The organism is Ruegeria sp. HKCCA5463 (assembly GCF_013034175.1).
In the GTDB taxonomy this organism is placed as follows: domain Bacteria; phylum Pseudomonadota; class Alphaproteobacteria; order Rhodobacterales; family Rhodobacteraceae; genus Ruegeria.
The window spans coordinates 113,707-226,201 of sequence record NZ_WQFL01000003.1; the positions used below are offsets into that span (position 1 = coordinate 113,707).

General features: G+C 59.4%; 114 protein-coding genes (2 of these 114 running past the window's edge). 66 read left to right on the forward strand and 48 right to left on the reverse strand.

The features are described from left to right. Positions 1-310: the 3' portion of a methylated-DNA--[protein]-cysteine S-methyltransferase gene (locus GOW09_RS08720; protein ID WP_171117470.1), read on the forward strand. 146 nt of this gene lie to the left of the window's left edge; the window shows 310 of its 456 coding nt (coding positions 147-456); its start codon lies beyond the left edge, outside the window; the stop codon is at positions 308-310. A 76-nt stretch (positions 311-386) separates the two neighbouring features. Further along, on the forward strand, positions 387-854 hold the full coding sequence (locus GOW09_RS08725; protein ID WP_171117472.1) for a hypothetical protein: 468 nt from the start codon (positions 387-389) through the stop codon (positions 852-854). Between the two features lie 21 nt (positions 855-875). Here the strand turns inward: GOW09_RS08725 and GOW09_RS08730 are convergent, their stop codons facing one another. From GOW09_RS08730 to fsa, 4 genes are all read right to left on the reverse strand, one after another. Continuing rightward, positions 876-1,571 (reverse strand): phosphatidylcholine/phosphatidylserine synthase, encoded by a 696-nt coding sequence (locus GOW09_RS08730; protein ID WP_171117474.1) that lies wholly within the window; start codon positions 1,569-1,571, stop codon positions 876-878. 68 nt (positions 1,572-1,639) lie between these two features. Then, complete coding sequence (locus tag GOW09_RS08735) at positions 1,640-2,560, reverse strand: tyrosine recombinase XerC (RefSeq protein ID WP_171117476.1); 921 nt, start codon at positions 2,558-2,560, stop codon at positions 1,640-1,642. Next, a complete protein-coding gene (locus GOW09_RS08740; RefSeq protein WP_152457214.1) occupies positions 2,557-3,264 on the reverse strand; it encodes a DUF484 family protein in 708 nt (235 codons plus the stop codon). Before GOW09_RS08740 ends, GOW09_RS08735 begins: the two co-directional genes overlap by 4 nt. 197 nt (positions 3,265-3,461) lie before the next feature. Continuing rightward, complete coding sequence (gene fsa / locus GOW09_RS08745) at positions 3,462-4,115, reverse strand: fructose-6-phosphate aldolase (protein ID WP_152457215.1); 654 nt, start codon at positions 4,113-4,115, stop codon at positions 3,462-3,464. 88 nt (positions 4,116-4,203) lie between these two features. Between fsa and GOW09_RS08750 the strand changes: the two genes are divergently transcribed. From GOW09_RS08750 to GOW09_RS08765, 4 genes are all read left to right on the forward strand, one after another. Beyond that, positions 4,204-6,399 (forward strand): primosomal protein N', encoded by a 2,196-nt coding sequence (locus GOW09_RS08750; RefSeq protein WP_171117478.1) that lies wholly within the window; start codon positions 4,204-4,206, stop codon positions 6,397-6,399. Positions 6,400-6,478: 79 nt separating this feature from the next. Next, positions 6,479-7,711, forward strand: a complete 1,233-nt coding sequence (locus GOW09_RS08755; RefSeq protein ID WP_152457217.1) for an MFS transporter — start codon at positions 6,479-6,481, stop codon at positions 7,709-7,711. A 66-nt stretch (positions 7,712-7,777) separates the two neighbouring features. After that, a complete protein-coding gene (locus GOW09_RS08760) occupies positions 7,778-8,656 on the forward strand; it encodes a 50S ribosomal protein L11 methyltransferase (RefSeq protein ID WP_171117480.1) in 879 nt (292 codons plus the stop codon). An 89-nt stretch (positions 8,657-8,745) separates the two neighbouring features. Beyond that, positions 8,746-9,102 (forward strand): hypothetical protein, encoded by a 357-nt coding sequence (locus GOW09_RS08765; protein WP_224857539.1) that lies wholly within the window; start codon positions 8,746-8,748, stop codon positions 9,100-9,102. Positions 9,103-9,215: 113 nt separating this feature from the next. Here GOW09_RS08765 and GOW09_RS08770 read toward each other — a convergent pair whose 3' ends face one another. Then, positions 9,216-9,431 (reverse strand): DUF1127 domain-containing protein, encoded by a 216-nt coding sequence (locus tag GOW09_RS08770; protein WP_170344966.1) that lies wholly within the window; start codon positions 9,429-9,431, stop codon positions 9,216-9,218. Between the two features lie 333 nt (positions 9,432-9,764). Here GOW09_RS08770 and ruvC point away from each other — a divergent pair, with 333 nt between their 5' ends. From ruvC to GOW09_RS08860, 18 genes are all read left to right on the forward strand, one after another. Further along, positions 9,765-10,262 (forward strand): crossover junction endodeoxyribonuclease RuvC, encoded by a 498-nt coding sequence (gene ruvC / locus GOW09_RS08775; RefSeq protein WP_171117483.1) that lies wholly within the window; start codon positions 9,765-9,767, stop codon positions 10,260-10,262. After that, positions 10,259-10,936, forward strand: coding sequence for a Holliday junction branch migration protein RuvA (gene ruvA / locus GOW09_RS08780; protein ID WP_171117485.1), 678 nt, complete (start codon positions 10,259-10,261; stop codon positions 10,934-10,936). The genes ruvC and ruvA overlap by 4 nt, the downstream gene beginning before the upstream one ends. A 4-nt stretch (positions 10,937-10,940) precedes the next feature. Next, complete coding sequence (ruvB, locus tag GOW09_RS08785) at positions 10,941-11,960, forward strand: Holliday junction branch migration DNA helicase RuvB (RefSeq protein ID WP_171117487.1); 1,020 nt, start codon at positions 10,941-10,943, stop codon at positions 11,958-11,960. A 63-nt stretch (positions 11,961-12,023) separates the two neighbouring features. Continuing rightward, positions 12,024-12,647 carry a hypothetical protein gene (locus GOW09_RS08790; RefSeq protein ID WP_171117489.1) on the forward strand — a complete coding sequence of 208 codons (624 nt, stop codon included), beginning with the start codon at positions 12,024-12,026 and terminating at the stop codon, positions 12,645-12,647. Further along, on the forward strand, positions 12,644-13,027 hold the full coding sequence (ybgC, locus tag GOW09_RS08795; protein WP_170344971.1) for a tol-pal system-associated acyl-CoA thioesterase: 384 nt from the start codon (positions 12,644-12,646) through the stop codon (positions 13,025-13,027). Before GOW09_RS08790 ends, ybgC begins: the two co-directional genes overlap by 4 nt. 110 nt (positions 13,028-13,137) lie before the next feature. Continuing rightward, entirely contained in the window at positions 13,138-13,833 is a 696-nt protein-coding gene (gene tolQ, locus GOW09_RS08800; protein ID WP_152457225.1) for a protein TolQ, read from the forward strand. Positions 13,834-13,835: 2 nt separating this feature from the next. Then, on the forward strand, positions 13,836-14,312 hold the full coding sequence (gene tolR, locus GOW09_RS08805) for a protein TolR (protein WP_152457226.1): 477 nt from the start codon (positions 13,836-13,838) through the stop codon (positions 14,310-14,312). A gap of 9 nt (positions 14,313-14,321) precedes the next feature. Next, positions 14,322-15,425 (forward strand): energy transducer TonB, encoded by a 1,104-nt coding sequence (locus GOW09_RS08810; RefSeq protein WP_171117491.1) that lies wholly within the window; start codon positions 14,322-14,324, stop codon positions 15,423-15,425. After that, positions 15,422-16,741 carry a Tol-Pal system beta propeller repeat protein TolB gene (tolB, locus tag GOW09_RS08815; RefSeq protein ID WP_171117493.1) on the forward strand — a complete coding sequence of 440 codons (1,320 nt, stop codon included), beginning with the start codon at positions 15,422-15,424 and terminating at the stop codon, positions 16,739-16,741. Before GOW09_RS08810 ends, tolB begins: the two co-directional genes overlap by 4 nt. Before the next feature lie 72 nt (positions 16,742-16,813). After that, positions 16,814-17,320, forward strand: coding sequence for a peptidoglycan-associated lipoprotein Pal (pal, locus tag GOW09_RS08820; RefSeq protein ID WP_152457229.1), 507 nt, complete (start codon positions 16,814-16,816; stop codon positions 17,318-17,320). Positions 17,321-17,324: 4 nt separating this feature from the next. After that, positions 17,325-18,149, forward strand: coding sequence for a tol-pal system protein YbgF (ybgF, locus tag GOW09_RS08825; protein ID WP_152457230.1), 825 nt, complete (start codon positions 17,325-17,327; stop codon positions 18,147-18,149). Further along, a complete protein-coding gene (tilS, locus tag GOW09_RS08830) occupies positions 18,140-19,399 on the forward strand; it encodes a tRNA lysidine(34) synthetase TilS (RefSeq protein ID WP_371808034.1) in 1,260 nt (419 codons plus the stop codon). The genes ybgF and tilS overlap by 10 nt, the downstream gene beginning before the upstream one ends. Positions 19,400-19,474: 75 nt before the next feature. Further along, on the forward strand, positions 19,475-21,391 hold the full coding sequence (ftsH, locus tag GOW09_RS08835; protein WP_171117497.1) for an ATP-dependent zinc metalloprotease FtsH: 1,917 nt from the start codon (positions 19,475-19,477) through the stop codon (positions 21,389-21,391). A gap of 97 nt (positions 21,392-21,488) precedes the next feature. Further along, positions 21,489-22,085 (forward strand): MOSC domain-containing protein, encoded by a 597-nt coding sequence (locus GOW09_RS08840; protein ID WP_171117499.1) that lies wholly within the window; start codon positions 21,489-21,491, stop codon positions 22,083-22,085. A 144-nt stretch (positions 22,086-22,229) separates the two neighbouring features. After that, positions 22,230-23,906, forward strand: coding sequence for a formate--tetrahydrofolate ligase (locus GOW09_RS08845; RefSeq protein ID WP_171117501.1), 1,677 nt, complete (start codon positions 22,230-22,232; stop codon positions 23,904-23,906). A gap of 60 nt (positions 23,907-23,966) precedes the next feature. After that, positions 23,967-24,272 (forward strand): chorismate mutase, encoded by a 306-nt coding sequence (locus GOW09_RS08850; RefSeq protein ID WP_171117503.1) that lies wholly within the window; start codon positions 23,967-23,969, stop codon positions 24,270-24,272. Positions 24,273-24,325: 53 nt separating this feature from the next. Further along, positions 24,326-25,216, forward strand: a complete 891-nt coding sequence (gene folD / locus GOW09_RS08855; RefSeq protein WP_171117505.1) for a bifunctional methylenetetrahydrofolate dehydrogenase/methenyltetrahydrofolate cyclohydrolase FolD — start codon at positions 24,326-24,328, stop codon at positions 25,214-25,216. A gap of 264 nt (positions 25,217-25,480) precedes the next feature. Further along, positions 25,481-26,179: a LytTR family DNA-binding domain-containing protein gene (locus tag GOW09_RS08860; RefSeq protein ID WP_371808035.1), complete on the forward strand. Its 699-nt coding sequence runs from the start codon at positions 25,481-25,483 to the stop codon at positions 26,177-26,179. 2 nt (positions 26,180-26,181) lie between these two features. Here GOW09_RS08860 and pdeM read toward each other — a convergent pair whose 3' ends face one another. The 15 genes from pdeM to GOW09_RS08935 all read right to left on the reverse strand — a co-directional run bounded on the left by pdeM (position 26,182) and on the right by GOW09_RS08935 (position 41,861). After that, the gene (pdeM, locus tag GOW09_RS08865; protein WP_171117508.1) at positions 26,182-26,844 is read right to left on the reverse strand and encodes a ligase-associated DNA damage response endonuclease PdeM; all 663 of its coding nucleotides are present in this window, start codon (positions 26,842-26,844) and stop codon (positions 26,182-26,184) included. A gap of 40 nt (positions 26,845-26,884) precedes the next feature. Next, positions 26,885-29,296, reverse strand: coding sequence for a ligase-associated DNA damage response DEXH box helicase (locus GOW09_RS08870; protein ID WP_171117510.1), 2,412 nt, complete (start codon positions 29,294-29,296; stop codon positions 26,885-26,887). Positions 29,297-29,336: 40 nt separating this feature from the next. Continuing rightward, positions 29,337-30,644: an ATPase gene (locus GOW09_RS08875; protein ID WP_152457240.1), complete on the reverse strand. Its 1,308-nt coding sequence runs from the start codon at positions 30,642-30,644 to the stop codon at positions 29,337-29,339. 116 nt (positions 30,645-30,760) lie between these two features. Continuing rightward, positions 30,761-31,306, reverse strand: a complete 546-nt coding sequence (locus GOW09_RS08880) for a prepilin peptidase (protein WP_152457241.1) — start codon at positions 31,304-31,306, stop codon at positions 30,761-30,763. A gap of 3 nt (positions 31,307-31,309) precedes the next feature. Further along, positions 31,310-32,161, reverse strand: coding sequence for a lipopolysaccharide assembly protein LapB (locus tag GOW09_RS08885; protein WP_171117512.1), 852 nt, complete (start codon positions 32,159-32,161; stop codon positions 31,310-31,312). 30 nt (positions 32,162-32,191) lie between these two features. Further along, positions 32,192-32,734 (reverse strand): tetratricopeptide repeat protein, encoded by a 543-nt coding sequence (locus tag GOW09_RS08890; protein WP_371419729.1) that lies wholly within the window; start codon positions 32,732-32,734, stop codon positions 32,192-32,194. A gap of 57 nt (positions 32,735-32,791) precedes the next feature. Continuing rightward, positions 32,792-33,766: a type II secretion system F family protein gene (locus GOW09_RS08895; RefSeq protein ID WP_171117514.1), complete on the reverse strand. Its 975-nt coding sequence runs from the start codon at positions 33,764-33,766 to the stop codon at positions 32,792-32,794. A gap of 10 nt (positions 33,767-33,776) precedes the next feature. Beyond that, a complete protein-coding gene (locus GOW09_RS08900; protein WP_152457244.1) occupies positions 33,777-34,745 on the reverse strand; it encodes a type II secretion system F family protein in 969 nt (322 codons plus the stop codon). Between the two features lie 11 nt (positions 34,746-34,756). Further along, entirely contained in the window at positions 34,757-36,199 is a 1,443-nt protein-coding gene (locus GOW09_RS08905; RefSeq protein ID WP_152457245.1) for a CpaF family protein, read from the reverse strand. A 25-nt stretch (positions 36,200-36,224) separates the two neighbouring features. Further along, positions 36,225-37,460: an AAA family ATPase gene (locus tag GOW09_RS08910; protein WP_152457246.1), complete on the reverse strand. Its 1,236-nt coding sequence runs from the start codon at positions 37,458-37,460 to the stop codon at positions 36,225-36,227. Positions 37,461-37,659: 199 nt separating this feature from the next. Further along, on the reverse strand, positions 37,660-38,289 hold the full coding sequence (locus GOW09_RS08915) for an OmpA family protein (RefSeq protein WP_152457247.1): 630 nt from the start codon (positions 38,287-38,289) through the stop codon (positions 37,660-37,662). A gap of 17 nt (positions 38,290-38,306) precedes the next feature. Further along, the gene (locus GOW09_RS08920) at positions 38,307-39,713 is read right to left on the reverse strand and encodes a type II and III secretion system protein family protein (RefSeq protein WP_152457248.1); all 1,407 of its coding nucleotides are present in this window, start codon (positions 39,711-39,713) and stop codon (positions 38,307-38,309) included. 195 nt (positions 39,714-39,908) lie between these two features. Next, positions 39,909-40,787, reverse strand: coding sequence for a Flp pilus assembly protein CpaB (gene cpaB, locus GOW09_RS08925; RefSeq protein ID WP_171117516.1), 879 nt, complete (start codon positions 40,785-40,787; stop codon positions 39,909-39,911). A 291-nt stretch (positions 40,788-41,078) separates the two neighbouring features. Continuing rightward, complete coding sequence (locus GOW09_RS08930) at positions 41,079-41,318, reverse strand: hypothetical protein (RefSeq protein WP_152457250.1); 240 nt, start codon at positions 41,316-41,318, stop codon at positions 41,079-41,081. A 312-nt stretch (positions 41,319-41,630) separates the two neighbouring features. Next, positions 41,631-41,861 carry a Flp family type IVb pilin gene (locus GOW09_RS08935; protein ID WP_117869713.1) on the reverse strand — a complete coding sequence of 77 codons (231 nt, stop codon included), beginning with the start codon at positions 41,859-41,861 and terminating at the stop codon, positions 41,631-41,633. Between the two features lie 353 nt (positions 41,862-42,214). Between GOW09_RS08935 and GOW09_RS08940 the strand changes: the two genes are divergently transcribed. Further along, the gene (locus tag GOW09_RS08940; protein WP_171117518.1) at positions 42,215-43,081 is read left to right on the forward strand and encodes a lytic transglycosylase domain-containing protein; all 867 of its coding nucleotides are present in this window, start codon (positions 42,215-42,217) and stop codon (positions 43,079-43,081) included. A gap of 36 nt (positions 43,082-43,117) precedes the next feature. On the opposite strand, the gene GOW09_RS08945 is transcribed toward GOW09_RS08940, so the two are convergent. After that, entirely contained in the window at positions 43,118-43,744 is a 627-nt protein-coding gene (locus GOW09_RS08945) for a CoA transferase subunit B (protein WP_152457252.1), read from the reverse strand. After that, positions 43,744-44,448 (reverse strand): CoA transferase subunit A, encoded by a 705-nt coding sequence (locus GOW09_RS08950; RefSeq protein WP_171117520.1) that lies wholly within the window; start codon positions 44,446-44,448, stop codon positions 43,744-43,746. The genes GOW09_RS08945 and GOW09_RS08950 overlap by 1 nt, the downstream gene beginning before the upstream one ends. Between GOW09_RS08950 and GOW09_RS22315 the strand changes: the two genes are divergently transcribed. Together GOW09_RS22315 and GOW09_RS08955 are read left to right on the forward strand one after the other, a co-directional pair. After that, the gene (locus GOW09_RS22315) at positions 44,447-44,599 is read left to right on the forward strand and encodes a hypothetical protein (RefSeq protein ID WP_217360263.1); all 153 of its coding nucleotides are present in this window, start codon (positions 44,447-44,449) and stop codon (positions 44,597-44,599) included. The two genes, GOW09_RS08950 and GOW09_RS22315, sit on opposite strands and share 2 nt — an antisense overlap. Before the next feature lie 12 nt (positions 44,600-44,611). Continuing rightward, on the forward strand, positions 44,612-44,995 hold the full coding sequence (locus GOW09_RS08955; protein WP_171117522.1) for a hypothetical protein: 384 nt from the start codon (positions 44,612-44,614) through the stop codon (positions 44,993-44,995). Between the two features lie 64 nt (positions 44,996-45,059). Here GOW09_RS08955 and topA read toward each other — a convergent pair whose 3' ends face one another. From topA to tldD, 3 genes are all read right to left on the reverse strand, one after another. Next, positions 45,060-47,687 (reverse strand): type I DNA topoisomerase, encoded by a 2,628-nt coding sequence (gene topA, locus GOW09_RS08960; RefSeq protein WP_171117524.1) that lies wholly within the window; start codon positions 47,685-47,687, stop codon positions 45,060-45,062. Positions 47,688-47,854: 167 nt separating this feature from the next. Beyond that, the gene (gene dprA, locus GOW09_RS08965) at positions 47,855-48,979 is read right to left on the reverse strand and encodes a DNA-processing protein DprA (protein WP_171117526.1); all 1,125 of its coding nucleotides are present in this window, start codon (positions 48,977-48,979) and stop codon (positions 47,855-47,857) included. 237 nt (positions 48,980-49,216) lie between these two features. Further along, the gene (gene tldD, locus GOW09_RS08970) at positions 49,217-50,638 is read right to left on the reverse strand and encodes a metalloprotease TldD (protein WP_171117528.1); all 1,422 of its coding nucleotides are present in this window, start codon (positions 50,636-50,638) and stop codon (positions 49,217-49,219) included. Positions 50,639-50,814: 176 nt separating this feature from the next. Between tldD and coxB the strand changes: the two genes are divergently transcribed. The 11 genes from coxB (at position 50,815) to GOW09_RS09025 (ending at position 60,774) form a co-directional block, all read left to right on the forward strand. Then, positions 50,815-51,726, forward strand: coding sequence for a cytochrome c oxidase subunit II (gene coxB, locus GOW09_RS08975; RefSeq protein ID WP_152457258.1), 912 nt, complete (start codon positions 50,815-50,817; stop codon positions 51,724-51,726). A gap of 88 nt (positions 51,727-51,814) precedes the next feature. Then, positions 51,815-52,765, forward strand: a complete 951-nt coding sequence (gene cyoE, locus GOW09_RS08980; RefSeq protein WP_152457259.1) for a heme o synthase — start codon at positions 51,815-51,817, stop codon at positions 52,763-52,765. Further along, positions 52,762-52,923 (forward strand): hypothetical protein, encoded by a 162-nt coding sequence (locus GOW09_RS08985; RefSeq protein WP_162896804.1) that lies wholly within the window; start codon positions 52,762-52,764, stop codon positions 52,921-52,923. The genes cyoE and GOW09_RS08985 overlap by 4 nt, the downstream gene beginning before the upstream one ends. Then, on the forward strand, positions 52,923-53,498 hold the full coding sequence (locus GOW09_RS08990; RefSeq protein ID WP_152457260.1) for a cytochrome c oxidase assembly protein: 576 nt from the start codon (positions 52,923-52,925) through the stop codon (positions 53,496-53,498). Before GOW09_RS08985 ends, GOW09_RS08990 begins: the two co-directional genes overlap by 1 nt. Positions 53,499-53,520: 22 nt before the next feature. Continuing rightward, positions 53,521-54,336: a cytochrome c oxidase subunit 3 gene (locus tag GOW09_RS08995; RefSeq protein ID WP_152457261.1), complete on the forward strand. Its 816-nt coding sequence runs from the start codon at positions 53,521-53,523 to the stop codon at positions 54,334-54,336. A gap of 157 nt (positions 54,337-54,493) precedes the next feature. Then, a complete protein-coding gene (locus GOW09_RS09000; RefSeq protein ID WP_171117530.1) occupies positions 54,494-55,171 on the forward strand; it encodes an SURF1 family protein in 678 nt (225 codons plus the stop codon). Further along, positions 55,168-56,556, forward strand: coding sequence for a threonine synthase (thrC, locus tag GOW09_RS09005; protein ID WP_171117532.1), 1,389 nt, complete (start codon positions 55,168-55,170; stop codon positions 56,554-56,556). Before GOW09_RS09000 ends, thrC begins: the two co-directional genes overlap by 4 nt. After that, positions 56,553-57,815: a pitrilysin family protein gene (locus tag GOW09_RS09010; protein ID WP_171117534.1), complete on the forward strand. Its 1,263-nt coding sequence runs from the start codon at positions 56,553-56,555 to the stop codon at positions 57,813-57,815. The genes thrC and GOW09_RS09010 overlap by 4 nt, the downstream gene beginning before the upstream one ends. Next, on the forward strand, positions 57,815-58,399 hold the full coding sequence (locus GOW09_RS09015; RefSeq protein ID WP_171117536.1) for a GNAT family N-acetyltransferase: 585 nt from the start codon (positions 57,815-57,817) through the stop codon (positions 58,397-58,399). Before GOW09_RS09010 ends, GOW09_RS09015 begins: the two co-directional genes overlap by 1 nt. A gap of 102 nt (positions 58,400-58,501) precedes the next feature. Then, complete coding sequence (locus tag GOW09_RS09020) at positions 58,502-59,320, forward strand: MBL fold metallo-hydrolase (RefSeq protein WP_171117538.1); 819 nt, start codon at positions 58,502-58,504, stop codon at positions 59,318-59,320. 38 nt (positions 59,321-59,358) lie between these two features. Then, complete coding sequence (locus GOW09_RS09025) at positions 59,359-60,774, forward strand: FAD-binding oxidoreductase (protein ID WP_171117540.1); 1,416 nt, start codon at positions 59,359-59,361, stop codon at positions 60,772-60,774. A gap of 36 nt (positions 60,775-60,810) precedes the next feature. Here GOW09_RS09025 and GOW09_RS09030 read toward each other — a convergent pair whose 3' ends face one another. Both GOW09_RS09030 and GOW09_RS09035 read right to left on the reverse strand, forming a co-directional pair. Beyond that, positions 60,811-61,293, reverse strand: coding sequence for a fasciclin domain-containing protein (locus GOW09_RS09030; RefSeq protein ID WP_117869700.1), 483 nt, complete (start codon positions 61,291-61,293; stop codon positions 60,811-60,813). 170 nt (positions 61,294-61,463) lie between these two features. After that, the gene (locus tag GOW09_RS09035; protein ID WP_152457268.1) at positions 61,464-62,003 is read right to left on the reverse strand and encodes an adenine phosphoribosyltransferase; all 540 of its coding nucleotides are present in this window, start codon (positions 62,001-62,003) and stop codon (positions 61,464-61,466) included. A 437-nt stretch (positions 62,004-62,440) separates the two neighbouring features. On the opposite strand from GOW09_RS09035, the gene GOW09_RS09040 reads away from it, so the two are divergent. Then, a complete protein-coding gene (locus tag GOW09_RS09040; protein ID WP_171117543.1) occupies positions 62,441-62,614 on the forward strand; it encodes a hypothetical protein in 174 nt (57 codons plus the stop codon). A gap of 7 nt (positions 62,615-62,621) precedes the next feature. Here GOW09_RS09040 and GOW09_RS09045 read toward each other — a convergent pair whose 3' ends face one another. The 3 genes from GOW09_RS09045 to GOW09_RS09055 all read right to left on the reverse strand — a co-directional run bounded on the left by GOW09_RS09045 (position 62,622) and on the right by GOW09_RS09055 (position 65,054). Beyond that, the gene (locus GOW09_RS09045; RefSeq protein ID WP_171117545.1) at positions 62,622-63,251 is read right to left on the reverse strand and encodes a LysE family translocator; all 630 of its coding nucleotides are present in this window, start codon (positions 63,249-63,251) and stop codon (positions 62,622-62,624) included. Between the two features lie 303 nt (positions 63,252-63,554). Further along, the gene (locus GOW09_RS09050; protein ID WP_171117547.1) at positions 63,555-64,427 is read right to left on the reverse strand and encodes an S-methyl-5'-thioadenosine phosphorylase; all 873 of its coding nucleotides are present in this window, start codon (positions 64,425-64,427) and stop codon (positions 63,555-63,557) included. 66 nt (positions 64,428-64,493) lie between these two features. Beyond that, entirely contained in the window at positions 64,494-65,054 is a 561-nt protein-coding gene (locus tag GOW09_RS09055) for a hypothetical protein (RefSeq protein ID WP_171117549.1), read from the reverse strand. A gap of 166 nt (positions 65,055-65,220) precedes the next feature. Here GOW09_RS09055 and GOW09_RS09060 point away from each other — a divergent pair, with 166 nt between their 5' ends. Further along, positions 65,221-66,855 carry a SulP family inorganic anion transporter gene (locus GOW09_RS09060; RefSeq protein WP_171117551.1) on the forward strand — a complete coding sequence of 545 codons (1,635 nt, stop codon included), beginning with the start codon at positions 65,221-65,223 and terminating at the stop codon, positions 66,853-66,855. Positions 66,856-66,886: 31 nt separating this feature from the next. Here GOW09_RS09060 and GOW09_RS09065 read toward each other — a convergent pair whose 3' ends face one another. Continuing rightward, positions 66,887-67,525 (reverse strand): CatB-related O-acetyltransferase, encoded by a 639-nt coding sequence (locus GOW09_RS09065; RefSeq protein ID WP_171117554.1) that lies wholly within the window; start codon positions 67,523-67,525, stop codon positions 66,887-66,889. Beyond that, positions 67,525-68,130 (reverse strand): flavin reductase family protein, encoded by a 606-nt coding sequence (locus tag GOW09_RS09070; protein ID WP_171117557.1) that lies wholly within the window; start codon positions 68,128-68,130, stop codon positions 67,525-67,527. Before GOW09_RS09070 ends, GOW09_RS09065 begins: the two co-directional genes overlap by 1 nt. Before the next feature lie 71 nt (positions 68,131-68,201). Between GOW09_RS09070 and GOW09_RS09075 the strand changes: the two genes are divergently transcribed. The 5 genes from GOW09_RS09075 to GOW09_RS09095 all read left to right on the forward strand — a co-directional run bounded on the left by GOW09_RS09075 (position 68,202) and on the right by GOW09_RS09095 (position 71,255). After that, complete coding sequence (locus GOW09_RS09075; RefSeq protein WP_170345019.1) at positions 68,202-68,696, forward strand: GNAT family N-acetyltransferase; 495 nt, start codon at positions 68,202-68,204, stop codon at positions 68,694-68,696. A gap of 52 nt (positions 68,697-68,748) precedes the next feature. Continuing rightward, positions 68,749-69,492 carry an EcsC family protein gene (locus tag GOW09_RS09080; RefSeq protein WP_171117559.1) on the forward strand — a complete coding sequence of 248 codons (744 nt, stop codon included), beginning with the start codon at positions 68,749-68,751 and terminating at the stop codon, positions 69,490-69,492. 132 nt (positions 69,493-69,624) lie between these two features. After that, the gene (locus tag GOW09_RS09085; RefSeq protein ID WP_171117562.1) at positions 69,625-70,086 is read left to right on the forward strand and encodes an NUDIX hydrolase; all 462 of its coding nucleotides are present in this window, start codon (positions 69,625-69,627) and stop codon (positions 70,084-70,086) included. Positions 70,087-70,158: 72 nt separating this feature from the next. Then, on the forward strand, positions 70,159-70,614 hold the full coding sequence (locus tag GOW09_RS09090; RefSeq protein WP_152457280.1) for a DUF1178 family protein: 456 nt from the start codon (positions 70,159-70,161) through the stop codon (positions 70,612-70,614). Positions 70,615-70,616: 2 nt separating this feature from the next. Next, positions 70,617-71,255 carry an SDR family NAD(P)-dependent oxidoreductase gene (locus GOW09_RS09095; protein WP_171117565.1) on the forward strand — a complete coding sequence of 213 codons (639 nt, stop codon included), beginning with the start codon at positions 70,617-70,619 and terminating at the stop codon, positions 71,253-71,255. Here GOW09_RS09095 and GOW09_RS09100 read toward each other — a convergent pair. After that, positions 71,249-71,605 carry a hypothetical protein gene (locus GOW09_RS09100; RefSeq protein WP_152457282.1) on the reverse strand — a complete coding sequence of 119 codons (357 nt, stop codon included), beginning with the start codon at positions 71,603-71,605 and terminating at the stop codon, positions 71,249-71,251. The two genes, GOW09_RS09095 and GOW09_RS09100, sit on opposite strands and share 7 nt — an antisense overlap. Before the next feature lie 165 nt (positions 71,606-71,770). On the opposite strand from GOW09_RS09100, the gene GOW09_RS09105 reads away from it, so the two are divergent. The 6 genes from GOW09_RS09105 (at position 71,771) to GOW09_RS09130 (ending at position 80,580) form a co-directional block, all read left to right on the forward strand. Continuing rightward, positions 71,771-73,009: an aspartate kinase gene (locus tag GOW09_RS09105; RefSeq protein ID WP_171117567.1), complete on the forward strand. Its 1,239-nt coding sequence runs from the start codon at positions 71,771-71,773 to the stop codon at positions 73,007-73,009. A 46-nt stretch (positions 73,010-73,055) separates the two neighbouring features. After that, complete coding sequence (gene ptsP, locus GOW09_RS09110) at positions 73,056-75,299, forward strand: phosphoenolpyruvate--protein phosphotransferase (RefSeq protein ID WP_171117569.1); 2,244 nt, start codon at positions 73,056-73,058, stop codon at positions 75,297-75,299. Positions 75,300-75,448: 149 nt separating this feature from the next. Next, on the forward strand, positions 75,449-76,894 hold the full coding sequence (gene zwf, locus GOW09_RS09115) for a glucose-6-phosphate dehydrogenase (protein ID WP_171117571.1): 1,446 nt from the start codon (positions 75,449-75,451) through the stop codon (positions 76,892-76,894). A 2-nt stretch (positions 76,895-76,896) separates the two neighbouring features. Next, entirely contained in the window at positions 76,897-78,702 is a 1,806-nt protein-coding gene (gene edd, locus GOW09_RS09120) for a phosphogluconate dehydratase (RefSeq protein WP_174829382.1), read from the forward strand. 3 nt (positions 78,703-78,705) lie between these two features. Continuing rightward, complete coding sequence (locus GOW09_RS09125) at positions 78,706-79,338, forward strand: bifunctional 4-hydroxy-2-oxoglutarate aldolase/2-dehydro-3-deoxy-phosphogluconate aldolase (protein ID WP_171117573.1); 633 nt, start codon at positions 78,706-78,708, stop codon at positions 79,336-79,338. A gap of 51 nt (positions 79,339-79,389) precedes the next feature. Continuing rightward, complete coding sequence (locus tag GOW09_RS09130; RefSeq protein WP_171117575.1) at positions 79,390-80,580, forward strand: alanine--glyoxylate aminotransferase family protein; 1,191 nt, start codon at positions 79,390-79,392, stop codon at positions 80,578-80,580. 130 nt (positions 80,581-80,710) lie between these two features. Here GOW09_RS09130 and GOW09_RS09135 read toward each other — a convergent pair whose 3' ends face one another. Beyond that, complete coding sequence (locus GOW09_RS09135) at positions 80,711-81,820, reverse strand: pyridoxal phosphate-dependent aminotransferase (protein ID WP_171117577.1); 1,110 nt, start codon at positions 81,818-81,820, stop codon at positions 80,711-80,713. 70 nt (positions 81,821-81,890) lie between these two features. On the opposite strand from GOW09_RS09135, the gene GOW09_RS09140 reads away from it, so the two are divergent. Both GOW09_RS09140 and GOW09_RS09145 read left to right on the forward strand, forming a co-directional pair. Next, positions 81,891-82,979 (forward strand): SMP-30/gluconolactonase/LRE family protein, encoded by a 1,089-nt coding sequence (locus GOW09_RS09140; RefSeq protein WP_253284213.1) that lies wholly within the window; start codon positions 81,891-81,893, stop codon positions 82,977-82,979. A 66-nt stretch (positions 82,980-83,045) separates the two neighbouring features. Continuing rightward, entirely contained in the window at positions 83,046-83,828 is a 783-nt protein-coding gene (locus GOW09_RS09145) for a crotonase/enoyl-CoA hydratase family protein (RefSeq protein WP_171117579.1), read from the forward strand. On the opposite strand, the gene GOW09_RS09150 is transcribed toward GOW09_RS09145, so the two are convergent. The 4 genes from GOW09_RS09150 to GOW09_RS09165 form a co-directional block, all read right to left on the reverse strand. After that, a complete protein-coding gene (locus GOW09_RS09150; protein WP_171117581.1) occupies positions 83,829-84,161 on the reverse strand; it encodes a DUF1992 domain-containing protein in 333 nt (110 codons plus the stop codon). Between the two features lie 40 nt (positions 84,162-84,201). Then, positions 84,202-85,365: a benzoate/H(+) symporter BenE family transporter gene (locus GOW09_RS09155; RefSeq protein ID WP_171117583.1), complete on the reverse strand. Its 1,164-nt coding sequence runs from the start codon at positions 85,363-85,365 to the stop codon at positions 84,202-84,204. 138 nt (positions 85,366-85,503) lie between these two features. Then, positions 85,504-88,665: a valine--tRNA ligase gene (locus GOW09_RS09160; protein ID WP_171117592.1), complete on the reverse strand. Its 3,162-nt coding sequence runs from the start codon at positions 88,663-88,665 to the stop codon at positions 85,504-85,506. Positions 88,666-88,744: 79 nt separating this feature from the next. Next, positions 88,745-89,473, reverse strand: a complete 729-nt coding sequence (locus tag GOW09_RS09165; protein ID WP_171117594.1) for a dienelactone hydrolase family protein — start codon at positions 89,471-89,473, stop codon at positions 88,745-88,747. A 113-nt stretch (positions 89,474-89,586) separates the two neighbouring features. Here GOW09_RS09165 and GOW09_RS09170 point away from each other — a divergent pair, with 113 nt between their 5' ends. Together GOW09_RS09170 and GOW09_RS09175 are read left to right on the forward strand one after the other, a co-directional pair. Then, positions 89,587-91,878, forward strand: coding sequence for a xanthine dehydrogenase family protein molybdopterin-binding subunit (locus tag GOW09_RS09170; protein WP_171117597.1), 2,292 nt, complete (start codon positions 89,587-89,589; stop codon positions 91,876-91,878). After that, complete coding sequence (locus GOW09_RS09175) at positions 91,856-92,932, forward strand: DUF2235 domain-containing protein (RefSeq protein ID WP_152457297.1); 1,077 nt, start codon at positions 91,856-91,858, stop codon at positions 92,930-92,932. The genes GOW09_RS09170 and GOW09_RS09175 overlap by 23 nt, the downstream gene beginning before the upstream one ends. Positions 92,933-92,935: 3 nt before the next feature. Here the strand turns inward: GOW09_RS09175 and GOW09_RS09180 are convergent, their stop codons facing one another. Both GOW09_RS09180 and GOW09_RS09185 read right to left on the reverse strand, forming a co-directional pair. Beyond that, positions 92,936-93,406: a hypothetical protein gene (locus GOW09_RS09180; RefSeq protein ID WP_171117599.1), complete on the reverse strand. Its 471-nt coding sequence runs from the start codon at positions 93,404-93,406 to the stop codon at positions 92,936-92,938. A 394-nt stretch (positions 93,407-93,800) separates the two neighbouring features. Then, positions 93,801-94,376 (reverse strand): GcrA family cell cycle regulator, encoded by a 576-nt coding sequence (locus GOW09_RS09185; protein ID WP_152457300.1) that lies wholly within the window; start codon positions 94,374-94,376, stop codon positions 93,801-93,803. 126 nt (positions 94,377-94,502) lie between these two features. Here GOW09_RS09185 and GOW09_RS09190 point away from each other — a divergent pair, with 126 nt between their 5' ends. Beyond that, the gene (locus GOW09_RS09190) at positions 94,503-95,306 is read left to right on the forward strand and encodes an ABC transporter permease (protein ID WP_152457301.1); all 804 of its coding nucleotides are present in this window, start codon (positions 94,503-94,505) and stop codon (positions 95,304-95,306) included. A gap of 75 nt (positions 95,307-95,381) precedes the next feature. On the opposite strand, the gene GOW09_RS09195 is transcribed toward GOW09_RS09190, so the two are convergent. After that, on the reverse strand, positions 95,382-96,266 hold the full coding sequence (locus tag GOW09_RS09195; protein ID WP_171117888.1) for a DMT family transporter: 885 nt from the start codon (positions 96,264-96,266) through the stop codon (positions 95,382-95,384). A 273-nt stretch (positions 96,267-96,539) separates the two neighbouring features. Here GOW09_RS09195 and GOW09_RS09200 point away from each other — a divergent pair, with 273 nt between their 5' ends. Together GOW09_RS09200 and argF are read left to right on the forward strand one after the other, a co-directional pair. Next, positions 96,540-97,727: an aspartate aminotransferase family protein gene (locus tag GOW09_RS09200; RefSeq protein WP_171117601.1), complete on the forward strand. Its 1,188-nt coding sequence runs from the start codon at positions 96,540-96,542 to the stop codon at positions 97,725-97,727. A 76-nt stretch (positions 97,728-97,803) separates the two neighbouring features. Beyond that, the gene (gene argF, locus GOW09_RS09205) at positions 97,804-98,730 is read left to right on the forward strand and encodes an ornithine carbamoyltransferase (protein ID WP_171117603.1); all 927 of its coding nucleotides are present in this window, start codon (positions 97,804-97,806) and stop codon (positions 98,728-98,730) included. Here the strand turns inward: argF and GOW09_RS09210 are convergent. Together GOW09_RS09210 and GOW09_RS09215 are read right to left on the reverse strand one after the other, a co-directional pair. Then, entirely contained in the window at positions 98,727-99,323 is a 597-nt protein-coding gene (locus GOW09_RS09210) for a ferric reductase-like transmembrane domain-containing protein (protein ID WP_371807895.1), read from the reverse strand. The genes argF and GOW09_RS09210 overlap by 4 nt on opposite strands. 8 nt (positions 99,324-99,331) lie before the next feature. Next, entirely contained in the window at positions 99,332-99,820 is a 489-nt protein-coding gene (locus GOW09_RS09215) for a twin-arginine translocation pathway signal (RefSeq protein WP_171117607.1), read from the reverse strand. 216 nt (positions 99,821-100,036) lie between these two features. On the opposite strand from GOW09_RS09215, the gene GOW09_RS09220 reads away from it, so the two are divergent. From GOW09_RS09220 to GOW09_RS09230, 3 genes are all read left to right on the forward strand, one after another. Then, on the forward strand, positions 100,037-100,870 hold the full coding sequence (locus GOW09_RS09220) for a phytanoyl-CoA dioxygenase family protein (RefSeq protein WP_171117609.1): 834 nt from the start codon (positions 100,037-100,039) through the stop codon (positions 100,868-100,870). Positions 100,871-100,989: 119 nt separating this feature from the next. Next, positions 100,990-101,952 (forward strand): pirin family protein, encoded by a 963-nt coding sequence (locus GOW09_RS09225; RefSeq protein WP_171117611.1) that lies wholly within the window; start codon positions 100,990-100,992, stop codon positions 101,950-101,952. A gap of 79 nt (positions 101,953-102,031) precedes the next feature. Beyond that, positions 102,032-103,006 carry a 2-dehydropantoate 2-reductase gene (locus tag GOW09_RS09230; RefSeq protein WP_171117613.1) on the forward strand — a complete coding sequence of 325 codons (975 nt, stop codon included), beginning with the start codon at positions 102,032-102,034 and terminating at the stop codon, positions 103,004-103,006. Positions 103,007-103,015: 9 nt separating this feature from the next. Here GOW09_RS09230 and GOW09_RS09235 read toward each other — a convergent pair whose 3' ends face one another. From GOW09_RS09235 to hrpB, 3 genes are all read right to left on the reverse strand, one after another. Then, positions 103,016-104,491: an inorganic phosphate transporter gene (locus GOW09_RS09235; RefSeq protein WP_171117615.1), complete on the reverse strand. Its 1,476-nt coding sequence runs from the start codon at positions 104,489-104,491 to the stop codon at positions 103,016-103,018. An 89-nt stretch (positions 104,492-104,580) separates the two neighbouring features. Then, positions 104,581-105,039, reverse strand: coding sequence for an NUDIX hydrolase (locus tag GOW09_RS09240; RefSeq protein WP_171117617.1), 459 nt, complete (start codon positions 105,037-105,039; stop codon positions 104,581-104,583). A gap of 167 nt (positions 105,040-105,206) precedes the next feature. Beyond that, the gene (hrpB, locus tag GOW09_RS09245) at positions 105,207-107,660 is read right to left on the reverse strand and encodes an ATP-dependent helicase HrpB (protein ID WP_171117890.1); all 2,454 of its coding nucleotides are present in this window, start codon (positions 107,658-107,660) and stop codon (positions 105,207-105,209) included. 208 nt (positions 107,661-107,868) lie between these two features. On the opposite strand from hrpB, the gene meaB reads away from it, so the two are divergent. The 4 genes from meaB to GOW09_RS09265 all read left to right on the forward strand — a co-directional run bounded on the left by meaB (position 107,869) and on the right by GOW09_RS09265 (position 110,586). Next, positions 107,869-108,840 carry a methylmalonyl Co-A mutase-associated GTPase MeaB gene (meaB, locus tag GOW09_RS09250; protein WP_171117618.1) on the forward strand — a complete coding sequence of 324 codons (972 nt, stop codon included), beginning with the start codon at positions 107,869-107,871 and terminating at the stop codon, positions 108,838-108,840. A 186-nt stretch (positions 108,841-109,026) separates the two neighbouring features. Then, on the forward strand, positions 109,027-109,314 hold the full coding sequence (rpmB, locus tag GOW09_RS09255; RefSeq protein WP_050603240.1) for a 50S ribosomal protein L28: 288 nt from the start codon (positions 109,027-109,029) through the stop codon (positions 109,312-109,314). Between the two features lie 368 nt (positions 109,315-109,682). Beyond that, complete coding sequence (locus GOW09_RS09260; protein ID WP_371808036.1) at positions 109,683-110,072, forward strand: hypothetical protein; 390 nt, start codon at positions 109,683-109,685, stop codon at positions 110,070-110,072. A gap of 40 nt (positions 110,073-110,112) precedes the next feature. Next, on the forward strand, positions 110,113-110,586 hold the full coding sequence (locus GOW09_RS09265) for a copper chaperone PCu(A)C (RefSeq protein WP_171117622.1): 474 nt from the start codon (positions 110,113-110,115) through the stop codon (positions 110,584-110,586). A 92-nt stretch (positions 110,587-110,678) separates the two neighbouring features. Here the strand turns inward: GOW09_RS09265 and GOW09_RS09270 are convergent, their stop codons facing one another. Further along, positions 110,679-111,287 (reverse strand): HdeD family acid-resistance protein, encoded by a 609-nt coding sequence (locus tag GOW09_RS09270; RefSeq protein ID WP_171117624.1) that lies wholly within the window; start codon positions 111,285-111,287, stop codon positions 110,679-110,681. 61 nt (positions 111,288-111,348) lie between these two features. After that, the gene (locus GOW09_RS09275) at positions 111,349-112,047 is read right to left on the reverse strand and encodes an NAD-dependent deacylase (protein WP_171117625.1); all 699 of its coding nucleotides are present in this window, start codon (positions 112,045-112,047) and stop codon (positions 111,349-111,351) included. Between the two features lie 28 nt (positions 112,048-112,075). Between GOW09_RS09275 and GOW09_RS09280 the strand changes: the two genes are divergently transcribed. Continuing rightward, positions 112,076-112,495: the 5' portion of a low molecular weight protein-tyrosine-phosphatase gene (locus GOW09_RS09280; protein ID WP_171117626.1), read on the forward strand. 24 nt of this gene lie beyond the right edge of the window; the window shows 420 of its 444 coding nt (coding positions 1-420); its start codon is at positions 112,076-112,078; the stop codon falls past the right edge of the window.

Consider the following 112,495-nt stretch of genomic DNA (forward strand, 5'->3'; position numbering starts at 1 on the left):
TGATCAAGGGCGGCTTGACCGTTTCGATCTGCCGTATCGCATTGACGGATCAGAGTTTCAAAAGCAGGTCTGTGACCTGATCTATGCCATCCCGCTTGGAGAAACGCGCACCTATGGCGATATCGCCAAAGAACTGGGGCAACCCGCCCAGCCGGTTGGCCAAGCCTGCGGATCAAACCCCATTCCCGTGATCATTCCCTGCCACCGGGTACTGGCCGCAAATGGCTTGGGCGGTTTTTCGGGCGACGGTGGTGTTGAGACGAAAGTTGCCCTGTTGCGGCATGAGCGGGCGGCAGGTCTTTTGATCTGAGCGTCGAAATTCGGTTGCAATCCGCTTTTTGCAGACACAACTTGTAACCATTGCTGAATTTGAAGGACCGCATTGCATGACCACTGAACAAGACCGTGCAGCCCGCAAGAAGGCCATTATCGACCGGTTGATGTCGCTTGAAGCGCAAGAGCTTGCAACGGCGCAGGCGCATTACGACGCGTTTTTGAAAGATGCTCAATTGGACGACCGGGAAGGTCACGACAAGGATGACATTGCCGCATCGCGGGAAAACGCCGATCTGGCGGCTGCCTTCGACGCGCCTGTCCATGCGCATCATGCAAAGATTGATGTCATCGAAAATACCGATTTCAGCCTTGCCGACAGGGTCAGGCCAGGAGCTGTGATCAAGTTCAACAACCGCAGATTTGTTGTGTGTGTTTCAACAACGCGGTTCGAAGTGGATAGCAAGACCTATATGGGCATTTCAACCCAAAGCCCGATTTATCTGGCGATGGCAGGTCTGCAAAAGGGCGACGTCTTTACCCATAACGGCACCGAATTCGAGGTGCAGGACGTTCTGTAAAACGGGACGGGCAGCGCTGCGTCAGGCGTGGCGCTGCGGAACAACCTGTTGGGCGATGCCTGCGAAGGTCAGGTACAGGCTGGTGATGACCAGCCCCCAATGGGCCCAGCTTTCGGGGTGAAAATCGACCCAGGCGGCCCAACCTGCGAAGAACGTCCATGCCAGCGCCATCGGCAAGGTCAGGCTGCGCCAGCGCTCGGTGCGGACGGGATGAACGAATTTCAGCGGCAGAAACATGGCCAGCGACAGCAACGTGACCAGCATCAGGATGATCCAGAAATTCGGCTCCAGCGCGAAGATCACGATGACGAACATGTTCCAGCACCCGGGAAAGCCGGAAAAGGAATTGTCCTTGGTCTTCATGCGTGTATCCGCGAAATACATCGCACTGGCAAAGGTGATGACGATGATCGCGAACCATCCGGTCCAGCCGTCCATCAGCCCCGACTTGAACAGGGCAAAGGCCGGGATGAACACATAGGTCAGGTAATCGATGATCAGATCCAGCAGAACGCCGTCGAACTCGGGCGCGTTGTGCTTGACGTGATAATGTCGCGCCAGCGGGCCATCGATACCGTCCACGATGAAAGACACGACCAGCCAAAGATACATAAGGCTCCATTTCTCTTCGACGGCAGCCAGCATGGCCAGCATGGCAAAAACAGCGCCTGTTGCAGTAAAGAGATGAACGGAAAGAGCTTTGAATCTGAGTGTCATGCGAGCGTCATGACTGATGCGCGTCCGAGATGCAAACCAAAAGCCCGGGTTTCTAGGTGATGTGCACGTCAGGCTTTGGGATGCGCGCGGTTGTAGACCTCCATCAACCGCGCTGTGTCCACCGCCGTATACGCCTGCGTCGTCGACAAAGAGGCGTGGCCAAGAAGCTCTTGGATGGCACGCAGGTCGCCTCCGGCTGACAGCAGGTGGGTGGCAAAGCTGTGCCGCAACGCGTGAGGTGTCGCGGTTGAGGGCAGGCCCAGCTGCATACGCGCTTTGGCCATAACCCCTTGGATTGCACGTGGGTTCAATGGCCCGCCACGGACACCTCGAAATAGGGCTTTGTCCTGTGCTCGTGGATGGGGGCATAACTTCAGGTATCTGTCGACCGCTTCACGGGCGGCAGGAAGAACCGGTACGACCCGTTCTTTGTCGCCTTTCCCGACGATGCGCAGCGTGGCGGGCAAAGGTACGTCCGCTCCGGTCAGGGACAGCGCCTCGGATATGCGCAGGCCGCATCCGTACAGCAGCGTCACAACCGCGACGTCGCGCGCCGCGACCCAGTCGGATGTGGATTGCAGTTCCACCGTATCGATCATGGCGCGGGCTGCATCTTCGGCCAGTGGCCGGGGCAGTTTCTTGGTGAATTTCGGCGCGCGGGTGGACAGAACGGCGGTGGGCTCGAACCCCTCACGCTCTGCCAGCCAACGGTAGAAGCTTTTGACCGCCGACAGTTTACGCGCCAAAGACCGCGCGCTGACGTCCGCGCCGCGCTGATCCGCCATCCAGGCGCGCATATCCGACACTGTGATCCGTTCCAGCGCCTTCAGGCCATGCCGTTCGGCGTGATGCAGGGTCATGAACGACAGAAACTCGACGACGTCGCCACGATAGGCGTTTAGCGTATTCTCGGATCGTCCGGCCAGTGCGCTCAGGCTGTCCAGCCAATGCTGAAGCGCGTCGCGGCAGGCAGGCGAGATCAGGCTCACGACAACCAGTGGCGCATCGAGCGTTCGAACACGCCGGCAAAAAAGGCCAGAAGATCGGTGCCCAGCTGCGGTGTGAAATGCCGCGGGTCGCGGGCGGCCATGACGATCATGCCAGGCAGGCGACCGGCCCCGAGGTCCAGCTTCAGGCAGGCCTCGGAACGAAGCTGATCGGCCTGTGACCCGAAAATACGCCGACTCGGCTGATGGATTTCCCGCAAGATCACATCCCGCGCAGGACCGCCGCGATCAATGGTCAGGTACCGGTCGATGAAACCGGGTTCCGCAATCGTCAGGACCCCGCCCAACGTGTCGATTGCGGGATCGTTCTGAACCACGGTTGTTTCCAGAACCAGCGTAACGCTGTCGACGCGCAGGATGTCCGCCACATCGGCGCCCAGCGTGCGCAGGAAATCTTCGAACTCGACAGGTTCCAACAATCGCAGAATGGCGCGGTGGACCTGATTGGTGCCCGCGAGGTTTTCATAGGCCGCAGCGATGACGGAACGGTGGGTGTCTTCCAGCCGATCCAGTCGCGCCTCGAGCCGTTGCATCGCAATGCCGCGCAGGTCAATCACGTTGTCGCCGCGCGCTTGCTCGTTGGCAGCGACAAGCGCCTGCATCAGGTCTTTGTCGTCCAGTACGACATCCGGCTCGGCCAGAATCGCCGCGCGGAGGTTATCCTCGAGTTTGGGGGTGCTGCTCATGTCCCGTCCGGTCTTTTTTTGTTGTCGCGGCTTATAACATGCCGGACCGGATTTGCCTTGGAAAAAATGCACGCAAGGGTGGATTTCCTTGCATGCTGTGGCAAGAGGCTCCCGCCCGCCATGCCTGATCACAGAACAGGCATTTGGCCGTTGGGCCGGGCGCGGCGCCTTTCGGCACCGCGCGGTCGGGTCTGGGATCAGAGGATCTTCTGACCGGTTTTGGCCCAGTCCGCGAGGAAGGTTTCCAGACCTTTGTCCGTCAACGGATGGTCGGCCAGTTTCTTGATCACGGCAGGCGGCGCGGTGATCACATCGGCCCCGATGCGGGCGCTGTCGGTCACGTGGTTGACGGTCCGGATCGATGCTGCAAGGATTTCGGTCTCGAACCCGTAGTTGTCATAGACCTGACGGATGTCTGCGATCAGGTCCATGCCGTCGAGGTTGATATCGTCAAGCCGTCCGATGAAAGGCGAGATGAATGTCGCGCCCGCTTTTGCAGCCAGAATCGCCTGATTGGTTGAGAAGCAGAGTGTCACATTGACCATCTGGCCTTCGTCGCTGAGCGTCTTGCAGGTTTTCAGGCCGGCCCATGTCAGCGGCACTTTGACGGCGATATTCGGCGCGATCTTGGCCAGTTTGCGGCCTTCGGCGATCATGTCGTCAGCTTCGGTGGCGACAACCTCGGCCGATACCGGGCCATCGACCAGATCACATATCTCTTTGGTCACTTCCAGAATGTCGCGACCTGACTTCAGGATCAGCGAAGGGTTGGTGGTTACGCCGTCCACCATGCCCAGATCGTTCAGTTCGGCGATGGCGTCGATCTCGGCGGTGTCTACGAAGAATTTCATGAGGGCAGTCCTTTGATGGGTTGGCCTTGGTCGCGGATGGCTTTACCTCAAAGAGACCCCTGCTGGAACCCCCTGCGAAGGATATGCCGTGAGCGCTAACGGATTTTTCGACCAAGGAGAGCTGGTTGCGGTGCTTACAACGCAGCCGCTTGACCGGACGCTGGATTACAAGGCGCCCGAAGGCGGGTGCGTTCTGGGCGCTTTTGTCGAGGTTCCTTTGGGCCCGCGCAAGGTTCTGGGGGTGGTTTGGGGGCCGGGGCAGGGCGGCTTTGACCTGAGCAAGGCGCGCTCGGTAATCCGGGTTCTTGACGTTGCACCGATGCGTGAAGAGATGCGGGTGTTTCTGGAAAAGGTCGCCGATTACACTCTGACACCCATGCCTGCGATGCTGCGTCTGGCGACGCGGGCACCGGGCTTGGGTGATCCGCCATCGATGCGCAAGGTCTATCGGTTGGGTGAAGGTCAACCAGACCGAATGACCGATGCCCGGACCCGGGTTCTGGAGGTATTGCGCGACTACGGCGGGCTGGCTTTTACCTTGAAGGAACTCGCCGAGCAGGCGGGTGTAACGTCATCCGTTGTCAAAGGGTTGGTCCAACAAGGCGCCGTGCGCGAAGAGGACAGCCCGCGCGACCTGCCTTATCCTCATCTTGATCCGGACCTTCCCGGGAAAGACCTGACAACGGATCAGGCCGCGGCGGTCGAACGGCTTCAGGCCGGGCAGCGGACCGGCGATTACGGCACCACGCTGCTGAAAGGCGTTACCGGTTCCGGTAAGACCGAGGTCTATTTGGAGGCCGTGGCCGAGGCACTGCGCATGGGGCGGCAGGCCTTGGTTCTGCTGCCCGAGATTGCCCTAACCGCAGAATTTCTGACCCGGGTCGAGGCGCGGTTCGGTGCGCGCCCGGCGGAATGGCATTCCGGCGCAACCATGACGGAACGGCGGCGGGTCTGGCGGATGGTCGGGCAGGGCAATGCGCAACTGGTCGTGGGCGCCCGGTCGGCGCTGTTTCTGCCATTTCGCGATCTGGGGCTTGTGGTGGTCGATGAGGAACACGACACGTCCTACAAACAGGAAGACGGCGTGCACTACAGCGCACGCGACATGGCGGTTCTGCGCTCGGCGATCTGTGGCGCGCGGGTGATTCTGGCCAGTGCGACACCTTCGCTTGAAAGTTGGGCCAATGCCGAGGCGGGCAAGTACGAAAGGCTTGACCTGACCTCGCGCTTCGGAGCGGCGGTATTGCCCGAGATGAAGCCCATCGACATGCGGGCCGAGCAGATGCAGCCCGGAACGTGGGTTTCTCCGTCTTTGCGGCAAGCGGTGCAGCAGCGGATCGAAAAAGGTGAACAATCGCTGTTGTTCATCAACCGCCGTGGCTATGCGCCGGTCACGTTGTGCCGGGCCTGTGGTGAGCAGATCGCCTGTGATCAGTGCGACGCACGCATGGTCGAGCACCGGTTTCTTAAGCGATTGATGTGCCACCAATGCGGCGAAACCAAGCCGATGCCCGAAGCCTGCCCCTCCTGCGGCGTGGAGGGCAAGCTGGCCCCGGTCGGGCCGGGGATCGAACGGCTGGCGGAAGAAGCCGAGGCGACCTTCCCGGAGGCGAAAATCGCGATGCTGAGTTCCGATCTTTTTGGTTCAGCCCGGGCATTGAAAGCCAAGATTGAAGAGATCGCCGCCGGGGATGCCGACATCATCATCGGTACGCAATTGGTGGCGAAGGGGCACAACTTCCCCAAGCTTACATTGGTCGGTGTGATTGACGCTGACCTTTCCCTGCACGGCGCGGATCTGCGTGCGGCCGAGCGTACGTTTCAATTGATGCGGCAAGTGGCTGGGCGCGCGGGACGGGCGGACAAGCCGGGGCAGGCGCTTTTGCAGACCTTTCAACCGGAACACCCGGTGATCCGGGCCATCCTGTCGGGTGATGAGGAAGGGTTCTGGAAAGCCGAGGCAGCGGGTCGACAGGCAGCAGGCGTGCCACCCTATGGTCGCATGGCCGGGATCGTGCTGTCGGGCCCCGAGGTCGGACCGGTCTTCGATATCGGCAATGCAATGGCCCGCAACGATGCGCCCCTGCGCGCCATCGGTGCTCAGGTCTTTGGCCCCGCGCCTGCACCCATTGCGCGTATACGCGGCCGCCACAGAGTGCGCTTGTTGGTGAAAGCACCGAAAGGGGCGCCGATTCAGGATGCCATCGCCCGCTGGATCGCCCCATTGCGTCTGAAGGGCGATATCCGCCTGACCGTCGATATCGACCCACAGAGTTTTTACTGACCTCTGCAACTGTGCAGGGTGATTGTGCGCAGACCGCTTCCCTCTCGCCAAAGCAGCGAAATGGGCGTAGAGGGGTCTCATGCTGAAACCGATGCCCCTTACCGAGGCGCAGAGCCTGCCGTTCTGGCGCCGCCCCATCACGCTGTTGTTCATGATGGCGCTGACCATGCCCATTGCGTTCAACGCATGGAGCGCGCTGCTGAACAACTTTGTTATTGAAGTGGCGAACTTTGATGGCGCGGATATCGGTCTGCTGCATACGGTGCGCGAGATTCCGGGGTTTCTGGCGGTTGGCGTGATTGCCGTCATCATTTTCATTCGCGAGCAGGTGCTGGCGATGATCTCTCTGATGATGCTTGGCGTCGCAACGGCGGTGACCGCGTGGTTTCCCAGCCTGGGCGGGTTGCTGTTTGTGACCTTGTTCAGCTCGATCGGGTTCCATTACTACGAGACCGTAAACCAGTCGCTTCAATTGCAGTGGCTGCCCAAGGATCGTGCTCCGCAGGTGCTGGGATGGCTGGTTGCGATGGGATCGGCGGCGACCATGGTGGTGTATGGGCTGATCGTACTGACCTGGGATCGCTTTGATCTGTCCTACAACTTTGTATTCATGGCGTCGGGTGGAGTTACGGCTGCGCTGGCACTGTTCTGTCTGTTCGCCTATCCGCAATTTGATGCGCCCACGCCGCAGACCAAGAAGCTGATCCTGCGTCGCCGGTATTGGCTGTATTACGCATTGCAGTTCATGGCAGGCGCGCGGCGGCAGATATTTGTCGTTTTTGCCGGGTTCATGATGGTCGAGAAATTCGGCTTTGAAGTGCATGAGCTCACCAGCCTTTATCTGATCAATCTGATGATCAACATGATGGCCGCCCCATTGCTGGGAAAAGCGGTGGCAAAGTTCGGTGAGCGGCGCACGCTGATATTTGAATATACCGGTCTGGCCATCGTGTTCGCAGCCTATGGCGGCATCTATTGGTTCGGTTGGGGCGTTCTGCTTGCGGCAATCCTTTATGTGATCGACCACGTGCTGTTTGCGCTGGCTTTGGCATTGAAAACCTATTTCCAGAAAATCGCCGACCCTGCTGATATCGCGCCGACCGCTGCGGTGGCCTTTACGATCAATCATATTGCGGCGGTGTTTTTGCCCGCTTTGCTTGGCCTGCTTTGGGTCGTGTCGCCGGGTGCTGTGTTTGGCCTGGCCGCGGCGATGGCGATCGTTTCGCTGCTGCTGTCCCTGTTGATCCCGCGTCACCCCGAGCCTGGCAACGAGACCATCCTGACCAAATACGCTCCGGCCCCTGCGGAATAGGTCTCGGCGCTTGACGTTGACGGCGCGGCGTCCTAGGCGCGGTGTCAATCGAGACAGGAGGCCCCAATGCCCACATTCACCGCACTGACGACGCTGACAGGTAAGAAGGCCGCCGAAGGTCTGGGCGAGGCGATGGAACGTCTGGAGCCAGAGCCAACCGGCGTTGGTGTGTTCGAAGTCGAAGACGGATCCGGCCTGTGGGAGGTCGGCGGATATTTCACCGAAGCCCCCGACGAGACCGCACTGGCGGTTCTGGCCGCGGCATTCGACGCCAAACCGTTTGTTGTTTCAGAGCTGCCGGAAACCGACTGGGTTGCGCATGTACGGCGCGAGCTTGCGCCCGTCGAGGCGGGGCGTTTCTTTGTCTATGGAAGCCACGATGCCGACAAGCTGCCCGAGGGTCGCATTCCATTGCTGATCGAGGCCGCAATGGCCTTTGGCACCGGCCACCATGGTACGACGTTGGGGTGCCTCAAGGCCTTTGACAGATTGCTGTACGAAGGGTTCACCGCGACGAAAGTGGCGGATATCGGCTGCGGCACCGCCGTTCTGGCCATGGCCGCAGCCCGGGTTTGGGACGGCGACATCATTGCCAGTGACATTGATGAAGTGGCCGTTGACGTGGCCGAAGCCAACCTCAAGGCGAACGGGATGTCCGGTGCCGTACGGTGCGTGGAAGCCGCTGGTTTCGATCACCCCGATCTCAGGGCGCACGCGCCCTATGACCTGATCTTTGCCAATATTCTCAAAGGTCCTCTGGTCGCCCTCTCGCCGGAAATCGCGGCGAATCTACGTCCCGGAGGGTATGCAATCCTGTCGGGGATCCTCAACGAACAGGCCGATGATGTGGTGTCCGTTTATTCTCAAAATGAATTCAATCTTACCCATAGGGATGAGATTGGTGAATGGACGACCCTAATCTTAATGAAACAGGGCGCAAACTAGGCCATTTGCAGGAGTTTTGTGGAATTTTGCCACGTTTTTGTCGTAATCTCTTTTTACCGTTTTCTGACTGAAGTCGAGGGGGGCGGTTTTTGGAGGCTGCCATGACGGGTAAACAACTGGAGTTCACTCAGCGCGTTAATCGCCTGAACAAAAAACATCAAAAGATGAGCCGTGGCTATCGCGCGACGATGCGCAAGGATGGTCTGGTCGTCATGAAGCCGCAGCGGGTAAGCTCGGCAGTGCCGGCCAGGGTGCTGTTGCTTACGCTTCTGAGTGTTGTGGCGTTCAAGGCGTTTCTTTTGTCCAGCCTTGGCCCGACCGGATACCAATATCGGATCGACAGTTTAAACGAAGGCACATCGGTCGAAAAAGCAGGTGCCTGGGTGATGCAGATTGACCCGGTGTCGCAGGCGATTGCCGTGCAACTCAACAAGATTTTATACTGAATCTCAGTTTTGACTCAGTTTTCGGACGAAAAACACCGCGTGCCCGGGGCGCGCGGTGTTTCTGTTTGCCCCTCAAGGGAGGAGGAAGGGGCGTATGCGAGTGGTGGTCGGTATCACCGGCGACCTTGGGCGATGGCGTCGATGTCGCCACGGCACAGGCCGATATCTTCCAGTTCACGATCGCTTAGACCGGTCAGCGCGTTGCGGGTAACGCGGGCGTCATTCCATTCGACGGCGGCGTTCACGGCCGATACGAAAAATGCGCCGATACGGCCAACGAGGCCGAACGAGCCAGTGGAGGCGAAGCGGGTGGTGTCCAGTGCAGCCATATCCTGTTTCCTTCTGGTTGGTGTTCATTTTGCAGTCTTGCGATCTGCCCGGCATCTAGTGCCGCCAAATCGCCCGCACAAGTTCAGTTTTTGCATGTGTCCTATGCGTTTCCTGCAATGCTCCAAAAGGCTGTAATCCCCTTAAATAATTGGTGAAAACGCGTTCACAAAAGTGTCGAATTCGGACTTTTTGAAGTCGCAAATGGCGTGTTGAGTCGCCTTTGGGACAGGTGTGTCGTTTTCAGGCATTGGGTCAATTCGCTTGGAAAATGTTCACGCTTCGTGCTAGGCGTTGAAAAAAGATCACAGAAGCCGAGCAGGCCGAGGCAAAACATGCGAATTCTGGGCATTGATCCGGGGCTTAGGACCCTGGGGTGGGGCGTCATCGAATCAAATGGCAGCCGCCTGAGCCACGTGGCCAACGGTTTGTGCAAGTCGGATGGGGATGATCTGGGTGAGCGGCTGTTGTCTCTCCATAACCAGATTGTCGAAGTCATCGCCGATCATCAACCGGACCAGGCGGCCATCGAACAGACCTTTGTGAACAAGGATGGCGCCGGTACGCTCAAACTGGGTCAGGCGCGGGGTGTTGCGTTGCTGACGCTGGCCCAGGCCGGATTGCCGGTGGGGGAATACGCCCCGAACCGGGTCAAGAAAACGGTCGTGGGTGTCGGGCACGCGGAAAAGGAGCAGGTGTTGCACATGGTCAAACTGCAATTGCCCGGATGTCAGCCCAAAGGGGCGGATGCAGCAGATGCTCTGGCGATTGCGATTTGCCATGCCTATTACGGCAAGACCCAACAGGCGCGTGTGAAAGAGGTGCGGGCATGATCGGAAAACTCACCGGAAGGCTGGACTATCGCGCCGCAGATCACGTGCTGATCGATGTCCGGGGTGTGGGATACATCGTCTATTGTTCCGACCGGACCATGGCGGCATTGCCGGGCGTGGGCGAGGCGGTTTCGATTTATACGGACATGGTCGTGCGCGAAGACCTGATGCAGCTTTATGGCTTTCTTTCGCTGGTCGAGAAGGAATGGCACCGGCTTTTGTGCTCGGTTCAGGGGGTCGGAGCGAAAGTCTCTCTGGCGATCCTCAGCGCGCTGGGGCCGGACGGTGTCAGCCGCGCAATCGCACTGGGAGATTGGGCGGCGGTCAAGGCGGCGAAAGGTGTGGGCCCGAAAACGGCGCAGCGGATCGTTCTGGACCTCAAGGACAAGGCGCCGGGCGTGATGGCCATGGGTGGCACCTTGACCGATGCGATGGATGGCCCTTCGATCGAAGTTGTAGAGCCTGTCGAGGCAGCGCCTGCTCGGAAGCAGACGCCAAAACCGGCCTCTGGGGCCGCCGCGGCGTCCGCGGGTGCGCTGTCTGCCTTGTCTAATCTGGGTTATGGGCCATCGGATGCAGCAGCCGCGGTTGCCGAGGCGGCCGCCAACAACCCGGATGCAGACGAAGCGGGTCTGATTCGTGCCGCGCTGCAGTTGCTGGCTCCGAAAGGCTGAATGAATGGTAGACGCTGATCCCACTGTGCGCCCCGATCCATTGCCCGAGGACAACGACCGCGCATTGCGCCCGCAGGGCTTGGATGAGTTCATCGGTCAGGCCGAGGCACGCGCCAATCTGCGCATCTTCATCCAATCCGCCCGCCAGCGGGGCGAGGCGATGGATCACACGTTGTTCCATGGCCCTCCGGGGTTGGGCAAGACGACGCTGGCGCAGATCATGGCGCGTGAACTGGGGGTGAATTTTCGCATGACATCCGGGCCGGTTCTGGCGAAAGCGGGCGATCTGGCTGCGATCCTGACCAATCTCGAAGCGCGGGATGTCTTGTTCATCGACGAAATCCACCGCCTGAACCCGGCGGTGGAAGAGGTGCTTTACCCCGCGATGGAAGATTTCGAGCTTGATCTGGTGATCGGCGAGGGGCCCGCCGCGCGAACGGTTCGGATCGAGTTGCAACCCTTCACGCTTGTCGGGGCCACGACGCGCATGGGTTTGCTGACCACACCTTTGCGCGACCGGTTTGGTATTCCGACCCGGTTGCAGTTCTACACTGTGGACGAACTGCATGAGATCGTCACCCGAAACGCGCGGAAACTCGGCGCTCCGGCGGATGATGAGGGCGCACGCGAGATTGCGCGCAGGTCGCGCGGGACACCGCGCATCGCCGGACGTCTGCTGCGCCGGGTGGTGGATTTCGCCATTGTCGAAGGGGATGGGCGGATCACGCGCGGTCTTGCGGATGGCGCACTGACGCGCCTGGGTGTAGACAAACTGGGGCTGGATGGTGCCGACCGGCGTTATCTGAAACTGATCGCCGAAAACTATGCCGGCGGGCCGGTTGGAATTGAGACCTTGTCGGCGGCGCTATCGGAAAGCCGGGACTCGCTGGAAGAAGTGATCGAGCCCTATCTGTTGCAACAGGGGTTGATCCAGCGAACACCGCGTGGGCGGATGTTGGCGCAGAAGGCCTGGACGCATTTGGGAATGGCTGCGCCCAAGCGGCAGAGCGATCTGTTTGGTTGAAGCTTGCGCTTGGAAAATTTATGCCTTCGGCGAGAGTATTTTCGAAAAGATGAAGGGCGGGGCGTGACACCGGAAGAGATTGAGGCGCTGTTCACGCGCGAAAGCGGTGAGTTTCTGTTTGCGCGTTGGGGGCGGCCGATCGTGCCGATTGTGTTTGGTGTTGAAGATGAAACGCTGTCCACTGTGAAGGGTGCCTTCGAGGCGGTTGTCACCTTGGCCGGTCACAAAATGGCCGAAACCGACCCCGAGCTTGGTGCCAACTGCATGATCTTCTTCTTTCGGGATTGGCAAGAGCTGCTGGACGTGCCGGATCTTGATCGTCTGATTCCCGAACTGGCACCGTTGGTCGGGCGCTTGGTTGAAGCGGATGCAAACCAGTACCGCATTTTCCGGTTCGAAGAAGATGGCGCGATCCGAGCGGCTTTTGTTTTTCTGCGCATGGACACGCAGTTGTCCAAGATACCGGCGGAAACGCTGGCGCTGAGCCAGGTGGTGCAGACCATCCTGCTTTGGTCCGATACTGCGTTTCGGACGCAATCTCCGCTGGCTGTGGCAGGTGAAATGACGATCCTGCGCCCCGATGTTGCTGCGTTGATTCGGGCAGCCTATGATCCGGTTTTGCCGGGTTCTGCGCAGGATGCGTCTCATGCGCTCAGGTTGTTTGCCCGGCTGGAGCCACTGCAATGAAACATACCTATCCGGTTCGCGTATACTATGAAGACACCGACATGGGGGGCGTCGTCTATCACGCGAACTATTTGCGGTATATCGAACGTGCGCGTTCGGATTGGGTGCGCAATCTGGGCAATGACCAGAACGCGATGCGGGAAGAGGGCATTGTGTGGGTCGTGCGGCGGGTCGAGGCCGATTACCTTGCGCCCGCCAGGTTTGATGACGAGTTGATCGTTGAAACCGAAGTCACGGAAATCTCGGGCGTGCGGCTGACCATGGCGCAGCTGGTCCGGCGTGGCGAGACCGAGATTTTTCGCGCCTCGGTCACTGCCGTTTGCATCAACAAGGACGGCAGGCCGATCCGGCTTCCGGCAGAGATTCGCGCATTGATGTAACAATTTGCGGGTCAGGGGTGGTTATGTTGGCATTTCAGCCCCAACTGCGTTAGCGTTTGGCAAAACAAGGCCAAACAAACGGCCGTCAGGCAAAAACAAAGAGCAGGTTCATGGAAGCTGAAACGCTGGCGCTGGCGCAGGAGATCGATTTCTCCATGTGGGGGCTGTATGCCCGCGCTACCTTTATCGTCAAATTGGTGATGTTGATGCTGATCGGTGCATCCATCTGGTCCTGGGGCATCATCATTCAGAAGCTGATCAATTATCGCGCGGCCCGTCGCGAGGCGCAGGCATTTGACGAGAGCTTCTGGTCCGGCAACCCTTTGGACGAGCTGTTCGAGCAGATCGGAACCCAGCCGGATGGCAGTTCTGAAAAGATTTTTGCTGCCGGAATGATCGAATGGCGCAGGTCGCACCGAAATGATGGCGGATTGATTGCCGGAGCGACCGCGCGGATAGACCGGTCCATGGATGTGGCCATAGCGAAAGAGGCAGAGACCTTGCAGAAAGGTCTGCCAATCCTGGCCACGGTTGGATCGACTGCGCCGTTCATCGGCCTGTTTGGTACCGTCTGGGGCATCATGAATGCGTTTATCGAAATCGCCGAACAGCAGAATACCAATCTGGCGGTCGTGGCCCCGGGTATTGCCGAGGCACTATTGGCAACGGGGCTCGGCCTTCTGGCCGCGATCCCGGCGGTTATTTTCTACAACAAGCTCAGTGCAGACTGTGACCGCATCGTGGGCGGCTACGAAGCCTTTGCCGACGAGTTCGCGACCATTCTGTCGCGCCAGTTGGACAGCTAAAAATGGGCGCGGCGGTTCAGCAATCCTCGGGTGGAAACGGGCGCAGACGCGGTCGGCGTCGCGGGCGCGCGCAACCCATGGCCGAGATCAACGTGACACCGTTTGTGGATGTCATGCTGGTTTTGCTGATTATCTTCATGGTGGCCGCGCCATTGCTGACCGTCGGTGTTCCGGTAGATCTGCCCAAGACCGCCGCCAGTGCTTTGCCCGGTGACAATGAAGAACCGTTGACCGTGACCCTGACGGCAGATGGACGTGTGCAGATCCAGACAACAGACGTGTTGCGCGAGGAACTGATCGGCAAGCTGCGGGCCATCGCCGCAGAGCGGAGCAGTGACCGGGTTTTCCTGCGCGCCGATGGCGCGATTCCTTACGCGCAGGTCATGCAGGTCATGGGCGCGCTGAACGCGGGCGGGTTTTCCAACGTTGGGCTTGTGACCGATACGGGCGGGCCGACGCTGGACGAAGGTGGAGAGTGAGGGCGCACGGTGGATACCGGCACCAAGATTTCGGCGATTGCGCATGTCAGCCTGATCGGAGTGGCGCTTTTCGGCGGTACGTTCCGGTCCGAGCCTTTGCCGATGGCCGTACAGGATGTGTCCGTGATCACCGCTGAACAATTCGCGGCCATGACGGCCCAGCGGGATGCGCCTGAGATCCCAGAGGTGCCGGCGGCATTGCAACAACCGCCCGAACCACAGGCTGATAGCACGCCGCCAGAACCTGTGGTCGAGGAACAGCCCCGCCCTGAACCCGTCGTGCCTGCCGAACCCGAACCCGAGCCTGCGCCCGTTATCGTCGAAGCACCGCCGGAACCGGACGTGCCGGATGAGCTGCCGGTACTGACAGAGCCCGAGGTCGAACCTGTCGCACAGCCTGTGCCTCCGGGGCCCGAGGCGCAGCCTCGCCCGTCCGATCGTGTTGCCCCCGAGGCCATAGCGCCACCACCGCCCGAGGCAAAACCGGATGATTTCGAAACGCCGCCCGTTTCACTGGATGAGGGCGCCGAGGTTCAGCAGGAACAACAGGATCAGACCGCGCCGGAAGAAGCGGCCCCCGAGATCGTGACCGAGGCAGAGGAAACCAAAGAGCAGTCTCCGCTTACGTCTCCGCGACCGCGGGTGCGTCCGAACCGCCCAAGCCCACCGCCCGAACCCGTTGTGGCAGATACGCCCGAGGCGGCGCCTGAACCTGACGCGCAAGCCGACGAGGCCGCGATCAATGACGCTTTGGCCGAAGCCTTGGGCAGTGGAACCCAGCCATCCGGCCCACCGCTGACCAGCGGCGAGAAGGACGCGATGCGATTGGCCGTGTCCAAGTGCTGGAATGTGGGCTCTTTGTCTACGGATGCACTGAGTACTGTGGTCGTTGTGGCTTTTTCGCTAAACCGTGATGGTACGGTTGTGGATGGCAGCATTCGGATGCTGGACAGTTCTGGTGGGTCTTCGGGCGCGGCCAATCAGGCCTATCAGGCCGCTCGGCGCGCGATTTTGCGCTGCGGGGCCAGAGGATATGACTTGCCTGCTGACAAATACGCTCATTGGCAGGATGTTGAGATTACATTCAATCCCGAGAGGATGCGGATCAAATGATGAAACTTCTGACCAGCCTCTTTGTCGGCCTGACGCTGATGTCTACGCCGGCTCTTGCACAGAACAGTCCCCTGCGGCTGGAATTGGACCAGGGCATTATCGAACCATTGCCCTTTGCGGTGCCGAACTTTGTTCCCGATGGCCCGTCAGCGGCGCAATATGCACAGGACATCTCGCGCGTGGTGGCGGCTGATCTGACAGGAACCGGGTTGTTTCGCGAGATCTCTTCGGATGCCTTCATCAGTCGGGTCAGCAGCTTTGAGGCTCCGGTTCAGTTTGCCGATTGGAAAGCGATCAATGCCGATGCGCTGATCACGGGGGCAGTCAATGTTTCGGGCAAGAACCTCACGGTTCGATTCCGGGTCTGGGATGTGTTTTCGGGTCAGGAATTGGGCAATGGGCTGCAATTGGCAGGCACCACCGAGGGCTGGCGGCGCATGGCTCACAAAGTGGCCGATCAGGTGTACAGCCGGATTACAGGCGAGGGCGGATATTTTGACAGCCGCGTGGCCTTTGTTTCGGAAAGTGGACCGAAAAACCAACGCCTGAAACGTCTGGCGATCATGGATTATGATGGGGCGAATGTGCAGTACATGACCGACAGTGCCGCAATCGTTCTGGCGCCGCGTTTTTCACCCAATGGTGATCGGTTGCTTTACACCAGCTATGAAAGCGGCAGCCCGCGCATCTATGTTCTGGATGTGGGCCGCGTCAAACGACGGGAACTGAAGACGCAGGACGGAACCATGAGCTTCTCGCCCCGCTTTTCGCCGGATGGCCGGTCGATCGTGTATTCCTTGATTCAGGGGGGAAACACGGACCTGTGGAAAATGGATCTGGCGTCGGGGCAAAGCACTCGTCTGACCAACACGCCGGCGATTGAAACCGCTCCCAGCTATTCGCCGGATGGCAGCCGGATCGTGTTTGAAAGCGACCGTTCTGGTACGCCGCAGCTTTACGTGATGCCCGCGAATGGCGGCGAGGCCACGCGGATCAGCTTTGGCTCGGGTCGTTATGGCACGCCGGTATGGTCGCCGCGCGGCGATCTGATTGCCTTTACCAAGCAAAACCAGGGCCGCTTCCACATCGGGGTGATGCGCACGGACGGATCAGAGGAACGCTTGTTGACCGCCTCGTTTCTGGACGAAGGCCCGACCTGGTCGCCCAATGGCCGCGTCATCATGTTCACCCGTGAAACGCAGGGCGCCAGCGGCCGGGCCTCGCTTTATTCGGTGGACATCTCGGGTCGCAACCTGCGCCCAGTGCGTACACCGGATGGCGGCAGTGATCCGTCATGGGGCCCACTACAGAATTGATCGCAGCAAAGTTCACAACGAATCGTCCCTGTGGTAGACAGGCGGCAACAATCAAAACACGAGGCACTTGAAATGAATGTATTGAGCAAAGTCCTGGCGTTGGGCGCGCTGAGTGTGATCGCCGCCTGTACGAACAATGACCCATCCGCCTTGGGCGGCAGCGGTGCCGGCGGCACAGGCGCAATTGTACCGGGCTCGCCCAGTGACCCGCGTTCGCCTGCGTATTTCCAGCAGACCGTCGGGGATCGTGTTCTGTTCGCCGTGGACCAGTCCACCCTGACACCACAGGCGCAGACCGTGTTGCAAGGGCAAGCGGACTGGCTTCTGGCCAATCCGGATTTTGTTGCCACGATCGAAGGTCACGCGGACGAGCAGGGTACGCGCGAGTATAACCTTGCGCTGGGTGCGCGTCGCGCAAATGCCGCTCGTGAGTATCTGATTTCGCGTGGTGTTGCTGGCAACCGTCTCAAAACCGTCAGCTACGGCAAGGAGCGCCCAATCGAGATTTGCAGCGTTGAGGAATGCTATTCCAAGAACCGCCGCGCAGTGACTGTGCTGACCGGATCAACACTGGGGTAAGACAATGCGTATGGCAGGATGGGTATTGGCGGCGGTCATGGCGACAGCCGGTGTTGCACAGGCACAGGATCAGCAAACCCTGGCCGACATACGTCAGGAGCTGACGGTGCTGCATGTGGAAATTCAGCGTCTGAAGCGCGAGTTTTCCACCACAGGATCGCCTGCGCCAAACTTGTCCGGCAGTTCGGTCCTCGAACGGGTTGATGCCATTGAAGCGGAACTGCAACGCCTGACCCGACAGACCGAGCAGCTGAACCAGCGTGTGCAGAACATTGTCTCGGACGGCACCAATCGCATCGGAGATCTGGAGTTCCGCCTGTGCGAGCTTGAGGCAAACTGCGAAATTTCAGGCGAACCGACCAGCACACTGGGCGGAGAGGGCACAGATGTAGGTACGGCCGTCATCACGCCTGCCACGCCATCCCAAACCGATCAGGGTGAACTGGCCGTGGGCGAGCGGGCGGATTTCGACGCGGCATCGCAAGCACTGGCCGATGGGGATTACCAGACTGCGGCTGATTTGTTTGCGCAGTTTGATACGAACTATCCCGGCAGCCCCCTGGCGCCCGAAGTGAATCTGAAACGTGGTCATGCGCTTGAAGGCCTTGGCGACACCCGCGAAGCGGCACGGGCGTTCTTGGCAAGCTTTACCGGAGATTCCGAAGGAGCGTTTGCCCCCGAGGCCCTGTTCGAGTTGGGCGCGGCGCTGGGGCGTCTGGGGCAGACCGATCAGGCCTGCATCACGCTCAATGAAGTTGGCGTGCGCTTTCCATCCGCACCGGCGTTTGCGGATGCGACGCAAGAGATGTCTGCGCTGGGGTGTTCTTGAACCGTCACAGCGAAAACCTGCTTGCAGAGCTTCGCGCCCGGCTTCCCGAAAGGCTTCCGCCTAAACTGGGCGTGGCGGTCTCGGGCGGTGGGGATTCCGTCGCGTTGATGCATCTTTTGCATCAAGTCGCCCAAAACGAAGAGATCGCCCTTTTTGTGGCCACGGTCGATCACGGCTTGCGCCCCGACGCAGCGCAGGAGGCCGTGACAGTTTCGCGCCAAGCCGCTGCTTTGGGGCTGCCGCATGACATTTTGCATTGGGCGGGTTGGGACAGATCGGGCAATGTTCAGGATGAGGCCCGCAAGGCGCGTTACAGCCTGCTTGCCGGTTGGGCGCAACAGCGCGGAATCGACGCTATCGCGTTGGGGCACACGGCGGATGATCAGGCAGAAACGTTGCTGATGCGACTGGGTCGTTCATCAGGTGTTACGGGACTGTCCGGCATGTCGGCAAGCCGGCAATGGGAAGGTGTGACATTGCTGCGGCCAATGCTGGGGATCACACGCAAGGATCTGAGAACCTACCTGACCGGTATCGGCGCAACATGGGTCGAAGATCCGTCGAATCAGGACCCTCGTTTCGACCGGATCAAGGCACGAGAGGCCGTGTCCGGCCTCAAGCCACTGGGAATTGACGCGCTTTCATTGTCGCGAGTGGCCGAAAATCTGGCGCAGGCCCATGCAGCCCTGGGTGTGTTTGCGCAGGAATCCGCACGGAATGTCGCCCAAGTCGAACAAAGCGACGTGAAGGTGGACAGGGCCGGTTTTGCCGCATTGCCCAAGGAAATCCGACGCCGCGTGTTGCTTGGATGTCTTGTCTGGATCGCAGGGCTGGGATATCCCCCGCGTCAGGCGGCGGTCGAGCAGGCCATGAAGGCCATAATCGACGGGCGGGCAGGGTCGCTCAGCGGTTGCCTGTTGGTCCCGGAAGGGATGAGTGTTTGGATTTGCAGGGAATTCAAGGCCGTGGAGGCTCGGATTTCAGCACCTGACGAAGTTTGGGATAGCAAATGGGTCTTGACCGGGCCCGAGATTTCCGGTGCCGAGATCCGCGCTCTGGGTGAAGACGGGCTGCGACAGATGCCCGAATGGCGCGAAACGGGCCGGCCCAGGCTGGCCTTGAGCGCGACGCCCGCAGTCTGGAAGGGGGGCGCGGTGCTGGCCGCTCCGCTTGCGGGATTTGCGAACGGATGGCGCGCGGACACGACGCCGGAATGGCCCGAGTTCTACGCATCTTTATTATCGCATTGAACATACCACAATCCTCTCTATTTTAAGAGGTAACTTGGCAGCTCCTCACCTGCCGGAACTTTTGGGAGAATTTCCTTGGGCAACGCTCGCAATATCGCGTTTTGGGTCGTTCTGTTTCTGCTGATCCTTGCACTGTTCAATCTGTTCAGTGGACCGGGCGGAACGCTTCAGAGCAATGAAAGAACTTATTCCGATTTCGTCGGCGCCGTGCAAAGCGGTGAAGTCAAGAACGTGACGCTGGACGGCGAACAGATCCGCTATACGACCGAAAGCGGTGCGACTTACGTCACGATCAAACCCGGCGACGCCGAGGTCACCAAGCTTTTGATCGATGAGAACATCCCGGTTCAGGCGGTCAAGCAACAGCAGTCGGGCTTCCAGTCTTTCCTGATCACGCTCTTGCCGTTCCTGCTGCTGATCGGTGTCTGGGTCTATTTCATGAACCGGATGCAGGGCGGCGGCAAAGGCGGTGCGATGGGCTTTGGCAAGTCGAAGGCCAAGATGCTGACCGAAAAGCATGGCCGCGTCACATTTGACGACGTCGCGGGCATCGACGAAGCCAAGGAAGAGCTGGAAGAGATCGTCGAATTCCTGCGCAATCCACAGAAGTTCAGCCGCCTTGGCGGCAAGATCCCGAAAGGCGCGCTGCTGGTCGGTCCTCCGGGTACTGGTAAAACATTGCTGGCCCGCGCCATCGCGGGTGAGGCAGGCGTTCCGTTCTTCACCATTTCGGGGTCCGACTTCGTCGAGATGTTTGTCGGCGTCGGTGCATCCCGTGTCCGGGACATGTTTGAACAGGCCAAGAAGAATGCGCCTTGCATCGTCTTCATCGACGAGATCGACGCGGTGGGTCGCCATCGTGGCGCTGGATACGGCGGTGGTAACGACGAACGCGAACAGACCCTCAACCAGTTGCTGGTTGAGATGGACGGGTTTGAGGCCAACGAAGGCGTGATCATTCTGGCGGCTACCAACCGTAAAGACGTTCTGGATCCCGCGCTGCTGCGTCCGGGCCGTTTTGACCGCAACGTGACCGTTGGTAACCCCGACATCAAAGGCCGCGAGAAGATTTTGGGCGTGCACGCACGTAAGACGCCTCTGGGCCCCGATGTCGATCTGCGCATCATTGCGCGCGGTACGCCGGGCTTCTCGGGGGCCGATCTGGCGAACCTCGTGAACGAGGCTGCGTTGATGGCCGCCCGCGTGGGTCGCCGCTTTGTCACCATGGAAGACTTTGAGAACGCCAAGGATAAGGTGATGATGGGCGCCGAGCGCCGCTCGATGGTGCTGACCCAGGACCAGAAGGAAAAGACCGCCTATCACGAGGCGGGCCATGCCGTTGTCGGCCTGACCCTGCCGTTGTGCGATCCTGTCTACAAAGCCACAATCATTCCGCGCGGTGGTGCGCTGGGTATGGTTGTATCTCTGCCTGAAATGGATCGCCTGAACTACCACCGTGATGAGTGTGAGCAAAAGCTGGCCATGACCATGGCCGGCAAAGCCGCCGAGGTTATCAAATACGGTGAAGACCACGTTTCGAACGGCCCGGCCGGGGACATCATGCAGGCCAGCCAGTTGGCGCGTGCCATGGTGATGCGCTGGGGCATGTCGGATAAGGTCGGTAACATCGACTATGCCGAGGCGCACGAAGGCTATCAGGGCAACACCGCAGGGTTCTCGGTGTCGGCGCATACGAAAGAGCTGATCGAAGAAGAGGTGAAACGCCTTATTCAGCAGGGTTATGAGCGCGCGCACCAGATTCTGACCGAACAGCGCGAAGAATGGGAACGCCTGGCGCAGGGCCTGCTTGAATACGAAACCCTGACGGGTGATGAGATCAAGCGCGTCATGAATGGTGAATCACCCAGCGAGGATGATGATGAAGGCGATAAGCCGGATGAAGGCAGCGCGCCCAGTGTCACGGCCATTCCCAAGACAAAGGCCAAGAAATCTCCGCCCGATGGCGGGATGGAGCCCGAACCCACCGCATAGTCAAAAAAGACCCGGCGCATAGTCCGGGTCTTTTTTCTTTTCATCGGTGTTTTGCCTGGCAATATGCACGCAAGAAAAAGAGCGAAAAGGGAAGGCTATGCCATTTTTGCGTGAAACCGAATTTGCCGCCGAAGCAGTCTGGCTTGGCCATGTCTCTGCGGGAACCTCTTTACGGGCCAAGGCTGTTGACACGCTGGATCTGGGTTTTGACGGCGTGAAGGGTGAGCGCCACGAAGGCCTTAATCGGGCGTCCTGTGTCAGGGTCTCGAACCTTTACCCGAAAGGCACTGAAATTCGCAACGTGCGTCAGCTTTCAGTTTTGTCCGAGGAGGAGTTGCAGCAAATTGCGCAGGACATGGGGTTGGATCAGCTTGATCCGTCCTATCTTGGGGCTTCCATTGTGCTGCGCGGAATCCCGGATTTTTCACATATCCCCCCGTCTTCACGTCTTCAGGCAACAAGCGGGGCGACGATAACGGTGGACATGGAAAACGCCCCTTGTGTTCTGCCGGGGCGCGAGATCGAAGCGGATCAACCGGGGCATGGCGCGGCTTTCAAACCCGCGGCGGTCGGGCGTCGGGGCATCACCGGATGGGTCGAACGCCCGGGGCGCATTCAACTGGGGGATCGGCTGAAACTGTTTGTTCCGGATCAACCTGCGTGGGTTTGTGAAAACAGGCTTGTTTCCGATTAGAAACCCCTGAAACGAACTTACGACGCTTCGCGACGCCAGAATGTCGGAATCCATGGCTATCGGGATTGTACACAAGGGTATGGAATGCACAGCGCCGACGCCCCGCGTCGGTTTTGCACGGTATTCAATCAAGGACCCCGGCCAATGAGCTACAAATCCGATATCGAAATCGCCCGCGAAGCGAACAAAAAGCCGATTCAGGAAATCGGTGCCAAGATCGGCATCGACTCTGCGGATCTGCTGCCTTACGGCCATGACAAGGCGAAGGTCAGCCAGAACTTCATCAACTCGGTACAGGACCGCGAAGACGGCAAGCTGATCCTGGTGACTGCAATCAACCCGACCCCGGCAGGTGAGGGCAAGACCACGACTACAGTGGGTCTGGGTGACGGCCTGAACCGCATCGGCAAGAACGCGATGATCTGTATCCGTGAAGCCTCGCTTGGCCCGAACTTCGGTATGAAGGGCGGCGCTGCGGGTGGCGGCTATGCGCAGGTCGTTCCGATGGAAGAGATGAACCTGCACTTCACCGGTGACTTCCACGCCATCACTTCGGCTCACTCGCTGCTGTCGGCGATGATCGACAACCACATCTATTGGGGTAACGAGCAGGAGATTGACACCCGCCGCGTCGCATGGCGCCGTGTGGTCGACATGAACGACCGTGCCCTGCGTCAGATCACCGCCAGCCTGGGTGGTGTGTCGAACGGCTTCCCGCGTGAGGCAGGTTTTGACATCACCGTGGCGTCCGAGGTCATGGCGATCCTCTGTCTGGCAAACGACCTGAAAGACCTGGAAAAGCGTCTGGGCGACATCATCGTTGCTTACCGCCGCGACAAATCTCCGGTCTACTGTCGCGACATCAAGGCCGAAGGCGCAATGACCGTTCTGCTGAAGGACGCGATGCAGCCGAACCTGGTGCAGACGCTGGAAAACAACCCGGCCTTCGTCCACGGCGGCCCGTTCGCGAACATCGCGCATGGCTGTAACTCGGTCATCGCGACCAAGACCGCTCTGAAAGTCGCCGACTATGTCGTGACCGAAGCCGGTTTCGGTGCGGATCTTGGTGCCGAGAAGTTCATGAACATCAAATGCCGCAAGGCGGGTATTGCCCCGTCGGCAGTTGTTCTGGTTGCGACCGTGCGCGCGATGAAGATGAACGGCGGCGTTGCCAAGGCCGATCTGGGTGCGGAAAACGTTGAGGCCGTCAAATCAGGCTGTGCCAACCTGGGCCGTCACATCGAGAACGTTAAATCCTTCGGTGTACCGGTTGTCGTCGCCATCAACCACTTCGTCACCGATACCGATGCCGAAGTTCAGGCGGTGAAAGACTATTGCGGCGAGCACGGCGTCGAGGCGGTTCTGTCGCGTCACTGGGAACTGGGTTCCGAAGGGTCTGCGCCGTTGGCCGAGAAAGTCGTCGAAATCGTCGAAGGTGGCACCGCGAACTTCGCACCGATCTACCCCGACGATATGCCTCTGTTCGAGAAGATCGAAACCATCGCCAAGCGTATCTACCGCGCTGACGAGGTTCTGGCTGACAACAAGATCCGCAACCAGCTGCGTGAATGGGAAGAAGCCGGATATGGCAACCTGCCGGTCTGCATGGCCAAGACGCAGTATTCCTTCTCGACCGACCCATCGCTGCGGGGCGCACCCACGGGCCATTCGGTTCCGGTGCGCGAGGTACGCCTGAGCGCGGGCGCGGGCTTCATCGTGGTCGTCTGCGGCGAGATCATGACCATGCCTGGTCTGCCCCGCAAGCCGGCTGCCGAAACCATCTGCCTCAATGACGCAGGTGAGATCGAGGGCTTGTTCTAAGCCGCCGAATAGGACATCTCGTGGTCCGGGGATTCATTCCCGGGCCATGAGGAGATGACGATGCCCACTCTGACACCGCCTCAGAACTGCAACACGATGCAGGAGCTGCGGGCTGAGATCGACAAGCTGGATCGCCAACTGATCGAAATGTTGGTAACGCGCGCGACATATATTGACCGCGCGTCGCAGCTGAAACCGGGCGAGGGCCTTCCGGCCCGAATCCCGGAACGTGTCGAAGAGGTGGTGCAACGCGTGCGTGCAAGTTCGGACGCGCTGGGGATGGACCCGGATCTGGCCGAGAAGCTATGGCGCATATTGATTGACTGGTCGATTGCACGCGAAGAGCGCGTGATTGGCACCGACTGACTGACCGGGCGTTCTGTGCGCCCGATCCGTTTTTTGAAAGAAGGGATCGAAGTATGGTAGCTCAGGTTATCGACGGTAAGGCCTTTGCCGCAAAAGTGCGCGGTCAAGTTGCCGATCAGGTCGCAAAGCTGAAAGAAGAAAGCGGCATCACCCCCGGCCTGGCCGTGGTTCTTGTGGGCGAAGACCCCGCCAGCCAGGTCTATGTCCGTTCGAAGGGCAAAATGACCGTTGAAGTCGGCATGAATTCGTACGAGCACAAGCTGGACGTCGATACATCCGAGGAAGATCTGCTGGCGCTGATTGACAAGCTGAACAACGACCCGGCCGTGCATGGCATTCTGGTCCAGTTGCCGTTGCCCAAACACCTGAACGAGGATCTGGTGATCAACTCGATCGACCCGGCCAAGGATGTGGATGGCTTCCACATTTCGAACGTGGGCCTGCTGGGCACCGGTCAGAAGTCGATGGTGCCCTGCACCCCGCTGGGCTGCCTGATGATGCTGCGTGACCACCACGGCTCGCTTTCCGGCATGGACGCGGTTGTGATTGGCCGCTCGAACATTGTGGGCAAACCGATGGCGCAACTGCTGCTGGGCGATAGCTGCACCGTGACGATCGCGCATTCGCGCACCAAGGATCTGCCGGATGTCGTGCGCCGTGCCGATATCGTCGTGGCCGCCGTGGGCCGTCCGGAAATGGTGCCGGGTGACTGGATCAAGGAAGGCGCGACCGTGATCGACGTAGGCATCAACCGCATCGAACGTGACGGAAAGAACAAGCTTGTCGGTGACGTGGACTATGCCAGCGCGTCCGAGCGTGCTGGCGCGATCACTCCGGTTCCGGGTGGCGTAGGCCCGATGACCATTGCATGCCTGTTGGCCAACACTTTGACTGCGTGCTGCCGCGCCAACGCTCTGCCGGAACCAGAAGGTTTGACGGCGTAAGGTAATCTGGTCGGGTCGATCATGTCGGCCCGGCACACTCCTCGGTTGTGCATGACTTCGCGGGACAATCATCGGACGCTCCAGTCAATTTGCCCTGAATGGGTTTGACAGCTTAGAAAATCGTGATATCCCTGTATTCCCAGTTGGTTACAGGTAAGGTGCTTCAGTGCTTGTCGTGCTAAGGTTGAATTTTGTTAAGTCATGCACAAAAGCGGTATGACGTCTGGGATAAACACTATTCGGAATGCTTGCACCCCACAGCGAGTGACGGCGGGCCTTGTCTTTCTTCCATTGCTTGCCTACGCGTTTCCTCCGTTTCTGGTCGCGGATCTGAGCTTCGGTTTGCGTCTTCTTTTCTGGACCGGGGTGATGGTTCTTGCCCTGACAGTCACCGGGTTGGCGCGCAACTTGATGCAGAAAAACCCCGTTCTGTTGAATGTTCCCGTCCGTGATCTGGCCTTCGCGGCACTGATCCTGGTTCTGTTCACGCCGTCCCTTTGGATGTTGGCATGGATCCTGTTCACCTGCGGAGGTCACATGGCACCAGGCGCCCAGACCGTGGCGGTATATGGGGTCCTGTTTGCAACGGGCTTGGTTCTTGTGCAACGCAATGATCTGAACCCATTGATGGCCTCGACACCTGAAACCGAGAGGCCGCGCCTGATCAGGCGTCTGCCGCCTGACTTCCATGGTCAAATCCATCGTTTGACGGTCAGGGACCACAATGTGGATATTGTCACTTCGGAAGGCACGTTCACGGTCCGCTCACGCTTTACGGACGCAATTGCCGAGATGGAGCCGGTTCCCGGCCACTGTTCGCACCGTTCACATTGGGTGGTGGACGCGTCCATCGTTGGGGTTGAAAAATCGGGGGGCAAAACCTTTTTGCGCCTGACGAACGGCGATCTGGTTCCAGTAAGCCGCAAGTACAAACCGAAGTTGGAAGAAGACGGGTTGATCTGAACTCAACGCGGCATTGGAATCATTTGCGGATGCGGGCCGGTCAGAATGGCCATTGCGTCCGCGCCCAAAAGATCGGAAAGTGCCCGATCCGAACTGCGCAACCCCCCGGTGTAAGTTCCGTAGGCAGGCAGGATCAGCCGATTTCTGTCCAGCAGAAAGGCAGGTCGGGAAATGTGCCTGCCTTTCGTCCGAATCTGTGCTTTCGGATGAAAATGGCCCGAAATTTCACCTTGCGGCCGATCCTGGGCGATGTGACGAAAGACGAGAGGGCCGCACTGCCATTCGACCAGATGAGAGCCCCCCATCTCGATCGGGCCGGGATCGTGATTGCCTTCGATCCAGATCCATTGGCGCCCGGCCTGCAAAGTCGCAATCCTCAACCCTTCTGCGTCGGGCAAGGCTTGGGCCGCTTCGAGATCGTCAAAGCTGTCACCTAGGCAGATGACGGTTTCGGCGTTGGTGTGTTCCAGATCGCGGGCCAGCCGGTCAAGCGTTTCGCGACTGTCATAAGGCGGCAGCGTAGCCCCGCGCCGACGGGCCATACGTTCGGATTTTCCCAGATGCAGGTCCGAAACACAGAGCAGTTGCCGCGCCGGCCACCATAATGCGCCAGACGGCAACGCATCGAGTTGCTGGCCTGCAAAGGAAAACTTGCACACGTTCATGATACGTTCTTGACCTGATTCCACATCTTGCGCAAGGGGATCAAAGCTGGTCCAACCCGGCGGCTTCCAGCAGGCGTGCGCTTTCTTCTGCAAGCAGCCTTTCCTCGGCGGCCCCTTTGACAGGCACCTTTCCGACCTCAAGAAACAGCGGCGCGGCCAGTGGGGAAACGCGATCTAGACGCAGCAGGTCGATGCGGTCGCCGATGCGCGCCAGCATTGCCTCGATCCGACCGAAGTCAACCAACCCGCGCATGGCTTCTTCGCGGGTGATCTGCATCAACAGATGATCGGGATCATATTTCAGCAAAGTGTCATAGAGAATATCCGACGAAAACGTGGCTTGCCGCCCGGTTTTCCGTTGCCCGGCCATGTTGCGTTCGATCAGACCGGCAATCGTGGCCGACGCGCGAAAGGTACGCTTCATGACTGCGTTGCCTGCCAGCCATGTGTCCAGCCCGTCACGCAGCGCTTCGGGTTGAAACAAAGGGCGTGGGTCAGTGACCGCATCCAAACCCCAAATCAGCGTGGCATAGTCTGTGGCGACAAACCCCAGCGGCGCCAAACCGGTTTCCTCCATCCGTTTGGTCAGCAGCAGCCCCAGTGTTTGTTGCGCGTTGCGGCCAGCGAATCCGTATACGCACAGATGCTCTCGCCCGTCGCTTGGAAAGCTTTCGATCAGCAGACGATCCCGTTGAGGCAGGCGGGACATTTGGCGCTGCAAGTCCAGCCAATCAGCCGTATGGGAAGGCAGGAGCGACCAGTCAGTTTGGGCGAACATGCGCAGAATGCGGTCGCTGAGTTGCGTTGAGGTCGCAAATTTCGTGCCCGAGAAGGTCGCGATCTTTGGTTTGCGATCGGCGCGACGGCTGACTTCGACCACCATTTCGCGCAGACCTTCATACCGTACGATCTGTCCGCCGATCAGGAAGGTATCGCCGGGGGTCAGCGAAGCAGCGAAGGCTTCCTCGACTTCGCCCAACGGTTTACCGCCACGGCTGCGTTTAAGGCGAACTTTGAGTGTATCCGTGTCCTGAATCGTGCCCAGATTCATGCGAATGCGCGACGCTGCGCGAGGATCGCGCAATTGCCATTGCCCGTCGGCACGCTTCTGCAACCTTTGCCATCGATCATAGGCGCGCAAGGCGTAGCCGCCGGTGGCACAGAAATCCAGACAGGCGTCAAATTCCGGTCGGGTCAACTGTGCGTAAGGTCCGGCGGATGTCATCTCGGCATATAGATCATCAGCGTCAAAGGGCCCGGCACAGGCCGCAATCAGAATGTGCTGGCACAACACATCGCGGGGGCCGGGGCCTCGGGGTTCTCCGTCCAGTTCATGGGCTTTGGCAGCCTCGAGCGCAGCGACGCATTCGACAACCTCAAAACGGTTCGCAGGAACCAGCAGCGCCTTGGAAGGCGCGTTGTAGCGGTGGTTGGCCCGACCAATCCTTTGCACCAGCCGCTTGACGTTCTTGGGCGCACCGATCTGAATCACCAAATCGACATCGCCCCAATCAATGCCCAGATCGAGGCTGCCGGTGCAGACGATGGCACGCAATTCGCCACGCACCATCGCGGCCTCGACCCGCTCGCGTTGCTGTCGGTCAAGGCTGCCATGATGGATGCCGATGGGCAGGCCGTCGTCATTCGCCAGCCACAGATTGTGAAAGTAGATCTCGGCCTGCGCGCGGGTGTTGTGAAAGATCAGCGCGGTCTTGTGCCGCCGGATCTGGTCCAGCACAGCCGGAATCGAATAGGCCGCGCCTCCGCCGGACCAGGGCGGCATTTCCGTTGTTTCCAACATCTGGATGTCTGGGTCCGGGCCGGGATCGGCCTGCACAATCCGGCAGGGGTCCGGGTGGCGCGCCAGAAAGCCGGCAATTGCCGCGGGGTCTTCGACTGTGGCTGACAGGCCTACACGACGTAGACCCGGGTTGAGGCGCTGAAGGCGTGCCAGGGCCAGCATCAGCTGATCGCCGCGCTTGCTTTCCGCCAGCGCGTGGATTTCGTCGACGATGATCCGCTGTACCCCATCGAACATGCGCGGCGCATCTTCGTACGAGGTCAGCAGTGCCAGACTTTCCGGTGTGGTCAGCAGGATATGGGGCGGATCGGCCCTTTGGCGTTTTTTCTGCGTGGCCGAGGTGTCACCGGTGCGATCTTCGATCCGGATGGGCAGGCCGATCTCATCCACCGGGGTGCGCAGGTTACGTTTGATATCCGCCGCCAGCGCCTTGAGCGGCGAGACATAGAGCGTATGCAAACCGTTGTGGCCACCGTCGGCCAGCTCGGACAGGGAAGGCAGAAATCCGGCCATGGTCTTGCCGCCACCCGTTGGGGCGATCAGCAAGGTTGCCGGCTGCTTCGCCCGGTCGAACATCTCTTTCTGATGCGGGTGGATGGACCAGCCTTTGGAGGAGAACCACGTACCAATCCGAGCGGGAATCTGCGTCATGGTTGCAGATTACCCGCCCGGAGGAGGGATTGGCACGGCGTTATTTAACGATTTTCTCGTCTTTTACGAACATGTTGGCCCAGGCACGGTCAATCAGGTCCGGGCTCATCTGATAAGGGATGCCTTCGAACTCGCAGATCGAGATCATCTGATCAATCAGGAAGATCGGTTGGTAGTTGGCATAAATATTGTTGATAGTCGGGTACTTGACCTTCAAGAGGTGCACCAATGCCGCCTCGTCCAGCGGCATTCCACGTTTGCGGGCCACCATGGCAAAGATTTTCAGAAAGTTCTCCTGATTGGGGCCGTCAATCTTGATCTTGAAGAAGATCCGGCGCAAGGCCGCTTGGTCGAAGATCTCATTGGGGTGGAAGTTGGTCGAGAAGATGACCAGCGTGTCAAACGGAACTTCGAACTTTTCACCTGATTGCAGGCCGAGGATATCCTTGTTTTCTTCAAGCGGGACAATCCAACGGTTGACCAGCGCCTGCGGCGGTTCGGCCTGACGGCCAAGGTCATCTACGATGAAAATGCCACCGGTGGATTTCAGCTGCAACGGGGCCTGATAGGTTCGGGCGGTCGGGTTGTAGACCAGATCCAACATGCTGAGCGAGAGCTCACCACCGGTTACGACGGTGGGGCGTTCACACTGAACATAGCGAGAATCGAACCGCTTGCGACGGCGCAGGCTGTTGGGGTCGTCCGGCTCCTGTTCGATCGCCGTGTGCACGATCGGGTCATAGACCGTGATCACCTGCCCCGCATATTCGATAGCGTATGGCACATAGACGTTATCACCCAACGCATCCCGGATGCCGTTCGAGATCGAGGATTTACCGTTGCCCGGAGGACCGTACATCAGAATCGACCGGCCCGCGCTAACCGCCGGGCCCAGATGGTCCAGCAGGCTGTCGGGCAGAACCAGATGACCCATTGCGCCAACCAGTTGCTCTCGCGTGACTTGAATATTTCGGATCGACTGGCGTTTGACCTGCTCGCGATAGACATCCAGCGGCACCGGCATCGCGCCGAAATATTCGGATTGGCTCAGCGCATCCAGCGCACGGGCCTTGCCTGCATCGGTCAGCTGATATCCCATCTCATTGCCGCTATTGGCGTTCAGTGTCCCGGTCGCTTCAAGCAGTTTCTGATCGCGCGCGATATCGACCAGTTCCTGAGTTACCGATCCCGGGAGACAGATCGCTTCGGCCACTTCTGAAACCGTGCTCGCGTTTTTACGAAAAACCGTCTTCAGAAGGATGTCCCGCATCATTACAAGCGGAAGCTTCATTTCGCCCAAACCCTTGGGGGCAGGGGGGGCCATAACAGAGGAATTCTGCATATTCATGCGCGGTGCTCGTCCATCAATTTGTCACGCCAAGAACCCGAAAAAGGGCGTCTTGAAGAAAAATGAACCAGCTTTGTGGCGGGACAAAGGCAGCGACAAGGCGCGCTGATGATAGTTTACGATCCGAGAACAGTACCCAAAATCAGGTACATGGCCAATGATCCGCCCAAGGCGAAACCCATCGGAAACTGCTTGCCCCGGCTCCAGCTTTCCCAATGCGGCGCGATCGTGCGCAGCCTTGTGATTTTGGCCAAACGATGTGTGACCACGGCAGCCAGAACACAGGCGGTCAGGATCATCAGTATAATTCTCAGATCGCCCAGCCAGACAAACGCCGAAGCGGCGGCCAGAAATTTGGCATCGCCAGCGCCCATGGTGCCCGCGGCATTCAGGAAGATGCCAATAACCAAAACCACGACAATATGCAGCAATTGCCAGAAATAGATCGGCATAGACACGGTGACCGGCCCCAGATTGCCGCTGAGGCTGCCTGTGGACCAGGGTGGAATGGCGATCAGACCTATCACGATGTAAACCAGCGTCAGCGCAAGGACTGCATGGTTCTTGATCCGCATCTCACGCATATCCGTGAAGGCAACGTAAAAGCAGATCGGCAGCACAAACGGCAGAAACCAGGCCGCTGCCACTGCGGGTATCTGCATGTGTCAGGCCCCTTCAAGCGCCCGAAGCGAGCGGACCGCCTCGTCGAAATGCTGCGGGTGGGTTGAAATGGCTTCGCGGAATAGGTTCTTGGCGGTGGTTATATCGCCCTGTTTGACTGCCGAAATACCCATCGTGTTGAGCAGACGCGCCCGCTCGACCTGAGTCATCGGGACGACTGGCATGCTATAGTTGCCTTGCGCCGATCGGGCCAAAACCAGGTTGTTCTTGGCGGTAAACAGCGAGTTGTCCTGGCGGATCGCTTCCGAGAACAACCGCTCGGCTTCGGCATATTCGCCGCGGGTCAGTTTGGAATATCCCCAGTTGTTCATCACACTGCCCGGACGTGTCGTCAGCCCGACAGCGGTTTCATAGAAATGATCCGCGCGTTTCCACTCTTTCCGGGAATCGGCAACGACTGCCTCGAGGCGATACCGTTTGAAGGTTTCAAAGGTGGGGGGAACCGAATCCAGAACCGTTTTGGCCTGCGACCAGTCGCCGTTTCGGACCAAGGCGTCCGCGTATTCAACCTTGTCCGCGGCGTTCGAGCCCTTCATCGTTGTGACGCGCTTCCATGCGGTCACGGCCTCGGTCGTGCGTTTGGCGCGGCCCAAAGAAATTGCCAGTCCGCGCTGAAGATCGATCCGGTCCGGGTTCTTGAGCGCTGCACCGTGGAAATAGGTCACTGCTTCGTTTGGATCTGCGGCGCTCAGAAGCACATCGTTCAGGTTTGTTTCGTCAATAACGTTCACTTCCTGAAACGTTCGTTCAACCTTTTCCTCTTCGGTTTCCTTTGCACAGGCCGACAGGATCAGACCACTGATAACAACACTCGGAATCAAGAATTGCTGGCGCATTTTTTGCGTCCTTTACTGCTCTCGCCTCAATTACTGGATCTTGCGTAGCGTGAATTGCCCGTCGCCAAGCTGCTCCAGTGTGTATTCTTGTTGTTCTTGTGGGGTATTATTAACAGGATTTTCCATTTTTGCGAGTGCTAAGCGCAGATTGTCCCGGATTGCGTCACTTTCGCCATTGTCCAGCGCATAGGCCCGCTGAAACACTTGCGCGGCCTCGGGGTATTCCTGTTTTTCCATCAGCAGGACGCCGAGATTGTTCCAGGCCACCGGCCAGTCCGTGTCGTCTTCGACGGCCCTGCGCAGCAGTTTTTCGGCCTGTCCCAAGCGGCGTAGCCCCACATTTGCAGTACCTAGAGAAGTCAGGACCTGGGGCGTCATACCCTGTTCAAGCGCGGCCCGGGTAAAGGTTTCAAGCGCCAGTTCGTATTCTCCGGCGGCCATCAATCTGTTTCCGACCTCGATGTTGTCCTCTGCCTGACCCTTGGCGTCAATTCCCGGTGCATCCAATCCGTTGGATGACAGGCCTTCTGTGCAAGAAGCCACCATGGCAAAAACCATGGTGGCCCGGAGCATTCGGCGAAACCCGGAAGGGAAGCACCTGAATTCAGCTTTCATATGGTTCTATCCGACCTAGCGTCCAAAACTCGAAATAACATTCGCCGACGGGCCAACCAGAATAATCAGCAGCGGCGGGACCGTCAGCATCATTGTGACAAGAGTCATCTTGGTCGGCAACTTGTTCGCGGCCTCCTCGGCGCGCATCACGCGTTTGTCGCGCATCTCGCCGGCGTAAACCCGCAATGCCTCGGCAATCGATGTACCAAATGTCGCCGATTGGATCATGACGGTGACAAAAGAGTTCACATCCTGCACACCACATCGCACGCCGAAATCACGCAGGACTGTATCCTTATCCTTACCAGCCTTCATTTCGTGCGCGACAGTTTCGAATTCCTGCGCGATATCCGGATAAGACGCACTCATTTCGCTGGCAACGCGAACGATGGCCTGATCAAGCGATTGACCGGCCTCGACACAGACCAGCATCAAATCGAGCGTATCAGGAAAGCCAGCGGTAATTGCTTCCTTCCGTTCTTCAACCCGGCGCGTGATCCAGTATTTTGGTGCGAAATAGCCAATCGCGCCGGGGACAAGCACCCGGATCATCATCTGTGTTCCGGTAAATTCCTGGCCGCCGGAAAAGACCGTGACCAGCAGAACACCAATGAGAATACCAAGGATACCCAAGGAAAACTGCGCAAAGTGGAAGAACCGAACCGAATCCTTCGACCTGTAGCCCGCCTGGCGCAGCTTCAGCTCGACGGCCGAGTATTCTTCTTCGTTCTTGGGTTCAAGGAATGTTGCGAACTTCTCAAGCTGCTCGTTTCGGCTTGAGTTTCGAAGCTGCTCTTTCTTCCCTTTTTTCTGCTTTGGAGGAGCCGCATTCGATCTTTGCAGTTTCTTCAGGGGGTCTTCCGGCTGCTTCATCATCAGTGTGACAGCGACCAGAACCATAAGCAGGCCAAGTACGCCGACAATGATAAGGGGGCCGAATTCGCCCAGGTGCTGGGTTAACAGGTCATTGATGCTGGTCAGGAATTCCATTGTGCTGCCCTCAGACCTTGATGTTGGTGATGATTTTCATGACGATCAGGTTCAATGTCAGCAGGATGGCGACAACAAAACACGCGGGAATAAACCATGGGTGATCCAGCACCTCGTCGTAATAGCCCGGATCTTTGACCAAGATGAAAATCAGACAGGCAACGGGAAACCCGGACAGGAACTTGCCGGACCATTGTGCCTCGGCCGTAATCGCCTTGACGCGACGGAACAGGCGAAAACGAGCGCGGATCACCTTTGCCAATCCGGCCAGAATTTCGGCAAGGTTGCCGCCGGATTGCTGCTGAATACCCACGGCTACGGCAAGAAAGCGCATATCCTGCATGTCCAATCGTTCAGCCATGTCCTTCAGCGCCTCGCCCACATCGCGACCATAGGCACATTCATCAGCGATAACGCCAAATTCGGTTCCCAGCGGATCCTGAACTTCGTTTGCAACCACCTGAATCGTCGACACAAATGGATTGCCAACACGCAGAGATCGAACCATCAGCTCAACCGCATCGGGCAGTTGTTCTTCAATCATACCCATGCGTTTCTTGGCCTTGTGGTTGACCCAGGCGTAAACGCCGCCGATGCCGATTGCGATGGAAACAACGATACGAAGTGCCGTGTCCGTAGCGGTGCCAATGCTCAAACCCACAAAGGCCATGGCTGATACCAGACCCATGATCATGATCAATTGACGGGGAGAGAACGCGATTGCAGCCTTTTGCGCCTTGTCGGCAAGAAGTGAGTACAGAGGAATGCTCTGCGATTTCATATGCTGCTGCATCTCTTTGCGCAGCTGCTCCAGCACCTGTTCGCGTCCGGCACCTTTTTCCAGCATATCCAGGCGTCGGTTGACCCGGCTGTTCAGGCTGATGGACTTGCCGAAGGCGACAAGATAGATGCCCTCGACCAAGGCAAGAACCCCCACAAAGATGGCGACATAAATGATCGCCTCCATAGGCAATTGCATACCTGGTTCTCCTACATTGTGGTTGGGTCGTAGATGGACGCTGGCAAGTCAAAGCCCCACAGACGGAACCGTTCCGAATAGTGGCTGCGGACGCCAGTGGCGGTGAAATGCCCGATGATCTTGTTGTCTGGTGTCAGGCCAACGCGTTGAAAACGAAAGATTTCCTGCATGGAAATCACGTCCCCTTCCATCCCGGTGATCTCGGTGATCGAGGTCATCCGGCGTGAACCGTCCTGTAGGCGGCTGGCCTGCACGATCAGGTTCACAGCCGAGGCGATCTGACTGCGGACCGCCTTGATCGGCATTTCGATCCCGGCCATCGCGATCATGTTTTCCAGACGTGAAATGCCGTCACGGGCCGAGTTGGCGTGAATCGTGGTCATCGATCCGTCGTGACCGGTGTTCATGGCCTGCAACATGTCGATGACCTCGGCGCCGCGTGTCTCACCCACGATGATGCGGTCAGGACGCATACGCAGGGCGTTTTTCAGACAGTCGCGCGGGCTGACTTCACCTTTGCCTTCCACGTTGGGCGGGCGGCTTTCCATCCGACCCACATGCGTCTGTTGCAGCTGAAGTTCCGCCGTGTCCTCGATGGTCAGGATCCGCTCGGCATCGTCGATGAAGCTGGACAGGGCGTTGAGCGTGGTTGTTTTACCCGAACCCGTACCCCCGGAAACGATGATATTCAGTCGGGTGGACACGGCGGCCTGCAAATACGCGGCCATTTCTTCGGTGAACGCACCGAAATTGACCAGATCATCAATGCCCAGCTTGTCTTTCTTGAATTTACGAATGGAAACAAGCGATCCGTCCACCGCGATCGGAGGCACCATGGCATTGAAACGCGATCCATCGGCCAGACGGGCGTCAACATACGGGTTGGATTCATCGACGCGGCGGCCCACGGCGGACACGATCTTGTCGATGATCCGCATCAGGTGCTTCTCATCCTTGAAGGTAATGTCGCTGAGTTCCAGCTTGCCGGCACGTTCCACAAAAATCTGTTGTGGACCATTCACCAGAATATCGTTGACCGAATCGTCCTGAAGCAGCGCCTCGAGCGGGCCGAGACCCGTTACCTCGTCATACAGTTCCTTGTTCAGTTGGGAACGGTCTTCGCGGTTCAGAACAATGTTTCTTGTTTCCAGAACTTCGCTGGCGATAGCACTGATTTCAGTGCGCAACTCGGCTTCGCCGGCGTTTTCCAGCGCTGCCAGGTTCAGGTTCTCCAGCAGCTCGCGGTGCAGTTCGATCTTGATCTCACCCAACCGCTCCTTGCGTTTGCGGTCTTTGTCTGAACTTGCGACCTCACCTGCAATCTTTTTCACGGGTTTGCGTGCCACCGCGGTCGCAACAGGTGTCGCCTGTGCAGAAGATGCCGCTGTTTCAGCCGGTTGTGCCGGCGTTTTGACGGGCTGCGCTGCAGGTTGCTTTTTGTATCTTGAAAACACGGCTTATCCCCCCTTTGGGATGATGTTACGCAGCTTCTTCGGCACTGCTGCCGAGGCTGTGAAGCGACTTCGCCAGCTTTGCGATTTCCCGGCGCAACGGGTTCTTGGCGGCCGCATTTGCCAGAGGCAGACCATGATCCCCACTTTGCATGACCGGTTTGCCACCATCAGGCAGCAGCAGGTCGATGGAGATTCCAAGACTTTCCCCCATGCGTTTCACGCGGCTTTTCCCGTTCAGATCGGTAAATTTCGGCGCTCGGTTCAACGCAAAACGCAGCTTGTTGAATGGCAGTTCCTCTGCCTGCAACGCACGCTTCAGGCGCAGGGCATTCTGGGCGGACCGCATGTCCAGCTCGATCAGGGCGAAATACACATGGGCGGCCTGCAAAACTGTTTCCGACCACAGGACCAGCGTTTTTGGCATGTCGACAATGACATAGTCGAAATGCGCGCGCGCCATGTCGATCACGCGCTGAATGTCTTCCGGAGTGATCAAGTCCAGTGGCACCATATCGGAGGGTGCGGTTAAAACCTGAAGCTTTTCTTCATATGTTTGAAGGGCTTGCGAGAATACTTCGCTGTCCATCGCATCGGTGTCCGACAGCATTTCAAACACGGTCTCTCGTCGCGGCAGATCCAGATAGGTGGAAACGGTCCCGTATTGCAGGTCCAGATCGATCAGACACACGGTCGGCGCGTCTTTGTCAGAGGCACAGGCCAGTTCCCAGGCCAGGTTAACGGCCAGTGTCGTTGCGCCGACACCACCTGCCAGGCCCTGAACGACAAACAAAGCGCCTTCTTTGGACGCGCCGCCGGCCAAAGGAACGGCGGCTGCTTGCGCAACGGCAACCGGGTCGGGCTGCTTCATACGCTCAATGGCTTCCTGCAATTCGCCTTCGGGAAGAGGATAGGGCACGAACTCGTCAGCACCCTTGCGCAACAGTTGGTGCAGGGATGCCGGAGTAACATCCTCGGCGATCAGAACAACTTTTACTTTTTTTTCATTGGCTTGAGTGATTATCTCACCTAGCAGAGAAAGGTTGTCTTCGTCTTCTCCGTCGATCGCCAGTGCTACGAATTCCAGCGTTTCAGCTTCGGGTTGGCTGAAAAAGGCCAACGCTTCTGCAAATCCCAGGTCTCCCCAGCGTTCGCCCAAGATGGCTTCCATGTCTTCGATCAGAAGGTCGAAATTCTGAACATCCCGACTGATGGTGCAGGCCAAGATTGCAGTATTGTCGTCTTGCGGCGTCGCGCTGGTCATAAACACTATCCTCGTCGTGAGGGCTCAGCATGTCATATGAACGAAATCCGCCAGATTGATGTGCTGTCGCCCCAATACGGTCAAATTTGGCCGCAGGTCACCCTATTGTTCACAATGTTGCTTTGAAGTTGGGCGAGAATTGGGCGCAAAAGAACCAATTGTAGGGAAATGGGCGACGATGTCGCCCATTTCAAACGTATTATCCACCGCTGCCAGCGTCTTGGGCGTTCACTTCCTGAATCTGGCTTACAGCGGTCGCACTTTCCACATATTCGCGGTAAATGATCTGAGCGTACTTGCCGTCCAGAAGCTGCGGGTTGCGATCAACGAATCCCGAAACTTCAGTGACCGTTCTGCGATTCCTGCGATCCCTGTTTTGCGTTGCGATCAACGGTTGCGTTTTGCCAAACGATACCACCGCCTCAAGCCGTGAGCGCGAGATACCCTGCTGCCCCAAAAACGCGACGACTGCTTGAGCGCGGCGAAGGCCAAGGCTTTTGTTGTAGCTGGCCGACCCCACAGCATCCGTATGTCCGTAAACGCGGAACCGGGCCTCGGGGAACTGCTTGATCCAGTCAGCCTGTTGCAAAAGAATGCGCTGAGCCGAAGCATCGAGTTGCGAGCTGTTGAACGCAAAGTTTACCTGGCTGGGTACATCCGCGGCAAACCGGCGGCTGAGAATCTGCGCGTAGGTTAATTCGCCGCTTTGTACCTGGACGTTGTTGAGCGTCGCGTTCCCGAAAGTGCCTGTATCGATCTCGTACCCGGCCTCGCGGGTGCATGCGGCGACAGCGACCGAAAGACCCAGTGTGATGATCCACTTATGCATTGGTCCTATCCTCCTGATCAATCTAGGACGTAGCCGTAGGAGCTGCCGAAGTTCTGCTTGGCAACTTCTGACGCTCCGCCGGCGCCCGTGCGCTGTGTGCGCGCCACCTGGCCGTTCAAGAACAAGTCAAATTCGCTGGGCGGTTTGACCCGATCGGTTGGAAGCGCAAGAGTTTCGCCCCGAGTCGGTGAAACCAGATGCGCGGTGATGATAACGACGAGTTCACTTTGCTCGCGCTGGTAGTTGGCGCTGCGGAACAACGCGCCCAGAACCGGCACATCCCCCAACCATGGGATCTGGTTGCTCAGATCCGCGAAATCGTCCTGGATCAGGCCTGCAATGGCAAAGCTTTCACCATCGCGAAGTTCAATCGTTGTTTTGGCCCTGCGGGTGATGAAGCTAGGAACCGAATCCCCGTTGATGGTAAAATCCGAGCTGTTGTCGATACTCGAAACAGCCGTGCCCATCTCAAGGTTGATCAGATCGCCATCCACGACGCGTGGGATGAAGTCCATTTCAACGCCGAAGGCTTTGTATTCGATGGCCACAACGCCGTCATCCTGCGGTACCGGGATGGGAACTTCGCCACCGGCTAGGAACGATGCCTCCTGGCCGGACAGCGCGGACAGATTCGGCTCGGCCAGGCTGCGGGCCAGCCCCTTGGTTTCCAGCGCTTCCAGCAACAGGCGAACCTGCGTCGAACCCGCGCCAAACCCAAACAGGATGGCACCGGTATTGGCCTGAACTGCCGGAATGTTGTTCGCCAAAGCGTTGTTCAGTGCGAACTGGTTGTTGAGCGTGTTAAAGCCTCCGGTAACGTCGCTTCCACCGAAGCCAAGCGACGCTGTCAGGCTTTTGGCGACCGAGCGGTTCATCTCTGCAAAGCGGACCTTCAGCATGACCTGCTGCACACCACCGACCGACATCAGGTTCGAGACGCGCTCGGGGGCATACCGTTCAGCCAGTTCCAGCGCGCGCGCCAGTTTGGCCGAGCTGGAGATCGTACCGGACAAAACAATGCCATCATTGGCTGTGCGAACCTCGATGGGTTCGTTGGGCAGGATTTGACGCAGACGTTCCTTGAATTCTGTAACATCCGGTGCGACCCGGACGCGGACATTGGCCAAAAGATTGCCCGCGCCGTCAAACAGTGTCAGCGTAGTCAGGCCGGGCGCCTTGCCCAGAACATAGATCGTGCGCTCCGACAAAGAAGAGATGTCTGCAATGCCTGCGTTGGCAATGCTGAGCTCTGCGAAAGGTTGTTCGCTTTCTACGACAATTGCGCGGTTCATCGGGACGTCCAGTGTTTCCACAGTCCCTTTTTTCACCACGCGCAAAGTTTCAGCCCAGGCGGTGTCGCCAATGGGGCCCATAACAAGCGACAACCCCAGCAGGGTTGCGCTGATCCAGGTACGTATTGTCATGTGACCTGCCTCTCCGATCACGCCTCGTTTTTTTGGGTCTTATGCCCTATGGGAGGAGAGACTGCGCGAAATCCGAATTTATTGCAATAATCAATGGTTTCCGTAAGTTTCCTTATGTGGGGAATTGGCAACATCCGCAAAAAAATGAGCCGCACCAAGGGCGCGGCTCTGAACCTGTAACGTTCTGAATTGGCGTCAATTTGTGCAGGGGATAGGCACATTTACAATTTCGCCACCGCGGCGAATACGTGTTGTGCATACCCTTTCGGCTTTTGCTTCTGGTTCCGGCGCGGTTTCTTGAATTCCCAACAGCTTGCGCTGATCCACTTCAATCGTAGAGGCAACGGACTCATCCTGTACCCCAACCAGAGCCAAGGAAAGACGCCCCGTGTTCTGAGCCTGTGCCAAAGCCGCGACCTGTTCAGGTGTGGCTGCGACCGTGACTGTACGTGCAATGGTTGTGTTGGTGACGTCTGAACCAGCGGTCTGATCGACGGCAATGAGCTGCACGTTGGTTTCGATCAGGCGGGTAATTCCGCCGCTGTTCCCTTCGATGGTTCCACTGGAACCGGTCCAATAGATGTCGACACTGTCGCCGGGCCGCAGGAATCCTGAAACGCCAGAAGCTACGTCAACGCTGATCGCAAAGGCACGCATACCTTTTTCCAGACGTGACGTCAGGCCGGCCTTTTCGCCTGGACGAGTGATCTTGACCTCCATGATCGCTTCGTCTTTTTCCATTGCCCTCAAAACGAAACGTTCATTTGCGCCGCTTTCGGGGAACAGGGCTGTGAGCTCTGTGAATGTACCTTCCGGAATCGCGTTTTCCGGCCAGTCAACTGCGCGGATATCTTCCTCCGTCAACCGCTCGCCGTATTTAAGGGCGCGGTTCGATACCAATACAGTGACTGTCGGAACAACATCGACTTTGGCATTGGCCAGAGCCTCTTCCGCAGCAAGCCTTTGGCGTGCCAGTTCACTTTGGTAAGCCGCGATATAGTTTCGCGCCATGTATACGGCGCCCCCGGCCAGTGCAACGCCGACAATCAGGACAAGTCCGAAAACTGCTCGCATGCGTGTACCTCATTCTTTTGTTTGGTCGAATACTTAGCGGCCAAGGAACCACATTGAAACAGCCTATTTGCTAACCGCAAATTGTGTCGAAATGTGGGACAAAAATGCCTGATTGTCAGATTTCTGCGCCTTCTTCCGCACAATTCCGCATGGTTATTGTTACCTTTCCCATGATTGCCAGCGGACCGAGCGTAACAAAACAACGCTGCACCCAACGGGCGCAGCGCTTTGCTTCGAAAGGGTTAGGCAAGACGTTTTTGGAAACCAGCCAGAGCGCGCACCAGCTGCAACTTAGCCGCCGCCGCCGGCAGTTCCCGCCGTGATAATACCAGACGGTGCAGTATTCGAGCCGGTGCTGACGACGGCGCTGTTCATGGCCCCGTTGATATTGCCGCCCATGCTGTCGACGCTTGAGCTTATTACAAGGTAGGTCGCGCCCGACAATCCTATGACCACGGCGGTCAACACCACCCAGTCAACTGTCACCGCTCCTGCTTCGTCAGATTTGAACTGATTAAGGAACCTTAACATGTGCTTATCTCCAAATACGTCGCGTCAGTGCTAAAAACAGGTTGGCCTAAAACTGGTTCGCATGGATGGCGAAAGTTGGGCTAAATATTGATTTCCTAAGGAAATTGGGAAATCCTGGCAGGTTTTGCGCGTTGGTCGAGTTGATCGGGGCAGAAGAAACGCGGCAATTACAGCAAAACGCCATGATCGTCGCGATTGCCTTCACAACTTGCGCGCGGGCAGGCTCCAGCGAACTTGGGATGGAGCAGTTTCAGATCATAAAAAAGGCCGCGCCCGATGAGCACGGCCTTGGAAATTCTCTAGATCAGCAACTTAGTTGCTTTTGCCTTCGCCGGTGATACCACCTGTCGCGGTGTTGCTGCCGGTGCTCAGCGATGCGGCGTTCAGCGCTTCGTTTACGCCGGTTGCGAGGCCAGTGGCGCCAGCCGAGATCTGCTGATAAGCAACGGCGGCCAGGCCGATGACTGCTGCGGTCAGAACAACCCAGTCAACTGTTACTGCGCCGTCTTCGTCTTTGCGGAAGTTCTTGATGAACTTGATCATGTTACGTCCCTCCTAAAGGATCAAAAAGAGTTTAACAAACCTAGGCGTCTTTCAGAGCTTTCTCTCTCAGTCCGCTCATGTCCGTCTCGGTATGGGACTATGTTTGACCGTTGGGCGTGGCAGGAATTGGGCCAAACACAGATTTTTTTTCGCACGGCTTAACTTTTTGGTTATATTTTTTATAACATCATGAAAATAAAAGATAAAAAAATCACAACGGTTGAAGCAAAGGCTCTATAGCGATGCAAAATTGCGCCAAATGAGGCGAAACTGCCCCATTTCGCTTTGTTTTTCTGGCCTTGCGGGAAGATTCGGGGTTCAAATCGCCTAAAAAGAAAACATGAGGCAGGCAAATGAACCTCCGGAACGCACTTCAATGCGCCGGTGTGCTGGCGTTTCTGATATCGGGCACCGCATCTGTAAATGCGACCGAGACAGAGCCGCGCGGCGTATACAAGCGCGTCAAAGCCCCAAAACCCGGTGAACGTCCGCGTGTGACCGTGCAGATCACTCCGGAAGAACACGCAGCTAACCCTTCAGCGCCCAGCACGGGCACTGAACTGGTAGTCCCGGAAATCATCGCGCGTACCAAAGTCGCCCCGCTGCCAGCGCCGGGTGCGGAAGTCAAACGAGATCCCAAAGGATCGTACAAGGCTTTCTGGAGCCGGATTTCACCGCACATTGATGAACGCGGGGCCGGGCGGCTTGACGCAGCGATCAACGCCCTGGCCGCAACCAACGTGAGATCACCGCGACTACAATCGCTGCAAGATATCGCAAAGGAACGCGGGATCGATATCCTCCGTTCCACTGTGGGAACTAATGTTTCACCTGCGCTGGTGCTTGCGGTCATCTCGGTGGAATCGGCCGGACGTGCAGACGCGGTCAGTTCCGCAGGCGCACAGGGGCTCATGCAATTGATGCCCGCGACAGCGGCCAGATTCGGAGTAAAGGACAGCCTAAAGCCCTCTGAGAACATTGCGGGCGGTGTGAAATACCTCAACTGGCTGATGGAAGAGTTCGGGAATGATCCAATACTTGTATTGGCTGGATACAACGCGGGAGAGGGGGCCGTACGCAAACACAGTGGCGTGCCACCCTATGCTGAAACTCGGGACTACGTGCCAAAAGTCCTCGCTGCGTTTCAGATCGCGCGGGCTTTGTGCGCAACGCCGCCAGACCTGATTTCTGATGGCTGTGTTTTTCAGACTTCCAACTAAAAAGGCCCGCGCGATCTGGCGGGCCTTTGCAATTGATCAGGAAACGATTGTCGCTTCCGTCGCGGCGCGCAGCTCGTCTTCGCTGACACCTTCCGCCAGTTCGACGATTTTCAGACCGCCTTCGACCACATCCAGCACACCCAGATTGGTGATGATGCGATCCACGACGCCCTTTCCAGTCAATGGCAGGGTGCATTCCTTCAGCACTTTGCTGTCGCCGTGTTTGTTGGTGTGGTCCATCACCACGATGACCCGTCCGACCCCGGCCACCAGGTCCATCGCGCCGCCCATGCCTTTCACCAGCTTGCCGGGGATCATCCAGTTGGCCAGATCGCCTTTCTCATCGACCTCCATCGCGCCCAGGATCGCCGCCGCGATCTTGCCGCCGCGGATCATGGCAAACGACGTGGCGCTGTCGAAATAGGCCGTGCGGGACAACTCGGTGATCGTCTGCTTGCCCGCATTGATCAGGTCCGGGTCTTCTTCGCCCTCAAAGGGGAAGGGGCCCATGCCCAGCATGCCGTTTTCCGATTGCAGCGTGATGTCCTTGTCACCCACATAGTTTGCCACCAGCGTCGGGATGCCGATGCCGAGGTTCACATACATGCCGTCTTCCAGTTCCTCTGCCGCGCGTGCGGCCATCTGATTGCGGTCCCAGGGCATTATGCTTCCTCCTTCTTGCGGGTGGTGCGCTGTTCAATGCGCTTTTCGTGTTCGCCCTGAACGATGCGATGCACATAGATACCGGGCAGGTGGATGCAGTCGGGATCCAGCGAACCGCGCGGTACGATCTCTTCCACTTCGGCCACGCAGATCTTGCCGCAGGTCGCGGCAGGAACGTTGAAATTGCGGGCGGTCTTGCGGAAAACCAGATTGCCGGTGTCGTCGGCCTTCCAGGCTTTGACGATGGCCAGATCGGCAAAAATGCCTTCTTCCAGAATGTAGGTCTCGCCGTTGAAGTCCTTGTGCTCTTTCCCTTCGGCGATCACGGTGCCGACGCCGGTCTTGGTGTAAAAACCGGGAATGCCCGCCCCACCGGCGCGCATCCGTTCGGCCAATGTTCCTTGGGGATTGAATTCCAGTTCCAGCTCACCACTCAGATATTGGCGCATGAACTCGGCGTTTTCACCGACATACGAGCTGATCATCTTTTTGACCTGCTTGGTCTGCAACAGGATGCCGATGCCGAAATCGTCCACACCTGCATTGTTCGACGCAAAGGTCAGGTCTTTGACGCCCGATTCCCTGATGGCCTCAAGCAACAATTCCGGAATGCCGCACAGGCCAAACCCGCCAGCGGCGATCAGCATGCCATCCGACAGCAGCCCATCGAGCGCCTCGGTGGCATTGGCATAGACTTTCTTCATGGAAAACTCCCCCAATGACATGGTGATGGGCTGGTTGTGCCGTCGCGTCACGGGGAAGTCAATGAAACCGGAGGCGGGGTCGTATTTCTACCAATGGAAAGAGCTGTTGCAATTGATCAGGCGGCTCAACATGTCCGCCGCACCATTATAGGAGGTTGATAACATGAAGCGAATCTGTGCCGAAGCAACCGCTGGTGCTGCGCTTTTGGCTATGTCAGCCTATAAGCCTGAGCAGGCGGCGGTACTTCAGCTCGATGATAACAAGATCAAAGCTGTTGGTGCCGGATACTCTGAGAAGTCTTCATTTGAATCTGCAATTTCAACCGCCAATGAACGGTGTGCGCAGCAGGACAAAGAGGCCTTCGTTCTGGCCAGCGATACCGGCTGTCAGGGGGTGGACAAGAATACAGCCCTGATCGTCTATGTCCTGACCGCTGCTGCCCAGAAATCAGGCCGCGTCCGGTTACTCTCCAAGCTCAAGCGGTTCAGAAGACCGGCAGACGACGCTCAAAGTGCGGTGCGACCCTCAGCCCAGGTCATTCGCTGACAGCCCCCCGCAATGTCGAAAAGGCGATTGCAAGGGGCTTTTTCAACCCCGACCACCTGTCAGCCTAGGTTGTTGCTTTCTTGGTGGTTGCTTTCTTTTTGGGCGCGGCCTTTTTCTTGGTGCCTTTTTTGGCAGCGCGCTCGTTGACAAGCTCGATGGCCATTTCCTGCGTCACGTCCTCGGGTTTGATGTCCTTGGGGATCGTCGCGTTGACCTTTTCCCATTTCACGTAGGGCCCATAGCGCCCGTCCAGAACCTGCATCGCGCCGCCATCCGGATGCTCACCCAACTCTTTCAGAGGCTTCGCCGCGGCCCGCCGTCCCCGACCGGGGTTTGCCCGTTTTTCGGCCAGCAACTCAACGGCGCGGTTCATGCCGATCTCGAACACGTCATTGGGGTCTTTGAGGTTGGCATAGACCGGCTTTGCCTCCTCCGGCAGCTGATGCATCAGGTAAGGACCGAACCGCCCGAAATTCGCGCTGATCATGCCGCCTTCGGGGTGTTCGCCGATCTGACGGGGCAGGGACAGAAGCGTCAGAGCCTTTTCCAGGTCCATGTCATCCTTGCTCCACCCGCGCGGAAGGGATGCGCGCGGGGGCTTTTTGTTCTCGGGCGTGGGTTCGCCCCGCTGAACGTAAGGACCGAACCGGCCGGATTTCAGCCAGATCTCATCCCCGGCATCTTCGCCCAGCAGCCTTTCGTCACCTTCCGCGCCTTCACCGGCAATCGGGCGCGTATAGGTACATTCCGGATAGTTTCCGCATCCGACGAACCCACCGGTCCGCGAGGTCTTCAGGTGCAACTGACCGGTACCGCATTTCGGGCAGATACGTGGATCGGACCCATCCTCGCGCGGCGGGTAGAGCTGCGGAGCCAGAGCTTCGTCGAGCCTGTCCAGCACTTCGGAAATCCGCAGTTCGGACGTCTCGCCAATCGCGGCTGAAAAATCACGCCAAAACTTGCCCAGCAGGTCCTTGTAGTCGCGTTCCCCGGCGCTGACGTCATCCAGTTCTTTTTCCAGATTGGCGGTGAACTCATAGCCAACGTACTGCCGGAAGAAATTCAGCAAGAAGATCGTAACGATCCGCCCCTTTTCCTCGGGGATCAGCCGGTTCTTGTCCTTGCGGACATATTCCCGGTCCTGGATCGTCGTTACGATCGAGGCATAAGTTGATGGGCGCCCGATCCCCAGCTCTTCCATCCTTTTGACCAGTGTCGCTTCGGTATAGCGCGGGGGCGGTTGGGTGTGGTGTTGAAGGGCCAGAACGGATTCGTTCTCGGACAGGATTGCTTCTTTCGCGATCTTGTCGCCGCTGTCGCTGGTCGCCTTGGCAAACTGATCCTTCAGAGAGGTTTTGGCAAAACGGGCCGGATCGCCCTGCGCGATCTGTGGCAGACGCTTTTCATCCTCGTCCGAAACGTCATCCCGGCCTTCTTCGTATACCCGCATGAACCCATCGAACATGACCACCTGGCCGGTGGCGCGAAGGCCGACCTGACCGTCGTCGCTGCCGATCTCGACGGTGGTGCGCTCCAGACGCGCGGCAGCCATCTGACAGGCGATGGTGCGTTTCCAGATCAGATCATAAAGCTTGCGCTGATCTTCATCCGTGACCTTCAGCGCCTTGGCATCGCGCGACATATCCGTCGGGCGGATACACTCGTGAGCTTCCTGAGCGTTCTTGGCCTTGTTCTTATACATGCGCGGGCTGTCCGGTACATATTCAGCACCGTAGCGATCTGCGATTGTTTCGCGCGTGGCTGCCACGGCCTCAGGCGCCATGTCGATGCCGTCGGTCCGCATATAGGTAATGTACCCGGCCTCATAAAGCCGCTGCGCCACCTGCATTGCGTGGCGCGCGCCCATGCCGAACTTGCGGCTGGCTTCCTGTTGCAGGGTCGATGTCATGAACGGCGCGCTGGGGTTGCGGGCGGCGGGTTTGGCCTCGACCGAAGTCACGCTCAGCGCGCGGCTGGTGATGGCCTGAACCGCAAGCTCGGCCTGCGTCGCATTGGCCAGATCGTGCTTGTCCAGCTTCTTGCCGGCCAGCGTGACCAGACGCGCCTCATAGGTCTGCCCACGCGGTGTCTCGAACAGCGCCCGAACCGACCAGTATTCCACCGGCTTGAATGCCTCGATTTCCATTTCGCGTTCGACGATCAGGCGCAGACAGACGGATTGCACGCGACCTGCCGATTTCGCACCTGGCAGTTTGCGCCACAAAACCGGAGACAGGTTGAAACCCACCAGATAATCCAGCGCGCGGCGGGCCAGATAGGCCTCGACCAACGGCATATCGACCTGACGCGGGTTCTGCATCGCCTCGGTCACGGCGTCCTTGGTGATGGCGTTGAAGGTGACGCGGCTGACGGGCGTATCCTTCTTGATCGAACGGCGTTTGGTCAACGCCTCTTGCAGGTGCCAGCTGATCGCCTCGCCCTCGCGGTCGGGGTCGGTGGCGAGGATCAGCGCATTGTCTTCTTTCAACGCGTCGGCAATGGCCTTGACATGCTTGCGGCTGTCGTTGCCGACCTCCCATTTCATCGAGAAGTCATGTTCAGGATCGACCGATCCATCCTTTGGCGGCAGGTCCCGCACATGGCCGTAAGAGGCCAGAACTGTGTAGTCGGGGCCCAGGTATTTATTGATTGTTTTTGCTTTGGCCGGAGATTCTACAACAACTACGGGCATTTAAGGGGAAACCTCGCTCGACGAATTTGGCGCCTTCTATGGTGGTGCAAAATGTGTGGGGCAAGCGGGAATTGTCAATGCGTTCCTTTCGTGGATGGAAAAGCGCCGTGATTTCAGTGCGCTACCACTGATCTTAACAAAGTGGGCACGCCGTAAGGAGGGTTCGATCAACTTGCCAGCGACAGCAGACCTCCGGGCTGACGTTGGATTCGCCCATCAAGTTCAAGGTCGATCAGCGCCGGTCCAAGCTCACCGGCCGAGGCCGCGATATCCCGCAGCAATTGATCCTCGGCGATGGGTGAGGGGCCAAGCCGCGCGATGATTTGCTCGTGCAGGTTTCTTGCAGGACGCGCAATTGGTTCCGAGCGCGGTTCGATTGGTCGAGAAAACAGGTCGTCCTGCCGCGGCAAGGCTTCAACAACGTCTTCAGCGGATCGGACAAGTGTGGCGCCATCACGAATCAACAGATTGCAGCCGGCGGCCCGCGCATCGAACGGATGGCCCGGAACGGCCAGAACCTCGCGCCCCTGATCCAGTGCGTCCCGTGCTGTGATCAGACTGCCGGACTTGGCGGCAGCCTCGACGACGACAACCGCCTGCGCAAGCCCCGAAATGATCCGATTTCGGCGTGGAAAGTGCCGGGCCTGGGGTGTCACGCCCATCGGTTGTTCCGAAATCCGCAAGCCGCGGGACGCGATGTCATGGGCCAGTTCCGTGTTTTCGGCCGGATAGATCACATCAACGCCACCGGCCATGACTGCCACCGTGCCGGTTTCCAGCGCGGCCATATGCGCGGCTGTATCGATGCCACGCGCCAAGCCCGAGACGATAACGTGCCCTTTGCTGCCCAGTTCGGTGGCCAGGCCACGTGCCATCCGCGCGCCGAGCGAGGAACAGTTTCGCGCGCCGACCATCGCAATTGCTGGTTTTTGCAGCAGCGAAACGTCTCCGATCGCCCAAAGCAGCGGCGGGGCTTCGTTCAGTTCAGCCAGGGCCGCGGGGAATTCAGCGGACCCAAGGCACAAAAGCCGCGCATTAGCGGCTTTTGCGGCCCTGAGTTCCGCCTCGATCACGCCGGGGGGGCAGGTTTCATACCCTTTTATACCGGCGGCGCGTGCCATTTCAGGCAGCGCGGCCAGCGCGTTCTGCGCTGAGCCATGTTCGCGAAGCAGCCGACGAAATGTCACCGGACCGACCTTGCGAGAACGCAACAGACGAAGCCACGAGAACCGGTCCTCTTCCGTGGTGGGTGGGAGTGGGGGGTGATTGGAAGAAAGCTGCTCTTCGGTCATCCGTTGCTCCGCCTTGTTGCAGAACTGGTTTACGGGACAGGCAGTTAACAGCTTGTGAATCGTTGAAAATTAGAAGTGATTTTTTGCAATTCTGTCGGGGGAAAGCATATAACATATTGATAATAAGTAAAATAAATAATGCTCAATCAGAAAGGGCGCTTTGGTCACCTAAGGCGATCTTCGGAAAAAAGAGACGCTGGGTTAACCCTGCGCCTCTTGGACTGCGCCGCGTCCGACTCAGGCGGCCGAACCGCCGACAGTCAGCCCGTCCATAAGGACGGTCGGCTGGCCAACACCTACCGGCACCCATTGTCCGTCCTTGCCACAAGTACCCATGCCGGGGTCCAGCGCCATATCGTTGCCCAGCCCTCGGATACGTTTCAAGGCCGATGGCCCGTCACCAATCAACGTGGCGCCCTTGACCGGCGCGCCGATTTTGCCGTTTTCGACACGATACGCCTCGGTGCACGAGAAAACGAACTTGCCATTGGTGATGTCCACCTGACCGCCGCCGAATCCAACCGCCCAGATACCGTCCTTGATATCGGCTACCAGGGCCCGCGGGTCGGCTTCGCCACCCAGCATGATCGTGTTGGTCATGCGCGGCATGGGTTTGTGCGCATAGCTCTGCCGCCGCCCGTTGCCCGTAGGAGCAACCCCCATCAGCCGCGCATTCTGGCGGTCCTGCATGTAGCCGGTCAGCACGCCATCTTCGATCAGCACCGTGCGCGCGCTGGGCGTGCCCTCATCATCCACGGTGATCGAACCGCGACGATCAGCAATCGTGCCGTCATCCACCACGGTCACACCTTTTGAAGCAATCTGCTGCCCCATCAACCCGGCAAAGGCCGAGCTGCCCTTGCGGTTGAAGTCGCCTTCCAGGCCGTGGCCGATGGCCTCGTGCAGCAGGATGCCGGGCCAGCCGGGGCCAAGCGCAACTTCCATGACACCGGCCGGCGCAGGAACTGCGTCCAGGTTGACCAGTGCGATACGCAGGGCTTCGCGGGCCTTGGCCTGCCAGTCGGCGGGGTCGATCAACCCGCTCAGGCCAACCCGGCCACCACCACCGGCGGATCCGCTTTCGCGGCGTCCGTTCTGTTCGACAATGACCGACACGTTCACGCGGGTCATGGGGCGCACATCGCGAACCATCACACCGTCAGGGCGCAGAATCTCGATTTCTTGCACGGCTGCCGCGATCGTGGCGCTGACCTGAACCACACGCGGGTCCAGATCGCGGGCGAAGGCGTCGATCTCACGCAATGTCTCGATCTTGACCGGGAACGCGGCAGAATCAATCGGGTCTTCGTCCGTGTAGAGGCGCGTATTGGTGGAGCGCGGAGCATCCGCCAAGACCCCGCCGCCATCCCCGACAGCCAGTCTTGCCGTTTCCGCCGCCCGTTTCAGGGCAGGAATCGAAACGTCTGTGGAATGCGCATATCCAGCCACTTCACCTTGTACGGCACGCAGCCCGAACCCTTCCGACGCATCGTAAGACGCGGTGCGCAGACGGCCGTCATCGAACACGAGAGACTCGGATTTTCGCCGCTCGACAAACAGCTCTCCGTCCTCGGCACCGTCCGTGGCCGAGCGCAAAATGGCAAGTGCTTCATCGTGCGGTAGAGCGCTTTCAAACGGGCGAAACGGGGCGTCGGACATGGGTTGGGACCTTTCGGGTTTGATCCAGATCAAAAATAGCGTCTGTTTGACGCAAGCATTTTGCTTTATCTACCCGACGGAATATGGTTTTTAACGCGGCCAAAGACAACGGGAGAGGTGCGACCGATTCACACCTTTTCGCCAGGGACGCAAAGATCAAACGATCAGGACAGAACATGAAGAATGCTTTGATGCTTTCAGGGTTTATGACAGCCCTCTCCAGCCTTCCAGCCATGGCTCAGGAGCTTGAGATTATTGGCAAACCGGTTGACGGCGGTATGGGCTTTCAGCCGGCAGCCACCAGCCTTGCCACAGGAATTCAGCGTCTGGACGGCATGATTCTGGTGATCATCACCGTTATCTGCCTGCTGGTTGCCGGCCTGCTGGTTTATTGCATCGTGCGTTACAACGAACGCGTTAACCCGAAACCGGCACGTTTTTCGCACTACACCCCGGTTGAGATTGCATGGACCCTTGGCCCCATCCTGATTCTGGTCTTCATCGGTGCGTTTTCGCTGCCGGTTCTGTTCAAACAGCAGGAGATCCCGGAAGGCGACATCACCATCAAAGTCGTGGGCAACCAGTGGTATTGGACCTATGAATATGTTGATCACGATTTTGCCTTCGACAGCTACCTGCTGGGCCATCCGGCCACTCTGGACGAGGGCGCGCGCCCGGCTGACGCCGACGTGACCCCGTTTGTGCTGGACGATGCCATGCGCGCGAAGCTGGCAGATGCGGGTTACAGCGATGACGAATGGCTGCTGGCCACGGACACTGCCGTTGTTGTTCCGGTTGGCAAGGTTATCGTGATGCAGGTTACCGCATCTGATGTGATTCACTCCTGGACCATCCCATCCTTCGGCGTAAAGCAGGATGGCGTGCCCGGGCGTCTGGCGGAACTGTGGTTCGAGGCCGAGAAGGAAGGCATCTACTTCGGTCAGTGTTCGGAACTCTGCGGCAAAGACCACGCCTATATGCCAATCACCGTGAAAGTCGTCAGCCAGGAAGCGTATGACCAGTGGCTGCAAGGCGCGATCGAAGAATATGCCGGTTTGCCGCAAAGCTATCAGGTTGCATCGAACTGAGCACACTGAGGGCGGGTTGAAGCCCGCCTGACACGAAATGCAGGCTGTGCGGGCTGACCGCGCAGCTTTCGCCCCAAAAGGACCCGAGATGACCGACGCAAGCATCAATGCCAGCACAGCGACCGCCCACGCGGACGAGGCCAGCTTTGGCGATTACTTCGCCTTGCTGAAGCCGCGCGTGATGTCTCTGGTCGTGTTCACGGCTCTGGTCGGTCTGCTGGCGGCCCCGGTTCCGGTCCATCCCTTTGTCGGGTTCTGCGCCATTCTGTTCATCGCCATCGGCGGCGGCGCATCGGGTGCGCTGAACATGTGGTGGGATGCGGATATCGACAAGGTGATGAAACGCACCAAAGGTCGACCGATCCCCTCCGGCAAGGTGGAAGAGGGTGAGGCGATGGCCATCGGCCTGACCCTGTCGGGCCTGTCGGTGATCATGCTGGGCCTTGCGACCAATTGGTTCGCGGGTGCGTTTCTGGGCTTCACAATTTTTTTCTATGTTGTTGTCTACACGATGTGGCTGAAGCGCTCGACGCCGCAGAACATCGTGATCGGTGGTGCGGCGGGCGCTTTCCCTCCGGTGATCGGCTGGGTGGCCGCAACAGGGTCCATGGCGGTTGAACCGTGGCTGATGTTCGCCCTGACCTTCATGTGGACACCGCCGCATTTCTGGGCACTCGCGCTGTTCATGCGCTCGGACTATGATGACGCGGGCGTGCCTATGCTGACCGTCACGCATGGTCGCCGTGCGACGCGTGTACACATTCTCGTCTATACGGCCCTGCTGGCGATACTGGCGGTGGGAACCGCGTTCTCTGGCATCGGTGGTCCCATCTATCTGACCGTGGCTTTGGTGTTGAACGCGTTGTTCCTGCGCGGCGCCTGGCAAATTTCACGTCGGACCGAGGATGACTCGGAGGCCGATAATTTCAAGGTCGAACGCAGCTTTTTCAAGCTTTCGCTGCTCTACCTCTTCCTGCATTTCGGCGCTATTCTGGCCGAAGCCTTGCTGAAACCCTATGGTTTGGGAGGATGGTCATGAGCCTGCGCAAAAGCCATGAACTGCATCAGCGTCGGTTCAGCCGCAATTTGGGCGTCGGCCTGACGCTGGCTGCCTTTATCGTGATCATTTTCGGCCTGACGATCGTCAAGGTCTCGGGTACTGACTTCAACATGGCCACACAGGAGGTCCAGAACTGATGGCTTTGTCTGGTCCACAGAAAACGGTCGCTCAAACCGTGGGTGTGGTTGTCCTGATGGGTAGCCTGGCCTGGGCGGCGGTACCATTCTACGACTGGTTCTGCCGCGTGACCGGATTTGGCGGTACAACCGGTGTGGCCGAAGCCGCCCCCGAAGACATTCTGGACCGCACGGTCACCGTACGGTTTGATGCGTCCAAGGCCAAAAACATGGCCTGGGAATTCAAACCGGTCGTTCGCGAGATGGAAGTGCGCATCGGCGAGACCGGACTGGCTTTCTATGAGGCCTACAACCCAACGGATCGTCCAATAGCGGGTCAGGCCTCATACAATGTGGCACCCTATTCGGCGGGCGGGTATTTTCAAAAAATTGCCTGTTTCTGCTTTGAAGAGCAGGTGCTGCAACCCGGCGAGCGGGTAGAGATGCCGGTGACCTTCTTCGTCGATCCTGAAATGGTCGAAGATCTTGAAGCAAAGTATGTTCATACGATCACGCTGTCGTATACATTCTACGAAATTGACCTGCCAGAGGGCTATGCCGCCCTTGAAGCGCAGGCAGAAACAAACACGAACTAACGCCTGTAGGTGAGGGACGCTGATGGCACACGCTAAAAACCATGATTATCACATTCTGGCCCCGTCGATCTGGCCTCTGATCGGAGCTGTCGGCGGCTTTGTGATGTTGTTCGGAGCCGTCCTTTGGATGCACGGATTGACCCCGTGGATGTTCTGGGCCGGTCTGGTCGCAGTTCTTTACACCATGTTCGCTTGGTGGTCCGAAGTTGTTGTCGAAAGCCGCCAGGGGGATCACACCCCTGTGGTTCGCATCGGTCTGCGGTACGGTTTCATCCTGTTCGTCATGTCCGAGGTGATGTTCTTCTTTGCCTGGTTCTGGTCGTTCTTCAAACATCGCATGTACCCGATGTACGACTATGCCGGCACCGAATACATCCAGCCGGACATCCACGCGGTTGACCCGTTCCACCTGCCGCTGATCAACACGCTGGTTCTGCTGCTGTCGGGCTGTGCTATCACCTGGGCCCACCACGCGCTGGTGCATGACAACGACCGCAAAGCGCTGATCAACGGTCTGGCCATCGGTATCGTTCTGGGCATTGCCTTTACCGGTTTGCAGGCGTTCGAATACTATGAGCTGCTGGCCCATGAAGGCTGGAAATTTGGCGATGATCAGTTCTATTCGAACTTCTTCATGGCGACCGGTTTCCATGGTTTCCACGTCATCATCGGCACCATCTTTCTGTCGGTCTGCCTGATCCGGGCCCTCAAAGGCGACTTCACACCGGAAAAGCATGTCGGGTTCGAAGCGGCGGCTTGGTACTGGCATTTCGTTGACGTTGTCTGGCTGTTCCTGTTTTTTGCAGTCTACATCTGGGGCCAGGCCCCGCTGATGTAAGCCAGATCAGTTGATCAAATTGCAAAAGCCGCCCTTGAGGGGCGGCTTTTTCTCTGTTCCGGGCGCAAGATTGCGCCCCATACAATTGCGTGGTTGCAATTTGGCCCACACGCCCCTTAACAAGACGCCGGTTCCTGAAACGAGGTTCGACCCTGCCATGCGCCGCATTCTGTTCCTGCTGATCTTCGGCCTCGCCGGTTTGGGCGTTCTGCTGTCGCTGGGTACCTGGCAGATGCAGCGTCTGGCCTGGAAACAGGAGCTGTTGGCAGAGATTGAAAGTCGCATTTCAGCCGACCCTATCGCCTTGCCCCGGCAGGTTTCAGAGGACACCGACAAATACCTTCCGATAACGGTTTCGGGTGAGATGGAACCAAGCGAAATCCATGTTCTTGTTTCGGTCAAACAGGTCGGGGCAGGGTATCGCATCATCCAATCGTTCAACACCGAGGACCGCACAATTCTGGTCGATCGGGGGTTTGTGCCGACAACTGCAAAACAGGCGTCGCGTCTGACCGGTCCGATGGAGATCACCGGCAACCTGCACTGGCCGGATGAGGTCGACAGCTATACGCCCGAGCCCGATATTGACGACAACATCTGGTTTGCCCGGGACGTGCCCAATCTGGCCGCCGCGCTGGGGGCCGAACCGGTGTTGCTGATTGCACGGTCTCAGACCGACCCGAACGTGACGCCTTTGCCGGTGGATACGGCGGGGATTCCAAACGATCACCTGCAATATGCAATCACCTGGTTTGGCTTGGCTCTGGTTTGGGCTGTGATGACCGGTTATTTCCTGTGGCGCAATCGCGCCCCTTCTGAGAGTGAAGAGCAATGAAATACATCTCGACCCGTGGCCAAGCGCCAGAACTGACCTTTGAAGAGGCGATGCTGACCGGATTGGCCCGCGATGGGGGGCTTTATCTGCCCGCCGAGATCCCTGTGATGAGCCATGACGAGATCGCGGCGCTTGCTGGTCTGCCCTATGAAGACATCGCGTTCCGTGTGATGTGGCCCTATGTCAGCGGCTCCTTTGCCGAGGATGAGTTCAAGCAGATCATCGCGCGTGCCTACGAGGGTTTTGGTCATGACGCCCGCGCGCCGCTGAAGCAGCTGAACGAGAATCACTTCTTGCTGGAGCTCTTCCACGGCCCCACGCTGGCCTTCAAAGACTTTGCCATGCAGTTGATCGGCCAGCTGTTCCAGGTGGCCCTGAAACGGCGCAATGACCGCGTGACCATCGTGGGCGCGACCAGCGGCGACACCGGTTCTGCCGCGATTGAGGCGTTCCGGGGGCTGGATGCCGTGGATGTGTTCATCCTGTTCCCGCATGGCCGCGTGTCCGAGGTGCAGCGTCGCCAGATGACGACGCCTGCGGACAGCAACGTTCATGCTCTGGCCGTGGACGGCGATTTCGATGATTGTCAGGCCGCGCTGAAAGATATGTTCAACGATTTCGACTTCCGCGACGGGGTCAAGCTGGCGGGTGTGAACTCGATCAACTTCGCCCGGGTGCTGGCGCAGATCGTTTATTATTTCTCGGCCGCCGTCAGCCTCGGCGCGCCGCACCGCAAGGTCAGTTTCACCGTGCCGACCGGCAATTTCGGCGACATCTTCGCAGGCTATCTGGCCAAGCGCATGGGCTTGCCCATCGACCGTCTGGTCGTTGCAACCAACCAGAATGACATCCTGCACCGCTGTCTGTCGGGTGAGGGGTATTTCAAGGGCGACACCATCCCCTCGATCAGCCCGTCGATGGACATTCAGGTCAGCTCGAACTTTGAGCGGGCGTTGTATTACGCCTATGGCGAGGACGGCGGTGCCGTGGCGCAGTTGATGGATGAGCTCAAGTCCGGCGGCTTCAATGTCAGCCAGGGCGCGATGGAAGCGCTGCGCGAGAGTTTCGACTCGGGCCGAGTGTCCGAGGAGGAAACGCTGGCGACGATCCGGCATACGCTTGCCCACAGCGCGGAACTGGTCTGCCCGCACACTGCGGTCGGGATCAAGGTCGGCGAAGACCACCGTGCCACCGATACCCCGATGATCACCTTGGCCACTGCGCATCCCGCCAAGTTCCCCGCCGCAGTCGAGAAGGCGAGCGACGTGCATCCACCTCTTCCATCCCGCATGTCTGATCTGTATGAACGTCCGGAACGGGTGACCCGCATCGCCAATGATCTGGGTGCCCTTGAGGATCATATAAAAAGGCACATCGCTGAGTGACTGTCAGACAAGACCAACTGAAGAACGGGTTTCGTATCGTCAGTGAACATATGCCGGGGCTGCAATCTGCGGCCATCGGCATCTGGGTAACCGCCGGTGGGCGGCATGAGCGGATCGAACAGAACGGAATTGCGCATTTCCTTGAACATATGGCGTTCAAGGGAACAGAGCGCCGTTCGGCGCTGCAAATCGCCGAGGCGATCGAGGATGTGGGCGGGTATATCAACGCCTATACCTCGCGCGAGGTAACGGCCTATTACGCGCGCGTTCTAAAGGACGACGTGGCGCTGGCGATGGATGTGATCGGCGATATCGTCCTGAACCCGGTTTTCGACCCGCGCGAGATCGAGGTCGAACGCGGCGTGATCCTTCAGGAGATCGGCCAGGCCTATGACACGCCCGACGATGTGATCTTTGACTGGTTGCAGGAGCAGAGCTATCACGACCAGCCTTTGGGCCGAACCATTCTGGGACCATCCGAACGGGTCAGTGCGTTTTCACGAGAAGACCTCTCTGGCTTCGTAGCAGAGCATTATGGCCCCGATCAGATGATCCTGTCCGCTGCCGGTGCCGTGGATCACGATCAGCTGATGAAAATGGCCGAAGAGATGTTCGGTCATCTGCAACCACGCAACGGGCTTATCGCCGACCCTGCGCGCTTTACCGGTGGTGAAGCACGGCAGGAGAAAAAGCTGGAGCAGGCCCATTTTGCACTTGCGCTGGAAAGCCCGGGCTATCGCGACGATGCGATCTATACGGCGCAGATCTATTCCACCGCTTTGGGGGGTGGCATGTCTTCGCGGTTGTTCCAGGAGGTGCGCGAGTCGCGCGGGCTGTGCTATACGATCTTTGCCCAGACCGGTGCCTATGCCGATACCGGTACGACGACGATCTACGCCGGTACCTCGGCAGATCAGGTGGCAGAGCTTGCCACTATCACCATCGACGAAATGAAGCGCGCAGCAGAGGACATGACCACGGAAGAGGTTGCCCGTGCCCGTGCGCAGATGAAAGCCGGGATGTTGATGGGGCTGGAAAGCCCGTCAAACCGGGCCGAACGCTTGGCGCGGCTGGTTCAGATCTGGGGGCGGGTCCCGTCTCTGGAAGATACGGTGGCCCGGATTGATGCGGTCAGCACCGAAGATGTGCGCGTATTTGCCGAGCAGATGGCCGTCAACGCACCTGCCGCTTTGGCGCTGTACGGGCCGGTTTCGGGGGCGCCGACATTGGCCGAGCTACAGGAGAGGCGGGCGGCGTGATGCTGTTGGGCAGACGCAAGCTGAAACTCGAGACTGCGCGGCTCAGCCTGCGCCCGCCAGTACATTCCGACTTCAACGATTGGGCCGCGTTGCGGCGGGCCTCGAAAGACTATCTGACACCTTGGGAACCGATCTGGGCCAAGGACCACCTGAGCCGCAAATCCTTTACCAACCGTGTGTATTGGGCACAACGTTCGGTAGCGGCCGGGACGGCAATCCCGCTTTTTCTGTTTCGCCGCGAGGATGACGTGTTGGTTGGGGCCATCACGCTGGACAACATTCGGCGCGGTCCCGCGCAGGCGGGCACATTGGGGTATTGGACCGGTCAGGCTTTTGCCCGACAAGGGTATATGCGTGAAGCCATCGGCGCGATGGTTCACCATGCCTTTACCCGTTTGGACCTGAGCCGGATCGAAGCCGCCTGCCTGCCGGAAAACCGGGCGTCGCGCGGATTGCTGGAAAGTTCGGCCTTCAAATACGAGGGCGTGGCGCAGTCGTATTTGCAAATCAACGGGCGGTGGCGGACGCATGTTCTGTATGCCAGCCTGCGGTCCGACCGGCGCGGAAGAACCGACGCGGGATAGGGGGCGCTGCCCCCGTCGCGGCAAGCCGCGCCTCCCCCGGGATATTTGGGGCCAGATGAACAAGGGGCATGACTTGTCGTCGTTCTGCGCTACACTCGGAGTATGCGCTGGTTGATTGCGGCATTGATGGTGATTTCGGGCGGGGCCGCTGCGCAGGAGCGTCGGCCAAGTCACTGTGTCGCCATTGCCGATGCGGCACCCGGAATCGAGTATCTGCACAGGGCGGCCTGGCAGGATCCGGTGCCGGAATTCTCGGTGCGGATAAGCTATATCGCGCATGCCTCTTTCATGATCCAGACCCGCGGCGGGCTGAATGCGGTGACCGATTTTACCGGATTTATCGGCAGCGCAAACCTCATCCCTGACGTGGTGACGATGAACCATGCCCACGGCACGCATTGGACGGCGCATCCCGACCCGGCCATTCCGCATGTTCTTCCGGGGTGGGGAGAGTTTGGGAAAGGTATCGAGCATCATCTGGATCTGGGTGAGATGCTGGTGCGCAATGTCTCGACCGACATACGATCTGTTTATGGTGGGGTCGAAGAACGCGGCAATTCGATTTTTGTGTTCGAGGTTGAGGGGTTGTGCATAGGTCATCTGGGACATTTGCATCATGTCCCTTCGGATGAGCAGTTTGCCGCGCTCGGGCGGTTGGATGTTGTCATGGCCGCCGTTGATGGCGGGACCACCATGCCTCTGCCCGATATGATTGCGGTTCTGAAACGGCTGAAGAGTTCTGTCATCATTCCGATGCACTGGTTCTCGCAGTTCTCGCTGGATCGGTTCCTGGTGAATATCAGGGATACATTTCCGGTTGAGCGCGACGGGGTTTCGGAGATCACCGTGTCGTTGCGGAACCTTCCGGACCGCCCCACGGTTGTGGTGCTTGAGCCGCGCTATCTGATTGATCTTGAATAAGGCTTGCGGCAACCGCATCGCTTGGGCATTGGAGGCGTATGAGTTTGAACCCCGCTGATGACCGTTTTGCCGCGCTGCTCCGTTCGAAACTGGGCGACGGTGTGCTGCGCCCCGTAGAAGAACGGTATTTGGAAGAACCGCGCGGACGTTTTTCGGGACGGGTCGGCCTGCTGGCCTTGCCGCGTAACACCGAAGAGGTGGCGCTGCTGGTCAGGTTGGCAGCGCAGGCACAGGTTCCGATCGTTCCATATGGCGGCGGCACTGGCCTGGTCGGCGGGCAGGTGATGTCGGCGGGGCCCGCGCCGTTGGTGATTTCGTTGGAACGGATGACCGCCATCCGGTCTGTCTTTCCAACCGAGAACGTTCTGGTCGCCGAAGCCGGGGCCGTTCTTCAAGATGTTCAGACCGCAGCCGAGGCGGTAGACCGTTTGTTTCCTTTGTCATTGGCGGCGCAGGGATCCTGCCGGATCGGGGGCAACTTGTCGACCAACGCAGGGGGCGTCAACGTTTTGCGGTATGGCAACGCGCGCGACCTGTGCCTGGGGCTTGAGGCGGTGCTGCCCAATGGTGAGATCTGGCACGGCCTCAGCCGGCTGCGAAAGGACAACACCGGCTATGACCTGCGCAACCTGCTGATCGGGGCCGAGGGGACGCTGGGGATCATCACTGCCGCATCGCTCAAGCTGTTCCCACGACCTGCCGGTGTAGGGACGGCGGTGTTTCATGTGGCTTCTCCTGAAGCGGCGATCGACCTGCTGGCTTTGGCGCGGGACAAGGTGGGTGAGGCCGTCAGTACGTTTGAGCTGATCCACCGGCAGGGGCTAGATTTCCTGACCGAGGTTCTGCCGGATGTCCGTCAACCGTTCGCCTCGCCCCCGGAGTGGAGCGTGCTGATCGAGCTGGGTCTGGCTGACGGGCATTCACCATTTGCCGCATTGGAGGGACTCTTTGTTCGCGCTGAAGAGCTTGGTCAGGTTCAGGACGGAGTAATCGCCCAAAGTGAAGCGCAGCGGGCCGATTTGTGGGCGGTGCGTGAACGCATTCCCGAAGCCAATCGTTTGATCGGGTCAGTGTCGAGCCATGATATCTCGATCCCGATTTCTAGAATCCCCGATTTCATTTGCGAAGGCAGAAAATTGATTGCAGGCCTGGGGCCCTTCCGGATCAATTGCTTTGGCCATCTTGGTGACGGCAATCTGCATTACAACGTGTTCCCGCCCAAAGGGCGGCACCGATCGGAATTTGATGATCAAAGAGGCGCGATCAAGCAGGCCGTCCATGATCTGGTTTACGCCTTCGACGGATCAGTCAGTGCCGAACATGGGGTCGGGCGCCTCAAGACCAACGATTTGGAACGCTATGGCGATCCAGCCAAGCTGGGCGCGATGCGGGCTATCAAACTGGCATTGGACCCGCAGGGCATCATGAATCCCGGCGCGGTACTGAAAGGGTGAACACGGCCCGAGCGTCGGACCGTGCCCGGTTGTTTCTTACGATGCAGGCAGGATCACCTTGTCGATCACATGGATCACGCCGTTCTTGGTTTCGATGTCGGCCTGAACCACGTTGGCGTCATTCACCATCACACCCGAATCCAGATCGATCGTGATATCGCCGCCTTGTACGGTTGCAGCCGTCATGTCATCGCTCAGATCACCTGACATCACTTTGCCCGGCACGACGTGGTAGGTCAGAATGGCCACCAGCTGATCCTTGTTTTCGGGCTTCAGCAAGTTTTCGACGGTGCCTTCGGGCAAAGCCGCGAACGCGTCATCGGTGGGGGCAAATACGGTGAACGGGCCTTCGCCTTTGAGTGTGTCCACCAGTTCGGCGGCCTGAACTGCCGCGACGAGTGTTTCAAAGCTGCCAGCGGCGACGGCTGTGTCGACAATGTCCTTGCCGTGACCATCGGCGAATGCAGCAGTGCTGAACAGGATCGAGGCGACACCGGCGGCGGCGAATTTGCGGAACATGAGCTTAACTCCCTAGGTTGAAATGCTTCAAGCAGCATCACCCGGGGTACGGGGCAACCTGACCACAAGATCACTTGTATTGATCCGTTTTGCGCCTTGATCGGCGCAAAAACCGCGCTAAGCCCGCCCGGTTTTCAGTTTCCAGTCACGTTTTTGTGAAAAACTCCTGGTCAGAGTCCTTCGAATTCGCACAGGACATGCACGTCCATGCCCATCTCCTCCAACACTTTGCTGCCGCCAAGTTCGGGCAGGTCAATGATGAAGGCGCACGAGACGATTTCGCCCCCAAGCCGTTCGATCAGCTTAATACCCGCCGCGGCAGTTCCGCCCGTGGCCAGCAGATCGTCAACCACCAGAATTTTTTCACCGGGTTGGATGGCATCGTCATGAATCTCGACGATCGCCTCTCCGTATTCCAACTTGTAGTCCTGACTGATTGTCGTGCCGGGCAGTTTGCCCTTCTTGCGGATCGGGACAAAACCGACGCTCAACTGATGTGCAATCGCACCGCCCAGAATAAAGCCGCGTGCTTCGAGCCCGACCACTTTGTCGATCCGCTCACCGGCATAGGGGTGCAACATCTGGTCAATCGCCATCCGAAACCCGCGGGGGTCGGCAAACAGGGTTGTCACATCCCGAAACATGATCCCTTCATGGGGGAAATCGACGATGGTTCGGATGTAATCTTTGACAGATTTGTTTCTGGACATGGACCAACCTTTTAGCGTCAAACACAGGTATTGTGTTTGGCCCAAGAGGGTTGGCCATGCAAGGAACAATTCCAAGGCCGGATCAGCAGCGGATTTGGGTTGCAGCGTTGAGCAGGCCAAAAAACCGAGGCAACCATGCGCTGGCCAAGATAAATCTCCGACCCATTTTTTAGCTTGCTGCCACCTGTTCCAAACAGCCCCCGCGCTCGGATTTCCGGGCGTGCAACGAGCAATCTGTTTGGTTTGCAATTCGACGTACCCGGGTCACAGGCGCGGTCGGCCTCAATTGCGAGGAATTGGCTCAAGAACGGCCCGAAAGTGGCAAGGTTCATTGTCAATTTCCTGTCCTTGCCGTTAAGTGCCCGATAACGGCAAAAACTATGCTATGGATTACACGGCATCGACAGATAGAGCATAACTTCGTTGGGAAAATACACGTGGCCAGGAATGAAGGCAAAGGATCGACCAAGAAAAACAGTCAGTTGGTCTTACGCCTCGACAGGGATGAACGTGACTCGTTTGTCGAGCTTTGCAAGGAACTGGACACGTCGGCTGCGCGCGAAATCCGCAGATTTATCCGTGGATTCATGAAAGAGCACGCCGAGGACTGATGCGGTGTCAGGCCGGTCGGCGTAGGACCGCCGTGGCCATACCCATGCCGATCAAGGTCAACCCGCCAAAACGCGTCATAGCAGTGATCACGCTGGCGCGACCGATCAGCCGACGCAACCTGTCCGCCAAAAGCGCGTAGGCCAACGCATTCAACCAGGCCAGCCCGACGAATGTGGCAATCAGGATGACGAACTGAGGTCCAAGTGGTTCAGCAGGGCGTATGAACTGCGGCACAAAGGCAACGAAGAAGGCGATGGATTTCGGGTTCAGGGCAGTGACGGCGGCTGCGTGGCCGAATACGCTGCGCGCGGTGACATCCCGCCCGGTGTCGACTGTGCTCAATCCACCGGCTGGTGCGCTGCGCAACAGTTTGACCCCAAGCCAGACCAGATAGGCTGCGCCGACCCATTTCAGCACGGAAAACAGGGTTGCCGATGCAAGAACAAGCGCGCCTAGTCCCAACAAAGATGCAGTCATGGCCACAAGATCGCCCACCGCAACACCTGTGGCGGACGCGACGGCGACACTGCGCCCCTTGGACAGGGCATAGCTGAGAACCAGCAACACCGTCGGGCCCGGGATCAGCAGCAATGCCGTGGAAGCAGCCACAAAGGCCAGCCAGACTTCAAAAGGCATGATGCGGTTCCTTTACTCAACTCAGTTCATACAGATTTTCTGTCATACTACGAATTGGATTCAAGTCGACAATGCCGGACTCAATATCCCTGTTCGAGGCGACAAAACAGGCCAAAAAACGCAAAAAGCATTACGCTCGAAACCCAAGAAGTTCTAGAAAGCGCTTTCTTCAGTAAACACTTAACGAAAAATGCCAAGGAACGCTCCGTTCTGAAGAACTGGCAAAACAATAAACCTTACTAGTACCCAGTGCTAGGCCGGGCTTCGGCGCGATCCCCAGCCAGCAGTAGAAAAACCGGGCGTTTACATCACTCGCCCGGCCACCGCATCCAGCTTGGCCAAAAGCGCCGGATCGCGGTTTTCGGGGGCCGTAAGGATCGCGTATTCCAGCGCCCGGTCGCAGCCATGCGGGCAGGGTGCTCGTTCGGCCCCCAGAAGGGATGGCAGGCCCTTGACTAGTGTACGGCCCTTGTCGGCATTGCCGGTCAGGGTGGCGATGATCGTGGACACGTCCACCTCGCCATGGTCCGGGTGCCAGCTGTCATAGTCGGTGACCATCGCGATCGACGCGTAACACAGCTCGGCCTCGCGGGCGAGTTTCGCCTCGGGCATGTTGGTCATGCCGATCACGTCACAGCCCCATTGCTCGCGATACATCCTGGATTCCGCAAGGCTGGAAAACTGGGGGCCCTCCATCGCCAGATAGGTGCCGCCCCGGTGGATGGTGATGCCGGCGGCCTTACCTGCCGTCTCGCATGCGTCCGACAGGCGTGGGCAGGTGGGATGGGCAACGCTGACATGGGCAACGCAGCCCGTTCCGAAAAAGCTCTTGTCCCGTGCAAAAGTGCGATCGATGAACTGATCGACAATCACGAAGTCACCCGGAGCCATATGTTCGCGGAACGATCCGCAGGCCGAAACCGAGATCACGTCCGTCACGCCCAACCGTTTCAGCGCATCGATATTGGCGCGATAAGGTACATCGGTGGGTGAATGCACATGACCGCGCCCATGACGTGGCAGAAAGGCCATATCGACACCGTCAAGCGCCCCTGTCAGGATCTGGTCTGACGGCGTTCCCCAAGGGGTCTCAACCTCTACCCATTCCGGGTTTTCCAGCCCATCGATGTCATAGATGCCCGATCCGCCGATGACGGCTATCCTGGTTTGGGTCACTGTCCTGCTCCGCCTGAATAACTGATGTTGAATTTGTGCGGGTTCAGCCCGGATTTGACAAGAGGCCTATTCCCGTAACGTCAACAGGTTGCGCTGCTGCGATTGCACGGTGAAATCATCCCAGGCCGCGCCAAACATGCCCAGAGACCAGGTCAGATCCTGTGATTGTCCGTGCCGGTCTCGGAACACGAAGCGGAACGCATCGCCGGTTAGCATGGCATCCAAAAGCGCCTTGGCGCGTTGGTCTTCGAAGGTACAGCCAAGCCCGGTCAGGCATCCGGGGCGCCGCGTGCGCCATATGGCTTCTTCGCCGTTGTCGATGCGAAATCCGGATGGGTTGAAGAAAGTGCCCGGCTCGATCCCGAATTCAACTTTGAAACCTTCAGGTTCGGGCGTAATGAAAACGAACTGTGCCGCAAATTTTGGCCGAAAGGAAAACACTTCTGCCCGTCGGATGTAGCACCGCTGCCGCAGGGCACCGTCTTCTTCGCGCTCGTCACAGATCGAATTCCAGATGCCGAAAATCTCGTGATGCGTTACCCGCCAGTTGCCGGCCGTGTCATTGCCATCCAAATCCTGTGCAAGGACGGGAAGGGCCGGGAACAGTAAGAAGAGGATCCAACGCATGGCCTCACATGTTGTGGCTTCATCATGGTTCTGCAAATCAACTTGCCGCGAGCGTCACGTATGCGTCACGCGCATGGCTGCATCCCGTTTTATGCAGTAGCTCAATGCCGGCGCGCCAGCTACAACGACGCCTTCGCGCGAACATATAATCCTATAGGACTGTCTGATGCCCCGAGCCTTGCTGGCAAGCTTTGCCAATCGCCTCGCCATTCCCGATCTGCGCTGGGTTCCAGATGAAGGGCTGACCTTCTCACGCCTGCGGATCGAGCTGCTGTCCGGCCTGACGGTTGCCCTTGCACTGGTGCCCGAGGCGGTGGCCTTTGCCTTTGTGGCGGGCGTGCACCCGCTGGTCGGTCTTTATGCGGCGTTTTTGGTCGGTTTGATCACCGCACTGATCGGTGGACGACCGGGCATGATCTCGGGTGCGACCGGCGCGCTTGCGGTTGTCATGGTGGCACTGGTGGCCGAACATGGGGTTGAATACCTGTTCGCGACCGTTGTTCTTATGGGAATCCTTCAGGTCATCGCCGGGGCGATGCATTGGGGGCGCTTCATCCGTTTGGTGCCGCATCCTGTCATGCTGGGCTTTGTGAACGGTCTGGCCATCGTGATCTTTCTTGCCCAGATGGGACAGTTCAAAGTGCCCGGAACCATGGAAAATACCGGTCATGGCATGAGCGGCGGCGAATGGCTGTCCGGGATGCAGCTTTACACCATGCTGGGACTTGTCGGGCTGACAATGGCAGTGATCTGGGTCATGCCCCGGATTACACGCATTATTCCTGCGCCGCTGGCCGGTATTCTGGTTGTCGCGGCAATCGTGATCGGCTTTGGCCTTGATGTGCCGCGCGTCGGCGATCTGGCATCGATCGAAGGCGGCCTGCCTTCCTTCCATATTCCAATGGTTCCTTTGAATTGGGAAACCTTTGAGATCATCCTGCCATATGCAGTCATTCTGGCCGCTATCGGCCTGATCGAATCCCTGCTGACCCTGAACCTCGTGGGTGAGATCACGGGCAAGCGTGGTGGGGCGTCTCAGGAATGCATCGCGCAGGGCGCGTCGAATATCGTGACCGGATTTTTCGGCGGCATGGGCGGTTGCGCGATGATCGGGCAGTCGATGATCAACGTGAAATCCGGCGGGCGTACTCGTATTGCCGGAATTGCAGCAGCGCTTTTCCTGCTGGTCTTCATCCTGTTCGCATCACCCCTGATCGAACAAATCCCGCTGGCCGCGCTGGTTGGCGTGATGTTCATGGTTGTGATCGGCACCTTTGCGTGGAACTCGTTCAAAATTCTGCGTAAAGTGCCAATGACCGATGCCTTCGTCATCGTTCTGGTCACCGTCGTAACGGTGATGGAGGACTTGGCCGTTGCCGTTGTGGTCGGCGTCATCGTCTCGGCGCTGGCCTATGCCTGGAACAATGCCAAGCGCATTCATGCGGTCACGCGTGACTCCGAGACCGAGAAAGGCGCGAAAGTCTATGAAATTCAGGGGCCACTGTTCTTTGGGTCCTCTGACGGCTTTGTCGAACTGTTCGACGTCCCGAACGACCCCGAAACCGTCATCATCGACTTCGCCGAAAGCCGCGTGGTGGATCAGTCCGCCCTGCAAGCCATCGAGAACATCGCCGCAAAATACGAGGCGGCAGGTAAACGGGTCATGCTGCGTCACCTGAGCCGTGACTGTCACAAACTGCTGAAAAAAGCGGGACACCTCATGGTCGACAGTGATGATGATCCGGATTACGAACTGGCGGTGGACTACTCTGTCCGCACCGGCATTCTGGGCGGGCACTGACTTTGAAAGGCGGCTGAACAAGCCGCCTTTTTCAAAGGGCCAGACGCTCCAGGGTTTCGATATCTCCCCTCAGCAGGACGCTTTCGGCTTCGGTGATCAATTCGGCTGGCCAATCCCACCACTTCAAAGCAAGCAACCGCTCGATCTTGTCGGCGTCAAAACGATACCGCCTTATCTCGGCAGGATTGCCGGTGACAACCGAAAAAGGCGGGATTGTCCCGCGAACAACTGAACCCGCACCAATTATCGCTCCGTCACCGATACTGGCTCCTGGCATGATCAGCGCGCCATAGCCGATCCAGACATCGTTGCCGACTTGGGTGTCCCGGACGTCTGGCTGATATTCCAGCATCCGTTCCGGATCGAAAACCGGAAAGGGAAAACAAGTTATCCCATCCGTTGCGTGATTTGCCGAGGCTGTCACAAAGCGGACGCCATGGGCAATTTGGCAAAACTTTCCCAAAACCAGCTTTTCGCGCGAGAACTCGAAAAGGTAAGGCGCCAAACGATTGGCCCAATCCTCGGGCGCGTCAAAATCTGACGCATAGGTGTAATCGCCCACCTGAATTCTGGGGTGGTTGATCACCTGTGACAGAAAGGCTGTTCCTCTGTGTTCCGTACCATCTGGCAGAGTGACAGGATATCGGCGCGCGGCGTCAGGCAGAGGCATCAGTCATCCGGTCTCGAAAGGCTGAACAACTCGGAAACGACAGAGTAATCGCGATACCCGAGCCGCGCCAAAGGTTGGAACGAGGTCACGTCAAACTTGCCGTCCCGAATGTGATCGTCGTGCAGGTGCACACCCGTCACCTCGCCAAACACCACCCGATTGGCTTCACCGGGCAGCGTGACGATCTGGGTCAGCTTGCATTCCAACGCAGCTGGGACCCCTTCGATCCGTGCGCAGGGTATGGTTTCGCATTCTATGGGTAAAAGCCCGGCATGCGAAAACTCATCAACTTCTTTCGGCAACCCGGCCGAACTTGCATTCATTGCGTCCCGATGCGCATGGGCCACGACATTTACGCAAAACACGCCCGTGGCCTCGATATTGGCGATGCTGTCCTTGCCAGCGTTCTGATCCTGTTTGGTGCCGGTCGAGGCAAACATGACCTGCGGTGGCGTATAGGCGACGCCGTTGAAGAAGGAATAAGGCGCCAGATTGTTGATCCCATCCGCGTCCCGAGTCGAAATCCAGCCAATCGGGCGCGGCGTGATGATGGCGTTGAACGGGTTGTGCGGCAATCCGTGGCCGTCTTCGGGGCGATAGAACATCTGAACTCCAAGCGTTTGCCCAAGGCGTAGCGAAGTGCTAGGGCGATTGCCAGCAAGTAAAAGAGGGCAGGGTGCAGCAATTCGGGATCAGGCCGGAAGAGCCGGACGACTGGTGGGAGGTCGAAGCCCTATATGACCTGTGTTTTGCGCCGGGTCGCGAGGCCTTGTCGTCCTACCGCTTGCGTGATGACGTGCCGCCGGTTGCGGGCTTGTCTTTGGTCGCGCGCGACGGCCAGGGGATTCTGGCCGGTGCGATCCGGTTCTGGCCGGTTCATGTCGGTGATCACGATGCTCTGCTGTTGGGGCCGGTTGCCGTGCACCCCACCCACCAAGGTGAAGGCCTGGGCGGATATTTGATACATGCAGGAGTCGAGGCGGGGCGCACACGCGGTTGGCAAAGGGTCATGCTGGTGGGGGATGAGCCCTATTACAGCCGGTTCGGTTTCACACGATTGCACGCGGTCGAGATGCCTCCGCCCACCAACCCTGACAGGGTTTTGGGGCTGGAACTGGTGCCCGGCGCCTGGTCCGGGGTTCAGGGCGCGGTAACGCGTTGGGGCCGCTGACCTATTGAAACCATGCTGCGCAGCGCCGATGTTGGTAGGCAGGAGGGCGTGAATGCAGAACGTTGTTCTTGTTGAAAACGTGGATACCGAGGCCGAACTGGATCGTTTGGCGGACCACTACCGATCCGCCGGAGGGGTTGGCGTGAAACTTCTCAACAAACTTGGGGGGTCAGCCGAGTCATTGCTGGAGCAATTGCCCGAACCCGTTCGGAATGGCCTGACAGGCGCAACCGAGCAGGCGTTATGGCTGGCGATGCATGCGGCCGAGGGCTCGCGGCGCGCGGTTCCTGATCAGCAGCCCTGGGTCAACACCGCGGTGACGACTGCCATGGGTGCGGCCGGGGGGCTGGGCGGCGTTTCGACAGCCCTGATGGAGCTGCCCGCGACAACCGCAATGCTGCTGCGCGCGATTCAGGGGGCCGCCGCGCGCGAGGGGTTTGACCCCTCTGCCGAAAACGTAAAGTTCGATTGCGTCCGCGTCTTGTCGGCAGCGGGACCATTGTCGCATGATGATGGAGCAGACTTGGGTTTTTTCTCGGTCCGGCTAACCCTGACCGGACCGGCCATGCAACGCCTGATTGCCGCCGTTGCGCCGCGTTTTTCGATAGTACTGGGGCAAAAGCTTGCAGCCCAGTCCGTTCCTGTGCTGGGGGCATTGGCCGGCGGTGGCACGAACTATGTCTACACGCGCTATTATCAGCAAATAGCGCGCGTGCATTTCGGTTTGCGCCGGCTGGCAATTGACGCTGACATCCCCCATGAGGATCTGGCACGGCGGCTTTCTGCCCGAATGTAGGCGATATCTTGGGCGACGCGAGTGACTTGGCGTGTGTTACATCATGTGGTATGATTGCAGGTGCCAGCCGCTAGATTAGGTGAGCGTACCAATTTGGATGGCTGACGTTCGACCGAAAGGGAGCGTCGCTCGATGAAAGCACGATTGTTGCTTCATGACCTTCCAAAAGCTGCAAGGCAGCCAGTTTTGCGGCAATCCTCGGCTTTATGTTTCCGGATCAAGCGCGGCCGTCCCAAGATTTTGTTGATCACGACACGCAAGTCGCGGCGATGGATCATTCCCAAAGGATGGCTCATCCCCGGTCTGAGCCCGCAGGAAACCGCATTGCAAGAGGCTTGGGAAGAGGCGGGTGTATCTGGCCGGATCAACGGGGCGCGACTGGGGCAGTTCCTGCACCACAAACATCATTCTAACCGGCCCCCATCCTTGTGTCTGGTGGATGTTTTTCCAGTGCATGTAAGCACTGTGTCGCAGGAATACCCGGAAAAGACCGAGCGTCGGCGCAAATGGTTTTCGCCGAAAAAAGCAGCGCTAAAGGTCGATTCTCATGAGCTTGCTGAATTGTTGCGCGACTTTAAGCCGTACTCACATTAAAGTAGCATCTGATAGGCTTGATATTGTCACCTTGATCGGTATCTATTCGCCAATCGTTTTTTTGGACTGAACATGATTCAATACGCGTTGAAATGCAGCGAAGGCCACAGTTTCGACAGTTGGTTCCAATCCGCAGAAGCCTATGACAAGCTGGCCTCTGTGGGTATGGTCACCTGCGCGGTTTGCGGGTGCACGCAGGTCGAGAAAGCGGTCATGACGCCACGCGTCCGCCCGGCGCGGAATGCACGGAAGGAAAGTGAAATCCGTTCCGCCCCGGAACAAAAGATCGACGTTGCCACCCCATCGCCCGAAGTCGAGAAGGTTTTGGCCGAGATGCGCCGCCATGTCGAAGAAAACTCGGATTATGTCGGGAAAGATTTCGCCAGCGAGGCGCGCAAGATTCATTTGGGCGAGGCGCCGGAGCGTGCCATCTACGGAGAAGCCAAGCTGGATGAGGCGAAATCCCTGATCGAAGATGGCGTGCCGGTGGCTCCGCTGCCGTTTGTCCCCAGCAGAAAAACCAATTGATCATGCACATCATGATCACCGGCGCCAATCGCGGCATCGGGCAAGCCCTGGCAAAGCGTTACGTGAACCGGGGGGACAAGGTCACTGGGACGGCGCGTGACGGCAGCATGCAGGTGCGTCTGGATGTGTCCGATCCCGTGCAGCAATCCGCCATGGCAAAACAGATGAAAGACCAGCCTGTCGATCTGCTGGTCTGCAATGCCGGCGTGTATCTGGACAAGGGGCATTCGATCGATGGCTATCCGGCCGACATGTGGGCGCACAGCTTTGCGGTAAATGTCACGGGGGTCTTTCTGACGATACAGACCCTTTTGCCCAACCTGCGCGCCGCGGGCGGTAAAGTTGCGATCCTTTCGTCGAAAATGGCGTCGCACACACTTGCGCCGGGTGGCAGTTACATCTACCGGGCGTCCAAGGCGGCGGCTTTGAACCTTGGACGGAATCTGGCGATGGATCTCAAAGATGACGGGATTGCCGTCGGCATCTATCATCCGGGCTGGGTTCAGACGGATATGGGCGGTGCAGCGGCGGATATCGATGTGGATCAGGCCGTGTCCGGCCTGATTGAACGATTTGATGCCTTGTCGCTAGGCACAACGGGCTGTTTTGAAACCTATGACGGGCAACCGCACGCCTACTGAGAGGTCAATGCGGCTTTGGGGATTTCGAAGACCTCACCAGGTTCAATGTAGACCACCATCATATCGCCTCGCGTTTCATGTGAGATTTTCGAGGTCGAATTGCTGGATTCCGGCACGCCATCCTTGAAATAGATATTGCGCACATGTCCGCCTCCCAGGGCCACTGCGACCGTTATGTTTCCGTCGTCATGGCGGCGCAGTTCCGCGTGGCAGCTTTGTACGGGATCACCGGCATTTGCAGCGCAGGGTATTGTGCCCAGCGCGTTCTTGCCGTCTGTCCCGGCGACACTCGCGACCTGGGCCAGTGCAGGCGACGACAATAGGGCAAAGGCGAGGGCTAGGCGAAACATGAAGAACCTCTTGATCTGGTTGGTGTCCTTAGGCTGACATTGCGCCAGTGCAATGTAAAGCGGCCCTGCGCCGCAGGGGCGACCGCTTTGCGCCCTTGCCCTTGCGGTGCCCCTCGCTTATGAGGCACGGAACTTCTAATCCAAGGCGCGGAGACTTTTGCCCCCATGCCCGTACTCGTAATGAAATTCGGCGGCACATCGGTCGCCAATCTGGACCGCATCCGCCGCGCCGCCAAACGTATCGGCGTTGAAGTTGCCAAGGGCTATGACGTGATCGTCATCGTCTCGGCCATGTCGGGCAAGACCAACGAGCTTGTGGGCTGGGTGAACGAAACGTCGCCTCTGTTCGACGCCAGGGAATACGATGCCGTCGTGTCCTCGGGCGAGAACGTAACCGCTGGCCTGATGGCCCTGACCTTGCAGGAAATGGACATCCCCGCGCGCAGCTGGCAGGGCTGGCAGGTGCCGCTGCTGACCACCAGCGCGCACAGTCAGGCGCGGATCGAAGAAATTCCGACAGAGAACCTGAACCAGAAATTCAGCGAAGGTATGCGTGTTGCCGTGGTTGCCGGGTTCCAGGGCATCAGCGCGGAAGGCCGGATCACGACACTGGGCCGGGGTGGGTCGGATACCACGGCGGTTGCCTTTGCGGCAGCCTTCGACGCCGAACGCTGCGACATCTATACGGACGTTGATGGCGTCTACACCACCGATCCGCGCATCTGCGAAAAGGCCCGCAAGCTGGACCGCATCTCGTTCGAAGAAATGCTGGAACTGGCGTCGCTTGGTGCCAAGGTTCTGCAAACCCGCTCGGTCGAACTTGCGATGCGATACAAAGTGAAACTGCGCGTTCTCTCAAGCTTTGAAGAACAATCCGATGAGGCCGGCACGCTGGTCTGCGACGAGGAGGATATTATGGAATCCAATGTTGTGGCCGGTGTGGCCTATTCCCGCGACGAAGCCAAGATGACCGTTGTTTCCGTGGCCGACCGACCGGGCATCGCCACGACCATCTTCTCGGCGCTCAGCGAAGAGGGCGTGAATGTCGACATGATCGTCCAGAACATCTCGGACGAGGGGCGCACGGACATGACCTTTTCCTGTCCCACCGATCAGGTGGCCCGCGCCGAAAAAGCGCTGCTGGCGATCAAGGAAAAGGGCGAGCTGAACTATGCCGAACTGGTTGCAGATACTGATGTCTGCAAGGTCTCGGTTGTGGGTATCGGGATGCGCTCGCAATCGGGCGTGGCGGCCAAGATGTTCAAGGTGCTCTCGGATGAGGGGATCAACATCAAGGTCATTACAACCTCCGAGATCAAAATTTCCGTCCTTGTCGACAGGAAATACATGGAACTTGCTGTTCAGGCACTGCATGATGCCTTTGAACTGGACAAGGCGGCCTGAGCTTATCGGCCAAAGGTATCGCCTGACACACTAAATCGGTTGGGCCATGGCGGACGGCACGGAAACAGAATCCCGCAAGCTGCTGCGGCGGTTGCGCGAAGAAATGGCGAGCGAAGCCGCCGGTCAGGAACGTCTTGACCGGATCACGCACCTGATTGCCGACAGTATCAGGGCCGAGGTGTGTTCCATCTACCTGTTTCGCGATGAAGACACGCTGGAACTTTGCGCGACCGAGGGGCTGTCTCCGGAAGCGGTTCATAAAACCCGGATGCGTATGGGCGAAGGTCTTGTGGGGCGGGTCGCCAAGTTCGGCAAGGTCGTCAACACCGCCGACGCGCCGTCGGCCAAGGGCTTTCGTTACATGCCGGAAACCGGCGAGGAACGATTTTCCTCGTTCCTTGGTGTGCCGGTTCAACGCCTTGGGGAAAAGCTGGGCGTTCTGGTCGTCCAGTCCCGCGAGGCGCGCGAGTTTTCCGCCGATGAGGTCTATGCGCTGGAAGTGGTGGCCATGGTTCTGGCCGAAATGGCTGAGCTTGGGGCTTTTGTCGGCGAAGGCGCGGCCCTGTCACCCCTGCACCAGCAATCGGTTCTGCTGCGCGGCGGCCCGGCGCAGGAAGGGTCTGCCGAAGGGCATGTCTGGCTGCACGAACCCCGCGTTGTGGTTACCAATCCAATCGCCGAAGACCCTCAACGGGAACGCGAACGTTTGGTCGAAGCGGTGGAGGAACTGCGCGTCGGCGTCGACAAGATGCTCGAAATTTCGCAGGGCGGCGACAAGGAACAGCTGAAGGTTCTGGAAGCTTACCGCATGTTTGCCAATTCCAAAGGCTGGATGCGGCGGATGGAGGAAGACATAGCCCTGGGTCTCAGCGCCGAAGCCGCGGTGGAGAAAGAACAATCCCAGGCCCGCGCGCGCATGGGGCAGGTCACCGATCCGTACTTGCGTGAACGTCTTGCGGATCTGGACGATCTCAGCAATCGCCTGCTGCGCATCCTGACCGGTCAAGGCAAGACGGACAGTGCTGATCTGCCACCCGATCCGATCCTGATCGCGCGCAATATCGGCCCCGGCGACTTGCTGGAATACGGACGGGCGCTGAAGGGGATCGTGCTCGAAGAAGGCTCTGTCGGCAGTCATGCCACGATTGTTGCGCGGGCGCTTGCGATTCCTTTGGTCGTGCATGTGGGCCGGATCACCACCGAGGCCCTGAACGGAGATCACATTCTGGTGGATGGTGATCAGGGCGTTGTGCATCTGCGCCCGGAAGACAGCGTGGTCAGTGCCTTCCGCGACAAGATCGCGATGCAGGCAAAGGCGCAGGAACGTTATGCGTCGATCCGCGAAACACCCTGCGTGACGCGGGACGGATCGCGTATCAACCTTGTGATGAATGCAGGTCTGATGGCCGACCTGCCATCGCTTGGCACCTCGGGCGCCGAGGGCGTTGGCCTGTTCCGCACTGAACTGCAATTCCTGATCCGCAACCAGATGCCGAAACGGTCAGAACTGGTCAGCCAGTATCAGCGTGTTCTGGACGCGGCTGGTGGCAAAAGGGTGGTATTCCGCACACTCGATATCGGGTCGGACAAGGTTCTGCCCTATATGAAGCACGTGGCGGAACCAAACCCGGCGCTGGGCTGGCGCGCCATTCGGGTCGGTCTGGACAAGCGCGGCGTCATGCGGATGCAGTTGCAGGCCTTGCTGCGGGCGGCCAATGGCCGGCCGCTGACCATCATGTTCCCCTTTGTCGCACAGGCCGAGGAATATCGCGAAGCCCGCTGGGAAGTGAACAAAACCATCGAGCGGGAAAAGCGACTGGGCCATGTCCTGCCCGAAACGCTTGAAGTGGGCGCGATGCTGGAAACCCCGTCACTGGCCTTTGCACCGCAGAAGTTCTTTGACGAGGTGGATTTCATTTCGATTGGCGGGAACGATCTCAAGCAGTTCTTCTTTGCCGCTGACCGTGAGAACGAACTGGTCCGGCGCCGCTATGACACGCTGAATGTCAGCTTCCTGAGCCTGATGGAACGCATCGTCGAACGCTGCGATATCTCGGACACGCCACTCAGCTTCTGTGGTGAAGATGCAGGCCGCCCGGTCGAGGCCTTGTGCCTTGCGGCGATGGGGATACGGACGCTGTCGATGCGGCCTGCCTCGATCGGCCCGGTCAAAAGCCTGTTGTTGCGGTCCAATCTGGCGGAGGTTCGCAAAATCATCGCTGACGCGCGCCACCGCGGAGAGCAATCGGTGCGTCCTGCGGTCATGGACTGGCTGCGCCATCAGACCTGATGCGCTAAACGGCACGATTTCTTCAAACTGTGCTTGATTTTTCATGGGCGGCTTTCTAATAGACAGACAGTGTTAGCGATAACATGTCAGGTTTTGCGGGGTATCACGCCGTGCTAAGCTGATATCGGCAAATTCAGAAGGAGCCTGTGATGGTTTCACGCGTAATTCCGGTAGAGCCATTTGATCTGGTGCTTTTCGGTGCGACCGGCGATCTGGCGCAGCGTAAAATCCTGCCGGGCCTGTACCATCGCTTCGAGGTCGGCCAAATGCCCGACGGCGCGCGGATCATCGGTACGGCACGCTCTGATATCGACAATGACGGGTTTCGCGATCAGGTCCGCAAATCGATGGAACAGTTCGCGCCCGGTTTTTCCCGGGAAACATTGGATCGGTTTCTTGCCCATGTCGAATATGTGCCCGTGGATGCGCTGGGCGAGGCCGGGTGGTCCGATCTGAAAGAACGGATGCGCGAAGACGTCGTGCGGGCCTTTTATTTATCCGTTGGTCCAAGCCTTTTTTCGGGTATAGCGCAGCGGCTGCATGACGCCGGTCTTGCGACACCGGACAGCCGCATTGTCGTCGAAAAACCATTTGGGCACGATCTTGCCTCGGCGAAGGCGCTGAACGAAGGCTTGCGTGCCTGTTTCGAAGAACATCAGATTTACCGGATCGACCATTATCTGGGCAAAGAGACCGTGCAGAACCTGATGGCGCTGCGCTTTGCCAACTCGCTGTTCGAACCCCTCTGGAATTCGACCCATATCGACCACGTGCAGATCACGGTGGCCGAGACCGTAAGCGTCGAAGGGCGCGGGGCCTATTACGATCAGTCCGGCGCAATGCGGGACATGGTCCAGAACCATCTGGTTCAGTTGCTGTGTCTGACCGCAATGGAACCGCCGTCGAAATTCTCGCCGAACGCGGTTCGCGATGAAAAGGTCAAGGTGATCGAAGCGCTGGAGCCCGTGGCCCAGTCTGACATCGCGCGCGGTCAGTACCGGGCCGAAAAGGGCGAGGGCGGTTATGTCGATCATGTCGGCAACCCCGCCAGCCGAACCGAAAGCTTCATCGCCCTCAAGGTTCATATCGGCAACTGGCGTTGGGCAGGTGTGCCGTTCTATCTGCGCACTGGCAAGCGTCTGCGCGCGCGGGAATCCGAAATTGCGGTGTTCTTCCGCGATCCGCCGCACACGATTTTTCCCAATGTCGGCCCTCTGCACGGAAACGTTCTGGTGATCCGGTTGCAGCCTGACGAAGGCATCACCCTGCGCACCACGATCAAGGATCCGGGGCCGGGGGGCTTCCGGCTGTCGGATGTTGCGCTGGACATGAGCTTTGCCGATGCACTTGGGGCCGAAGCGCAAGCCCCCGACGCTTATGAGCGGCTGATCATGGATGTCATCCGTGGCGATCAGACACTGTTCATGCGTGGGGACGAGGCCGAGGCCGCCTGGGCCTGGGTCGATCCCATCATTCAGGGCTGGGAGCAGCGCGGAGACCGCCCATCCCGATACGATCAGGGCAGTTCGGGCCCCGAAGAAGCATTGATGCTGATGCATCGCGACGGGCGCCGCTGGCGTCAGATCGGAGGGTAATCATGGTTCACTCAGTCATTTCCGATGTCACCAAACGGATCATCGACCGCAGCGCCGATCTGCGCGGCCCACATCTTGAACGGATGGAGCAGGCCAGATCCAAGGGTCCTGCCCGTGCGCATCTGTCCTGTAGCGGTCAGGCCCATGCCTATGCGGGCGCAGGCGAAGATCAGCAATCGATGGCCACCGGCACCGCCGGCAATCTGGGCATTGTCACCGCTTATAATGACATGCTTTCGGCCCATCAGCCGTTTGAACGTTATCCCGCCCTGATCCGCGACGCGATCCGCGCCGCCGGCGGAACGGCACAGGTGGCAGGCGGTGTGCCAGCCATGTGCGACGGTGTCACCCAGGGCGAAGCGGGGATGGAGCTGTCGCTGTTCTCGCGCGACGTCATCGCGCTGGCAACCGGTGTGGCGCTTAGCCACAACACCTATGACGCGGCTGTTTTTCTTGGGGTGTGTGACAAGATTGTGCCCGGCTTGATCATCGGCGCGCAGGCCTTTGGCCATCTGCCGGCCGTATTCCTGCCCGCAGGCCCGATGACCAGCGGCTTGCCGAACGACGAAAAAGCCAAGGTCCGACAGAAATTCGCCGCCGGGGAAGTGGGCCGCGAAGAGCTGATGAAGGCTGAAATGGCGGCCTATCACGGCCCCGGCACCTGTACCTTTTATGGCACCGCCAATACCAACCAGATGCTGATGGAGTTTATGGGGCTGCACCTGCCGGGTTCCAGCTTCGTCAATCCGAATACCCCGCTGCGTGACGCCCTGACCGAGGAAGGCGCGCGCCGTGCCCTGTCGCTCAGCGCGCTGGGCAACAGCTATACACCGGTCTGTCAGGTTCTGGATGAACGCGCTTTCGTCAATGGCATCGTCGGTCTGATGGCGACCGGTGGTTCAACCAATCTGCTGATCCACCTGATCGCCATGGCGCGCGCTGGTGGTATCGTGTTGGACTGGCAGGATTTTTCCGATATTTCCGCTGTGGTTCCGCTGGTTGCGCGGGTTTATCCCAACGGCCTGGCGGATGTGAACCATTACCACGCGGCCGGCGGACTTGGGTACACGATCGGTACATTGCTTGAACAAGGCTTGCTGCACCCGGACACGCTGACCGTCGCAGGGCAGGGGCTGCACAACTATACCAAGGAACCCAAACTGATCGATGGTGAGTTGATCTGGCAGGATGGTTCGGGACACAGCCTGAACGAAAAGATCCTGCGCCCGGCCAATGACCCGTTCCAGCCCACCGGGGGCCTGTCGCGCCTGACCGGTAATCTGGGCACCGGGGTCATGAAAGTATCAGCCGTCGCGCCAGAACATCAGGTCGTCGAAGCACCCGTGCGGGTGTTCCACGATCAGGATGAGGTAAAAGCCGCCTTCAAGGCCGGAGAGTTCACAGATGACGTCATCGTCGTGGTCCGCTTTCAGGGGCCAAAGGCCAATGGGATGCCTGAACTGCATTCTCTGACCCCGATACTGTCGATCCTGCAAGGCAGGGGGCAAAAGGTGGCGCTGGTCACAGATGGTCGCATGTCGGGTGCATCCGGCAAAGTACCCGCCGCCATCCATGTCTGCCCCGAGGCGCTGGACGGCGGGCCCATCGCCTACCTGCAAGACGGTGATATCCTGCGTGTCGACGCGGTCAACGGCGACCTGGATATCCTGACCAAAGGGGTATTGGACCGGTCCCCCGCCACCGCCGACCTTTCTGCCAATCAACACGGTGTCGGGCGCGATCTCTTCGCGGCGTTCCGGCAGAATGTCGGGTCCGCCGACACTGGCGCCAGCATATTCGGAGCGTAATAGATGTCCAAAACTCAACGCACCCGCGAAATCTGCGCCCTGGCGCCCATTGTTCCGGTGCTGGTTGTCGATGACGCCGCACAGGCCCGCCCGCTGGCCGAGGCGCTGATCGCCGGCGGCTTGCCCGCGCTTGAGGTGACCTTGCGCACCCCGGCGGCACTGGATGCGATCAAGGTCATGTCCGAGGTGCCCGGCGGCGTGGTCGGTGCAGGCACACTGGTCACGCCCGAAGATGTCCGCGCTGCCAAACAAGCGGGTGCGCTTTTCGGCGTTTCCCCCGGTGCCACGGATGCCCTGATTGCGGCCTGCGAGGCCGAAGACCTGCCGCTGCTGCCCGGTGCCGCGACGGCAAGCGAGGCTATGGCGTTGCTGGAGAAGGGCTATGACATGCTGAAATTCTTCCCGGCCGAGGCGTCGGGCGGCGCGCCCGCGCTCAAGGCAACCGGCGCGCCGCTGCCCCAGATCAGCTTCTGTCCGACGGGTGGCGTGTCGCCTTCCAACGCCAGCGACTACCTGTCATTGCCCAACGTGATCTGCGCTGGTGGAAGCTGGGTCGCACCAAAGCAACTGGTCGAAAACGGCGACTGGGCCGGGATCGAGACACTTGCGCGCGAGGCGTCGAAGCTGGCGGATTGACGCCGCGCGGCCTCTCGGTAATGTGGGCGTCAATTCATACAGGTTGACCCCATGACACAGACAGTTGCCCTTTCCCAGGGGCGGACATATTTGGCCATTCCGGGCCCTTCGGTCATGCCGGACGCGGTTTTGCAAGCCATGCACCGTCCGTCGCCCAACATCTATGATGGCGAACTTATTGATATGATGCCCGGCCTGACGCGCGATCTGTGCCGGGTTGCCGGCACAAAGCACAACGTTGCCATCTATATCGCCAATGGCCACGGCACCTGGGAGGCGGCACTGTCCAACGTGATCGCCCCCGGCGAAACCGTTCTGGCCCCTGCCTCGGGCAGGTTCACCCATGGCTGGGCAGAAATGGCCGAAGGGATCGGGGCAAAGGTCCAATTGATCGATTTCGGCACCTCGTCAGCCTGGGATTTCGACCGGATCGCAGACGCGTTGCGTGCGGATCGAAACCACCAGATCAAGGCGGTTCTGGCGGTCCACGTGGATACATCCAGTTCGATCCGGAACGACATCCCGGCGCTGCGCAGGCTTCTGGACGACCTGCAACACCCGGCGCTGTTGATGGCAGACTGCATTGCCTCGTTGGGTTGTGACAGGTTCGAGATGGATGGCTGGGGCGTCGATGTCACAGTTGCCGCTTGCCAAAAAGGCCTGATGACCCCGGCGGGCATCGGTTTTGTTTTCTTCAACAAGAAAGCACAATCCAAACGGGCCACCATGCCGCGCGTTTCGCAATATTGGGATTGGCAGCCGCGCGCTAATCCAGACCTGTTCTACCAGTATTTCAACGGCACCGCGCCCACGCACCACCTCTATGGCCTGCGCGCCGCGCTTGATCTGATCCATGCAGAGGGGATCGAGCAGGTCTGGGCCCGCCATGAGCGCCTGGCCAATGCCATCTGGGCGGCCTGTGAGACCTGGGCCGAAGGCGGCATGTTGTACCTGAACGTCGCCGACCGTGCCTTTCGCAGCCACGCCGTCACGGCCCTGCGATTGACGGAAGGTCGCGGCACGGCCCTGCGTACGTTCACCGAAACCCGGTTGGGCCTGACATTGGGCATCGGCTTGGGGATGGAGGATTATGACAGCTGTTTCCGTCTCGGTCATATGGGGCATATCAACGGGCAGATGGTCATGGCGATTCTGGGCGGTGTGGAAACGGGCATGGCTGCACTTGACATATCGCGTGGAAAGGGGGCCCTCGAAGCCGCCGCCGCCGTGCTGGCGGCCTGACACCCTTCGGGCGTCTCCGCAGGATCCGCCTCTTCATCTGGCCAAAAATATCCTCGGGGGGAATCGCGCCTTGGCGCGATGGGGGGCAGGCAGCCCCCCTTTGCTGTCCGACTGGGCGCAAAGGGATCAATCAGCGCACCCGCGCAACCGCGAGCGCCTCGGGCAAAGCGGCGGCGAACGCATCCAGATCAGACGCCGGGCCACAGCTCACCCGAATGCACCTGTTCTGCGGTGCCGCGAACGGCATTCGGACAAAAATCCCCTGCGCCACCAGGGCGTCCAGCACGGCCTTGGCAAAATCCCCGTCGCGCCCGCAGTCAATCGCCACGAAATTGGTGGCCGAAGGCAGGGCCGCCAATCCGTTTTCCCGGGCAATCGTACCGATCCGCGCGCGCGCCTCTGCGATCTGCGCCTGAACATGCTCCAGCCACGCGCCATCCTGCAAAGCCGCCAAAGCACCGGCCTGTGCGGCGCGGTTCATGCCGAAATGGTTGCGCACCTTGTTGAAGGCCGCGATCAGATCTGGCGTGCCCATGGCATAGCCAACCCGCGCACCCGCCATGCCATAGACCTTCGAGAAGGTCCGCATCCGGATTACGCGCGGATCATCTATACTGACAGGTGCCGCCGTCCCTTCGGGCGCACATTCCACATAGGCCTCATCCAGAACCAGAAGGCACCCATCAGGCAAAGCATCCATGGCGGCCACGATGTCCGCGCCGTAATGCCAGCTGCCCATCGGATTGTCCGGATTGGCCAGATAGACCAGCTTGGCACCAACCTCAGCTGCCTTGGCAAAAAGCGCCGAGGGGTCCTCGTGATCACCTGAATACGGCACTTTGTGAAGAATGCCGCCGAACCCGGCCACATGATAGTTGAAGGTCGGATAGGCCCCGTCCGAGGTGACAACCGCATCCCCGGGCCCGACGATCAGCCGAACCAGATAGCCCAGCAGCCCGTCAATACCTTCGCCCACGACGATATTTTCCGGCGATACGCCGTGATGGTCGGCCAAAGCATGGCGCAGGTCATGGTTTTCGGGGTCACCGTACATCCAGATCTCTGACGCGGCTTGCGCCATGGCCTCGATCGCGCGGGGCGAGGGGCCGAAAATGCTCTCATTGGCGCCCAGTCGGGCCACAAAGGACGCGCCGCGCTGGCGCTCTTGCGTTTCCGGGCCGACAAAGGGCACGGTGGCGGGCAGGGATTGGGCAAGCGGGGTGTATCGAGGTCCGGTCATGTCCGCAGATAACCCCAAGCCCGATCGATGAGCAAGCGCGCACAGGCGTTGGGCGTGCTGGAAAAGAAGTATGAATAAAGGAGCGCAGATGCGCATTCTCTCGATCGTTATTCTCCTGGGGCTCGCCTATCTTCTGATCTGGCCGGTCCCGGTAAAACCTGTCGCCGTCAAAATGCCGGAAGATGCCGGGTTTGTCGGGGATTTCGTTGAAAACACGGCACTGGATGCGGCGCAGCTGATCCCCCTGCCGGGTCAAGAGATCGGGCCCGAAGACATCGCCGTCATGCCAGATGGGGCGATCTACACAACCGGCCTGTCAGGTACCCTTTACCGCATCGACGGGGTGGAACCGGTCGAGGTTGACCAACTTGGTGGGCGTCCCCTGGGCCTCAAGGCCGGACCGGATGGCGCGCTTTACATCGCTGACAGCTATCGGGGGGTGATGCGTTGGACCGGTCCGGGCACATTGGACACGCTGGTGGGCGACATCAACGGCGCCCCGGTGATCTACGCCAACCAGCTGGATGTGGCGCGGGATGGCACGATCTACTTCTCGAATTCATCTGACCGCTTCGATCCTGAAACCATGGGCGGGACCAAACCGACGTCTGTCCTCACCATCTGGGAACAGTCCGATACGGGTTACGTCGCGCGTCGCACACCCGATGGCCGCACCGAGAAAATCGCCGAGGGCTTTGTCTATACCAACGGTGTCGCACTTTCACCTGACGAGGATTTTCTGCTGATCGCGGAAACAGGTCGCGCGCGCGTGCACAAGCTGTGGCTGACCGGACCAAATGCAGGGCGGCAGGAGATCCTGCTGGAAAACCTGCCCGGCTATCCCGACAACCTCGAGGCTCAGGGCGACGGCACCTATTGGATGGCCTTTGCCAGCCCGCGTGTCCCGTCCGAGGCGCTGATGCCGTACCCGTTCCTGCGCAAGGTGATCTGGCGATTGGGTCCGGCAGTGCGCCCCGCGCCGATCCATCGCGGCATGATGGTGCAGTTCGATGGCGAAGGAACGATCCTGCGCACGCTACAGGACCCGCAAGGCCGCTTGGGCATCACGACCGGCGGAAAGATCGCAGGCGATCAGTTCTATGTCATGACCCTCGACTCCCCGTGGTTCGGGCGAATGCCTGTCAGCGACATGCCCTGACGTCGCAGTGGTATTCCGCATTCTGTCCGGGCATGTTTGTCACGATTGAATTACCGGAGGTCCTCCATGTCACGCGTATCCGTTGCCTATCAAGACCACGTTGCCCATGTCACTCTGACCCGAGGCGACAAGATGAATGCGCTGGATGATGCAATGATCAAGGCGCTTTTGTCCGCCGGGCAAGAGGTCGCCGCGTCGGACGCCCGTGCCGTGGTCCTGTCCAGCGAAGGCAAAAGCTTTTGCGCCGGACTCGACATGGCAAGCTTTGCTAAGATGGCCCATATGGACCCCACGGAATGGCTGATGACCCGCAGCCATGAAGACGCCAACGAGATGCAGGAGCTGGCGCTGATCTGGCGTCGCGTACCGGTTCCGGTGATCTGCGCAATTCAGGGCGTGGCTTATGGCGGTGGCCTGCAAATCGCGCTGGGCGCGGATATCCGTATCGCGCATCCCGAAGCGAAACTGGCCGTGATGGAGATGAAATGGGGCATCATCCCCGACATGGGCGGCATGGTTCTGCTGCCTCGGCTGGTCCGGTCGGACGTGCTGCGGCTGCTGACCTATACGGCCCGCCCGATCGGTGCGCCGCAGGCGGCGGAGTGGGGCCTTGTGACGCAATTGTCCGACGATCCGCTGACCGAAGCGTTGACCCTTGCCGAAAACATCGCGGGTCAAAGCCCTTCGGCCATCCGTGCTGCCAAGCGTCTGATCGAGGTTGCCGAAACTCAGTCCCGCGCAGACATTCTGATGGCGGAATCCGCTGAGCAGGTGGAACTGATTGGCAAACCCGACCAAATGGAAGTTGTCATGGCGCAGATGCAGGGCCGCAAGCCCGTGTTCAAATGATCACCGCATGAAGGCCCGCCGTGCGTCGCGGGCCATATTGTAGCGCATTTCCAGATCGGCGATACGGGCCATTGCGGCCTTACGCTCGGCGGGGCCCGTCAGGGTCGCATAATCGTGCCGCGCTGTGTCGAGCTGCTTTTTGATGTCGAATTCTTCCGGCAACACGCCTGCCTGCGCCATGATCCGATGGCTGGCGGCGGTGGCCGGATCGCTCAATGCCTCGGATGACCGGTCAGGCAGTGGTTGGCCTTCGCCCTCGAGGCCCTGCAACTGACCCTCGGCCTGGGCTTTCTTGATCTGGCGCTCGACCAGTTTTCCCAACGCTCCAAACATGGCCTCTACATACTTGCTTTGAAGTGCGGTTTGAACCCGTTTAGCGAAAGCGTAGTTTCACAAGATAGGCCATCCCGCCTGCCAGCAAGCCCCAGACCGCCGCACCAAGCCCGAACGCGGTGATCCCTGATGCAGTGATGGCAAAGGTCAGGATGGCCGCTTCGCGCTCGGCCGGAACTTCCAGCGCGGCGGATGTGGCATTGGCCATCACCCCGATCAGCGCAACACCGGTCAGCGTGCCCATCAACAGTGGATCGGCATGAATGGCGAACCCGGTAATCGCCACGGCGAACACCCCGAACAGGCAATAGAACAATCCACCCATCACGGCAGACCAATAGCGTTGCGCGGGGTCGGGGTGGCTGTCCTCGTTCGCGCACATCGCAGCGGTGATCGCCGCAAGGCAGGTGGCGGGGGCACCGAATGGAGAAGACAAGATGCTGGAAAAACCCACGGACGAGAACAGTTTGCCGGTCTGCGGCGCATAGCCAAAGCTGCGGATCACCGCGATGCCGGGGATGTTCTGGGTCGCCATCGTGACGATGAACAGCGGCACGGCAATCCCGATGACCGAAGCCGCAGAGAAGCTGGGCGTGGTCCAGACCGGAGCCGCGACCCATTGTGTCGGCGTCAGCGACGCGTCCCCGGCGTTCAGAACCACGACGGCTGCCGCTGCTACGACCGCAGCCGGAACGGCAAACAGGCGGTTGATCCGACCGGCGATGAACCATGTCAGAATTACCGGCAAGGCTTGCCATGGCAGGTCAACCGCTGCCTGAAAGGGCAATATGCAAAGCGGCAGCAACACGCCCCCCAACATGGCCTGCGCCAGGGTCGTCGGTATAGCCGCAGCCATTCGCCCCAATGGTCGCCACAGCCCGGCCAACACGGTCAAAGCCCCTGCACAAAGGAACGCGCCTGTCGCTTCGGCAAACCCCAGCGCAGGTGTGGCGGAAACCGCCAGTAGGGCCGCACCCGGCGTGGACCAGGCCACGCTGATCGGCTGTCGGTACCACAGGCTCAGCACGATGGCGGTCAGGCCCATGGCGATCGCCGCCATCATCAATCCGGACGCCGCCTGCGCCGGGGACGCGCCCATCGCCGCCAACCCCTGCAAGACGATCGGGAAAGAGCTGAAAAAACCGACGAGTGCCACAACCAGCCCGGTCGAGACTGTCTGGAGCGGTGGGGCATTGTGCGTCATGACGGCCTCGGAGAAATGTGTTCGCTGATTGCTAACAAGCAGGGGCAGGGTCGGGCAAGGCCCGAGCGTGCAAAAGAAAACCCCGCCGTTGTGGCCGCGGCGGGGTTCCGGATTTGAGTATTTGTGAAAAGATGAAGATCAGGCGATTTCGGTCAGTCGGGCCAGCGCCTCGTTCAGTTTCGCCTCTTCCTCTTCGCGGGCGGCGAGGTTGGCTTTGGCCTCTTCCACGACCTCTGCGGGGGCCGAGGCCACGAATTTCGGGTTATTCAGACGGCCGCGCAGGCCACCAAGTTCCTTGGCCAGCTTGCCCTTGGCCTTTTCCAGCCGTTCCTTTTCCGCGCCGATGTCGATGATATCCGCCAGCGGCAGGCCAAAGGACGCGCCGGGCGCCGCGATCGAGATCGTGCCCTTGGGCAGCGTGTCGGCTTTGGTCAGGCTGTCGATCCGGGCCAGTCGCTTGATCAGCGCCTCGTTCCGGTCCCAGGCGGCCTGGCCGTGGGCGTCGATCTCGGTCACCAGCATCGGCACGTACAAACCGGCCGGAACGCGCATCTGGGCGCGGGCCGAACGGGTGTTCTCGATCACCGAGATCACCCAGTTCATTTCGCGATCCGCGTCGGCATCGACCAGTTCGGCGGCGGCATAGGTCGGCCAGTCGGCATGCACCAGCATCTTGGCACGGGTGCCGGTCAGGCCCCACAGTTCCTCGGTGATGAAGGGCATGATCGGGTGCAGCAGGACCAGGCACTGATCCAGAACCCAGCGCATGGTGGTGCGGGTTTCAGCCTGGGCCTTGGCGTCATCGCCTTGCAGCAGAGGTTTGGACAGTTCCACATACCAGTCACAGACCTTGCCCCAGACAAAGGCATAAAGCCCGTTCGCCGCGTCGTTGAAGCGGTAGCTGTCCAGCGCCGCGTCGACCTCTTCGCGCACCCGGGCGGTTTCGCCGATGATCCAGCGGTTCACGGCGGCCTTGGGTTTCAGATCGGCAACGTCCAGCTGCGGGACGGCATCGGTGAAAACCTCGTTCATCTCTGCAAAGCGGACGGCGTTCCACAGTTTGGTGCCAAAGTTGCGATAACCGGTGATGCGTTCGCGGGAGAGTTTCAGCACCCCGCCAATCGCCGCCATCGACGCGTTGGTGAAGCGCAGCGCGTCGGCGCCGAATTCGTCCACAATCTCCAGTGGGTCGATGACGTTGCCGGTGGTCTTGGACATCTTCTTGCCCTTCTCGTCGCGGACGAGCTGGTGCAGGTAAACGGTGTGGAATGGGATCTGATCGACCACGGCGAGCTGCATCATCATCATCCGGGCGACCCAGAAGAACAGGATGTCGAAACCGGTGATCAGAACGTCCGTGGGGAAGTAGCGCTGCAACTCTTCGGTCTGTTCGGGCCAGCCCAGCGTGCCGATAGGCCACAGGCCGGAGGAGAACCACGTGTCCAGCACGTCAGGGTCGCGCCAGACCGGGTAAACCAGCTTGGTCGGATCCTGTTCAACGGCGTACTGCGCCAGGCTTTCGGCGAACCGATGGATCGCCTCCTGCTTGTCGGCGACTTCGATCACGGTCGCGTGGCTCAGAGGGCTGGGAATGTCCGCATTGTCGTCCAGGAACTTTTCGGTAACGGCCTCGAAGCTCGCGGCACATTCCATGACATTGCCACGGTGCAGCATGCCGCCTTCGTTCAGCAAACGACCCAATTCAACCAGATCAAGGTCGCCATCATTCTCGTCGTCAATGAAGTCTTCTGCCGACAGGTCGAGACCATACCAAACCGGAATCTGATGCCCCCACCACAGTTGGCGGCTGATACACCAGGGCTCGATATTTTCCAGCCAGTGGTAATAGGTCTTCTCGCCCGACTCGGGGATGATCTTGACCGTGCCGTCCTTGACCGCGTCCAGCGCGGGGCCGACGACCTTGGCGGCATCGACGAACCACTGATCGGTGAACATCGGCTCGATCACCACCTTCGACCGGTCGCCGAAGGGCTGCATGATCGGTTTGCTTTCGACCAGCGGCACCAGCGTGTCGGCGCCTTCCTGATCCGGCTTCAAAGCGGTTGATCCCAGGCGCGGATCATCCGCGCGGGTCATCACGGCCAGACCATCAGCGGTGATCTCTTCCACCACCTTGGCCCGCGCTTCGAACCGGTCGAGGCCACGCAGATGATCCGGCACCAGATTGATCGCGTCGATTTCGTTCTCGGTGAACGCGCGCCCACGCGCATAGTCCTGCGCCTTGCCTGCCTCTTCGGCATAAGGGGCCCCATCGGCCCGCATCGCGCCCTTGGTGTCCATCAGGCGGTACATCGGAATACCGCCGCGCTTGGCGACCATGTTGTCGTTGAAGTCATGCGCGCCGGTGATCTTCACCGCGCCCGAGCCGAAATTCGGGTCGGGGTAGTCATCGGTGATGATCGGGATCTGGCGGCGATGCTCTTTCGGACCAACCGGGATTTCGCACAGCTTGCCGACGATGGGCGCATAGCGTTCGTCCGAGGGGTGCACCGCAACCGCGCCGTCGCCCAGCATGGTCTCGGGGCGGGTGGTGGCAATGGAAATATAATCACGCTCCTCGCGGAAGATCACATTCCCATCTTCATCTTTTTCCAAATACTCATATGTCTCACCGCCCGCCAAAGGGTATTTGAAGTGCCACATGTGGCCGGCGACCTCGATATTCTCGACCTCGAGGTCCGAAATCGCGGTTTCGAAATGCGGGTCCCAGTTGACCAGCCGCTTGCCGCGGTAGATCAGGCCTTTGTCGTACATGTCGACAAAAACCTTGATCACCGCGTCGTGGAAGTTGGGGCTGTTTTCGTGGCCCGTGCGCGGATCGCCCGCCGCACCGGCCATGGTAAATGCGTTGCGCGACCAGTCACAGGAAGAGCCGAGGCGCTTCAGTTGCTCGATGATGGTGCCGCCGTATTCACCTTTCCATTCCCAGACTTTCTCCAGAAACTTTTCGCGGCCCAATTCGTTGCGGCTGGGTTGTTGGGTGGCGGCCAGCATCTTCTCAACCTGCATCTGGGTTGCGATGCCGGCGTGATCCTGCCCGGGCTGCCACAACGTGTCAAAGCCACGCATCCGGTGCCAGCGGATCAGAATGTCCTGTAGAGTGTTGTTGAACGCATGGCCCACATGCAGCGCACCGGTCACGTTCGGCGGCGGGATCATGATGCAAAAGCTCTCGTCGCGCGATTTGTTCGCGCCTGCCTTGAAGGCTCCGGCCTGTTCCCAGGCCTCATAAATGCGGGCCTCGGCTTCGGCCGCGTTGAATGTCTTTTCCATCGCCATGGGATGCGTCCTGCGTCAACAAATTCGGGTCAGCGCCTGCAATAGCGAATGCGCGCGGCAAGGGGAAGGCCTAGTGCGCCTAAGCCACGCCAAAGCGTGCTTTGAAATAGGCGTCAACGCGTTGATAGGCGGGTTCATGGAAATCCAGCGTCAGCAGCGAATGATCCTTGCCGGGATATTCGACGGTTTCCAGCAGATTGCCGAATGCCTGTTCAAGCGCCCGCATCAGTTTCTTTGGTGCAAGCTTGTCTTCGGAATACCGCATCGCCAGACCGGGGCCTTTCGCGGCCATACCCGCAGAGGCCGCGCCGATGTCTTCAGCGCTCATGTGCAGATGGCGGCCCCCTAGGATCGGCAGCGCAGTTTGGCTGGCTACCCCGCCCAGAACGGCGTCTTCGGCCATGAGGGTAAGGGCAAAACTGCCGGTCAGGCACATACCGATGACGCCCACACCCGCGCTGTTTTCGCGCTGCTTGATTTCACGGGTCAGGGCGCGCATCCATCCTGCAATGGGGCTCTGCTTGCCACGGGCGAAAATGTTGAACTCGCGCCGTACGCAGAACAACCGGGCCATGTTCTTGCCCATTTCAACCTTGCCATAGGTTCCAAACAAATGAGGCAGGTAGACGCGAAAGCCGGATGCGTTGAGCTTGGCGGACAACGCCAGCGTTTCGGGCCCGATCCCGGGCAGTTCCTGAAGGATCAGGATCGGTGGGCCTTCACCGCCGACATAAACGTCATGTGTGGTCGACTGCCCGCTGGTCATCAGGGCAGAGAAAGGAAAAACGGTATCATGCGTCCAGCTCATGGCCCAAGGCTAGCCGAACATCCTTTGGGCGCAAACGAATTTCGGTGAACCCCGCTGGACATCGCCGGGTCGCGGGCTAGGCTCGCCCCTGATATCGCGCAGGAGGGCCACCCATGGAAAAGTTCGGCAGAAGCCAGCCGGTGAAACGGACCGAGGATCAACGGTTCCTGACCGGGCAGGGGCGTTACATGGATAATGCGGTGCCCGGGAACGCTTTGTTTGCCGCATTCTTCCGCAGCCCGGTGGCGCATGGTGACATCACGTCTCTGGATGTCGAGGCCGCACGGGCTGCCGACGGCGTTCGGCTGGTCATGACGCTGGACGATCTGGCAGCATCAGGCATCGATACGGTGCTGAATGCGGCCGTCTTGCAGAACCGGGATGGGTCCAGGGCCGCTGCGCCCGATCGGCACATGCTGGCCAGGGATCGCGTGCGTTTCGTGGGCGAGCCGGTGGCAGTTGTCATTGCGGATACCCTGACGCAGGCGCAGAACGCGGTTGAATTGATCTGGATGGATACGCAAGAGCGCCCGGCCAAGTTGGACGTCGAGGCCGGGGGCGAGATCCTGCACGTGGAAGCGCCCGAGAACCGTGCGTTCGATTGGGGGTTGGGCGACGAAACCGCGACCCAGGCAGCCTTTCAGGCGGCCGCGCATACCGTGTCGCTGAACGTCACCGACAACAGGGTCATCATCAGTTCGCTGGAGCCGCGCGGATGTCAGGCGAACTGGTCCGAGGGGCGCCTGCATTTCTCCTACGGAGGTCAGGGCGTATGGGCGATGAAGGCCCAACTGGCGCAAAAACTGAAACTGGATGCGGACGACATACGCGTCACGACCCCGGATGTGGGTGGTGGTTTCGGTATGAAAGTCATGCCGTACCCTGAATATTTCTGCGTCTCCGTGGCGGCGATGAAGCTGGGTCAGCCGGTGCACTGGATGTCCGACCGATCCGAGGCGATGCTGTCTGATCATCATGGCCGCGATCTGACCTCGCTGGCCGAACTGGCCTTTGACGCCGATCACAAGATCACCGCCTATCGCGTCCACAGCAAGGTGAACCTTGGCGCATACAACAGCCACTTCGGTCAGGCGATCCAGACCAGCCTGTTCAGCAAAGTGCTGATGGGTGTCTATGACGTTCAGACCACCTATTTGCGGGTCGAAGGCTTCTATACGAACACGACGCAGGTGGATGCGTATCGCGGTGCGGGCCGCCCCGAGGCGATTTACGTGCTTGAACGCGCGATGGACCGCGCCGCGCGTGAACTGGGCGTTGACCCATGGGAACTGCGGCGCAGGAATTTCATCCGCCCCGCCGATTTCCCCTACACCACTTCCACCGGCGAAACGTATGATGTCGGCGATTTCGACATGGTTCTAACCCGCGCGGCCGACCAGACCACAGGGTTCGAGGCCCGCAAAGCTGCGGATGCCGAACGCGGTCTGATCCGGGGGCAGGGTCTCTGTTACTATATCGAAAGCATTTTGGGGGACCCTTCCGAAAACGCGAAGGTCGCGTTTTGCGAGGATGGAACGGTGAATCTTTACGTCGGCACACAATCGAACGGGCAGGGGCATGAGACGGTCTACGCCCAGTTCCTGTCAGATCAGACGGGTATCCCCATGGACAAGATCTCCGTCATTCAGGGCGATACCGACCGGCTTGCCCATGGCGGCGGCACTGGCGGGTCTCGCTCGGTCACGGTGCAAAGCACCGCCACCCTGGCCACGATTGACAAGATGATCGCCGCATTCACGCCTTATCTTGCCGATAAGATGGGGGTCGAGGAAAATGATGTGAGTTTTGACCACGAGACATTCCGAGCGCCGGGCTCCAACCTGACGCCGACCCTGACCGAAGCCGCCGAGATGGCGCGTGCCGATGGTCGAACGGATCTGCTGCAACATGAGGCCCGCGCCAATCTGGATGCGCGCAGCTACCCAAACGGCGCGCATGTTGCCGAAGTCGTGATCGATTCTTGCACCGGCGAAACCTGGGTGGACCGCTACACGGTGGTAGACGATTTTGGCAATCTTATCAATCCGATGCTGGCCGAAGGGCAGGTACATGGCGGGGTGGTGCAGGGTATCGGCCAGGCCCTGACCGAACATGTCGTGCACGATGCACATGGGCAACTGCTCACGGCTTCGTTTATGGATTACGCCTTGCCCCGTGCAACCGACATACCCATGATTAAGTTTACCTCGGCGCCGGTTCCGTCAACCTCGAACCCGATGGGGATGAAAGGGTGTGGCGAGGCTGGCACCGTGGGCGCACTGGCCGCTGTGGCAAACGCGGTTCAGGATGCGCTCTGGGACCACGGGGTGCGGCAGGCGGACATGCCTTTCACACCTCACAAAGTATGGGAATTGCTGACGCATGAATCTGTCGCGGCTGAGTAGAAAGGTTCTGGGATGGCTCGGGCGCCCTTTGCGGTCCGAGCATTCCGCCGAGACGCGGCACCGCGAACCGATCAGCCATGTCATCATTCTTGATGGCACCATGTCCACTCTGGAACCGGGGTTTGAAACCCACGCCGGTCAGACATTTCGCCTGTGCTGCGAGATGGGCAGCAAGGTTTCGGTGTTCTACGAGGCAGGCGTGCAGTGGGAAAGCTGGAAGTCCTCGCTGGACGTGATGATGGGCCGGGGCATCAACCGCCAGATCCGTCGCGCCTATGGGTATTTGGCGTCCCGCTACAAGCCGGGCGACAAGATCTTTTTCATCGGCTATTCGCGCGGTGCCTATGGCGTGCGCAGTCTGGCCGGCGTGATCGACATGATCGGCCTGCTCAAGGCGGAACACGCCACCGAGCGAAACATACTGCAAGCGTATCGCCACTATGAATGCAATCCAGACGGCATCGCCGCCAGCGAATTCCGCCGACGTTTCTGCCACGACGGCGTCGAGATCGAGATGATCGGCGCCTGGGACACGGTCAAGGCGCTGGGTTTGCGTCTGCCGCTGCTGTGGCGCTGGGCCGAAGAGAAGCACGCATTTCACAATCATCAGTTGGGCCCAGTCACCCGCCACGGGTATCACGCTTTGGCGCTGGATGAGACGCGCGAAGTGTTCGAACCAGTTCTGTGGACCTGCACTCCCGAGTTCAAGGGCCATGTAGAGCAGGTCTGGTTCCGTGGAACCCACGGCGACATAGGTGGCCAATTGAACGGCTACGAAGAGGCGCGGCCGCTGAGCAACATTTCCCTGATCTGGATGCTGGACAAGGCGGAATTGCACGGTCTGACATTGCCCGACGGCTGGCGCGATCGGTTTCCCATTGACCCCCATGCGCCGTCGGTTGGCACATGGCGCGGCTGGGGCAAGATTTTCCTGCTGCGAAAGCACCGCAAGGTCGGGCAGGACCCTTCAGAACGCCTGCATGTTTCAGTTTCGCCGGACGAACTGCCCGGATGGGTCGCGATGCCAAATTTACCATCGCATCCGGCGCAGTAGGGGTCAGCTTGGGACGCAGACATTTCTGACTGACACAAGCATTGCATCCGGGCGCTCAACCAGATCGAAACGCCATCTTCCTGGAGACCAGTTATAGACCCGTTGCGCATCGGGGTGATCTACTATCATCAGGCCGTGAAAGTACCATTTTGACGTGGATTTGTATCCCGTCGCAGTCGTGTAGAATGAGAAGCCCCGTAAATCGCGTACTGCCTCGATTGGCGCGTTTTTCGAGTGTTCAGCGATGCAATAGGGCGCGCCGTCCGCAATGAAATGCGCTTGAACAAGGATCATCGGAACTGTCAACAACGACCAGAGCGCGGCGATTGTCCCGATTGAAATACCAATCTTCGCCACCAGAGAAGGCTGTGGCTGCCCGCCCGATCCCGACCAATTCAGAAAGCTTACGGCGACGGCTGTCGTCAGGGTGACACCGTGCAGAATCTGGGTGTCAGAACCAAGCGAGAGCACCATGCCAAATAACGTCAGAAACAAACCGGAAACGATTGAAAAAACGGCAATACATCTGGCGACGAGTCGTGGAATCGAAGGCAATCCCAGTAGCACAAGGCCACCAACGAATGCGGGAATGGCGGGCGCAAGCCATGAATACAAGTATGTGGCCTGAAAAAACAAAGGCGGGGTTTATCCGCGCTCATTCGGCTCGAATATCGAAGGGTCAAACGGCTCGATGTATGCCGCGAAAATCAGCACGCTGTAGGCGCAGAACAGGATCTTGTATTTCATGGCGGGCTGAATGACCAAATCTCTTGGTTCAAAAAAATACTGCCCACTCATCTTGCGACGGGTGGGCAGCTGAGAAAGAAGATAATGTCACGCCGCTAAAAGCAGCGTTCATAGCTGAATTCTAACGCCGACGATCCCTGCGCGAGCTCATAGGCTGGAAGGCCACTCCCACATGCGCCTCGCAATAGGGTTTGCCCGCCTCAACCGGAAGGCCGCAGAACCAGAAATCCTCGGTCGCGGGGTCGCCCACGGGCCACTTGCAGGTTTTCTCGGTCAATTCCATCAGAGTCAGCTTCTTGGCTTTCTTTTCAACCTCGTTGACCTTGGCCAGCGCCTCGGGGCTGATCTCGTTGGCCGATGGCTGCGGTGGCAGCGGCTGACCGGCGGGGATGATCTGACGGCGGGCCGGAACGACCGGTTTCGCTTCGGCGGTCGGGGCCGGGGCCGGACGCGCCGGTTCGGTCTTGGGTGCAGGTTTGGGCTTGGCCTCGGCCTTTGGGGCGGGCGCCGGTTTTTCTTTCGGTTCCGCCTTGGCCGGGGATGCGCCTGCCGTCCGGTTCGACAGGCCCAGGCGGTGCACCTTGCCGATCACCGCATTGCGGGTCACGCCGCCCAGTTCCTTGGCAATCTGGCTGGCCGACTGGCCTTCGCCCCACATCTTCTTCAGCAGTTCAACACGCTCGTCTGTCCAGGACATCGTTAGCCTTTCAAAAGCGGAAAGCGGCCCCGGATTCGGGCCGCCTTGGGAATTCGTCTCAGCCCCCTATTCTAAACACTGCTGCCCGAGTTACAAGCTGTCTTCGAATCAGGTTGAGGGCAAATCATGCAAAATCCCGCAGATCAGACCGCGCGTCGCTTCGGAGCAGTCAACTGGATGGGCCTGTACACGCTGGCGCAGCGCGAAACCCTGCGTTTTCTGGCCGTCTGGACGCAGACGGTTCTGGCACCACTGGTTACGGCGGGGTTGTTCCTGTTGATCTTCACCATCGCCATCGGACCCAGCCGGCCCGATGTCATGGGTGTGCCGTTTGTGATGTTTTTGGCACCGGGGATCATGATGATGACGGTGATCCAGAATGCCTTTGCCAATACCTCGTCCTCGATGGTGATCGCCAAGGTGCAGGGCAATATCGTCGATACTTTGATGCCACCGCTGTCACCGCTCGAGATTCTGCTGGGCTATCTCGCGGGTGGCATTGCCCGAGGCGTGATGATCGCACTGGTGATCTCGATTGCGTTCTTGGTCTTGCTCTCCATTGCGCCTCAGCACCCCCTGATCGCGCTTACCTTTGTTGTTCTGGGTGGGGCATTCATGGGCGCGTTGGGCCTGTTTGCTGGTATCTTCGCCAACAAGTTCGACCAGATGGCAGCAATCACCAACTTTATCGTCACGCCGCTGGCCTTCCTGTCGGGTACGTTCTACTCGGTCGAGGCGCTGCCGCCCGTGCTGAACCGCCTGACCCACCTGAACCCGGTGTTCTATCTGATCGATGGTTTGCGCTATGGAATGATCGGAGTGTCCGACAGCTCTCCGTGGCTGGGGATGGCGGTATGTACGTTTGCGACTTTCGTGATCGGAGCCATCACCTGGCTGATGCTGCGCACCGGATATCGCCTCAAGGCTTAGCGCGGCCCGGCCATCGCGGCCGGTTGCACGGGCCGGGATGCAGGCGCACCCGTTCCCGCCGTGCGGGGCAGGCTCTCAGGCGCGGCGCCGCACCGCTTCTCGCCAGACCAGGATCAGCCCGCCGGCCAGGATAGTCGCAGATCCGACCAGACTGATCCAGTCGGGGATCACATCAAAGACCGCAAAGTCGTAAAGGGCGGCAAAGATCAGCGTGGCATAGCTGATCGGGGCCACAAAGGATGCATCCGCCCGCGCCATGCCGTTTACGAAACAGGCCTGGGCGCAGGCCATCAGAACGCCGATTCCCACCAATGCTGTCCACTGCTGCGGGGTCGGCATCTGAAAGACGAAGCTGACGGCCAAAGTGGCGATCAGCACCCCCATCGCGTTATTGATCAGAAGGATCTGCATCGGTGGCTCGCGCCCGGACAGCTTTTTGATGAAAACCAGCTCCATCCCGATCAGCGCAGCCGCCGCCAGCGCCAGAAGGGCTGCGGGCTGAAAGCTGGCGGGGGTCGGGCGCAGCAGGATCATCGCGCCCGTCAAGGCGACAGCCGCCGCCAGCCAGCGCCAAGGACCAACCCGCTCTTGCAGCAGCGGAATGGCCAGCACCATACCAAAGACAGGGTTCAGAAAGGATATGGCCGTCGCATCCGCCATCGGAATGAAGGCAACCGATGCGAACATCAATGTCACCCCCGCCCAGCCAAAACTGGTCCGCCCGACGTGAAGCCCCCAATGGGGCCGCACCAACCGGGGCCGCAGAGTTGCAACCGCCAGCACAACCGCCAGCAGGGCAAACAGAAACCGCCCGTGACTGATCTGCATGGCGTGCAAGGGCGGGCCCAACGCATCCGTCCCCAGCGCCTTGGCCAGCAGCGTCGTCGCCGCGATAAAGGCGGTGGCGACAAAAATGAGCGCAGCGGCAAGCGGTGGATTGTGGTGCTTGGGTTGGAACATGGCCAAGCGGTGCGCGGTTGCACAGGCTTTGGCAAGGGCAAAATTCGATCCCTGCAAAATACCGGCTTCCCAACCTGCGCAAGCATCGCTATACGGTCGGCCATGATCAAACATGTGCATATCCAACTGCTCCGACGCCGACGCATCTTTGCGTAACCGGCCTGTTTGATCTCGTGTGCCCGGCAAATCGGCACAGACCTCACCAAAATTGTTGACGAACAGGGCCTTCGTGTATCACTCACGAGGCTCATACTACCTGAAAAGGATGATCCCATGATCCCGTCCGTTCTGCCGACCTATAACCGTGCGCCCCTGACATTCGTGAAGGGCGAAGGCGCCTGGCTGACCGAGGCGGATGGCCGACGTTTCTTGGACCTCGGCGCAGGGATCGCCGTGAACGCGCTGGGCCATGCCCATCCGGCATTGGTGGCCGCGCTGACGGACCAGGCCCATGCGCTGTGGCATGTCTCGAACCTGTACAACATCCCTCAGCAACGGGCCTTGGCTGACAAGCTGGTGGAACACAGTTTTGCCGATACGGTTTTCTTCACGAACTCCGGCACGGAATCCTGCGAACTGGCCGTGAAAATGGCCCGCAAGTATTTCTATGACAAAGCTCAGCCCGAGCGGGTCGAGATCATCACTTTCGACGGTTCCTTCCACGGCCGGTCGTCAGCCGGAATCGCCGCTGCCGGGTCCGAGAAAATGACCAAGGGCTTCGGCCCTCTGCTGCCGGGTTTCGTGCATGTGGCCTTCGGCGATCTGGACGGCGTGACCGACGCCATCACCGACAAGACCGCCGCGATCCTGATCGAGCCCATCCAAGGCGAGGGCGGTATTCGCCCCGTCCCCGACGCCGAACTCAAGGCGCTGCGTCAGATCTGCGACGACAACGGGCTGCTGCTGATCCTTGATGAAGTCCAGTGCGGCGTCGGCCGGACAGGCAAGCTCTTTGCCCATGAATGGGCTGGGATCACGCCTGATATCATGATGGTCGCCAAGGGCATCGGCGGCGGCTTCCCGTTGGGCGCGGTACTGGCGACCGAGGACGCGGCATCCGGCATGACTGCGGGCACCCACGGTTCGACCTATGGCGGCAACCCGCTGGGCTGCGCGGTGGGCTGCGCGGTGATCGATCATGTGGCAACACCAGCCTTTTTGGAAAGCGTCAACCGCAAGGCGGGCCTGCTGCGCCAAAAGCTCGAAGCCCTGATCGCCGATCACCCTGAGGTGTTCGAAGAGGTGCGCGGATCGGGCCTGATGCTCGGCCTCAAGTGCAAGCCTGCCAATATTGACGTGGTCAATGCAGGTTATGACAACCTCGTCATCACCGTTCCCGCCGCCGACAACGTGATCCGCCTGTTGCCGCCTCTCACCCTGACCGAGGACGATATCGCTCAGGCCATGATCCGCCTCGACAAGGCCGCCCGGCAGATCGAGACCCAGCTCCAAACCGCCTGATTTTCATCTTTTCCCAAATACTCCGGGGGTCCGGGGGCAGCGCCCCCGGCAACCGACAGCCAGGAAACGAACCGACATGAACCATTTTCTTGATATCCACAAAACCGATTCCACCGATCTGCGGGCCATGATCGATCAGGCCGGCGTGATGAAGCAGGCGCGTTTGGGCCGCCCCAAGGCCGCCCCTGACGACGAACGGCCGCTGAAAGATCGCATGGTGGCGCTGATCTTCGAAAAGCCTTCGACGCGGACGCGCGTGTCTTTCGATGTGGGCGTGCGCCAGATGGGCGGGCAGACCATGGTGCTGTCCGGCAAGGACATGCAGCTGGGTCACGGCGAAACCATCGCCGACACTGCCCGCGTGCTGTCGCGCTATGTAGACATGATCATGATCCGCACCTTCGATGAAACCATCCTGACCGAAATGGCTGAATACTCGGACGTGCCGGTGATCAACGGCCTGACCGACCGCACCCACCCCTGCCAGATCATGGCCGACGTTCTGACATTCGAGGAACATCGCGGCCCCATCGCTGGCAAAAAGGTGGTCTGGACCGGCGATGGCAACAATGTCTGCGCTTCCTTCCTGCACGCCGCCGGACAATTCGGATTCGATCTGACCTTCACCGGCCCCGCTCAGCTTGACCCGGAAGAAGAGTTCATGGGGTTTGCCCGCCAGAAAGGTTCGAAAATCGTGATCGAAAGAGATCCGCACAAAGCGGTGGAAGGCGCGGACCTCGTCGTCGCGGACACCTGGGTTTCGATGCATGATTCCCAGTCGGCCAAAGAGCGCCGCCACAACATGCTGCGTCCATATCAGGTCAATGCTGAACTCATGTCGCATGCCAAACCGGATGCGCTGTTCATGCATTGCCTGCCGGCCCACCGCGAGGAAGAAGCGACCTCCGAGGTCATGGATGGACCGAACTCGGTCATTTTTGATGAAGCCGAAAACCGTCTGCATGCACAAAAGGCGGTGATGCGCTGGTGCCTGGGCGTCTAAGGGCGTCGACGGATATCCCACACTTTCAATTTGGCGAGCGTACTTGCGCTCGCCAAGAGGACCAGTGCGCAAAGCGCTGTTTTGGTTACGATCTCCATCGTGCCTTCGATCAGCATGGCGTGAACAAGGCTGCCGACAATCGTCACCCCGGCCAGTGCGGTGTGGCTCAGCCGCCAAAGACGAAAGCGCTGGCGCAGACGTTTGCGGAAGACCCCTAACAGGGCCGCCCCGAAAGCGGCCCACATGGCAATGACACCCCAGGCCGAGAACGGCGTTGGCGATACGAACAACAACGCATCCACCACATCCGGCGGGCTGGTAAGCCACAACCCCGCGACATGGACCACAATCGCCAGTACCAGGGTCAGACCGATCCAGCGGTGAATGTGGCGGCTCATCACTGCGGACAAGCCCGGAAGGTATCTTCCGGCCAGAAGCGGCTGCAGCAACAGCAGACCCAAGCTCAGAATTCCGGCAAACCCGGCGAGGATATAGGTTGGATCGCGCCAGGCAAGATACGGGCTGCCTGCCGCAGCGATTAAAGGAACGGCAAGGGCGGCGATCAGGGTCGCCCAAATGACACCGGTTCGGATCACCGGGATCAGAGCGGTTGCAACACGAAATGCGCAGCCAGTGTCTTGTCTTTGGAACTGGACATCACAGGCCGCAGGAACACGGTTTCGAACGCGCCGCTGTCATAGGCCAGATGCCCGTGCGGTTGACCGAATGCAGGAACGATCTGCGGCATTTCCAGGCGGAATTCACCCTTTTCATCCGTCAAGGTCGCCCCATGGCTTTGCGGGTCACGCTCGTGCCCTTCTGTGGTATGGGCCCAGATCTGAATGCGCTGGCCGGGCAGGGGAGCGCCATCGCCCGCCCGTCGTACGGTGCCGGTCATCCAGAACCCGCCGCCACCGATCCGGTCCACGATTGGCGCACCGGGGCGATAGTTGTTCGATCCGCCCCGCATCGAAGGCGTCGGCGCAATCCCGGCTGCGCGGGCAGGCACCAAAAGCCCTGTGGCGCCGGTCGCCAAAACGGCAACACCTTGGGTGATCAGGGAACGACGGGACAGCAACGCATCTGTCATCGAGAAACCTCCAATACGCGATCCAATCTTGTCAGTCTGCGGCTTCCATCTGAAACATAGCATGTTTCTTTCAAAATCCGAGGCCGTGCGCGGTAGGATCCCCGCGCCTTCACGGTTCTGTGAGTGATTCCGGGTTGTCGAAACGAATCTCTTTGACCTCTGGCGGTGCGTGGTGCGATGCTCTGGGCCACCGAACCACATCGGGATGATCATTCCATGACGACAGCAGATCTGGTTACACAGGAAGACATTGCCGCCTTCCAACGCGATGGTGCTGTTGTTCTGCGGTCGAAATTCTCATCCGACTGGTTGTCATTGCTGCGCGCAGGTATCGACGCCGACCTTGACACGCCGACCGATAATTTCACCCGTCATACCAAGGATCCGAACGCCCCGGGCTATTACGAAGACTACTGGGCCTGGAACAAAATCCCGCAATTCAACGAATTTGTTCACAAGTCCCCATGCGCACCACTTGCTGCCGGGTTGCTGGGGGCGCCATCCATCAACCTTGTCATGGACAACTGGTTCCTGCGCGAGGCCGGCTCGACCTCGCGCCCGCCCTTCCATCAGGACCTGTCTTACTTCGACTTCGAAGGCACGATGTGCGTCCTTTGGCTGCCGCTGGAACCCGTGACCAAGGAAAACGGCATCGCATTCGTGAAGGGCTCACACCTATGGGACAAGCTGTTCATGCGGGTGCGGTTTGCCGATGGACATCCCAGCTATGAGCCCACCGAAGTCGCCGGGCTGACCTATCACCCGCCACCCGATGTCAATTCCGACCCCGGCGCGTATGAGCTGCTGCAATGGGATCTGGAGCTTGGGGATTGTATCTTTTTCGACATGCGAACGCTGCATGGCGGGCTGTCCTCGACCACGCCGTCGGAAACGGTGCGGCGCTTCACCCTTCGCATGACGGCACCTGATGGTGTCATCCGGTATCGCGGCGACTGGGCCAAGGACGAGCGCGCGCAGTTCGAGGCGGCAGGCTATGGCGAGGGGGATCGGATTGACGGGCCGTTTTTCCCGCAACTCTGGCCGCGTTGATTGGAACGGCGCCGCACTCAATCTGTGCGATTGTGCACTTTATGGGCTGCTTTGCGTGGCTATTTCTTACCTGAGTGAACGCGGGTGGCCTGACCATCTGCAACGAAGGGAGAGCTGAAATGAGTTGGAACCCGACACACAATCCGGACTGCATCTCGGAGAATCCGGCGCTGGACACATTAATCATCCCGCGTGCCCGTGACCTGGGAGGGTTCGAAGTGCGCCGCGCGTTGCCTTCGGTAAAACGACAGTTGGTGGGCCCGTTCATCTTTTTCGATCAAATGGGCCCCGCTGAATTCATCACCGAAGGCGGCATCGACGTGCGGCCCCACCCCCATATCGGACTGGGCACGGTCACCTATCTGTACCAGGGCGAATTCGAGCACCGCGACAGCCTTGGCACACATCAGATGATCTATCCCGGCGAGGTCAACTGGATGGTTGCAGGGCGTGGTGTCACCCATTCCGAGCGCACCAGTGACGAAACACGCGGCAGGAAACACAGCCTGTTCGGCATTCAGACCTGGATCGCCTTGCCCGAAGCGCATGAGGATATGGCCCCGGATTTCGAACATCACAAACAGGCCGCGCTGCCACATATTCAGGATGCAGGCGTCAGCGCCCAATTGATCCTGGGTTCAGCCTATGGTGAGACCAGCCCGGTCACGATGCTGTCCGAAACCTTCTATCTCGACGTGCAATTGGAACCCGGCGCGTCTTTCCCTCTGCCTGACGACCACGAAGATCGCGGTGTCTATGTCACGCAAGGTTCGGTCGAAATCGCGGGTGACAGGTTTGACGAGGGCCGCATGATGGTGTTCCGGCCCGGGGACAAGCTGTCTGTCAAGGCTGGTGCGCTGGGCGCGCGGCTGATGCTGCTGGGCGGAGCGACCCTGAATGAAGACCGCTACATCTGGTGGAATTTCGTTTCGTCTTCGAAGGAAAAGATCGAAACCGCAACCCGTGAGTGGAAAAGCGCCGATTGGGCCAATGGTGCATTTCAACTGCCTCCGGGTGACGATCAGGAATTTATCCCTATTTCCAAAGAGCTTGAGCGCACCAAACCCCGGCTGGCCCGCTAGCGCGTGACGTCGGGGGCAAGCGGGCTTGTGTCACGGGACGTTTGCGGTGATCCTTTTCGGGTGTACCGGAGGGGGTATCATGAATCTTGTCCTTGCAGGCGCGGGCAGCATCGGCTGTTACTGTGGTGCTTTGCTGGCCCGGTCGGGGCACTCCGTGACCTTGCTGGGCCGCGCCCGTGTGCTGGACCCGATCCGAGAGCACGGGCTGAAGGTCACTGACTTTGATGGCCTTGACGTCACGATTCCGACCGAGGGCCTGACGCTCAGCGAAGATCCGGCCTGTCTGGATCAGGCCGAACTGGTCATCGTCACCGTCAAATCGGGTGCAACCGCAGACATGGCCGAGCAAATTGAGCGCTTTGCGCGGCAGGATGCCCCGATCCTGTCCTGGCAAAACGGTATCGAAGCTGCCGCAACATTGCGCAATGCCCTTCCCGGGCGCGACATACGCGCCGGAATGGTTCCGTTCAACGTGGTGCCGACTGCCCCCGCCACCTATCATCGGGCCACGTCCGGAGAGATCGTCATCCAAAGCGGCGCTGGTGATCTGGCCGCGCAGCTGAGCAGCGCAGACCTTCCCGTCATATCCAGCGACCAGATCGAAGCCGTGCAATGGGGCAAGCTGGTGATCAACCTGAACAATGCGCTCAATGCCTTGTCTGGCCTCACGCTGGTGGATCAGCTGATGAACCGCGACTGGCGCAATCTCATGGCGGATCAGATGTCCGAGGCGCTGACCGTCCTCAAGGCGGCGGGTCATCCCGTGGCCTCGACCACACCGCTTCCGGCATGGATGACCCCGCATATTCTGCGGCTGCCGACACCGCTGTTTACCCGCATCGCGGCCCGGATGCTGACAATCGACCCGAGCGCGCGAACGTCCATGGCCTATGACCTCATGGCCGAGCGGCAAACGGAAATTGACAGCCTGCAAGGTCACATCATCCGGATGGGTCACGAAACCGGAGTGCCGACACCCATCTGCACGCAGGTGTCCGACCTGATCAAACATGCACCCGATCACCCGTTGTCGCCGGAACAGATCAGGCTCTGACGTCAACCCTCAGGCGAACGCGGTCAGCACCCAGTAAATGACGGCCGACATGGTTGCGGCGGCGGGCACGGTGACAATCCACGCGGCCACGATGGTCATGAAATGCGACCGCCGTACCAGCTTGCGACGGCGGAATTCTTCCGGGGCAAGGTGTTGTGCTGTGCGTTGAAGCTTTCCCCGCTTGCGCCGGCGCTCGGAATCCCACTCGCGGTAGAAGCCGACGCCAAAGACGGCACCAACGGCGATATGGGTCGAACTGACCGGCAGGCCAAGCCAGCTGGCCAGAATCACGGTGATCGCCGCCGACAGGGCGACGCAAAAGGCGCGTATCGGGTTCAGCTTGGTGATCTGGCGGCCCACCATCCGGATGAGCCTGGGGCCGAACAGAAACAGACCGAAGGAAATCCCGAACGCTCCGATGATCATCACCCAAAGCGGGATTGGAACTCTCGCGGCGAACTCTCCGAACTCGACCGCGTGGACAATCGCGGCCAGCGGGCCGACCGCATTGGCCACGTCATTTGCGCCGTGGGCAAAGCTCAGGAACGTGGCCGAGATCACAAGCGGCAGGCCAAACAGCGTCTTCAGCGACCGGGTCCGGTTCTCCATCCCTTCGGATCTGCGTTTGACCCACGGGACGGTCACGGACCAGGTCAGCAGCCCCACGCCCAACCCGATCAACAGGGCCATCTTGGGGTCGATATGCACGATCCGTTGCAGGCCTTTGACGGACAGATAGGTGGCAAAGGCCCCCGCCATCACCGCCAAAAGGATAGGTACCCATTTTCGCGCGGCGGCGATCTTGTCGTCCTGATTTTGGATTTTCGACTTGATCAGCGCCAGAAAAGCCGCGGCAACCGCCCCCCCGAGCATCGGCGAAATCACCCAGCTGGCTGCAATTGCACTCATCGTGCCCCAGCTCACCGCGCTCAGGCCCGCTGCTGCAATGCCTGCACCCATCACCCCGCCCACGACTGAATGCGTTGTGGACACAGGGGCGCCGATCCAGGTCGCCAGGTTGACCCACATGGCCGAAGATATCAGCGCTGCCATCATGGCCCAGATGAACACCTCGCTGTTTTGCACCGAGGCGGGGTCGACAATCCCCTTTGAGATGGTCGAGACCACGTCACCCCCCGCAAGCAACGCACCTGCGCTTTCGGCTATGGCGGCGATCACGATGGCGCCGCCCATGGTAAGCACATTCGCACCGACCGCTGGGCCCATGTTGTTGGCCACGTCATTGGCACCGACATTGATCGCCATATAGGCCCCGAACGCGGCCGCCGCGACCACGACATGGCTGCCATCCGCCCGACCGAACAGGACCGCCGCCGTCAGCCCGGCAAGCGCCATGAAGGCCAGTGCGACCCCCGGTGCCAGCAGGTGGCGCGCGACATGGATGTTGGCGGTTTCGACCCGCGAAATTCGGTGCAGGTCGCTGTCCAACGTTTGCCAGCGTGGTTTCGGATTCGTGTCAGACATGAACTTGGTCAGATATTGAAAGATCGTGCGCCACTAACGGTATCCGGATGCTCAGGCAAGCTGGGTGCCATCGAAATGTTGCGAATTCCTTACAGTCTGCGCAGCAAGGCCTGAAGCTCGGGCTCTTGCACCAGAGTGGCCGCTTCAGCCGGCGAAAACCAGCTGCGCTCGCGCTGATCGGCCTCGGGAAAGTCATCAGCCAGCGCACGTACCGAAATCCTGTAGACATTGGTCAATACCGGTTGCGCCGATCCGTCTTTGAGAATCTTGTCGTAAGTGAATTGGCCGATGGGTTCATCGTGAACTGCATCCGCGCGCACCCCGGACTCTTCCCAGGCCTCCTGGAGGGCGGTTTCCGCGCCACTCAAACCATCGATGGGCCAGCCTTTCGGGATGATCCAGCGTTTGGTGTCTCGGCTGGTGATCAGAAGGACCTGATCCTGCCCATCATGAGTGCGGGTGCACAACGCCGCAAACTGCACCCGTCGGGGGCGCAGGAACAGCGGACGTCCTACCTCTTCCCAGATATTTTGCAGCCATGCATTCATCAGTTATTTTGTCAGTCTACTCTATGCCTTCAAAGTTGATACGACTTAACAACGGAAATGGTGAGTTTCAATTAAACCTTCCAGTTTTGGCCGGGTTTGGCCGATTTTTGAGGGTTTTCTGGGTTGTTTTGTGGATTATGGGCAAGGCTCGGGCTTTGCTGACGGCTCTAGTCACGTCTGCGTTTTGCCCTCAGCGTGGGATCAGCCTGGGTCGGGTCTTCGGGCCAGGGGTGTTTGGGGTATTGCGCCCTCATGTCCTTGCGTACATCCGCGTAAGAGCCCGCCCAGAAACCGGGCAGGTCAAGCGTTATTTGGATCGGGCGCTGCGCCGGTGACAGCAGAGTGATCTTCAAAGGCTGGCCGCCGATCGCCGGGTGTTGGGTCACGCCAAACACTTCCTGCAAACGGACCGAGATTTCCGGCACGGCCGCGCTGTAATCAATTGGCACCTTGCGCCCCAGCGGCGTTTCAAATGACCCCGGAGCGCGCCGGTCCAGTTCCTGCGTCTGCGCCCAGTCCAGCCGCGCGCGCAGGGCGGGCAAAAGGTCGAATTTCTTCCAGTCTTCAGCGCTTTTGACCCCTGACAGCATGGGCAGCAACCAGTCCTCCATGTCGGCCATCAGGCCTGCGACCGAAAAATCGGGCAGATCGACGCCATCGGCGCGCACCAGTTCGACACGGGCGGCCAGGCGCGCGGCGGCACCCTCCAGCCGCAGGCCAAGATCGCGTATCCCATCCAGCATCGCGCGGGCCACGGCGTCGTCCGGGACGTCCTTCCATATGCGGTCGTCCAACGTGATCGCGCCGAACCGCTCTTGCCGCCGCGACACGACCCGCCGCTCGCGCTTGGACCAGGCGCACGTCTCGACCCAGCCGATCTGATCCGCGAACAGATCGCGGATGTCGCGTTCCGAAATCTGGGTGGCCATCCGGACCTTCGCCTCGCGCGGGTTGCCATCCGTGTCGATGGCGACCAGAAACGGCGCGTTGGCCAGTGAATCCGCACTGTCCAGAACAACGCCTTTCCCCCCTGACAGCACATAGCGCGGCGCGTCACCCTTGCGCCGCTGCCCGATGCGGTCAGGATAGGCCAGCGCAGCCATGGCGGCGTGGCTCAGATCGGCCGAGTCGCCCTTGACCTGTTTCCGCAGCCGTCTGGTCTCGGCATTGATCCGATCCACTGCGCCCATGTTGACCTGCCAGACCCTGTTGCGCTGAAAGGCCCGGGGGTCGCGCAGCGCCACTTGCCGCAGGGTGATATCCACCGGCGCACCGCGAAGGGGGTCACGCTCGGCCATCAACGCCGCCAACGGGGCGGCGTTCGGACCGGCCCGCACAAGCATGTGCCCCAACCGGGGATGCACGGGCAGTGCTGCCAGGGCGCGCCCATGATCGGTGATCCGTCCATTGGTATCGAGTGCGCCCAGCATTGCCAGCAAAGCCCGCGCCTCGGCCATCGCCCCCTCGGGAGGTAGAGTCAGAAAGGCAAGATCGGCCGCGTCAGCGCCCCACAGGGACAGCTCCAACGCCAGCCCGGTCAGGTCCGCCGCTTCGATCTCGGCAGGCGGGTAGGCGGCCAGGGCACCGTCTTCCCCCTTCGACCAGAGCCGGTAACACACCCCTTCGGCCACCCGTCCGGCCCGGCCCGCGCGCTGTGTGGCCTCGGCCCGGGTCACCCGTTCGGTCACCAGCCGGGACATGCCCGATCCCGGATCGAATCGAGCCCGCCGGGCCTGTCCCATATCCACCACGACCTTGATGTCGGGGATCGTCAGCGAGGTTTCGGCAATCGACGTCGCCAGCACGACTTTGCGCCCATGTTCCACCGGGGCAATCGCCGCACGCTGGGCCGCAAAGGGCATGGCTCCGAATAACGGGCGCACCACGCAACTGTCGGGCAACCGACCGTTCAAATGGCTTTCAGCGCGTCGGATTTCACCCTCTCCCGGCAGGAAAACCAGAATTCCGCGTCCGGACTTCCGCGTCTCACGCTCGGCCTGCACCACCAGATCGATCAACGCATCCAACCGTCGCGCTTGCGGCCCCAATGGCCGATCCAGCCAGCGCGTCTCAACCGGAAAGCTGCGCCCGTCCGATGTGACCAGAGGGGCCGCCATCAACGCGCCGACGGGATCCGCATCCAGCGTGGCTGACATGGCCAGCAGGATCAGATCGTCCCGCAATGCGTCGGTCACCTCGAGGCACAAGGCCAGCCCCAGATCGGCGTTCAGAGATCGTTCGTGGAATTCATCGAAAATCACCGCGCCAATTCCCGGCAGATCCGGGTTGGATTGCAGCATCCGGGTCAGGATGCCCTCGGTCACCACCTCGATCCGGGTGTCTTTCGACACTTTCGCCTCGCCACGTACACGGTAGCCCACGGTCTGTCCCGCGCGCTCTCCCAACGTCTCGGCCATCCGCTCGGCCGCGGCCCGGGCCGCCAGCCGCCGGGGTTCCAGCATCACGATCCTGCCATCGCACAGACCCGCCTCGAGCATTGCCAGGGGAACCCGCGTGGTCTTGCCCGCCCCCGGTGGGGCCTGCAATACCGCGCGACCCTGCGCGCGCAATCTGTCCAGCAGTTCGGGAATGGCGTCGTCGATGGGCAGGCGTATCGTCATCCGGCTCTTATCCGCGATCATGCTGGTGTCGTCCAGTTCTCTCGCCGGCGCGTTCTGGTGACACCGGGGCTGCAGGTCCAACCCTGAACGGCCAAGCGACGCACGAATTGACGCAGCTTTCGCTTTGATCGTATTTCCGGCGACCTGCGGTCTGGACAAACGCCCCCCGAGCGCGGCAACTATTCCTGCCTCTAGGATCGGGACAAGAATGCAGACAGACAGCCTCAGCGACAGGATTTTGAAGGGCGAGCGCCGGGCGCTGGCCCGCGCGATCACACTGGTGGAAAGCAATCGTGCCGATCATCGTGCACAGGCCAGCGAGCTGTTGGCCCAGCTCGCGGGATCGGGGCGTCAGGCGCTCCGGATCGGTTTGTCGGGTACGCCCGGGGTGGGCAAGTCCACCTTCATCGAAAGCTTTGGCATGATGCTGACGGGGCTGGGGCTGCGTGTCGCGGTTCTGGCGGTCGATCCCAGCTCTGCCCGTTCGGGGGGCTCGATTCTGGGGGACAAAACCCGGATGGAACGCCTGAGCCGCGAGAAGAACGCCTTTATCCGCCCCTCCCCCAGCCAGAGCCATCTCGGCGGCGTTGCCCGACGGACCCGTGAGGCCATCGCCCTCTGCGAGGCCGCAGGCTATGACGTGGTGCTGATTGAAACCGTGGGCGTCGGGCAGTCCGAAACGGTGGTGTCCGAATTGTCGGACCTGTTCCTGTTGCTGTTGGCCCCGGCGGGTGGGGACGAATTGCAGGGTGTCAAACGTGGCATCATGGAGATGGCCGATATCATCCTGATCAACAAGGCGGATGGCGACCTGAAGGCCACGGCGACCCGGACATGCGCAGACTATGCCGGTGCGTTGCGATTGCTGCGCAAGCGCCCGCAGGATCCCGAAGGTTTCCCCAAGGCAATGACCGTTTCAGCGGTCGAAGAACAGGGGCTGGAGCAAGCCTGGGACGAGATGCAATCCCTGACCCGGTGGCGCCGCGACAACGGTATCTGGGAAGCCAACCGGGCCGCCCAGGCGCGATACTGGTTCGATCAGGAAGTCCGCCATGCCCTTCTGGCCCGGCTCGACACGCCGCAGGCCAAGGCCGAGATGGAACGCCTGAACGCCGAAGTCTCGGCCGGGCGTCTGAACCCGGCCCGCGCGGCCGAAGAACTGCTTGGCACACTGAGCTGACGGGGTGAAAGGGGGCAAGGTTTCAAAGGCGGGCGCAAAATGAAAGAATTCGTTCGGTCCGTCTTGACCCTTCCTGCGATTCCCACTACACGCATCCAACCAGTTTTCGGGCGCGACTTCGGGTTGTGCCCCTTGTGATTTGGCCGAGGGCTTTGTGCCCGGCCTCCAGAAACAAAGGAAGAAACCATGTCGCGCCGTTGCGAACTGACCGGAAAAGGCCCGATGACTGGCAACAATGTCAGCCATGCCAAAAACAGAACTCGTCGTCGTTTCCTGCCGAACCTGAATGACGTTACCCTGCAGTCCGAGACCCTGGGCCGCGGCGTGAAGCTGCGCATCTCGGCAGCCGCTCTGCGTTCGGTTGACCACCGCGGTGGTCTGGACGCATTCCTGGCCAAAGCCAAGGATGAAGAACTGTCGGCGAACGCACTGAAAGTGAAGAAGGAAATCGCCAAGGCGCAAGCCACGGCCTAAGCCTTTTCGCTTGTTGATTTTCAGGCCCTGCACCTCTGTGGTGCAGGGCTTTTTCGTTTTGAGCCGCCCGCTGCAGCCCGACACTGTTTTCAATTTCGAAATTATTTTCCGCTATTGGTGAATTGCTTCACATACGGAATGCCGAATCTGACCTATCGTCACTGTCATTCATCAGGCGGGGGCCTCACTATGACGTTAAAAAGTTTCTACCTTTTCCTGTTTCTGGCCGCGGTTTTTCGCAAAGCAATTTCGGCTTGTACGCGGATGCAGCGCAGGGTGAATCGTTCCCACACCAGCTTCAATACAAGCAAGGTGAAACGACCGGGAATTGATTACTGAAACCAGCTTCAAGCGCGACCCTTTGGCGCTTGAAGCTACTCTACCGACTGACCTATACCCGGGTCAGGATGAGACCAGCCATAACACGATTCCTGCCTTATGTTCTGGCCCTGCTTTTGGTTCTGACCGGGCAGAGCCTTGCCGTGTCCCGCGGCATGGACAGGGCCGTGGGTCAGATGGTGTTGTGCACAGGCACCGGTCCGGTCGTTGTCTATATGGACGAAGACGGACAGCCCACCGCGCCACCGCATTACTGCCCGGATTACGCATTGTCCCTGATGGGCGCGGTCGCCGTTGCACAGCCGCCCATGCCTATGGCGCCAGAGCGGGCGCAGATAGCGCCGCTGCGACATCTGGTCAATCAAATCGCCTTGCCGGTCCCCGGCACCCCGGCGCGCGCGCCGCCTGTACGTGTTTGAAGACACTACTTTTTCAAACCTACAATACAGGAGAGGCACGATGTCCCTCAAAACTACTCTGTTTGCAACCCTGGCCGCTTTGACCCTGGCCATGCCCGCTTTTGCTGAAGGCACTATCAAAGTTGATGACGCCTATGCCCGGTCGTCGGGAAAGACCGCCAAGGCAGGCGCCGCGTTCATGATGATCCAGAATCTGGGCGATGCGGACGACCGTCTGGTCGGCGTGACGTCGGATGCCGCTGCCCGGGTTGAACTGCACACCCACAAAGTCGACGACAATGGCGTGGCCAAGATGGTGCATGTCGAGGAAGGCTTTGCCATTCCGGCAGGTGAAACCCACATGCTGAAACGTGGCGGCGACCACGTGATGTTCATGGGGCTGACCGAACCGTTCGAGCAGGACGCCATGGTTCCGGTGACGCTGATCTTTGAAAAGGCTGGCGAGGTTGAGATCGAAATCCCGGTCGATCTGGAGCGTCAGGACATGGGCGGACACGGATCTCATTCGAACTAGGGCAACGCCTGTCTTCAGGCCGCGCCGCGACCGTCATCCATGCGTCAGGCCGGGCATTGCCCGGCCTGTTGTTCCTGCGGCCACCGTTGGTGCTATTTGTTGACGGTTTTCATACCAACACGGTCACCGGCCTGGCGGAATCGGGACGCCAGCCAGAACATGACCGCGGCAATGGCCAGCGCCGAAAAGGCGATGCCCCATCCCAGCGCAACAAGCGCGACCGCTGGCCAGATCATCAAAACAAGTCCGACCACAAGCGCGACAAAACCCGAAACGCGCATGGAGCCGCGTTGAGGGTCTCTCTCGTGCATTTGCCCGGATGCCGCAAGCGAACCGATCCCGATGATCAGCGCCCATGCGCCCATCAGGAAAAAGGCCAGTTTGACCGTCCCTTCCGGCCAGATCAGCAGGACAAGCCCGATCAGAAGCGCACCGATTGCAGCCCCGCCCATCACCCCGCGACGCCCAACGCCCAAAAGCGTCAGGCCACCATCGAGGATCAGCAGCACACCAACCAGCCGCAGCAGCAACGCGATGCTGCCAGACGGCCAGAACAGTGCTGCAATACCGACAAGCCCGGCCAGTATTCCGCGCAGCAGAAAGGTCCACCACAGGCCAGAAAGCTGCTCTCCCAGCATGTCGCGCCCGGCCATGCTGCCTTCATCCAGAATTTCACCAGTCCGGGGGTCCTGATCCGTCATGTCTTGTCCTCCAGTCGTTTCGGGGGCAGTCTAACCGAATTAAGCGAGTGTTGTCTGTACTTTAACTATGCGGTGCAAGAAGGTGCCCGACCCATCGCGGAACTGTCTGGGTCGCTTTGCCGACAAGTCTTTCATCAAACCCGGATGCGCCCGGTGACGGTTCCAGATTGATCTCGATCGTCCGAGCGCCCGCTGCTTGTGCCTCGTGCACGAACGCTGCCGCCGGATAAACCTGGCCCGAGGTGCCAATGGCGGCAAAAATCGACGCGCTGGACAGATGGTCATAAATCTCGTCCATGTAATAGGGTATCTCTCCAAACCAGACCACATCGGGCCGGGCCGTGGGCCGCGCACAGGCGGGGCAGGATTCCCCAACCGCCATTTCGGGCGGGGCGGTCCAGCGATGGCCACAGGCTGAACACAGCGCGCCCGCCAAAGTTCCGTGCATGTGGATGACATCCTTTGCGCCGCCCGCCTCGTGCAGGCTGTCCACGTTCTGGGTGACAATCACGACGTCTCCGGGCCAGTCACGTTGCAGCCGGGCCAGTGCTTCATGAGCGGCATTGGGTTGCACCTTGGAGGCCTGAACCCGCCGCGCATTGTAAAACCCCTGAACCAGTGCAGGGTCGCGGGCGAATCCTTCCGGCGTGGCGACATCCTCGATCCGGTGCTGGGCCCATAATCCACCCTCATCGCGAAAGGTGCTCAACCCGCTTTCGGCGGATATTCCGGCCCCGGTCAGAATCACGATCTTTTCCATTTCTCCTCCGCGCGGTACAGCATGGTACATGTCACACCGTATCCTCTTTGTCTGCCTGGGCAATATCTGCCGCTCGCCTGCGGCAGAGGGCGTTTTTCGCGCTCGCGCGCCGCATCACGTAACCGATAGTGCCGGAACCATGGGCTGGCATGCGGGGAACCCGCCCTATGGCCCGATGCAGGCCGCGGCGAAGGTCAGGGGAATCTATCTGGGCGACCTGCGCGCCCGCCAGTTCACCGCTGCCGATTTCGACCGCTTCGACCTGATCCTGGGCATGGACGCCAACAACATCGCGGATATCGAGGATCTGCGCCCCGCCGGCAGTGACACCCCGGTGCGCCTGCTGACCGATTTCGCCCCTGAAGCCGGCGCGGATCATGTGCCTGACCCATATTACACGCGGGATTTCGATGGCGCTCTGGACCTGATCGAAGCGGCGGTCGAGGGG

What these genes read in the sequence shown, in the direction of transcription:
- GOW09_RS09030 (WP_117869700.1), bottom strand. Translation starts at nt 61,293, where the DNA reads ATGTTCCGCAAATTCGCCGCCGCCGGTGTCGCCTCGATCCTGTTCAGC.
- GOW09_RS08875 (WP_152457240.1), bottom strand. Translation starts at nt 30,644, where the DNA reads ATGAATATGCAGAATTCCTCTGTTATGGCCCCCCCTGCCCCCAAGGGT.
- GOW09_RS08740 (WP_152457214.1), bottom strand. Translation starts at nt 3,264, where the DNA reads ATGAGCAGCACCCCCAAACTCGAGGATAACCTCCGCGCGGCGATTCTG.
- GOW09_RS09045 (WP_171117545.1), bottom strand. Translation starts at nt 63,251, where the DNA reads ATGCCTTTTGAAGTCTGGCTGGCCTTTGTGGCTGCTTCCACGGCATTG.
- GOW09_RS09035 (WP_152457268.1), bottom strand. Translation starts at nt 62,003, where the DNA reads ATGTCCAGAAACAAATCTGTCAAAGATTACATCCGAACCATCGTCGAT.
- GOW09_RS09125 (WP_171117573.1), top strand. Translation starts at nt 78,706, where the DNA reads ATGTCCAAAACTCAACGCACCCGCGAAATCTGCGCCCTGGCGCCCATT.
- GOW09_RS09225 (WP_171117611.1), top strand. Translation starts at nt 100,990, where the DNA reads ATGAGTTGGAACCCGACACACAATCCGGACTGCATCTCGGAGAATCCG.
- pal (WP_152457229.1), top strand. Translation starts at nt 16,814, where the DNA reads ATGAATGTATTGAGCAAAGTCCTGGCGTTGGGCGCGCTGAGTGTGATC.
- GOW09_RS08770 (WP_170344966.1), bottom strand. Translation starts at nt 9,431, where the DNA reads ATGGCTGCACTGGACACCACCCGCTTCGCCTCCACTGGCTCGTTCGGC.
- GOW09_RS09140 (WP_253284213.1), top strand. Translation starts at nt 81,891, where the DNA reads ATGAATAAAGGAGCGCAGATGCGCATTCTCTCGATCGTTATTCTCCTG.
- zwf (WP_171117571.1), top strand. Translation starts at nt 75,449, where the DNA reads ATGGTTTCACGCGTAATTCCGGTAGAGCCATTTGATCTGGTGCTTTTC.
- GOW09_RS22315 (WP_217360263.1), top strand. Translation starts at nt 44,447, where the DNA reads ATGGAAAACTCCCCCAATGACATGGTGATGGGCTGGTTGTGCCGTCGC.
- GOW09_RS09175 (WP_152457297.1), top strand. Translation starts at nt 91,856, where the DNA reads ATGAATCTGTCGCGGCTGAGTAGAAAGGTTCTGGGATGGCTCGGGCGC.
- GOW09_RS09235 (WP_171117615.1), bottom strand. Translation starts at nt 104,491, where the DNA reads ATGTCTGACACGAATCCGAAACCACGCTGGCAAACGTTGGACAGCGAC.
- GOW09_RS08955 (WP_171117522.1), top strand. Translation starts at nt 44,612, where the DNA reads ATGAAGCGAATCTGTGCCGAAGCAACCGCTGGTGCTGCGCTTTTGGCT.
- GOW09_RS09230 (WP_171117613.1), top strand. Translation starts at nt 102,032, where the DNA reads ATGAATCTTGTCCTTGCAGGCGCGGGCAGCATCGGCTGTTACTGTGGT.
- ybgC (WP_170344971.1), top strand. Translation starts at nt 12,644, where the DNA reads ATGAAACATACCTATCCGGTTCGCGTATACTATGAAGACACCGACATG.
- GOW09_RS09240 (WP_171117617.1), bottom strand. Translation starts at nt 105,039, where the DNA reads ATGAATGCATGGCTGCAAAATATCTGGGAAGAGGTAGGACGTCCGCTG.
- GOW09_RS09155 (WP_171117583.1), bottom strand. Translation starts at nt 85,365, where the DNA reads ATGACGCACAATGCCCCACCGCTCCAGACAGTCTCGACCGGGCTGGTT.
- GOW09_RS08870 (WP_171117510.1), bottom strand. Translation starts at nt 29,296, where the DNA reads ATGACGCAGATTCCCGCTCGGATTGGTACGTGGTTCTCCTCCAAAGGC.
- folD (WP_171117505.1), top strand. Translation starts at nt 24,326, where the DNA reads ATGGTAGCTCAGGTTATCGACGGTAAGGCCTTTGCCGCAAAAGTGCGC.
- rpmB (WP_050603240.1), top strand. Translation starts at nt 109,027, where the DNA reads ATGTCGCGCCGTTGCGAACTGACCGGAAAAGGCCCGATGACTGGCAAC.
- GOW09_RS08915 (WP_152457247.1), bottom strand. Translation starts at nt 38,289, where the DNA reads ATGCATAAGTGGATCATCACACTGGGTCTTTCGGTCGCTGTCGCCGCA.
- GOW09_RS09000 (WP_171117530.1), top strand. Translation starts at nt 54,494, where the DNA reads ATGCGCCGCATTCTGTTCCTGCTGATCTTCGGCCTCGCCGGTTTGGGC.
- GOW09_RS08950 (WP_171117520.1), bottom strand. Translation starts at nt 44,448, where the DNA reads ATGAAGAAAGTCTATGCCAATGCCACCGAGGCGCTCGATGGGCTGCTG.
- GOW09_RS09160 (WP_171117592.1), bottom strand. Translation starts at nt 88,665, where the DNA reads ATGGCGATGGAAAAGACATTCAACGCGGCCGAAGCCGAGGCCCGCATT.
- GOW09_RS08760 (WP_171117480.1), top strand. Translation starts at nt 7,778, where the DNA reads ATGCCCACATTCACCGCACTGACGACGCTGACAGGTAAGAAGGCCGCC.
- GOW09_RS08895 (WP_171117514.1), bottom strand. Translation starts at nt 33,766, where the DNA reads ATGGAATTCCTGACCAGCATCAATGACCTGTTAACCCAGCACCTGGGC.
- topA (WP_171117524.1), bottom strand. Translation starts at nt 47,687, where the DNA reads ATGCCCGTAGTTGTTGTAGAATCTCCGGCCAAAGCAAAAACAATCAAT.
- GOW09_RS09200 (WP_171117601.1), top strand. Translation starts at nt 96,540, where the DNA reads ATGATCCCGTCCGTTCTGCCGACCTATAACCGTGCGCCCCTGACATTC.
- GOW09_RS09015 (WP_171117536.1), top strand. Translation starts at nt 57,815, where the DNA reads ATGCTGTTGGGCAGACGCAAGCTGAAACTCGAGACTGCGCGGCTCAGC.
- GOW09_RS09065 (WP_171117554.1), bottom strand. Translation starts at nt 67,525, where the DNA reads ATGCCTCTGCCTGACGCCGCGCGCCGATATCCTGTCACTCTGCCAGAT.
- GOW09_RS08935 (WP_117869713.1), bottom strand. Translation starts at nt 41,861, where the DNA reads ATGATCAAGTTCATCAAGAACTTCCGCAAAGACGAAGACGGCGCAGTA.
- GOW09_RS08920 (WP_152457248.1), bottom strand. Translation starts at nt 39,713, where the DNA reads ATGACAATACGTACCTGGATCAGCGCAACCCTGCTGGGGTTGTCGCTT.
- fsa (WP_152457215.1), bottom strand. Translation starts at nt 4,115, where the DNA reads ATGAAATTCTTCGTAGACACCGCCGAGATCGACGCCATCGCCGAACTG.
- GOW09_RS09090 (WP_152457280.1), top strand. Translation starts at nt 70,159, where the DNA reads ATGATTCAATACGCGTTGAAATGCAGCGAAGGCCACAGTTTCGACAGT.
- meaB (WP_171117618.1), top strand. Translation starts at nt 107,869, where the DNA reads ATGCAGACAGACAGCCTCAGCGACAGGATTTTGAAGGGCGAGCGCCGG.
- GOW09_RS09085 (WP_171117562.1), top strand. Translation starts at nt 69,625, where the DNA reads ATGAAAGCACGATTGTTGCTTCATGACCTTCCAAAAGCTGCAAGGCAG.
- GOW09_RS08840 (WP_171117499.1), top strand. Translation starts at nt 21,489, where the DNA reads ATGCCATTTTTGCGTGAAACCGAATTTGCCGCCGAAGCAGTCTGGCTT.
- pdeM (WP_171117508.1), bottom strand. Translation starts at nt 26,844, where the DNA reads ATGAACGTGTGCAAGTTTTCCTTTGCAGGCCAGCAACTCGATGCGTTG.
- GOW09_RS09095 (WP_171117565.1), top strand. Translation starts at nt 70,617, where the DNA reads ATGCACATCATGATCACCGGCGCCAATCGCGGCATCGGGCAAGCCCTG.
- GOW09_RS08900 (WP_152457244.1), bottom strand. Translation starts at nt 34,745, where the DNA reads ATGCAATTGCCTATGGAGGCGATCATTTATGTCGCCATCTTTGTGGGG.
- GOW09_RS09275 (WP_171117625.1), bottom strand. Translation starts at nt 112,047, where the DNA reads ATGGAAAAGATCGTGATTCTGACCGGGGCCGGAATATCCGCCGAAAGC.
- argF (WP_171117603.1), top strand. Translation starts at nt 97,804, where the DNA reads ATGAACCATTTTCTTGATATCCACAAAACCGATTCCACCGATCTGCGG.
- GOW09_RS09195 (WP_171117888.1), bottom strand. Translation starts at nt 96,266, where the DNA reads ATGTTCCAACCCAAGCACCACAATCCACCGCTTGCCGCTGCGCTCATT.
- GOW09_RS09055 (WP_171117549.1), bottom strand. Translation starts at nt 65,054, where the DNA reads ATGCGTTGGATCCTCTTCTTACTGTTCCCGGCCCTTCCCGTCCTTGCA.
- GOW09_RS09105 (WP_171117567.1), top strand. Translation starts at nt 71,771, where the DNA reads ATGCCCGTACTCGTAATGAAATTCGGCGGCACATCGGTCGCCAATCTG.
- coxB (WP_152457258.1), top strand. Translation starts at nt 50,815, where the DNA reads ATGAAGAATGCTTTGATGCTTTCAGGGTTTATGACAGCCCTCTCCAGC.
- GOW09_RS08725 (WP_171117472.1), top strand. Translation starts at nt 387, where the DNA reads ATGACCACTGAACAAGACCGTGCAGCCCGCAAGAAGGCCATTATCGAC.
- GOW09_RS09170 (WP_171117597.1), top strand. Translation starts at nt 89,587, where the DNA reads ATGGAAAAGTTCGGCAGAAGCCAGCCGGTGAAACGGACCGAGGATCAA.
- GOW09_RS09185 (WP_152457300.1), bottom strand. Translation starts at nt 94,376, where the DNA reads ATGTCCTGGACAGACGAGCGTGTTGAACTGCTGAAGAAGATGTGGGGC.
- edd (WP_174829382.1), top strand. Translation starts at nt 76,897, where the DNA reads ATGGTTCACTCAGTCATTTCCGATGTCACCAAACGGATCATCGACCGC.
- GOW09_RS08945 (WP_152457252.1), bottom strand. Translation starts at nt 43,744, where the DNA reads ATGCCCTGGGACCGCAATCAGATGGCCGCACGCGCGGCAGAGGAACTG.
- tolB (WP_171117493.1), top strand. Translation starts at nt 15,422, where the DNA reads ATGATGAAACTTCTGACCAGCCTCTTTGTCGGCCTGACGCTGATGTCT.
- hrpB (WP_171117890.1), bottom strand. Translation starts at nt 107,660, where the DNA reads ATGACGATACGCCTGCCCATCGACGACGCCATTCCCGAACTGCTGGAC.
- GOW09_RS09025 (WP_171117540.1), top strand. Translation starts at nt 59,359, where the DNA reads ATGAGTTTGAACCCCGCTGATGACCGTTTTGCCGCGCTGCTCCGTTCG.
- GOW09_RS09215 (WP_171117607.1), bottom strand. Translation starts at nt 99,820, where the DNA reads ATGACAGATGCGTTGCTGTCCCGTCGTTCCCTGATCACCCAAGGTGTT.
- GOW09_RS08930 (WP_152457250.1), bottom strand. Translation starts at nt 41,318, where the DNA reads ATGTTAAGGTTCCTTAATCAGTTCAAATCTGACGAAGCAGGAGCGGTG.
- tolQ (WP_152457225.1), top strand. Translation starts at nt 13,138, where the DNA reads ATGGAAGCTGAAACGCTGGCGCTGGCGCAGGAGATCGATTTCTCCATG.
- GOW09_RS08755 (WP_152457217.1), top strand. Translation starts at nt 6,479, where the DNA reads ATGCTGAAACCGATGCCCCTTACCGAGGCGCAGAGCCTGCCGTTCTGG.
- GOW09_RS09265 (WP_171117622.1), top strand. Translation starts at nt 110,113, where the DNA reads ATGTCCCTCAAAACTACTCTGTTTGCAACCCTGGCCGCTTTGACCCTG.
- ruvB (WP_171117487.1), top strand. Translation starts at nt 10,941, where the DNA reads ATGGTAGACGCTGATCCCACTGTGCGCCCCGATCCATTGCCCGAGGAC.
- ybgF (WP_152457230.1), top strand. Translation starts at nt 17,325, where the DNA reads ATGCGTATGGCAGGATGGGTATTGGCGGCGGTCATGGCGACAGCCGGT.
- GOW09_RS09180 (WP_171117599.1), bottom strand. Translation starts at nt 93,406, where the DNA reads ATGGTGCTCTCGCTTGGTTCTGACACCCAGATTCTGCACGGTGTCACC.
- GOW09_RS08940 (WP_171117518.1), top strand. Translation starts at nt 42,215, where the DNA reads ATGAACCTCCGGAACGCACTTCAATGCGCCGGTGTGCTGGCGTTTCTG.
- GOW09_RS09020 (WP_171117538.1), top strand. Translation starts at nt 58,502, where the DNA reads ATGCGCTGGTTGATTGCGGCATTGATGGTGATTTCGGGCGGGGCCGCT.
- ptsP (WP_171117569.1), top strand. Translation starts at nt 73,056, where the DNA reads ATGGCGGACGGCACGGAAACAGAATCCCGCAAGCTGCTGCGGCGGTTG.
- GOW09_RS09145 (WP_171117579.1), top strand. Translation starts at nt 83,046, where the DNA reads ATGTCACGCGTATCCGTTGCCTATCAAGACCACGTTGCCCATGTCACT.
- GOW09_RS09165 (WP_171117594.1), bottom strand. Translation starts at nt 89,473, where the DNA reads ATGAGCTGGACGCATGATACCGTTTTTCCTTTCTCTGCCCTGATGACC.
- GOW09_RS09135 (WP_171117577.1), bottom strand. Translation starts at nt 81,820, where the DNA reads ATGACCGGACCTCGATACACCCCGCTTGCCCAATCCCTGCCCGCCACC.
- thrC (WP_171117532.1), top strand. Translation starts at nt 55,168, where the DNA reads ATGAAATACATCTCGACCCGTGGCCAAGCGCCAGAACTGACCTTTGAA.
- GOW09_RS08845 (WP_171117501.1), top strand. Translation starts at nt 22,230, where the DNA reads ATGAGCTACAAATCCGATATCGAAATCGCCCGCGAAGCGAACAAAAAG.
- tldD (WP_171117528.1), bottom strand. Translation starts at nt 50,638, where the DNA reads ATGTCCGACGCCCCGTTTCGCCCGTTTGAAAGCGCTCTACCGCACGAT.
- ruvA (WP_171117485.1), top strand. Translation starts at nt 10,259, where the DNA reads ATGATCGGAAAACTCACCGGAAGGCTGGACTATCGCGCCGCAGATCAC.
- GOW09_RS08850 (WP_171117503.1), top strand. Translation starts at nt 23,967, where the DNA reads ATGCCCACTCTGACACCGCCTCAGAACTGCAACACGATGCAGGAGCTG.
- GOW09_RS09060 (WP_171117551.1), top strand. Translation starts at nt 65,221, where the DNA reads ATGCCCCGAGCCTTGCTGGCAAGCTTTGCCAATCGCCTCGCCATTCCC.
- GOW09_RS08730 (WP_171117474.1), bottom strand. Translation starts at nt 1,571, where the DNA reads ATGACACTCAGATTCAAAGCTCTTTCCGTTCATCTCTTTACTGCAACA.
- cyoE (WP_152457259.1), top strand. Translation starts at nt 51,815, where the DNA reads ATGACCGACGCAAGCATCAATGCCAGCACAGCGACCGCCCACGCGGAC.
- GOW09_RS08890 (WP_371419729.1), bottom strand. Translation starts at nt 32,734, where the DNA reads ATGCTCCGGGCCACCATGGTTTTTGCCATGGTGGCTTCTTGCACAGAA.
- GOW09_RS09080 (WP_171117559.1), top strand. Translation starts at nt 68,749, where the DNA reads ATGCAGAACGTTGTTCTTGTTGAAAACGTGGATACCGAGGCCGAACTG.
- GOW09_RS09220 (WP_171117609.1), top strand. Translation starts at nt 100,037, where the DNA reads ATGACGACAGCAGATCTGGTTACACAGGAAGACATTGCCGCCTTCCAA.
- GOW09_RS09070 (WP_171117557.1), bottom strand. Translation starts at nt 68,130, where the DNA reads ATGTTCTATCGCCCCGAAGACGGCCACGGATTGCCGCACAACCCGTTC.
- GOW09_RS08990 (WP_152457260.1), top strand. Translation starts at nt 52,923, where the DNA reads ATGGCTTTGTCTGGTCCACAGAAAACGGTCGCTCAAACCGTGGGTGTG.
- GOW09_RS08995 (WP_152457261.1), top strand. Translation starts at nt 53,521, where the DNA reads ATGGCACACGCTAAAAACCATGATTATCACATTCTGGCCCCGTCGATC.
- GOW09_RS09150 (WP_171117581.1), bottom strand. Translation starts at nt 84,161, where the DNA reads ATGTTTGGAGCGTTGGGAAAACTGGTCGAGCGCCAGATCAAGAAAGCC.
- ruvC (WP_171117483.1), top strand. Translation starts at nt 9,765, where the DNA reads ATGCGAATTCTGGGCATTGATCCGGGGCTTAGGACCCTGGGGTGGGGC.
- GOW09_RS09190 (WP_152457301.1), top strand. Translation starts at nt 94,503, where the DNA reads ATGCAAAATCCCGCAGATCAGACCGCGCGTCGCTTCGGAGCAGTCAAC.
- GOW09_RS08880 (WP_152457241.1), bottom strand. Translation starts at nt 31,306, where the DNA reads ATGCAGATACCCGCAGTGGCAGCGGCCTGGTTTCTGCCGTTTGTGCTG.
- tolR (WP_152457226.1), top strand. Translation starts at nt 13,836, where the DNA reads ATGGGCGCGGCGGTTCAGCAATCCTCGGGTGGAAACGGGCGCAGACGC.
- GOW09_RS08910 (WP_152457246.1), bottom strand. Translation starts at nt 37,460, where the DNA reads ATGACCAGCGCGACGCCGCAAGACGACAATACTGCAATCTTGGCCTGC.
- GOW09_RS09130 (WP_171117575.1), top strand. Translation starts at nt 79,390, where the DNA reads ATGACACAGACAGTTGCCCTTTCCCAGGGGCGGACATATTTGGCCATT.
- GOW09_RS08885 (WP_171117512.1), bottom strand. Translation starts at nt 32,161, where the DNA reads ATGCGCCAGCAATTCTTGATTCCGAGTGTTGTTATCAGTGGTCTGATC.
- GOW09_RS09100 (WP_152457282.1), bottom strand. Translation starts at nt 71,605, where the DNA reads ATGTTTCGCCTAGCCCTCGCCTTTGCCCTATTGTCGTCGCCTGCACTG.
- dprA (WP_171117526.1), bottom strand. Translation starts at nt 48,979, where the DNA reads ATGACCGAAGAGCAGCTTTCTTCCAATCACCCCCCACTCCCACCCACC.
- GOW09_RS08985 (WP_162896804.1), top strand. Translation starts at nt 52,762, where the DNA reads ATGAGCCTGCGCAAAAGCCATGAACTGCATCAGCGTCGGTTCAGCCGC.
- GOW09_RS09270 (WP_171117624.1), bottom strand. Translation starts at nt 111,287, where the DNA reads ATGACGGATCAGGACCCCCGGACTGGTGAAATTCTGGATGAAGGCAGC.
- cpaB (WP_171117516.1), bottom strand. Translation starts at nt 40,787, where the DNA reads ATGCGAGCAGTTTTCGGACTTGTCCTGATTGTCGGCGTTGCACTGGCC.